Source organism: Streptomyces sp. A1136 (genome assembly GCF_004795055.1).
In the GTDB taxonomy this organism is placed as follows: domain Bacteria; phylum Actinomycetota; class Actinomycetes; order Streptomycetales; family Streptomycetaceae; genus Streptomyces.
In genome coordinates this window covers 1-96,509 of the sequence record NZ_SSBJ01000030.1, presented here as the reverse complement: position 1 = coordinate 96,509, position 96,509 = coordinate 1, and the positions used below count along the sequence as shown (strand labels likewise).

The following is a 96,509-nucleotide window of genomic DNA, read 5'->3' as shown; positions in this document are numbered from 1 at the left end:
CGACATCCGGGCCTGGCTCGCCGACTGGAACGACCACCCAAGGCCCTTCATCTGGACGAAGACAGCCGACGAGATCCTCGACAAAGTCGCCGCCTACTGCCACCGAATCTCTGACTCAGGTCACTAGTAGTGCTTTGTCAGCTGGTCTTGTCACATCGGGGTGCCTGGTAGTTCGCTGGCTGTATGAGGGCTGGGGAGCTTGCGGCGGTGCGGGGTCGGCTGGAGGAGTTCGCGTCGGAGGTGTTGGCGCCGTTGGTCCGCCGGGACCAGCGGGCGAAGGGCCAGCTGTATCTGCGCGGGCTGCTTCTGGACGGTCGACGCAAATCGATGCAGCCGATGGCCGAGCGTCTCGGGGTGGATCATCAGCAGTCTCAGCAGTTCATGACGTCCTCGACCTGGCCCGTCGACCAGGTGCGGGCACGATTGGCCTGGCGGGCGGTGGCCGCGGTCCGTCCGCAGGTGTGGGTGGTGGACCATACCGGCTTCCAAGGACGGCACCGCCTCACCCGGGGTGGCCGGGCAGCACTCGGGCACTTTGGGCAAGGTCGGCAACTGCCAGATCGGCGTCAGCGTCCACGCCGCTTCCGACACCGCCTCGTGCCCGCTGTCCTGGCGGCTGTTCCTGCCCGCCGCGTGGGACGGGCCCGAAGCCGCCGCACGCCGCAGGGCCTGCCGGATCCCCGATGACGAACACCACCGCCCCAAGTGGCAGCTCACTCTGGACATGCTCGACGAACTGGCCGGGGTCGGTCTGCGGCCCGCAGCCCTGGTCGCGGACACCGGCTACGGCGCGCACGCAGACTTCCGCCACGGTCTCGAAGACCGGGGCCTGGCCTATGTCCTGCAGGTCAAGGGCGAGATGACCGCCCACGGCGAGGAAGCGGTGCCGCATCAGCCCGCCTATTCAGGGCTCGGCCCCCGCCCGCTGCCCCGCTACCGCACCCGGCCCGTGTCCTTGCGCGAGCACGTGCTGGCCGCGGGGCGGCACAAGGGCCGGCCCGTGACCTGGCGCAAGGGCTCCAAAGCAGCGATGAGCTCGCGCTTTGTGCTCCTGCGGATCCGCCTCGCGGGCCGGCGGCCCAAACCCGCCGCCGACGGCACGATCCCGCTGGTCCGGCTGATCGCGCAGTGGCCCGAGGGCGAGACGGAACCGGGCAAGTACTGGATCTCGAATTTGCCCGCGAACATTGCCGCCAAGGACCTGGTCCGCCTCGCGAAGTCCGCTGGCGGATCGAGCACGACTAAGCGAGTTGAAGACAGCCGTGGGCCTGGACCACTTCGAGGGACGCTCGTTCACCGGCTGGCACCGCCACGCCACCCTGGTCACGGCCGCCCACCTGTTCCTGACCGAACAGCGGAGCGCAGCGTCGGCAACAGCAACTCCAGCAGCGCCCACTGCTCGTCCGTCAAGTCCAAGCTCCACCAGGCCACCGACAAGGACAGAAGCGCATGTCAATCGTGGTCACGGCGGGGCAGCAAGGGTCCCCGCAGTTCGATCCGGTCCTGGAAAAGGTCCGCGTGCCGCGCGTCGGACCGGGCCGGCCACGCACACGACCCGATCGCGTGCGCGCCGACAGGGCGTACGCCTCCCGGAAGAATCGCGCCTATCTGCTGTGTCGCGGTATCCGCTGCACCATCCCGGACAAGGCCGACCAGGTCCGCAACCGCAAGAAGCTCGGCTCACGCGGCGGTCGTCCGCCGAAGTTCGACCCCGAAGACTACAAAGCAAGGCACGCCGTCGAATGCGCCATCAACCGCCTCAAAAGACACCGCGCTGTAGCCGCACGGTACGACAAACTCGCGGTCTGCTATGAGGCGACCGTCCTCGTCGCAGCCATCAACGAGTGGTTGTGACGTACTGATCCGACGACAACTCGAACACCCGTACCCGCCGACCGCCGGTGGGATTGACGGTCTCACGGACAGGATGCATCCCCAGTTTGGTCATGATCCGTTCGGAGGCGTCGTTGCCCACCTGTGTGATGCTGACGATCCGCTCCAGCCCTCGCTCTTCGAACCCGAACCGAACAGCGGCCGCAGCGGCCTCGGTGGCCAAGCCCTGCCCCCAGTGTGAACGTCCCAGCCGCCAGCCGACCTCAACCGCCGGGAGTACCTCCGGCAAGAAGTCGGGCACCGAAAGGCCCGTGAACCCGGCCAGCTCGCCAGTGGACCGGATCTCCACGGCGAACAGGCCGAAGCCCTGTGACTCCCACTCGCTTTCCCATGCCTGGACCCGGCCGCGTGTCTGCTGTTCGTCAAGGACGCTGCCGTCGCGGATCCACCGCATGACCTCGGGGTCGGCGTTGACGGCAGCCATGGGCGCAACGTCTTCCTCGCGCCAACGACGCAGGATCAAACGGGGAGTCTCAAGCGTGACCATCCAATCATTCTGGATCACAATTGAGCTCTCCGTCCTCTTCACTAGGCACTTTCGATACGGGCAAATTTTCCTGACCCTCGAAGCCATGGGCGCGGAGGGCAAGGTCCACGCTTCCGTCTTAGACGGCACCGCTGCACGTGCCAGAGCCGGTGCCTGAGCTCCAGGGTCCGGCGCTCACGGCGTTGCGCGGCCCTGCCGTGCAACGGTTGTTGGGGCTGCGGGCCCGGGGACGGCTGTCGCGGGGGCATGTGCGTCTTGCGGGGAGTGTTTGGGGGTGTCGGAGCGGACGGTGCGGCGGTGGCTCGCCATTGAGAGGCATCGGAAGAGGCTCACCGACCCCCAGGATCAGGCCGGCTACCCGGCCACCAGGGTCTCGACAAGACAAGGACAGTACCTCGCCGCCCACGACCTCCGAGGGCGCCACCAGCGGCCCGGCCGAAGGGGCGGCGGACTCCAACGAACAGAGTCTGCCGAGCCCGGCCGCCGGCCGTTCAACCGTGGTCGCTCAAATCGCTGTGACGGGCACCTTCACAACGACTCCTGGGCGAGGTTGTCGGTGACGCGCTGGAGCACGGAAGCCGCAGTCGCGTACTCCTCCTCCGTGATGTCGCCGAGGAGCTCCGCGCGTACCCGGTCCATGTGTTCCTTAGCCGTCGCCAGGCCTTCGCGACCCTGCTCCGTGAGGGTCAGCCGGCCGTCCGCGCCGATGCCGAGCCAGCCCCGGTGTACGAGGGCGTCGGAGGCGTCGACCATAGCCTGGGGGCCCATGCCGTAGGGCACGGCCAAGGCGCGGATTTCCTCCCTGGTGAGGCCGTGCTCGGCCCGAACGATGTTGTTGAGCGCCCACCACTGGGGTTGGGTCATATCGATGCGTGCCAGGGTGGCCTGCGAAAGTCGCAGGATCGCCTCGGTGGCGTGCCAGGCGACCAGGGCGATGGGCCGCTGGCCGAACGTGATGGTGCCGTTCTGCGGGGTGCTTGAGGTCGTCATGATCGCTAAGCTAGGACCTCAAGTGCGGTTGAGGTCAAGGCTGGTTCAGGTCTCACGGCTGCGACGGTGCAGTTCGCCGGGGAAGCCGGGGACTGGTGTTCTCGGTCGGCTTCGTCGATCCATGCTGCCTGGATCGCCTCCAGGACCTTCTCGTTCCACCGGAGGGGTCGTCGCTGAAGTGAGGCAGAGCCAGCACCCATCGGTGCAGGTCGACGAGGTTCGCAAACCTCGGAATATCCGGCCTGAAGCCGGCGGCCGGGAACTGCCCACTGGGGTCGGCAACATCGAACCCCTCGTCACCGACTGAGCCAGCACGAGCCCGAGCGGCTCCCGGTATCCAACCCCAGCGGTAGCGAGCTGCTACTCGAACTGGTCAGAGTCTGAAGTGATTGGGCTGGACAAAGAACCCCGAAAGAGCGGTACTGGCCGGGCGCCTTCTGGAGAGGCATGCGCAAGGGATGGCCGTGCGGCAGCCGACCAGGGCCCGTCGTGGAAGTGCCGCTCACAGCCACGTGAGCGCATCGAAAGTCTTCGACGGTCGTGGGCCGCAGCTCTGAGCACGGTTGCTGCTGATGACTGTCGGTGGTCGTGGTTAGGGTGACGACCATGACCCTGACAGCAGTGATGATTACGGTGGACTGTGCGGAACCGCAGGAGTCAGCCCAGTGGTGGGCTACTGCGCTGGGAGGCGAGATCACCCAGGACCACGGCGACTTCGTCATCGTCAAAGCGCAGCCTCTGGCGCTGGGTTTCCAGCGTGTGGCCGAAGAGCGGCGCGGCAAGAACCGTGTACACATCGATTTCGCCGCCGCGTCCGGCACAGGCATGGTGCGGGAGGTGGAGCGGCTGGTCGCTCTGGGTGCGAGCGTCGTCGGTGAACACAGCATTCCCGACCTGACCTGGACTGTGCTGCAGGACCCGACCGGCAACGAATTCTGCGTCCACTGACGAACATCGCCACCGTGCCGGTCACAGTCACTCGTTGGTGACTGCGACCGGCATGGTCGCCTCAAAGCGGACAGCCGGCTTGTCGTAGCTCGTGCCCGCAGCCCGATGGCGTGACTTCGTAACTGACGTGCGACACCGTTTATCACCGAGTCCGGGCAGCACTTGATGATCACAGGGCCGGAAAATGTCGATGAGAACTGACACCGGTCAGGTGCTTACGTCGGTGGGGAACCGGGAGGAGGCGCTCTACCGGCGGACAGCCGAGATCAGTCCGCCGGGCTGCTCCTCGCGCTGCGGCGGAGTGCTGATCGGGCGGCCGTAGACGGCAGCGCGCTCGCGCAGGGTGTGGCTGCCTGCCTCCCAGCCGTGCCCGGCCAGCCAGCCCACCGGGTCGTCGGGCATCTCCGAGACCCACATGGACGCCGCCGATCCTGGCACGGCGTCCGCGCCGAAGCGCTCGATCACGCCGCGCGAGCCCAACGTCAGCCCCATCCAACTGCCCGCCGCCGACTGCGCGCTGATCCGGGCCAGCAGCAGTTCCACCGCGTCCTCGGGCAGATAGATCAGCAGTCCTTCGGCGATCCACACGGTCGGCGCCGCCGGGTCGTGCCCTGCTGCGGCCAGCGCGCCCGGCCAGTCCTCACGCAGATCCACCGCGACGGTAATCCGCTCGCAGCGTGCGACGGCCCGCTCCTGGCGCAGCACCGAAGCCTTGAAGTCCAGTGGGGCGGCGGTGTCGACCTCGAACAGCCGGGTGCCCTCGGGCCAGTCCATCCGGAAGGCCCGGCTGTCCATGCCGGCGCCGAGCAGCACGACCTGCCGGACCCCCGACGCGCAGGCCTGCTGCAACAGGTCGTCGAGGAACTTTGTCCTGATGACGATGGAGAACGACACGGCCAGCCGGCGGCGGCTCGCGGCCTCGTCATCGGACAGCGGCGGCGAGGAGGGCCACAGACCGCCGGCGGTGGCGAAGGCCTGTGCCAGGGGGTCGCAGAACAGCGCGTTCTCCCGCTCAGTCTCCAGCGCCCGCACCCTGGCCACCCCCACCGCCGTGGCCCACACTCCCGACGGCCGCACCCGCTCCTGCTCATCAGTCACCGCGCCAGCCTAGATGATCGATTCCAAGGGGAGCTGATAAGTGGAGCCAGGTCATGCGCAGCCAGCAGGTCATGCGCGCGCACTCGCCGCACTGGTCATGACGGGCAAGCACAGGCGCCTTCCCCTTGACGGCGCCTCCTGAGCCGACAAATGCGGCTCCCGCCGATGAAGGGCTTGGCGTGTGACATCAGCCGGAGGCGTCGTGTGCGGCGGCCCGGGCCTGGGTAAGGGCCAGGCGGTAGGATTCAGTGCCTGTCTGGATGCGGTTGCCGCCGAAGGTGAGGCGGTGGACGATGGCCGCGCAGAGCCGGGGGTCGGTGAAGGTTTTGGTCCAGCCGCTGAAACTCTCGTTCGAGGCGATGGCGACGCTTTTCTTCTCCTCGCGTTCGGTCAGCACCTGGAACAGCAGTTCAGCGCCCCTGCGGTCGAGTTCCCTATAGCCCAGCTCGTCGATGCAGAGAAGATCGACTCGGCCGTAGCGGGCGATGGTCTTGGTCAGCACCTTCTCGTCCGCAGCCTCGACCAGTTCGTTGACGAGCTTGGTCGCGAGTGTGTAGCGGACCCGGCAGCCGGCCATCGCGGCTTCGGTGCCCAGCGCGATCAGCAGGTGCGACTTGCCGGTGCCGGAGTCGCCGATCAAGCAGAGCGGCAGGCCCTTCTTGACCCACTCGCAGGTCGCCGGCGTGTGGATGACCGCCGGGTCCACGCTGGGGTTCGCCTCGAAGTCGAAGGCCCGCAGTGATTTCTCGAGTGGGAACTGGGCGGCCTTGATCCGCCGTTCCGAACGGCGGCGGGCCCGGTCGTCGCATTCGGTCATCAACAGTTCGGCGAGGAAACCGCGATACGACATCTGGTCACGGGCGGCGGCTTCGGCAAGCTCGGGGAACTGGGCCCGGATGGTCGGCAGCCGCAGCAACCGACATGCCTGATCGACAGCAGCGTCGGCGGCCTGTTCGGTTAGCCCGCGGTGGCGTTGGAAGGTCGTCATGGCGTTTCACCATCTCGTCCACGCCGGACAGGCGCTTCTACCGCTTGCGGACGATCTTCGGCCCGCCGGACTCGCCCGCCTCCTGTGGCCGGTGCCGGAGATCGCCGACCGCTACCACCGGCTGGTCCGTATCGCCCGGTCCCGCCTCGCCCGGCTCACCGGTCCCGTCGCGCCTGCCCCGCCGAGCTCCTCACCGTCGCGGTCGAGCTGGCCGCCGAGCTCACCCGCGCCATGGAGCCCGACCCGCTGCTGCCGCCCCAGCTACTGCCCCAGCCCTGGCCGGGCGCCCAGGCCCGGGAGCTCATCGCCCGGTGCCGGGCAGCGCTGCACGAACGGGAGGGCGGCGAGGACCGCCCGGTGCTCTTCCGCCGCTACGCCGACATCACCCGAGAGGTGGCGGCCCGGGCCGGGCGGGAATGACGGACAGCCGAAGCGTGCACCTGCTGTGAGATGTGGTCAGCCGGCGGGCGGACGGGCCCGGGCGGGGGTTCCCCGGTCGGGCCAGGCGATGTCGTCGACGGCGAGGAACAGCTCGCCGGCCACGGTCGCGGGGGTCGTCCCGGTGAACGCCTTGACGTCACGGTGCAGGTGGGACTGGTCGGCGTAGCCGGCGTCAGCCGCGACTCGGGCCGGGCCCACGCCCGCGACCAGGCGGTGGGCGGCGTGATCGAAGCGGACGAGTTGCACGGCGCGTTTGGGCGGCAGGCCGAGTTGCGACCTGAACCGGGACCACAGGCGCTTGCGGCTCCAGCCGACCTCGTCGGCCAGTTCGTCGACCCGGGCCATGCCCGGGTCGGCGGTGATCCGGTGCCAGGCCCAGGCCAGCTCCGGGTCGACCGGCGGTCCTGCCGCATGCCGGTGGGCGAGCAGCGCGTCCGTCACCGCGAAGCGTTCCGCCCACGACCGGGCTTCGCTCAGTTGCTCGCGGATCCGGGCCGCCTCCCGGCCCCACAGGTCGTCCAGGGACACGACGGCGCCGTCCAGGTCGGCCGGGGCGGCGCCCAGAACCGCGCGTGCGATCACCGGGGACAGACGCACCTGCACGCATTCGACGTCCGTGCCCCACGCGCGGACCGTGCCTCCGGAACCGAGTCCGGGGCCGGCCACGAGGCTGCCCCGCCGGCGTCCGGCGGCGTCTTCCACGACGGGCGCGCCGGCGCCGAACTCCAGGAGCAGCGTCACGGCCGGATGCGGGACCATCCGGAGCGCGGCCAGGTCGGGGACCTTGAACCCGGCCATGGTGACCCCGGCCACCCTGCTGGGACGCTGCGGGCATGCGACGTCCCACACTGCCGCGCCGTGCACGAAGGTCCGCACCGTTCCATGCTAAGCGAGCGGGCCCCGGGAAACATTCGGCCGCTGGGAACATTCGTCCAATCCGCCGATGGGAACCGCCGGTCACAGTGGGCGCATGACCGCCACCGGGAACTTGACCCTGTCGCTGGACGACGGCGACATCCACGTCTGCCAAGACGGCCCGCCGAACGCCCCCGCACTCCTGCTCGTCCACGGGTCCGCTTCCTCGGCCCGCTCGTGGGACCCGCTGGTACCGCTGCTGACCGGATCCCACCGGGTGATCCGCGTCGACCTGCTCGGGCACGGTCGGTCGGCCAAACCGACCGACCGCAGTTACGCGCTCCCAGACCAGGCGCACCGGACCGGCGTGGTACTGGACCGGCTCGGCGTCGAACTCGCCGTGGTGGCCGGTCATTCCAGCGGCGGCGCGGTCGCCGTCGCCCTCGCCGAACAGCGGCCCGACCTGGTGGCCGCGCTCGCGCTCATCAACACCGGACCGAACCTGGACGCCTTCATCGCACCGCAGTCCGCCGCGGTCGGCCTCTCGCAGTGGCCGCCGACCGACGAGCAGATCCACCGGTTCGCGAGCACCGCGGTCAGCCGACCGGGCTACCGGATCCCGCCGGAGCTCCTGGAAGAGGTGCGTTGCATGACTTACCAGTCGCTCACCGAGACGATGGGGGCCACCCGCGACTATCCGGAGCAGCAGGCGCTCCCGGCGCGGCTGGCGGCCCTCGGCAAACCGCTGCTGGTGCTCTTCGGAGCGGACGATCGCAGGTGGCGGTCCGCGTCCGCCGCTGACTACCGCGCCGTTGCGGGCGCGGTGGTCGAGTTGCTGCCCGATCTCGGGCACTCGCCGATCCTTGAGGATCCGCCGCGTACCGCCGTCCGCCTCCTCGCCTTCACCACGGCCCACGCCGGAGGGGTGGACTGAATGAGGATCCTCGTCTCCGGCGCCGGCGTCGCCGGTCCGGTGGTGGCGTACTGGCTCACCCGGCACGGCTTCCGCGTCACCGTCGTCGAGCGCGCAGCCGCCGCGCGCCGGACCGGCGGCCACGCGGTCGATCTGTTCCGGCCCGCGATGGACATATCGGAGAAGATGGGGGTGCTCCGGCGCGTCGAGGAGCGTGCCACCGGCACCGACCGGATGACCGTCTTCCAGGAGGGCGTACGGCGTCCCGTCCGGGTGGACCTCTCCAGGATCTTCGGTGCCGCATCCGACCGGCACGTCGAGGTCATGCGCGACGAACTGAGCGGGATCTACCGGGATGCCGCGCGCGACGACGTCGAGTACCTCTTCGGCGACTCGATCACCGCGATCTCGCCCGACGGGCAGGTGCGGTTCGAGAACGCAGCGCCGCGCCGCTTCGACCTCGTCGTCGGCGCGGACGGACTGCACTCCAACGTGCGTCGCCTCATTTTTGGCGCGGAGTCCCGGTTCAGCGCCTTTACGGGGGCCTACTTCGGGGTGCTGACGCTGCCGAACGTCCTCGGGCTCGACGGCGAGCTCCTCATGCACGTGGGCGTCGGGCGCACCGCCGGGATCTACGGCGCGCGGCATCTCGGTGAGGCGCGGGCACTGTTCCTGTTCCGGAGCGAACGCGAGCTTGACCAAGACCATCGCGACGTGCCCCGGCAGAAGGCGTTGTTGCGCGCCGCGTTCGAGGGTCTGCACCCGGACGTGGACCGCCGGTTGGACGAGCTCGACCGCACCCCGGCGTTCTACTTCGACTCGATCACCCAGCTCCGCATGGACACCTGGTCGCGCGGGAGGGTGACGCTCGTCGGCGACGCGGGCTACTGCCCCGGTCCGGCCGTCGGCGGCAGCACCAGCCTGGCCGTGGTCGGGGCATACGTCCTCGCCGGGGAGCCGGCGAGGGCGGGCGGTGATCACGAACGCGCCTTCCCCGCTTACGAGCGAGCGATGGCGGAGCACGTGCGCGGCAGCCACGCGGCCGCGCTCAGCGCGGCGAAGACCCTGATCCCGCGCTCGCGCCTGGGCGTGCGGGGGCTGGCCCAGGGCGCCCGACTGATCTCCGCCCTGCCCGCCGGGCCTGGCCGTGCCCTGCTGCGCCTGACCACCCGGAGTGCCCGCCTCTACAACTCCATGACCGTTGACGACTACGCGTTCGCGTGACGCTCCCCCGGCTGCCGCGGCCCGCCGCCGCCGGAAGCGGACCGCGGGTCTTGTCTGGGGTGGCGGCCGCGGCGGTGGCGCGGGCGTCGCGGCGCCGGAACGTACGACCGCCTGAGCAGACGGCATGGGGTACACGGCGCGCCGGACTTCGGGCGCCGAAGGACGCTCATACCAGGTCCGGCTGCCAGATGACCCGGGTGGGGTAGCCGTGGGCGGCGGGGACAGCTTGTACGAGCCGTCGGTGGCGTCCTCCGGGAGTACCCACCCCACTCCCTGGTAGGCGAAGGGGTTGCGTTCCCTCGGCCCGGCGCACTGACCGGAATCCGTGATGACGGTCTCACCGGCCGGGATGTTGAGCACGTGGGCGGTCGGTGCCTCCGGGCACGGGTGGAACACCTCGGCTTGTGCGTCTGCAGACGGACCTTCACCGCGGCTGCTCCTTCCCATGATTGGTGCTCTCGAGGGCGAAGCCGACGCGCTCCGCGTCGACGCGTGCGCACACCCTCCAGACCACCGCACCCGGCTCTGGGAACGGAGCGTTGCACGGGCTGTCCTCCCCAAGGGTCCCCTTCTCCAGGCCCGGGGCCTCCGAAGCGACTGCCGCCGGTCCTCTGTGCAGGGGGCTCAGGGGGGCTGTGCCGAGGCCCGGGGGCCGGTGCCCTCCGGGCCGTCTGCCGTCTTTCCGTCGCCGCCGGGCCTGTCCACCGCGACGATCGCGATGACCACAGCGACGAGGTGTTCCGCGATCACGGCTTCGGAGTCCAGCGGGTATGGGAGGTCGAGAACCGATGGGTCGAGGTGGACGGAAGCATCCGGCCGACCGCCTTCGTAGCGGGAACAGCGGAGGGCGTGGAGTTGGACGTCCACGTGATCGAGGTGGAGGCGGGCGTCGTCGTCCCATCGTGTGACGTTCCCTGGCCGTTCGATGCGGGCTCTTTGGAAGGACGCGGTGTCATTGATGGTGGGCATGTTGCCTGCCTGTCGGCACAGACTGAGGTGGCGATGCATCGTGGCTACGAACTTCCGGAAGCCCACGAGCGCGACGAGGCCCTGCTACGTCAACTCGACTGACCGGTGAGGAGCCGCTCAACCGGCGGGGTCACGGGCGGCACGACAGTGCGCCCGAAGTCGCTGCCCGTGACACGGCGTGACTTCGGCGGAAGTACGCTCCAGGGCGCGTATTCGATTGTGGTCAATGGGCGGTCCGTGTGAGGTCCTTGCTCCAGATCATCGAGGTGCGAAGGTGGAGGCCGGCGAGGTAGCTCTCTGGCGTCGTGTCATAGCGCGTGGAGATGCGACGCCAGGCCTTCAACTTGCTGATATGAAGCTCGACGGTGTTGCGCTCTTTGTAGAGGCACAGCCGCTACACCCGCATCGACGACTTCAGTCGCGCCAGCGTCACCGCGACGATCTGCCGGCCCAGACCGAAGGCCGAGCGATAGTCAAGACCTGTGGACGAGCTGACGTGTGAGCAGGCTGCGGCTCCGCCGGCGAGTTGGATCCTATGCTGGCAGTCGTGCAGGTGCTGGGTGTGAGCAGTGAGGACGAGATGGTCGCCTGCTTCTTGAGCGGCGAGCTGTCCAGCAAAAGGTTCGGCCAAAACCTCCGGTCCCACCTGGCGGCAGGCGGACAGGCCGAGCAGTTGCTGACGTATCCGGACCTCTCCGACGCTGGGGCGAACTTCGCACGTCGCGCTCTGCTCGCTGCGACGCGTGGGTACGGAGAGAACCGCGACCTGTTCGAGAACTTCCCCACTCACCGCACGTGGAACAGGGCGCTTCTGTCCGCCGACGAGGCGGCCGACGTGCGTTACGTCGGCTATTCCTACTGGGTGGAGCTGTCGGGTGGCAGCCGCCGGCCGACCGACGCGGCCGCACGCATCAAGGCAGGGCTACGGGCGTTCGACGTGCCCAACGAACCAATCGTCGAGGCAACCCGCGCGCTCTGAAGAGGTGAGCGATTTCCTCCGCTCATCCTCGTAGGCGAGGGGCAGGACAACCTGGTCTGTCTGGAGGGCCACCTGCGCCTGACCGCCTACGCGCTCCTTGGCTTCCCGAATGACGTCGAATGCCTGATCGGCTCCGCGCCAGACATGGGACGCTGGGCGCAGTAGCACGAGGGCCTGTATCTGGTTGTGATCCGGCTCGCGGCCTCCGGCGGACCTGCCGCCGTGACCATGTCGGCCGTCGCCCAGGCCGTCCGCGCGCCCAGCGGCTCGGTGTACCACCGCTTCCCCGGGCGCACGGCACTGCTCGCCGAAGTGTGGCTGCGCACCGTGGAGCGTTTCCAGGAGGGCTACTTCGCCGTCCTGACAGGCGAGCCCGACCCGCACCGGGCAGCCCGCGCAGCCTCCCGACACGTGGTGGCCTGGTGCCGCGAGCACCCGGACGAGGCGATCCTCCTCCTCTACGGCGCTACCGACTTCGGCCGCGCCGACTGGCCCGCGGAGCTCAGCCGGCGCGCCGACGCCGGCAACCACCGAGTGTTCGCAGCCGTGGCCCGCCTGGCGGAAGCCCTGGGCGCCCAGGACGAGCAGGCCCAAGACCGCATCGTCCTGGCACTCGTCGACCTGCCGCTCACCGTGGTCCGCCGCTACCTGCGCACAGGCATTCCCCTACCACCGCACGCCGAGGACCTCACCGAGCAGTGCACGACGGCACTCCTGGCCTAGGGCAGACCCACCAGCCCCCAACCGCGGTGCGCACCCTCAATCACGCCAGGCTGAGGGTCACACTTGGCCAACCCGGTGATCTGCCACCGCACAGCAGGGCCGCCACCGCGTGGTCGGTTCTGCCGGCGTGAACCAAGTACGCGCCCGGGTTGAACGCGGCACTGCCGGCGCCCATCACCGCTCAGGTTCCGCCGTGGGCGGCGGCGAACGTGGAGGTCATCCCCGCCTGCGTGGCAGCCTGCGTCGCCTGCGCACCGGCCATGGAAGCCTCCTGCACGGCCAACGCCGTCTCCAGCTTCTGCACCTTGCTCTCCAGCTCAGATGTCTCCACCGTCACTTCCGTGCCGGCGACATGTCCGGCGGTGCGGACCACGGCGCGGGCATGGCAATGAGGTGCCGTGAACGAGGACGGTGTGACGGCCGGTGCTTGTCGTGGCCATGGCCTGATCCAGGGTTTAGCACGCTGGTTTCGGGCCACTCGCGGGACACAGCGCCGATCTTGACGCGAATTCTCCGGCGGAGCGCACGAGCGCTCCGCACGATGGAAAGGTGCCTTCCCATGAGTACTGTCAATCCGGCCGGCAACGTAGGCCACCCCACGGGCGTCGACGCGCCGGTGCACCACTCCCGCCGGCTGTCGACCGAGACGAAGGCCGCTTTCAAGACCACCGAGTTCTTCGCCTATCTCGCCGCGGTCGTCGCGGTACTCATCGCCTCCATGACCGTAGGAAACGAAGACGGCCACGGCGACTACTTCCGCGCCGACCAGGCATGGCTCTACATCGTGATCCTCACCGTCGGCTACATGATCAGCCGAGGTCTCGCCAAGTCCGGCAGCCGCGACCCCTACGACGAGTCCCGCTGACACCTCCCAGGTGTCCTGCCAACGCTGAGGGGAGTCACTCTTTCGGGTGGCTCCCCTCGGCCATGCCCTTGGGCCCTGTTGCCAAAGTGCTGGTTGATGGCTGGGGCCAGCACGATCGCTTCGTAGCGGACGGCGAGTTCTCTTGTAGTCGTCCTTGCGAACTTCGGCGGCCGCCACCACGCGATCCGCGGTTCAGACGATTGCGTCCGCAGGAACCGTAATCATTGCCTTGCTTCCGCGTCTGCCCAGGTAGGGGCGGTCGCTCTGGGAGCCGTACGCTTTGTCGGCCCGAGCCGGGTTCGGGGTACCCGGATCGCCTCCAGGACCGGCTCGAACTGCGGGAAGTCACCCCGCTGCCCGGCCGTGTTCACCACCGACAGGGGCTTCTGCCCTCGCTCGACGGCAAGGTGGATCCTGCTGCGGTTCTGTCGATGAGTTCGGGCCGCACTTCGACAGCACCAGGGATCGCCGGTTTCCTGATCCGCTGAAGCACGGCGTCAGCAGCCCCCTTGGCGACCTGCTGCGGCAGCGCCTCGCGCACCCCACCCTCACGTGGCGTGATGCCCGCTTTCTCTCGTACGGCCTGCTCGCAGTCCTGAATCGGAGAGGGATGGGCGGCACGAGGGGGTGCACGGGGATCGGGCGGCCAGACCGTTGTGTCAGTCCGTAGCCATTGGCGCGTCTGTTCGGGGGTCATGGGCGGGGGCGTCGAGGGCACCGGCGCGGACGGGGGAAGGGCTCTCCACGTACAGCCGGGCGCGCTGCCTGGAGGCGATAGAAAGGATGTCCTCGTGTCGCAGGTCGAAGAGTCCGTCGAGGTCGACGTCCCCGTACGAACCGCGTACAAGCAATGGACGCAGTTCGAGTCGTTTCCGCACTTCATGGAGGGCGTGGAGCGGATCGAGCAGCGCACCGACACCATGACGCACTGGGTGACGAAGATCGGCGGGGTCACGAAGGAGTTCGAGGCGAAGATCACCGAACAGATCCCCGACGAACGGGTTGCATGGACCACGCTGGGCGGGGAGGCCAAGCACGCCGGGGTGGTCACCTTCCACCGCCTGGCCGACGCGAAGACCAAGGTGATGCTGCGGCTCGACTACGACCCGGAGGGCTTCGCGGAGAACCTCGGCGACAAGCTCGGCTTCGTCAAGCGGCAGGTCGCCAGCGACCTGAAGAGGTTCAAGGACTACATCGAGGACCGCGGCCGTGAAACCGGCGCCTGGCGCGGCGAGATCTGAGACCAGACCCGAGCCTGCCTGGTGAAACCCTGCTCCCCCGCCCCCCTGCATCGCGTTCGGGCCTGGAGCGATGCAGGGGCCCGTAAGGAGACCGAGACAGCCGACTTCGGGAGCTCCCGAGGTGTCGCCTGGTCGCTGCGGCGAAGGCCGCCTCCCCACAAGCGGGGGATGTTCCTGGACCGCATCCGGGGACTCCTTCCAGTCTTGGTTCTTTGAACGGAAATCCCGCGGTGGACCAGTAAGCATCGCAAGGCCGCGCGGCCGATCGAGATCCGGCGCGGGCGGCGGCCCCGGGCCGCGGTGTTGCGCCGCAGGTGCTTGGCGAGCTTGCGGATCGATCAGCGAGTGAAGGGCTCGCCGACCCGAGTCGGGCGGGTGGTGGCCGTCTCGATGACGAAGTCCTCGTCGTCGTGACTGAGCAGGTGGGAACGGCCTGCCGCCCACTGAGGGTTGACGGCATGCGAGCCCGATCTCGTTGAAGCGGTGAATCACGTCGCGGACGGTGTCCTCGTCCGCCTGGACCAGTCGAGCGATGACCGGGACAGGTCAGAGCAGGGTCAGCAGGACGGCTGCGGTGAAGCCGATGGCACAGGCGCCAATGCAGATGCCGATCAGGCGGGTCCGAAAATCGGCGTACCGGCGGCTGTACCGGGTTTGTAGTTCCTCCCCGCGTTCGATGATGGCGCGCAGTGCTTCTTTGCGGAGGCGGAGATGGTGCTGGGCGAAAAGGGAGGCGATTTCCTCTTGCTCTCCGGAGCCCAGCCACTTCATGGCGCGGGCGAATTCTTTCCCTTCCCGCTCCGCTTCCTTGACGGCCGTTTGGCACATCAGGTAGCCCTCGAGCCGGGCCAGGCCCCTCTGCGCGTCGGGTGAGTGGTGTTAGCTCATCGCCGTCCCTGTCGGTCAGCGGGGGTCCGGGCCTGGGCCTGAGCCGGGTAGGGGCCCGCGGGGGGCGGCGGCGTGTGCAGGGTGGATTTGACGCTTGTTGGATCAGTTCGCAGAGTGAGCCGCCCCCGTCGGACCCTGTCCGGCGAGGGCGGCGCGAATCGAACAACGGTTTACGGGAGCGAGCGTGCGTCAGCCCTTGGCGATGGCCATGCCGAGGAAGATACCGACGATCAACGCGGCACTGCCGGCGCCCATCACCGCCCAGGTTCCGCCGTGGGCGGCGGCGAACGTGGAGGTCATCCCCGCCTGCGTGGCAGCCTGCGTCGCCTGCGCACCGGCCATGGAAGCCTCCTGGACGGCCAACGCCGTCTCCAGCTTCTGCACCTTGCTCTCCAGCTCGGATGTCTCCACCGTCAACTTCCTCTCTCGCCTGTGCCGGCCGATTCCGGCATCAACCCCCATCCCTTCCCCACCCCCGCCAAGCTGTCGCGGGGCACAGAAGGGGAGCACCCGATTGCCGAACCGAGGTGAGTGATTGGGGTACAGGAAATCCCGGCGACAACGATCATGGTCCGGTCGGCGCGAGGGTGCTGACGCGGTTCTCGTACTCGCGGCGGGCCTTGCGCTGGGCAGGGACCACCGGAGTGCCCGGGCCGCCGTCGAGCGGCTGGCAGCGGGCGAGGAATCGGTGGTGCACGGCCGCGACGGCGGTAACGCGCAGGGTGTAACCCCGGCCGCGCCGCTCCAGCTCGGTGCTGCGCAGGAAGTCGGCGACCTTGCCCGGCATGTCGAGGGTGACCGGCAGCTCCGGCACCGGGGGGTTCTCGGCCTCGGTACTGGTGAGCTCTCATATGCCTCAGGAGATGAAGGAGCGTCAGATGGAAGCGTTTACGCATGCGGTCAGGTCCCTGCCGGAAACACTCGGGTACAGATCAGGGCGAGCGTCAGCTCCCAGACTCTGCAGAGGGTGACGCTCAAGCCGGATGGGGCTCTGCCCTACGTCTACACCTGGACCGGAGCTGGAGAGAACGGTGCGGTGATCGGCACGACCGAGGTGGACCGCTCGACGGACAGGGTCATCGGAGTCGACCTGTTCGCCGGCGACGACGGCAACACTTGGCGTCCGAGCCACGCCAAGCTCGCCCACCTCCAGAGGAAGATCCTGCCGTCCATCACCGACGTGACCCTCGCGGCCGAGAGCGACGGCGACAACGACTACGACGACGCCGTCCACTTCATCTACTTGGGCCTGTGCGATAGGTCGGGGCTCCCGTCCGACCTCGACAAGCACTCCGCCCCGGTACGGGCATGGTTCGCACCGGGGGGGAGGCTAGCGGGCGTGCGGCGCGTCAGGCCGGCCGGATGTCGGCGGCGGCCCGGAGCCCTTTCGGCCCCTGCTCGACCACGAAAGTAACCGGCGCTCCCTCATCCCTTGGCCAGCGCCGCGCTGAGGTCGCGAAACCTGGAGGAACGATTCGCCGGCCAAGAGCCGCCCCGCGGCGAGCGCGGCACCCCAGCACTGCGTCCTGCCCGTGACTGCCGGGGCCGATGTCGCCTACCGCGGTGGCACTGGCCTGCGGCGACCGCGGGAGGGACCGGCACGGCACGCAGGGGTCCGGGGCAGATGACACGCCACCGGATGGCCCATCCCGACCTTCGGCGCCGTATCGGGTCATAACGTACGAATATGAAGAAGCGTCATATTCTATCCTGCGCGAGCGCTGCGGTGCTCTGCGCCACCGGGCTCGGCGCCGCGCCGGCCGCCGCGGTTCCGATGGTGCACGTCGTACGTCCCGGGGACTCGGTCCAGCGGGCGGTGGACGCGGCGCGACCGGGCGACACCGTCCTGCTGACCGAGGGCACGTACCGGGAGAGCGTGCGGGTGACCACCTCCGGGCTCATCCTGCGCGGCATGGGGCCCCGTACCGTCCTCACTCCCGCCGCCGGAAAGGCCGCCGACGCCTGCGCCCGTGCCGGCAACGGCATCTGCGTCGAGGGCGCGGACGGCCGGCCCGTCGAGCACACCACCATCGCCTCGCTCACCCTGTCCGGCTTCGCCAAGACCGGGCTCTGGTCCTCCCGGACCGACCGCCTGACCGTACGGAACGTCACCGCCGAGAAGAACGGGCAGTGGGGCATCGCCCAGGAGCGCTCCACGCGCGGGGTCTTCAAGGGCAACACCACACGCGGCAATGGCGACGCGGGCCTGTTCCTCGCCAACACCGTCGCCACCGAGGCAGGGGCCACGGACACCGGGGGGACGGTGGTGGAGGACAACCACTTCCGGGACAACCGCATCGGCGTCACCCTGCGCCGCCTGCGCAACCTCAGCGTCGGACACAATGACATCACCGCGAACTGCGTCGGCGTGGTCGTCGTGGGCGACGAGAACTCCCCGCACGGCGGCCACCTGGCCGTCCACGACAACCGGGTGGTGGCGAACAACAAGCTCTGCCCGAAGACCGCCAGGCTGCCGTTCCTCCAGGGCTCCGGGATCGTGCTGACCGGCGTCGAGGAGACCGAGGTGACCGGTAACGAGGTCACGGACAACAAGGGCTCGTCCCCGATGTCCGGCGGCATCGTCCTCTTCCAGAGCTTCGTGGGCGCCCACAACGAACGGAACAAGATCACCGACAACACGCTGCTTGGCAACGCCCCCGCGGACCTCGTCGACAGCAACGTCGGCCGGGGCAACGTCTTCAAGAGCAACTCCTGCGGGGCCTCGAAGCCCACGGGGCTGTGCTGACCTCCCGTCCGGCGCGAACGAGAACAGGAAGGGCGGCATGACGACCGCACGCACCACCGACCCGACCACGAGGCCGGCGCCCCCTCCGTCCATGCGGCTGCGCGAGCTCGTCTTCGGGGCGGCGTGCACCGCCGCCCTGCGCGCGACCGTCCGGCTCGGCGTGCCCGACGCGCTCGGGGACAGCCCGATGAGCGTGGCGGACCTCGCCGCCGCGGTGAAGACCGAGCCCAAGCCGCTGCGGCGGCTGCTGCGGGCGCTGTCCTGCTACGGGGTCTTCGCCGAAGAGCCGGACGGCACGTTCACACACACCGGTACGTCCCGACTGCTGCGCGAGGACGACCCGCACAGCCTGCGCGCCATCGCCCTGTGGTGCACGGAGCCCTGGACCTGGGCCGCCTGGCCGAAGCTGGACGAGGCGGTGCGCACCAACCACAACGTCGTCGAGGACCTCTTCGGCAAGGAGTTCTTCACCTACCTGAACGAGGACGCCCCCGAGTCGGCCGACGTCTTCAACCGGGCCATGACAACCTCCAGCTGGCAGTCGGCGCAGGACGTGGCGGAGTTCCTCGACCTGTCGGGGGCCTCGTCGGTCGCCGACATCGGCGGCGGCCAGGGCTACGTGGTGGCGAGCCTGCTGGAGAAGTACCCGGCGATGCGCGGCACCCTGCTCGACCTGCCGCGCGTGGTCGAGAACGCCGATCCGCGGCTGCGGCCGGGAGGGGCGCTGGCTGACCGGGTGCACATCGTGCCCGGCGACTGCCGGGCGGACATCCCGGTACAGGCCGACGTGTACATCATCAAGAACATCCTGGAGTGGGACGACGTCAGCACCGCTCGCACCCTGCGCAACGTCATCGCGGCCGGCGGCCCCCGGGCGAGGGTCGTGGTGATCGAGAACCTGGTGGACGACACCCCGTCCATGCGGTTCAGCACCGGCATGGACCTGCTGCTGCTGCTCAACGTCGGAGGGGCCAAGCACACGAGCGAGAGCATGGTCGGCAGGCTCACCGAGGCGGGCTTGGCCGTAAACGACATCCGTCCGGTCAACCCGTTCCTGCACGCCTTCGACTGCACCGTGGCGGGCTGAGAGCGGTCGGCCGGTCGCCCGTACGCCGCCGGTCGTCGGCTCCGCGAAGGTGCGGGCCCGGCGACCGGCGGCGTAGTGGCGTGCTTCAAGACCGGGAGTCGCGATCCCAGCGGTAGAAGCAGTGCGCCATGGCGTCCTTCGGCGAGCGCCAGGTGTCGGGGTCGTACGCGCTGACGTACGCCGACAGCCGCCGGCTGACGTCGACGAACTCCGGGTGCCCCGTCATCTTTGCGATGGCGGGGCCGGGGTCCTTCTCGGACTCGATGAGGTGCAGGTACACGTCACCGAACTGGAAGAGGCTGCGCCGGGCGACTCCCACGAGGTGCGGCAGCTCTCCGCGGTCGGAGGACGCGAAGACCTCGGCGATGCCGGAGGCCGACCCGGGTGCCATACGGGCGACGATCAAAGACTGGTGCATCGGGTTCTCCGTCCGGCTCAGTCGAGCACCCGAGCCGGCCGGCGCTCGGCGGCGGCCTGCTCGATGCGCTCGCGGATCAGGGCCATCTGCACCTTGGAGTTCCGGTTGATGTTGTCCGTCATCCAGTCGTCGTCCACGGGCGCCTCCGGCTTCATGGCGAAGTCCTGCGTCCACACCATCCGGGTGCCGTCCGGCACCTCGTGGTACTGCCACCGGATGTTCATGTGGGCGAAGGGGCCGGTCTCGACGCGGCGGGCGGTGACGCTGAGCCGGTCGCGGTCGGTCTCGCGCTCGGACACCCAGCTCCACACGGTGCCGTTCTCGTCCGGGTGCATGGTCAGCCGGAACGTCGTCTTGTTCCCCTCGACGGAGAGGATGTCGGCGGACGCGTACTCGCTGAACAGCTGCGGCCAGTTCGCCACGTCGTTGGTCATGTCCCAGACCAGGTCGACCGGCGCGGCGATGGTGATCTCGTTCTGCGTGTGGCCCGCCACGTCACGCTCCTGCCACGAGAGAGCTGTTGACCAGGTCGAGGAACTGCCGGGGGGTCTTGCAGCGCTCGGCGTCGGTGGGCATCGGCGCACCGTGCCGGTTCTCCAGTTCGCCGACGATGCCGAGCAGCCCGAGCGAGTCGAGGCCGAAGGTGTCGAAGCCGGAGTCGCTGCGCTTTTCGAGCTCGGCCGGGTCGACAGTGACGCCGGCGGCCTTCTTCATGAGTTCGGCCAGCTCTTCCACGGTGATGCGGTCGCTCATGGGATTCCTCTCCTTGTTCCGGGGTGCCCCGCTACGGGGCACCCGCGGCGCCGCGCCGGAGCACGAGCGCCGAGTTCGACCCCATGAGTCCCCGGCTCAGGACCAGCGCGGTGCGCAGCTCGGCGGCGCGGGCGCGGGTGGTCACGAGGTCGAGGTCATGGCAGATGTCGAAGATGTTGGGAGTGGGCGGGATGATGCCGTACTCCATGGCCAGCACCGCGGCCGCGGCGTCCAGCACGGGCGCCGCGCAGTAGCCGCGGCCGATGCCGGTCTTGGGCGCCGTGACGGGGACGCGCCGGCCGTGCCGTCCCAGGGCGTCGGCGATGGCGAGCGCCTCGGCCCGGTCGGCCTCGGGGAGGCCGAGGGCGTCGGCGAAGACCACGTCGACCTCCTCGGGGGCGCAGCCGGCTTCCGCGAGGGCCCCGTCGATGGCCCGGGCGAGCCCTTCGCGGGACGCCTCCCAGCAGGAGGCGCCGGTGAAGGTCGCTGCGTGCCCCGCGACGACGGCGCGCACCGCGGCCCCGCGCTCGCGCGCGGCGTCCTCCTCCTCCACCACGAGCATCGCGCCGCCTTCGGCGGGTACGAAGCCGCAGGCCGCGGAGGTGAAGGGGCGGTAGGCCCGGTCAGGGTCCCCTTCGGTGCTCAGCTCCGGGTAACCGAGTTGGCACACCATCGAGTAGGGGGCCAGGGGTGCCTCGGTCGAGCCCGCCACGATCACGTCGGTGCCGCGCCGCACGGCCCGCGCGGCGTGCGCGAGGGCGTCCAGGCCGCCCGCCTCGTCAGCGGCCACGACCGAGCAGGGGCCCTTGAAGCCCCGGCGGATGGAGATCTGGCCGGTGCTGGCGGCGTAGAACCAGGCGATGGACTGGTACGGGCCGACGAACCGGCTGCCCTTCCCCCACAGCTGTTGCAGCTCGCGTTGACCGAACTCGCCGCCGCCGGAGCCAGCGGCGGTGACCACCCCCACGGAGAAGGGCGCCTCGCCGGCGGCGCTCTGCCCGAGCTGGGCGTCCTCCAGCGCGGAGTCCGCCGCCGCCATGGCGAAGTGCGTGAACCGGTCGGTCTGGACGAGGAAGCGCTCCTCGACGGCCGTCGCCGGTTCGAAGGCCCGCACCTCACCGGCCACCCGCAGCGGCAGGTGGTCGCAGCCATCGCGGGTGATGCGGCCGAGGACGTTGATGCCTTCCCGGGTGGCTTTCCAGAACGCGTCCGTGTTCAGTCCGTTGGGCGCGATCACGCCGATTCCGGTGACGGCGGCACGCCGTGGGTTCGGTTCGCTCATCGTGTCCTCTAACCCTTCCGGTTCAGGACCACCGCGGATTGGAAGCCGCCGAACCCGCTGCCCACGGACAGCACGCCGTCCAGCTTCCGTTCGCGGGCGACGCGGGGGACGTAGTCCAGGTCGCACTCGGGGTCCGGCGTCTCGTAGTTCGCGGTCGGCGGTACGACCTGGTGACGCATGGCCAGGACACAGGCCACCAGCTCGATCGCCCCGATCGCGCCGAGAGAGTGCCCGACCATGGATTTGATGGAGCTCATGGGCGTGGCGTAGGCGTGGTGGCCCAGGGCCCGTTTGACGGCCGCGGTCTCGTGGCGGTCGTTCTGCCGGGTGCCGGAGCCGTGGGCGTTGACGTAGTCGATCGCCGAGCGGTCCAGGCGGGCGTGGTCGAGGGCGCTCTCGATGGCGCGGGCCATCTCCAGACCCTCACCGGTCAGCCCGGTCATGTGGTACGCGTTCCCGAAGGTGGCGTATCCGCCGACCTCGCAGTACACGTGAGCGCCGCGGGCCCGGGCGTGTTCCACCTCCTCCAGCACCAGGACCGCCCCGCCCTCTCCCATCACGAACCCGTCGCGGTCGTTGTCGAACGGCCGGGAGGCGTGGGCCGGGTCGTCGTTGTTGGGCGACGTGGCCTTGATGGCGTCGAAGCAAGCCATGGTGATGGGAGAGATCGGAGAGTCGGACGCGCCGGCTATGCAGACGTCGGCCCGGCCCTCCTGGACTGTGTGGAAGGCGTAACCGACGGCGTCGAGCCCGGAGGTGCAGCCCGTGGAGACCGTCTGGACCGGGCCGCGGGCACCGAAGCGCTCCGCGACCGTGGACGCGAGCGTGCTGGGCGAGAACGCCCGGTGCAGGTGCGGCTGCGCCTGGCCGGGGTCGACGTCCCAGCGCCGGCCGCCCTGGCTGACCAGTACGTAGTCGTGCTCCAGGCGGGTGGTGCCGCCGACCGCGGTGCCGAGGGAGACCCCGACCCGCCAGGGGTCCTCCGCCGCGAGGTCGAGTCCGGCGTCGCGGACCGCTTCGTCGCCGGCGGCCAGCGCGAACTGGATGTACCGGTCACCGCGGGCGACCTGCTCCGAGTCCAGTCCGTGGGTCGCCGGGTCGAAGTCGCACTCGGCGGCGATCCGTGACCGCAGGCCCGCGGGGTCGAAGAAGGTGATGCCCCGCGTCGCGGTACGCCCGGCGGCCAGGAGGTCCCAGAACGCCGGTGCGCCGATGCCACCTGGCGCGACTATGCCGAGGCCCGTGACGGCCACCCGCCGGGTCATGAACGGACCTGGGAGAGGTCGGCCGGCGGGGCGCCGTCCGCGACGGCGTCGGTGCCTTCGGTGTCGACGTGGCCGAGGGCCGGGGTCGGGGCCAGCGGGCCCAAGTGGAACACGATGCGGGCCTCGGTGTCACCGACGTTGCGGAACCGGTGGCGCACATTGGTGGGGATCAAGAGCCCCTGCTCGGGCAGCAGGGGGTGCGGATCACCGTCCAGGTCCACCTCCAGCCGCCCGCAGACGACGTACACGAACTCCTCGGAGTACGGGTGGTAGTGCTCGGCGATGCGGTCGCCGGGCTGCACCATGGCCACGCCCATGAAACCGCTGGTCGAGCCGACGGTGGCGGGGGTGAGCAGGGCGCGTAGGTCGCCGCCGCGCCGGCGGTTGGGCTCGACCTCGTCGAGTCCGACGATTCGGGGCTTGGCTGTGATCACGATGTTCCCTTCGATGTGTGCCGCGCCGGGCGGGCTTGTGGCCGCGGCCCGCTTGGTCCGGTCAGGCCTCCGGCGACCGGCGGTCAGTGATGAGTCGCATGCGCGCGAGCTCCAGCAGGCGCGCGAAGTCCTCGCCCCGCAGCGCGGACGGGTCCGTCCCTGCGGCGCCGTCGAAGAGCGTGGTCAACTCGGCCGCCCCGGCGGGGTCGGCGAAGCCCAGGCAGAGCGCGGGGTCGGCATCGTCGAGGTCGCCGCGCACGTCGACCAGGCGCACCACGACCTCGTCGCGCTGGAAGATCGTGCTGCGCAGCACCGGGCTGCGCGGGTCGTCGGCCGCCGACTCGTCGTGCTGGGCGAGCAGCTCGGCCAGCCGCATGCCGCAGTCCGGGCGCGCCTCGTAGTACAGGGCATGGCGCTCGGCCTCCGGGTGCTCATGCCCGGCGGTGACGTGGTGCAGGGCGGGCAGGGCCGCGCGGGTGAAGAAGACGCGGGCCGACTCGGGATCGTTGAGGTCCCGGTCCTGCTCCAGGTAGGGGTTGATGGCCTCCTCGACGGCCCGCACCTCGGGCTGCCGGGCGACGTGGCGCAGCGCCGCGAGCAGGTCGCCCTTGACCTCGACGGCCCGTACCACCCGGTTGCCGTACATGAAGAGGGACGTCCGGCACAGCCGGGTGGTGTCGTCGACCCGCGGTTCGGGCGAGGCGTAGCCGGCGAGGATCTTGGCGACGGCCTCCTCGCTGCCCGGCTTGACGGTGAAGGTGAGCGCGTGGCGGACGACGCCGTCGCCGATGCGGGGGGAAGTCTGCAGGCGACGCCGCTCGGGCGTGGCGCCGGCGGCGGGGCCACCGGTCTCCCGTACGACGTGGAAGCGCAGCGAGCGGGTGTCCCGTACGCAGCCGTGCAGCGGCGACACCATCCGCACGTGCTCTTCGCTGTTCACCCACGCGAGGAAGGGCGGGGCGCTCTCCCACTCGCTGGTGATGAGCCATTGGGATGGATTTTCGATCGACTGGCACAGCTGGTCGCTGACGTGCCCCGGAACCGAGGAGACCTGGGTGCAGAGTTGTTCGTACGCCTCCAGGAACTGCTGTTGGGCGCCGTCGTACACATCCACCAGCAGGACGACGCGGAGCCTGGAGCCGTCGAACACGGACTGGGAGACACGTTTCGGCATCTGTCGCTTCGGCGGTTCTGAAACACGTTCAGACGTGGTGGTCATCCTGCGCACATCTCCTTCGAGGGCAGCGGTGAACGCCGGCCGCGGTGTCGCGACGTCAGCGTGTCTCGATCCTGTGCCCGTCCGTGGAAGTGCGCGACCCGCGTGAACCACGCGGGTGACGTGCCCGCCGACCCGCTGTCAAGTGCGCGCAACTCCCGCGCCCCACCCGAACGTCTGCCTCTGGAGGCATCGATGCAGCACGAAGCCGACCACCGGGTTCCGGTCCTCATCGTCGGCGGGTCCCTGGTGGGCCTGTCCACGTCCCTGTTCCTGGGGCGCCACGGGGTACGGCACACCCTGGTCGAGCGGCACGCGGGAACCTCGATCCACCCGCGCGGCCGCGGTAACAACGTCCGGACCATGGAGCTCTTCCGGGTGGCCGGCATCGAGCCGGACATCAAGACCGCGGCGTCGCTGCTGGCGGACAACCACGGCATCCTGCAGACCCCGACCCTCGTGGGCGACGCGGGCGAGTGGCTGTTCAAGGACATCGACCCGGGTGGCGGCCTGGCGAAGTTCAGTCCCACGTCCTGGTGTCTGTGCAGCCAGAACGACCTGGAGCCCGTGCTGCTCGACAGCGCCCGGGAGCAGGGCGGGGAGCTGTGGTACTCGCACGAGCTGGAGTCGTTCGAGGAGGACGCGCAGGGCGTCACCGCCGTCGTACGGGACCGGACCACCGACCGGCGCCGGACCGTCCGCGCCGACTACCTCGTCGCCGCGGACGGCCCGCGCAGCCCGGTCCGGGAGCGGCTGGGCATCGGGCAGAGCGGCCTCGGCGACCTCTTCCACAACGTGAGCATCACCTTCCGCTCGCGCCGGCTCGCCGACGTGGTGGGCGACCGGCGGTTCATCGTGTGCTACCTGACCTCCCCGGACGCCGACGGCGCGCTCCTGCCCGTCGACAACAAGGAGAACTGGGTCTTCCACGCGCCCTGGCACCCGGAAGACGGCGAGACGCTGGAGGAGTTCACCCACGAGCGGTGCCAGGAGCACATCCGCCGGGCCGTCGGTGTCGCCGACCTCGACGTGGAGGTGACCGGCAAGGCCGCGTGGCACGCCGCAGAGCGGGTCGCGGACCGCTACGGCGCCGGGCGGGTGTTCCTCGCCGGCGACTCCGCGCACGAGATGTCCCCGACGGGGGCGTTCGGCTCGAACACCGGAATCCAGGACGCCCACAACCTCGCCTGGAAGCTGGCCGCCGTGCTGGGCGGCTGGGCCGGTCCCGGGCTGCTGGAGACGTACGACGCGGAGCGGCGGCCGGTGGCTCTGGCGACCAGCGCACGGGCCTCGGCGCGTTCCGTGGAACACAGCCACCCCGGCTTCGCCCCGCCGCCGGGGATCGGCGGCGGCCGGCAGGGCGGCATCCTGAACGTCGTGCTCGCCTACCGCTACCCGCGGGGGGCCGTCGTCGGCGCCGACCCGGAGCAGGACGTGGTGCCCGAGGGGATGCGGCTGGCGGGGCAGCCGGGCAGCCGGGCTCCGCACATGTGGCTGCGGCGCGGCGAGCAGAGCCTGTCCACGCTCGACCTCTACGAGCGTTCGATGGTGCTGCTCAGCGGCGCGGGGGACGCCGCTGGCTGGCACGCGGCCGCGCGCCGCATCGCGGAGGGCGACGGGGTGCGGCTGGAGGCCTACCGGATCGGTGCCGGTCCCGGGGCCGACCTGGTGTACGACGGGCACGGCGCGCCGGGCGGGGCGGGCGGGGACGGCCCCGCCGACTGGGCGCAGGTGCACGGCACCACGGCGGAGGGCGCGGTCCTGGTACGCCCCGACGGCTTCGTGGCCTGGCGGGCCGAGGGCCCGGCGGCGGACCCGGAGGCGGCGCTGCGCCAGGCCCTGGCGGAAATCCTGCGCACGGAGTGAGCCCCAGCTGGCCCGGCCGGGTCCAGGAGGGCCCGGCCCCGCCGCGTCACCGGCATCGCGGCCCTGCCCGGCCCGGGACGCGGGCTGCCAGCGGGGCTCAGGCCTGCTTCGGTTCCTCGGGGATCCGGTGCACTTCCACGGGGTCGGTGCCCGGCTTCCCGCCGGGCCCGGGGCAGGCCGACGCCCTCGCGGCGATCTCCAGGGCCCGCTCCTCGCTGTCGACGTCGACGACCCAGTACCCGGCCAGGATCCGTCCCGCCTGGGCCGGCCCGTCGGTCACCTGCCGCTGTCCGTCGCTCGCGGCCCGCACCGTCTTGACCAGCGACGGACCGCCGAGACCACGCCCTTCCACCCATTCACCGGCGGAGGTGAGGTCGTTGTTGAGGGCGTTCATGTGGGCGAACATGGCCTCCATGTCGTCCTTCGAGTACGACGACATGATGGCGTCCCACTGATCGGCCGGCACGTTCAACTGGATCATGTACTTCATGTTCCTCACCCTTCCGGGGGCGGCTGCAGGGCTTCTTCGGCTTGCAAAGGGTTAGACCGCCGCACGCCGCGGAACTCATCGGCGCGCGAGCCCCCTCTTGTGACCGGGCACTGCCGCGGTCACGGGCTCGCCCTGCCCGACGGCTCCGGCCGGGCGGTGGGCAACGGCGGAAGGGAGAGCTCAAAGCGGGCGAGGGGCCGTCCCAGGACGTGGGACGGGGCGTGGACGGTGACGAGGGCGGTGGCGGTGGCGGTGGCGGTGGCGGTGGCGGTGGCGTAGAGGATCTCGCCGATGGTGCAGACCACGGACACCGAGGCGACGGCCGGGGCATCCCAGCCGTGCCCCAGTGAAGCGGCCGCGAGGAAGCCGAGGTAGGGCGCGGCGAGTACCACGCCGGCGAGAGCCGGCACGGTCCGCCGGGAGAAGCGGGACATCAGGACGGTGACCGGAACCTGCAGGGCGACCACCAGCACCGTGTTGGCCACAAAGACGGCAGCCGACCACAGCGGCGAGGCGTGCAACTGCGTGATAACCAAACCCTGGCCGTAACCGGCTACCTGCCCGTGCTGTTTGAAGGGGCGCACGTGCCGCACTCCTGCGGCAGGTCCACATTCACTAGGAGATTTTGATGTCGCGTATCACAAAGGCCGTCGCGGTCACCGCCTCAACCGCTGCCATCCTCGCCGGCGGCGCCGGTCTGGCGGCCGCGGACGCCACCGCCGAAGGCGCCGCCATCGGCTCCCCCGGCGTCCTGTCCGGCAACGTCGTCCAGGTCCCCATCCACATCCCCGTCAACATCTGCGGCAACACCGTCAACGTCGTCGGTCTCCTCAACCCCGCCTTCGGCAACGTCTGCATCAACAAGAGCGGCGGCGACAAGGACCACTACAAGGGCCAGCAGCACGGCGAATACTGACAAACACCAGGCCCTGGACCCGGCGCACTTCACGCCGCCACCCCAGACCGCCGTGTGAACCAGCCGCAGCGCACAGCCCGGTACCGATCGGCCTCCCCCACGTCGTCCAAAGGCAGGCCGACTCCCGTACCGGGCTGTGCGCTGAGTTCGATGACCATGAAATAGACTCGTAACGCGGCCAGGCAGAACTCGGCAAAAGTTGCTCGGTGGGTACTAAGAGGTCCTAACAAAGGCGTTGGACGTGTCGGTGGGTGATGAGGCACGTGGCAAGGCCGAGGAAGCCTTCGTGGATGTCGTCGCGTCGTTCCCACCGGATCCGTAGTCGCCGGAATCCGTGGAGCCAGGACATGGTCCGCTCAACCACCCACCTGTGGACTCCGAGTCCTGATCCGTGAGGGACGCCCCGTCGGGCAATCACGGGTTTGACGCCCATCGCCCAGACCAGGCGGCGGTACTGTCGTGGTCGTAGCCGCGTCGCCGAGCAGTCTGTCGGGCCGCTTTCGTGGCCGTCCGACCAGGCCGGCGACCGACGGGATCTTCTTCAACAGGGGTATCAGCTGGGTGACGTCGTTGCGGTTCCCGCCGGTCAGCGAGACAGCGAGCGGGATGCCCTGGCCGTCGACGATGAGGTGGTGCTTGCTGCCCGGACGCGCGCGGTCGACCGGGCTGGGCCCGCTTTGGGGCCTCTTCGAGCGGCCCGGACGCGGGAGGAGTCGATCACCGCCCTGGACCAGTCGATCTGTTTCACGGCCCGCAGCTTCGCGAGCAGGATCACGTGGAGCCGGTCCCAGACACCAGCCTCGTTCCAGGCCTCGAGCCGACGCCAGCAGGTCATGCCCGAACCGAAGCCCAGCTCCTGGGGCAGGTACTCCCACTGGATGCCGGTATGCAGCACGAACAAGATGCCGCACAAAGCCTGCCGGTCTGGGACCCGAGGCCTGCCAGGCTTCAGCTTAGGCCCGTGTATCGGCAGCAACGACTCGATCAACGACCACAGTTCGTCCGAGACGATCCACGGACGAGACTCCCTCTTCCCCACGACCAGACCAACGAGCATCCCAGCCGACAGTCACACCACCACCGGCTTCTGTTAGGACCTCTTATTGGAGATCGGTGGTTCTCCCCCGGCCGCAGCGACCGCCGCACGGCGCAGTGCCAGGCGGGCGGCAGGGGTCGCAGGGTGCTCTTGCCAGTAGGGGCCGCTGCTGATCTTGAGGGAGAGGCGTAGGCAGTGTCTGACAAATGATCACGGATTGGTTCGCGGAGCCAGAGGGTCAGCGAGGCCAGGATGACTCCGGCGCGGTAGCGGTCGGCGAGCTTGTCGAACCTGGTCGCGATCGCGCGGAACTACTTGAGGGGTGCGAAGCATCGTTCGACCACGTTCGGTCACGGTAGACCTCTTAGAAAACCCCCTCACCACCCGCCCGGGGCTCGGCATGCCCTTTTATCGAAGATCCCTTGGGGGGGAGCACCACATGCACGCCGTCGAATCCGAAGCCCGCCCTGGGCGCCCACCCGGTGTCACCGGCCCGGGCGGGTACCACGTGGGCCCTCCTGTGCAACGGTTGCCTTGCTGTTGCTCAAGGCACATCTATGGGCTCATAGAGCACGTCGGTTCTGAGAATTGTTTTCGTACCCTCAAGTAGCGGGGCCGAGTCGTGAAGCGTCCGATGCCAGAAGAGGAGCGCATCGCCCGGTTCGGGGCGGTGGGCGCTCAATATTTCCTCAGGCTCTGCGAGCCGGGGCCAGTCCGAGAAGTCGCGTTGCGCAAAGGGAAGGTCGTTCTGCTTGTCGGCGATGAACCGCGTTTCTCCGCCCACCGCCTCATACGACAGGTAGACGACGACCGTCAGGTGAGTTCGCGTTCCGTCTGGGGCGAAATAGGGCGAATCGTAGTGCGGGACAAGCAATCCGCCGTGTTCGTACGTGATGAAGCGCATACGCGGATTGACGGACGCCGGCTTCCAGGACCTTCCGTCTGAATCCGTCGGATCGTCCGGTCCTACTTCAAACGACAGAAACGTCCGCAGCCTGCGGTAGAACTCTGCCGCCAAGACTTCGGAATCAGCCGTGGCACGGAGAGAACCGACCGGATCTCCCGCTGCGTAGTTGGCGGCAATGCCGTCTAGACCCACCGGCACAAAACGCTGGGCAGAGAGTTCGGCCGCGAATGCCTCCACTTCAGCCGGAGTGAGGAAATGGCGAATCACCCTGGCATCGACGTGTGGGATCTCCGACTCGGTCGGGGCCCATGAGTCATCGGCAGATATTCGGATCAGCGTTTCTTCGGAGAGGTCGAAGGGATTTACCGGCATTCCGAACATGCTTACTTTTCCGTCCTGAGGTCATTGTCAATGCCGCGGTGGCCGTGGAGAAGAACAGGGTGCAGCGTGGCGGAGGGCGGAGGGGACTGGCGTGGCGCACGAAACGCTCCTAGCGGGTGGATTTCTCCGGGAGGAGAGGGGTTGCGCCATCCGGGTTCACACTTCGATCGACGCGCTTCTTCGCGTCGGCACGCGGCGCCACGGGCGCCGGAGTCTTCGAGGGTTTGAAGTGCACGAGCGGTGGATCGAAGAGCAGAGATTGCGCATCAGCGGGATCAGGCGCTGGGGTGCCGCAGCGTTGAAATGGGGACCGCCTTGTGTCTCCCTGCCGGTGGTCCGGCGGCAGGGAGGCCGCCGAACGGCTGGCGCGCGCTGGCATGGCTCCGGGCTCGTGCTCGACGTCACGGCTGTGCGCGCCGCGGCGGATCGAGGCCCCTGCAGTCAATGCCCGCAGGGAGCGGGGGCCGCTGAGCGATTATCGTCATGATGACGAGATTAGACCGGGGTGAACCCACAAAGCAAGCAGCACGTCCCCAACGCCACGGAAGGGGACGGGAGGCGGGGCGGGGATCGGCTCGGGGGACTACCGATGCGCGGTAGTCCCAAGCAGCGCCGGGCCGCTCCGTACCGGGCGACCGCACGTGCGGTGCAGGAACACCGCTCTGACGCGGTGCCAGACCGCCCGGCGTCGTTGTCCGTTGCCAATGAAGTTGGTCGAGTGCGGTGTCCTCACCTGGTTCTCTGATAATTGATCTTGTGGAAGATCGAGGTGGGTTGACGGACGCGGCGTGGGAGCGGATAGAGCCCTTGTTGCCGCAGGTGGATGGGCATGGTCGGCCGTGGCGTGATCACCGGCAGGTGGTCAACGGTGTGCTGTGACGGTTGCGGACCGGGGCTCCTCGAACTGCCGTCGCTCTTCTCTCCCCTGCTGCGACGTAGCCGGGCGACCGCCGGCACCGGGCCGTTCAACGGCACCGATGCCTGGCACGCGGTCGGCGGCTCCTTCCGGCTGGAGACCACGGACGGGCCGGAGGGCCGAGACTGGGCACGGCGTGGTTCCGGCCTGCCGTGGGCCCTCGGGCGACGGCGCAGGGGCGCACGCTCTCTCCGGCGCCACAAACACCGGCCTGCCCTTCGATGCCACACCGTAAGGCTTCGGGGCGCGATGCCAGGAGACGGTGAAGGGCCGGTTCACCCGTACGAGCTCCCGGCGGAGCATCCTTGGCCATGCCACGATGCTGATCCGTTCCTCGTCGAAACGCTCACAGTCGCACTGGAGGTGTTCATCGGGCGGTCGACAAGGACGGGCCTACGGGGCGGAGCTGCACCCCGCGGCGATCGATGTGGTGGTGGCGGAGCAGGTCAAGCTGTCCGCGGCCCGTTGCGGACAGTGCGAATGAGTTCGTCGACCAGGCCGTGGAGGATCGCAAGGCGGCCCAACGCAGTGACGGCCTCGCCCAAGAACGGTGCCGCGTCGTGCTGAACCACGCCGTCCATGCGTACGCCGCTCGCCACCGGCCGCGTGTGTGCGCCGACCGCGGCCGTGCGCAGTGGGATCCGTCTCGTTCATGTGGTGCTCCTTGCTCCGGCCCTGCCTGCGGGCACCCGCCCGGTCAGCGGTGCCCAGCGGCACGCCGCGGTGTGATCGACGATCCGTGGGTGTGATCGTCTTCGTGTCACCCGTCAGTCGCCACAGACCGGCAAAAGGTTGCCGCCTGCCGAAGTTCTCCTTGGAGCACTGACGGCCCGGCCCAGCGCGCAGATCGTGCCGACGTGTGCCCGCGAGCGGTACAACACCGTGGTGGCCGCGCGGCTGCGCACGAGGCGCAAGAGATGAACGTCGGCTACTCCCGGCGGCAGCAGAGGCCGCCGGGTTCACCCTGTACGCTCGCTCACCGCTAAGGTGCACCTGTTCTTGCGGCGGATCCGACCTGGACATTCGAATCCGCGCAGCTCAGAGGTACCTGCTCCTGACTTGGGGTCAGACTGTCAGGTCCGGTTGCGTATCCGGGGTGAAGGTGCGGCGCCGTACTCGGCGGATCGCTCCCCCGAGGGAGGTGGGAATGGGGCTCATGGACGCGGACCACGTGAGGTTGGTTGTCGCCGCGCAGGCCGGTGACGATCGGGCGCGCGAGAAGCTGATCGCCGCGTACCTGCCGTTGCTCTACAACATCGTCGGGCGAGCGCTGAGCGGGCATGCCGACGTCGACGACGTCGTCCAGGAAACCCTGCTGCGCGTGGTGCGGGACCTGCCTGCCCTGCGCGCCCCGGAAAGCTTCCGGTCCTGGCTGGTGTCGATCACGCTCCGCCAGGTCAATTCCTACTGGCACCGACAACGAGCTTTCGCCGGCCGGACCACGGTCATCGACGAGGCACTCCAGGTACCGGACGCCGGCGCCGCGCCTGAGGACGTGACGATCCTGCGGCTGCACGTGTCGGACGAGCGCCGTCAGCTCGTCGAAGCCGGGCGGTGGCTCGATCCGGACCATAGGGTGCTGCTGTCGTTGTGGTGGCAGGAACGCGCCGGCTCGCTGAGCCGTGATGACATCGCCGCCGCGACGGAGCTCAGTGTCGCCCACGTCGGAGTACGCCTCCAACGCATGCGCGAGCAGCTGGAACTGAGCCGGACGATCGTCGCCGCGCTGCAGGCCGACCCGCGCTGTCCGCAGTTGGACGAGACCGTCGTCGGCTGGGACGGTCTCCCCGCCTCGGTGTGGCGCAAGCGGATCGCGCGGCACATCCGCGGCTGCCCGGTCTGCACGGCGACGACGACCCAACGGGTTCCGGCCGAACTTTTGCTCATGGATCTCGCGCCGCTGGCGGTCCCGGCGGGGCTCATCACTGCACTGGCCGCCAAGGGCCTGCTGTCAGGTACGGCCGCGAGCGCCGCCGGACTGGCACCGGCACCCATCGCCTTCGGCTCGGCGACGGGTGGAAGCAGTCTGCACACCTCGCTGATCGGCAAACTCCACGCCGCGGCAACCGCTCATCCGCTGGTGGGCCTCGCCGCCGGCGCGGTGCTCATCGCCGGAACCGCCACCTACGCGACCTGGCCCGAACCGGCGCACCGGGAGCCGGGCGCCAACGCCGCTCCCACGACGGGCAAGCCCACGCCGATTCCGTCGAGCACCACCACGTCGGCCGGACCGTCACCGGTGAGTCCGTCCGCCGTCGCAGGCACTGTCCCGCTGGGCGCACAGTCGATGGAGTCCGTGGACGACCCCGCCCTGTACCTCGGGTATGCCGAGGACTTCGCGACGCTCGCCCGCGTCTCGGCGTCCAGCAGCGCGCAGACACGGCAGCGGGTCACGTTCACGGTCGTCCGGGGGCTGGCCGACACGCGGTGCGTCACCCTCCGCGCAGTCGACGGCCGCTATCTGCGCCATCAGGACCTGCGGCTGCGGCTGAGCACCGACGACGGCAGCGAACTGTTCCGTGAAGACGCCACCTTCTGTCCGCGCCCGGGGGCGGTCGCCGGGTCGGTAGTCCTGCACGCGCACAACTATCCCGGATCGGTCCTCCGACACCGCGACGGTGGCATCTACCTCGATGGCTCCGACGGCACTCGGGCCTTCGCCGGCCAGGCCTCCTTCATCGTGCGCAGGGCCTGGACCACCGCTCGTTGAGCATGTGGGGCCCTTTCCACAGGACGACCAGTCCGCAGGGCTTGTCGTAACGCTTTTTGCCTGCGAGATGCATCACTGGGCGATCTCCCGGACTGCGCGCATTTTTTGTTACGAGGCCGCGGGTTGGAAAGCCTCCACTTCATGGGGTGCCCTTCCCGCCGCTCATATGACGCACCGGCGCGGCAGGGGTTCCCCGACTTCCCTCGTTGACGTTTCCCCTGACGAAAGCCTTCCGATGACACGACACACCCATGAACGCCGGGCGACCGGCATGCGGAAACGGCCGCACGTCCTGCACCGCGCCCATCCCGCGGCGGATCAGGCCGGGCCGGCCGATCCGCGCACGAGCACGGCGTCCAAGGCGACCCGCGACCCCCGAGGAGAATCATGAAGGGCCTGCACCGACTCCGCCGGCGTCGCCGGACAGTGACGATAGGACTGTCAGCCGCGGCGTTGGTGGCCGGCGTCGTGACGCTCCTCCCCAGCTCCGCCGGAGCCGCGAACTTGGGTACGCAGGCAGCCCCGTCCGGCAGGTACTTCGGCACCGCTGTGGCCGCGGGGAGGCTCGGCGACTCGACGTACGCCACGATCGCGGACCGGGAGTTCAACATGATCACCCCGGAGAACGAGATGAAGTGGGACGCCATCGAACCGTCCCGCGGCCATTTCGACTTCGGCCCCGCCGACCAGGTCGTCAACCATGCCACGGCACACGGCCAGCGCATGCGCGGCCACACCACGGTGTGGCACTCACAGCTCCCGTCGTGGGTCAGCTCCATCGGCGACGCGAACACTCTGCGCAACGTGATGAACAATCACATCACCACCGAGATGACCCACTTCAAGGGCAGGATCTACGCCTGGGACGTGGTCAACGAGGCGTTCGCCGACGGCTCCACCCAGCACCGCAGCTCGGTGTTCCAGAACGTGCTGGGCAACGGTTTCATCGAGGAAGCCTTCCGCACCGCCCGGGCGGCCGACTCCTCGGCCAAGCTCTGCTACAACGACTACAACATCGAGAACTGGTCGGACGCGAAGACCCAGGGCGTCTACAACATGGTCAGGGACTTCAAGTCCCGCGGCGTGCCCATCGACTGCGTCGGCTTCCAGAGCCACTTCGGCACCGGCGGCCCCCCGTCCAGCTTCCAGACCACCTTGTCCAATTTCGCCGCCCTGGGCGTTGACGTCCAGATCACCGAGCTGGACATCGCCCAGGCCTCGGCCACCCACTACGCCAACGCGGTCAACGCCTGCCTGTCCGTGTCCCGGTGCACCGGCATCACGGTATGGGGCATTCGTGACAGCGACTCCTGGCGCCGGGGCGAGAACCCCTTGCTGTTCGACAACAACGGCAACCCCAAGGCCGCCTACACCGCTGTCGTGAAAGCCCTCAAGGCCGCTACCGGTACCACCGGTGGGTCCGGTACCGGAGCGATCAAGGGCGTCCCCTCCGGTCGTTGTATCGACATCAACGGCTCCGCCACCGCCAACGGCACCCAGGCGCAGCTGTGGGACTGCAACGGCCAGGCCAATCAGCGCTGGACCTACACCTCCGACAAGCAGCTGGTGATCTACGGCAACAAGTGCTTGAGCACCCTGGCCAAGGGCACCAGCAACGGCACCGCGGTGGTCATCGGAGACTGCGACGGCAGCGCCGGCCAGCAGTGGAACCTCAACAGCAACGGCACCATCGCCGGCGTCCAGTCCGGGCTGTGCCTCGACGCCGTCGGCGCGGCCACCGCCAAGGGCACCAAGATCCAACTGTACTCCTGCTGGTCCGGTACCAACCAGAAGTGGACCGGCCCGTCCGGGACCTCGACCCCGACGACGCCGACCGGCAGCGCGTGTGCTCTTCCGTCCACGTACCGGTGGACGTCGACGGGTGCGCTGGCGCAGCCGGCGAACGGGTGGGGCTCGCTGAAGGACTTCACCAACGTGGTGTACAACGGCAAGCACCTGGTCTACGCCTCCAACACCTCCGGATCCTCGTACGGTTCGATGATGTTCAGTCCCTTCACGAGCTGGCCGGACATGGCGTCGGCCGGTCAGATCGGGATGAGCCAGACCGCGGTGGCGCCGACGCTGTTCTACTTCGCGCCCAAGAAGATCTGGGTGCTGGCGTACCAGTGGGGTCCGTGGCCCTTCATCTACCGCACGTCGAGCGACCCCACCAACCCCAACGGCTGGTCCGCGCCCCAGCCACTGTTCACCGGCAGCATCCCGGGCGCCGCCCCGATCGACCAGACCCTGATCGCCGACGACCAGAACATGTACCTGTTCTTCGCCGGTGACAACGGCAAGATCTACCGGGCGAGCATGCCGATCGGGAACTTCCCGGGCAGCTTCGGCTCCTCGTACACGACGGTCATGAGCGACACGGTGAAGAACCTGTTCGAGGCCCCGCAGGTCTACAAGGTCAAGGACCAGAACCAGTACCTCATGATCGTCGAGGCCCGGGGTGCCAACGAGCAGCGCTACTTCCGCTCGTTCACGGCCTCCAGCCTGAACGGTTCGTGGACCCCGCAGGCCGCCAGTGAAAGCAACCCCTTCGCGGGCAAGGCCAACAGCGGTGCCACATGGACCAACGACATCAGCCACGGTGACCTCGTGCGCAACAACCCCGACCAGACCATGACCATCGATCCCTGCAACCTGCAGTTCCTCTACCAGGGTAAGTCCCCCACCGCGAGCGGCCCCTACGACCAACTGCCTTACCGGCCGGGCGTCCTCACCCTGCAGCGCTGACCTGCCCGGTATTCGGGTGATGCCGATGCGGAGGACCTGCCGGCGCGGAGACGGGCGGTCTACCGCACGGGCGACTCCGCCTCCCGACTGATAGTCACCGCCTGGAGGAGCCCCCAGCCACTGCGCCGGCTGGGGGTTCCTTTCCTTTGTACGGCGCCGTTGGTGAAGCCGCGCAGGTCAGCGCGTGGCGTCTCGCCGTCGGCGGCGCGCGTAACGAGGCCCTGGTCGGCCTTCGCATCGCCTTCAAGCAAGGCGACTACTGAAGGAGATTCTGAACGACGCGGATGCGCCTGAGGCCTTCCGGGCCATGGTCACGACGCGGCCGCGATCGAGCACAGGTGCGACCCCCGCTGGAACGCGCGCTTTCACCGAACGGCGACACAGAAGATCTGGCTCCCCCTCCAAGCCCCGGACGAGGTGCTCGTCCCAGCCTTCTCCGCGAACGGCCTACCCATCCCGGTCCCTCTGTCAGGCCGAGATCCCCCGACGACTGCCGATCGGAATACCCATGGGCGCCAAGCCGAGGACTTGATCAACGTGAGGGGCGTCCTTGCAGCGTCCTCGCTCCGTCCTTGCGGGATCCGGGACGCCCGGACGGACCGGGACACGCCGGGAGGCGGGCCGACCGGGAAACGGGGAGACTGAGAGAGAGCGTGACGCCTGACCGCTGCGGCCCGAACGGTCCGCAGCGGACGGTCCCGCGCAGGGGCCGGACCATCGACCTACGTCCGCGCGCGCCCCGGGGGTGGGTGCCACGGCCCTGTCCAGGAGTCCCCATCGTGACTTTGACCCCGCAGCGATCCGAACGCCCTCGACGCACGGCCCGACGGGCCGCGCTCCTGGTCGCCGCCGCGGCGCTGCCGGCGGCCCTGGTGGTGCCCGCAGCGCCCGCCGCAGCGACGCCCGTGACCAAGACCTTCACCACCGGCGCCAACCAGCGGTTCGTCGTCCCGGCCCACGTCACCCGACTGACCGTCAGAGCCACGGGCGAGCCGGGACGATCCGCCATCGAGGGCGGAGCGGGCGGGACCGGCGCCACCGTCACCGCCACCCTCACCGTGGCACCCGGCACCACCTACTACGTCAACGTCGGCACGGGCGGCGGAGCCGTCACCGGTCAGCAACCCGGCGGCAGCGGCGGCGGTGCCAGTGATGTCCGCACCTGCAGCTCGGCGCGCGCGAGCTGTGCGCTGACCGGCGTTCGCGGCACCGACCCCCGCCTCATCGTCGCCGCCGGCGGCGGGGGCGGCGGAGGCGGTTCCAGCTTCACCGGATTCCCCGTCCGCGAGGCCACCGGCGGAGACGCGGGCGACACCGGGAAGCCCGGCGGCCGGCGACCGGACAGCGGCGGCGGGGGTGGCGGCGGAACCCAGGCCCTCGGCGGCAAGGGCGGAGCCGCCTGCCCCGAGGACTCCAAGGCAGGCAGCAACAAGGCAGGCAGCAACGGCACGCCCGGTACCGGTGGAACGGGCGGTGGCGGATTCGGCGGGGGCGGGGGTGGCGGCGGCTGGCACGGCGGAGGCGGAGGCGGAGGCTGCTTCCTGATCAACGCCGACGGCACCGCCGGGCCCGGCGGCGGCGGTGGCGGGTCGAACCTCGTCCCGGCGGGCGGCATTTCCGGCCCCGCCACCGGATCGGCGCAGGTGTCCATCACCTACGGTTCCTGAACCATCGTTGGTGTCGGTGATCTCCACCCACTCCCGATTCAGGGAGCGGTTGGAGCGGTCGTCGCGTCCGGGGCTGTCGGCCTGGACCCGGCTGATCCCCACCCGCGGATGCTGACGGTGACCGTCCTGGGCTATTGCCGGCAGGACGGCAGGCCACACTCCCGACCCCGCACCCGCCCAAGCGCAGCCCCTGCCGAGGCCGGGACGTTTCCATCACGCTTGCCTGTACACCCCACGCACACCTGCCCGGCGTGGCCCTGACATTCATTGCCCCCGGCCGGCCCGCGACGGGCTCGCCCCACAAACGACACCTGCGGACAACGCGCTCCGGCGCACCACCAGGCGCACTCCTCCCCGACCTCACCCACCCGGAGTAGCCGATCAAGTAACAACCGTTCTGCGGAATTCTTCGCAAACACAGGCACCATTCGCCTCGGTCTTCGTCTCATGCGGAGCAGGGGGCGTGTGCCTGGTGGTTGGTGTGTGATTCAGGGCCGGAGGTACTTGAGGGTGAATTCGGGCAATGCGTAGAGGCCGGCCTGTGGCGCCGCCGGGTCAATCGGGAGATCGGCGCCGGCAATGTCCTCGGCGTGGAGTTCGGCGTCGTCGACGGGGGTGTAGCCCAGGACCGCCGGGTCGGGTAGTTCCCAGTAGCGGCGGGTGTTGCCGGAGACGGCATATACCGTGGCGAAGCGGGTGGACGGCGGGGCGGTAAGCGCGGCACGGACGTAGCCCACGGCTTCGGCTCAATTACTGGAGGGCGGCTGTGGTCCGCGCCGGTGACACCTCAGTGAGGGGATGGAGTTCGGGCGCCCGGCGTTGGATCCTGGCCGGCCGTGGCCTCGGTGGCGGCGATCGTCTGGCGCAGCAGGTGACGGGCGGTCTCCAGCTCGGCGGCGCGCCGGTCGAGTACGTCCAATTGGTCGCGCAGGCTGGTGAGGACTCCGGGACAGGGGTGCAGCGTCGCCGCGTCGTGGGTGCAGGGCAGGACCTGGCGGATGATGCGAGTGGGCAGGCCGACGGCGAGCAGGGCGCGCACGCGGCGCACGGTCTCCACCGTCTGGTCGTCGTACTCGCGGTAGCCGTTGGCGCGGCGTTCGGCATGGATCAGTTCCGTCCGCTCGTAGTAGCGCAGCAGCCGTTCGCTGACTCCGGTTTGGCGTGACAGCTCCCCGATCAGCACTGATCCGTTCCTTTCGACTTGACCTTCCAACGATGTCAGGGAGCAACAGTGCCCTGACCGGCCGAATTCCGGACCGGTCGAGATGGAGGGAACGAATCAGTGATCATCGACGCGCACAGCCATGTCCACGAACCGGTCGAGGCGCACGTGGCGCTGCTGGACGAGGCCGGAGTCGACCGCGCCGTCCTGTTCGCCACCCGACCGCACCCGGAGCGGGCCGGCGACCTGGCCGCGCTGCGACGGGAGATGGCCGTTCTGGAGAAGGCGCTCGGAGGCCGGGCCGGCACGGTCGAGGCGTACCGGGGAGCATGGCGGGAACTGGACGCGGCGCTCGCCGCGTGGCCGGGCCGGTTCATCGGCTTCCTGTCGGTGCCGCTGGGTCTGGGGTCGCAGGCAACAGCCGAGATCGTGGAGCAGGAGGTGGTCGGGCGCGGACTGCGCGGGATCGGGGAGCTGACACCGCCGCCGGGAGGGGCAGGGCTGATCGAACCGGTCCTCCAGGCGGCGGCCGACCAGGGGCGGCTGCCGGTGGTCGTGCACGGATCCGCGCCGACCACCGCGGAGGACCTGGCAACGCTGGCCGCGCTGGCCCGCCGGTACCACGACGTTCCGCTGGTGGTCAGCCAGTTGGGAGGGCAGCACTGGATGCAGGCCCTCGAACTGGTGCGGGACACTCCGAACATGTACCTGGAGCTGTCCACGGCCAACATCGTCTTCGCGGTCCGGCTGGCCATCCACGAGATCCCGGACCGGACCCTGTTCGGCTCGGACGCACCGTACGGCGACCCGGTCCTCGCCCGGGCCCTGGTGGAACGGGTCACCAGCCCGGGCGAAGTACGGGATCGGGTACTCGGCGGGACGATCGCCGAACTGGTCGGACTCGGCTGATACCGAGACCGACCCGCCAGGTGAACCCGTCACTCACCAACAAAGCGACCGTCCTGAGCGCCTTCAGGCCGCCTCGCGACGAGGAAAAGCCCGAGGGAGGCGCAGCGCGGCAGGTCAACGGCAAAGCCTACGCCGCCGCGCTGCGCGGTGACCACGCCACCGCCCATGCCCCTCGATACCCAGGGGCCGGCGAATCCTCGACACCGCCGAATCGCATGAGCAGACCACCGACCATGCCGTCCCCTGGTGGCGGCTCCCGGTTCCGCGGCGCTCCGGTGGTCGTGCGGATCACCGTGACCCGGTGAACCTCCTCCCCTGCCCGGCGGTACGCCCGACGCGAGGCTTCGGCAGTCGGCGTTCCCCGCCGACATCGACCTCGATGAGGGCCAGTCCTCGACCGGCAGTGACGCGTCGGGCACCACCGTCTCGGTGGTGATACAGCGTCAGCCGAGCGCGCGGTCGAGGTTGAAGGCGGCGCTGATCAGCGAGAGGTGGGTGAAGGCTTGGGGGAAGTTGCCCAGCTGTTCTCCGGTCGGGCCGATCTCCTCTGCGAACAGGCCTAGGTGGTTGGCGTAGGTGAGCATCTTCTCGAAGGCGAGCCTGGCTTCCTCCTGCCGGCCTGCGCGGGCCAGCGCCTCCACGTACCAGAAGGAGCAGATCGAGAAGGTGCCCTCGGGGCCGTGCAGGCCGTCCGGGCTGGCGGTCGGGTCGTAGCGGTATACCAGCGAGTCGGAGACCAGGTCCGCGGTGAGCGCGTCCAGGGTGGAGAGCCACTTGGGGTCGGTGGGCGAGACGAACTTCGCCATCGGCATCATCAGCAGCGAGGCATCCAGCACGTGGTCGTCCAGCCCCTGGACGAACGCCCCTCGCTCGGCCGACCAGCCGCGCCGCATGATCTGCCGGTAGATCGCGTCCCGGGACTCCCGCCAACGGGGCAGGTCGGCCGGCAGACCGCGGCGGTTCGCCATGCGCATCGCGCGCTCCAGCGCCACCCAGCACATCAGCCGCGAGTACACGAAATTCCGCCGGCCCGCCCTGGTCTCCCACACCCCCTCGTCGGGCTGGTCCCAGTGCTCGCACAGCCAGTCCACCACGGCACCGACCTCGTCCCAGCGGTCACTGCTGATCGGCTGCCCCCACTTGTCGTAGAGGTAGATCGAGTCGATCAGCGCACCGTAGATGTCCAGCTGGAGCTGACCGGTGGCGGCGTTGCCCACCCGGACCGGTGCGGAGCCGAGGTATCCCTCCAGGTGCGGAAGCTCATACTCGGGCAGCTCGGTGCGCCCGTCGATGCCGTACATGATCTGCAACGGACCGCTCTCGCCCGTGCCCCGCAGGATGCCCCGCTCGGAGATGAACCCCATGAAGGCCTCGGCCTCCGAGGTGAACCCCAGGCGCAGCATCGCGTAGACGCAGAAAGCGGCGTCGCGGACCCACACGTAGCGGTAGTCCCAGTTGCGCTCGCCGCCGATCTGCTCGGGCAGGCTGGTGGTCGGTGCGGCGACGATCGCACCGGTCGGCGCGTAGGTGAGCAGCTTCAGCACCAGCGCGGAGCGGTGCACCATCTCCCGCCACCGCCCGTGGTAGCGCGAGCCGGCCAGCCAGTGGCGCCAAAACCGTACGGTTGCCTCGGCCTGCTCCTGCGCCTCGGCGCGCGGGCACGAGCGGGGCGGGACGTCGTCGCCGATCTGATCGAGGGCGAACACGTTGGACTCGCCCTCAAGAAGCTTGAAGTGCGACCACACGTCCAGGCCGTCGCTTTCCAGGGGTGCGGTGGCGGTCAGCGCGAGCGTCAGTGAGGGGGAGCGAAACACCGCCGTGTGGCCTTCGAGGTGCGTGGTGTGCGCTTCGACGCCGTAGCCGAAGCGGGGGGCGATCCGCGCCCTGAACGGGAGGGTTCCGCGGACACAGATCACCCGCCGGATCAGCCGGTGCCGGGCCGCCTCGCGCGACTCGTCGACCACGGGCATGAAGTCCTGGATCTCCGCCACCCCGTCCGCGGCGAAGAACCGCGTGATCAGCACGTTCGTGTCGGGAAAATAGAACTGCCTGGTGCGGGTCGGGACCTCGGCAGCGAGCTCGAACGACCCGCCCCGGTCGGCATCGAGGATGGACCCGAAGACGCTGGGCGCATCGAAACGCGGGCAGCAGTACCAGTCGATCGTGCCGTTCGTGCCGACCAGGGCGACCGTACGAAGATCGCCGATCAGGCCGTGATCGGAGATCGGGACGTAACGACCGCCGCCGTCCGCCTGCACGAAACCAGTCGCGTCGAACGCCATACCGGCCTCCCTGCCGCTGCGGCCCGGGCCTGGAGATGAATCCTTGCTTTTCATCCTAGACCGCTACTCGAGGCGGGGGTCTGACGGAGCCGGACTCGCCGGCCGCCTCGCTTCAGGCCCCTCGTCCTCCGTGAGCTCACGCGTCTCGTCCATGGCCCTCACGACGCCGACCGGACCGCGGCCTGTTCAGGCACCCTGGCCGAGACCGGCGGCGGTGAGGTCCTGCTCGCGCAGCGGGGTGCAGTCGACGTCGAGTTTCGGTTCGTACGCGTCGGGCTGGATGCCGAGCTCGTGCGTGGAGTACTCACCGAACCGGTTGATGTGCTCGGTGAGGTACGGCGAGATGCGGGCCAGATCCTCCGGCTCGATCGGCCCGCCCGCCTCCGGCAGCTGCCGCGCGATCTCGGCGATGTCCAAGGCGTTCTTGAAAAATCACCGCGTTCGTGAGCACTGCACCTGCTGCGCCGCCTGGTGACGCTCTCGCCGCGGAGGCTGAGCGTCCCCCGCGAGGTCACCCTTTAGGCGCTGCGCCTGGGGCCTCAGACTTGCCCTTCCCACTGGCGTGCCCCGGAGGCGGGTCGGATGCCACGGCTTCGGGTCGGCCTCTGCATGGGGCGCCGAGAACCACCTTCCATCACGGGAGCGATGAAGGTTCGCCGCATTCGGATGTTCGCTGCACGGCTGCACAGCTGCGCGCAGGGCGCGCCGGGATACCAGTGGAGGATTTGATGACTGATGACTGATGACGCAGGTCGCGGGAACGTCGTGCTCGTGCCCCAGAAGGGGCCGCCGGGGCCCCGGCACCGGACCGGCTCACCTACACCGCCGACTTCACCTGGCCCGCCCAACCCCGCTCGTCGTGCAGGCGGAGCCCCTTGGCTGCCGGGCTTTCACGCTTCCGCCATCCTGGCGTGATCTTCGCTGAGCCACCGGGCGACGGCCGCGCCGTATGCGGCGGCCGCTTGCTCCCAGGGGAAGTGGCCGGAGTCGAAGGAGACGAGGCGGCTGTGCGGCAGCCGGTCGTGCAGGTAGACGCCGTTGGACGGCGGTACCAGTTCGTCGTGCTCGGCGTTCATCACCAGCACCGGCGTCATGATCGACGGCAACAGGTCCCCGAGAACGGGGAGTTCCGCAGGGTATGCGCGGACATAACGCGCGGACTCGGCGAAGCGTCCGCCCTCGTAGGCGGACACGTAGTCCTCCCACACTTCGGGCTCCTCGCCCTTGGGCGCCCCCGCTTGAACCGCCGCACCGACCGACGCCCGGGCGTCGAAGTCTCGGAGGAAGCCGAGGTCCGGTGCCGCGATGATGTCCGCGAGCGCGCCGGACACGTCGAGCGGATACGCCGCCCCGCCGCTTCCGACAATGACCGACGTCACCGACCCCGGGTGGCGGGCAGCCAGGAACAGCGCCGCGCCGGTGCCGACGTCCGGGCCCAGCACGTGTGGGGTGTCCAGGCCCCATTCGCCGATCAGGGCGTACAGGAACTCGCCCATCGCCGAGGGCGTGAAAAGCTCGGTGCGCCCCTGCGAGTGGCCGAATCCGGGCAGGTCGACGGCCACCAGCCGACCGAGTGGCGCCAGACGCGGCCAGATGTGGCGGAACGCGAGGAGGCTCTCCGGCCACGGGCTCGTCATGAGGAGCGTCGGCCCCGGCTGTTCGCCGGTATCCACGTGGCGGATCGCCAGGCCGTCGACGGTTCGTGTCTGCAGGGCACTCCTGGTCAGCGCTGCGCTGGTCATGATCTCTCCATTCGGGCGAACGTCAGCTGGTGTCCGCCGCCGGCGACGGCGGCGTTCATCGGGACGCCGATCGCCATCGCGCGGGCGGGGACCCCCTCGACCATGGTTTGGGCCGTATCCAGGTTCATGCTCATGGCGTTTGCCCCGGTCGTCAGCGGTGCGAGTTCGTGGTGACTCTGTCGTGATGACTCTGCCGGGAGCGTCGATCTGTTCGGCGACCAGGAGGCCGCGAACGTGGTCCAGGCCGTCGCCGCGCCGGCCCCTTGGGCAAGCCCGAGACGGTGGGAGCCGTGCGCGAAGACATGGACTGGGTGCGGGACGTCGTGCGCGGCCAAGGCGGCGGCGAGGCGGTAGGTGTGCTCCGTAGGGACGTAGATGTCCTCGGCTGTGTGCCACAGGAAGAACGGTGGTGATTGGGCGGTCACGAGCTTGTCCAGCGATGTCTCACGCCGCAGGTCCGGTGAGGCGTCTTCGCCAAGCAGGATGATCCGCGAGGGCCGGTAGGTCTCCGTCTCCATCATCCTGATGGCGTAGCCGAGCACGGCGAACTGGACCGACTCGCACGGGTCCGGTCGGTGCGAGCGCGGCATGCCCGGCCAGGTGCCCTGCTGCGGAGAACCCGATCAGACCGATGAGCCGGGCGCCCTGCTCCCGGCGGCGCCGAATCTCGGCTCAGCGCCAGCAGGGGCTCGGGATGGCGCGCATGGAGCGGGTACCGGAACACGCTCGCCGAGATGTCCAGCAGGCCGAGCCAGCCTGCGATCCGCTCCGCTTCGTGTGCCGAGTGCGCGGCGTACCCGCCGCCGGGGAGCACGATCATGTGGATCGGCGCAGCCCGGGCCGCGCCGACGTTTGCGCGGAGTGACCCCGTCGGTTCGTGCTGACTCCTCACCGCTGACCTCCGTATTCGTCCACGGACGGCGTCGCCTGACTGCTCCCGTGAGACCGTACCCAAGTCATGGGCCAGCCGGACGCCCCGACACCACGTGAAGGTGCGAGCGCGCAGATCTGGTGCACTGCGGCCCGTCGGAAGTGCCCGCTGCCGGCGCTCAGCCCTGCGGTGTGGCGTCGGCCTCAGGAGCCCCAGCGGGCGGCCTGAGCCGCGACGTCAGCCCAGCACCCGCCCGAGGAAGCCGCGCAGGTAACCCGTGGCGACGTCCAGGTGACTCGCCAGCAGAAAGTGACCGCCGTTGATCAGGTGCACCTCGGCGTCCTTGGCGTCGCGGGCGAAGGCCTGCGCGCCGGCCGGGCCGAAGATTTCGTCGTTGCGGCCCCACACAGCGAGCACCGGGACCTCGCGGGTGCGCAGGAACTCGTGCAGTAGCGGGTAGAGCGGGCGGTTGTTCCGGTAGTCGCGGAACAGCGCCAGCTGGACCTCGTCGTTGCCCTCGCGAGAGACGAGGGCGAAGTCGTGCTCCCAGGTGTCCGGGCTGACCACGCTCGGGTCGGGCACGCCGTGCAGGTACTGCCAGCGGATGGCGTCGATGCCCAGCGCGGCGCGGACGGCGGGTTCGGTGTCGGGGCCGGGGTTCGCCCCGTAGGCCCAGACGTCGGTCCAGAAGGACTCGACGAAACCGTCCTCGTAGCCGTTGCCGTTCTGGGTGACGAGGGCGGAGATCCGTTCGGGGTGCCTGAGCGCGAGGTGCCATCCGATGGGAGCGCCGTAGTCCTGGACGTAGAGGGTGTAGCGGTCCAGGCCCAGTTGGTCGAGCAGTCCGGAGGTGAGTTCGGCGAGGGCGTCGAAGGTGTAGGTGAACTTCCCTACGAGGGGAGCGGCGGAGTGGCCGAAGCCGAGGTGGTCCGGGGCGATGACGTGGTAGTCGTCGGCCAGCAACGGGATGAGTTCGCGGAACATAAACGAGCTCGTCGAGGACGGGGTGCGCGCCGCGGAGGCCGGCGGCATCTACGATCGGATCGCTGCGCAAATCGACCCCTGCGCGCTGCTTCGCCTGCCCGTGGCCGCCGCCACTCGAAACGGGTTCGAGCTCTGTTCGCCGATCATGCGTCAGGCAACCGCCGCCGCCCCCAGGACGCCGGCGTCCGGGAGACCGTCGGCGCGGCACCTGACAGCCTGCGCCGAGGATTGCAGGCCACCGCGGCCCGGCTCGGAGAGCTGGGCGCACTGCGTCCCGGTGTCTCGGTGGACGAGGCTGCGGATGTGCTTTGGTACTTCCTCGGCAACGAGTCCTACTTCACGCTGACCGACGACTGCCGATGGCCGCTCGACCGTTCCGCCGACTGCACCGATGCCTCACCGTCGCCCTGCTCGGCACGTAAGGTGCCTGCCGATCAGGACCGGCCCGCTGTCGCGCCGCGCGGAGGGTGCCGGTGCGCAGGTTCCGGCGACGGTCGGCGCTTGTCGCCAAGACGTTCACGTCCGGTCGCACCGGCGCGCCGCGGAGCAGGGCAACTGGGCGCATCTCGCACTCCGGCGACTGCGGAGCCGGAGCGGCCAGAATCTGGGTGTGCAGGGCGCAGTGGCGTACGTGCCGTTCAGACGCAGCGTCCGGTCCCCAACTGGCCCCTATGGGGAATGTCCGTGACACGCACGCCAAGCTGCCAGTTGCACCCGTGGGCGCTAGCTCACGCCGAGTAAGGACCGGCTGCCGGGTGCGCGGCCGGCGCCGTCACGGGGTCGAGGTAGAAGCGGGCGTGCGCAATCAGGCCATCACGTTCAACCCAGATGACTGGCCCGCCAAGCTCGGCGGCATCGCCGTTGGCCCTGGCGCCCGTCAGCCTCCACTCCGACCAGACCTCGTTACCGTTCAGAGCGGTCCGCAGGACCTCGGCCTGGATATCGGGGATCTGCACGAAGATGCCCGCCCAATTCCACACCACCAGGTCGTTGCCCGTGAAGTTCAGCGATGGGTGCAAAGGAATGATCGCTCTGTAGTCAGGGGTGAAGACGTCTCCGACTCTCTGTGCGTCGTGGGAGTTGATGGCGTCACGGAGACCCCGGACGCTGGCTGGCAGCACGGGGGCGGCGGGAGTGGTCGGTATGAGGTGCACGAGAAGTCTGCTTTCATCTGCTGATGGGTCATTGTCTTGTGCGGGCCGCCGGGGGCTTGACGACTACGGCAGCGGGAAAGAGTGTCGCCTTACCGCCCTTGTAAGCCGCTCGCTTCACAGAGACACACTCGGCGGTGCTGCTCGCTGCTCGCGCGATCGTGGCACTGTCCGTCGGATGGAGACACAACACCTCAACACCGCATACGTCGATGGGTTCCGGTCGGCGCGCCGTGGCGTACACCTTGGCGGCTCCTCGCAGGAGCAATTCCTGCGCGAAGTACCGTCCGAGGTTGTCGACGCCAACGTCGGTGACTCCTGCGGTCCTTCCTTGCACCTTCATCGTTTCTCCCGGTCGCCATGTCGGCTCTCACGCTATGAGGCTGTGCGGCTGCGGACCATGTCCGTACGGAGCGCTGTTCTTATCCACTTGTCGCATGCGGTGAGTGCATTAGCGTCGCGCTGTGGACCTCATCTCTGAAGTGCTTCGGCTGTCGGGCTTCCGCGGCACCCTCGGTCCCTGGATCGCGGCCGGAAGTGGCTGGTCGATCGAGCTGTCCGACAGTCCGGCTATGGCGGTGCACGCCGTCCTGGCCGGACCAGTCTGGTTGAGTCACGTTGATGGCAGGCAGTCCGAGCTGTCGGCGGGTGACGTGGTCCTCCTACCGGCAGGGGTGTCGCATCGCCTGGGCGACGCCCTGGGTTCGGCCAACCCGGCGCACCAGGTCCACGCTTCGGCCTCCTCGCCGGAGCCAGGGCATGGGCCACTGCGACTGGGCAACGGCGCGGTCCGGAGCCGGTTGCTGACGATCTTCTACGACTGCGACCACTCGACGAGGACGCAAGTGCTCGATGAGGTACCCGGTGTCGTGTACATCCCTGGCGGCGAGGTGGGTGGCGCGCACCTGGGGGACATCGTCAATCTGATGGAGCGAGAGCTCTCGCGGCCACAACTCGGTACGCCCACGATCGTGGACAGCCTCGTTGAGATAGTGCTGATTCAGCTGGTGCGGGCGTGGTCGGCGCTGAACCCGACGCAGCAGCGCGGGACGTGGCTCGGCTGGGTTGAGGATCCGCTGGTTCGCGAGGCGATCGAGCGCATCCACGCTGATCCTGCGGCCGAGTGGACCGTCGACAGCTTGGCCTCCGCGGCCTCGGTGTCGCGAGCGACGCTGTCACGGCGGTTCCAGTCGAGCATGGCTCGAAGCCCCGCAAGGTACCTCGCCCAATGGCGGATGGACCTCGCGGCAATCCGCCTCCGCGACACCGCAGAGACCGTGGAGGACATCTCGGCGCAGGTGGGTTACCGATCCGTGCCCTCTTTCACCCGCGCCTTCGCACGCGATCGCGGATGTTCCCCCGGCGCCTACCGTGCACAAGTGCGTGCAGACAGAGCACTGGAGCCCCGTGCGCCTGGCCGTCGCCTCTGAGGTCGACGGCATCGCTGTCCTCACCGGAGCGTGTGCTCGGTCGTTGTGTCACCCGGCTTGGAGACTGCGCAACCCATCGCCCAACAGCATGCTGCCGCAGGCCACCCGACTGGCTTCCGGTCGGCCGCAGGACGACTCGGCGCCCGTCGGCCGGCGGGCCGCGCGAACGAAGGCAGCACCTACCCTGGTCCACGACCTTCTTGCTCAAGGTCACTCACACCGGGCGATCGCCCGGGACCTGGGCTGGGGCCTCAACACCGTGCCCAGATACGCGAACGCCGCACGCCGGCAGGACACCATCCGTGAAAGCGTCCCCCGACCCAGCATGCTGGCCCCTACAAGCCCTACCTGGGGCCGCGATTCGGAGAGGGATGCACCAGCGCCATCCGGCTCCACAACGAACTCGTTGCCGACCACGCGCCCCTCACCTACCAGATGGTCCGCGCCCACATTGCCACCCTCCGCTGGGACTCCAGCCGGCGCCCCGCCCCGGCCTCCGACGGTTCGCCAGGTGACCGGCTGGATCACCCGACACCCGCCACGCTGAACGAGGAAGACAGCACCGGCCTGAAGGACGTCTCCCCGTCGGTGAACTCGCCATGCGACGGGACGCGAAGGACTGGAACGAGCCAGAGAGCATGAGAACCGGCCATTCCATGGAACGGAACACCTCGTTCCTTCGATGCGGTGAAATCCGGGGATGCACCGACCCTTACATCCGGACATACCTGAATTGCCTTCTCCAAACGAACGCGAAATCGGTGCGGACTCGTGGTTGACACACATGGCATCAGGTCGTGATCATGCAGTTCGGATCAAGGCGCATGATCCACCCGGTCCCGAAACGGTGGGCGTGCGGGCAACTGTCTTCCTCGCCCGCCACGTCATCCGAATCCACTTCTCCCGGAAGGGAATTCCAGGCTCAGGGCGAGGAATCCGTCAGCGCTCCGCGTCCAGATGCGACTTTCGGGCCGTGGGCCCTCCTCCGCCCGGCAGAGCCGGCGTTCGGGCGACCCGGCTGGAGAAATTCATTTCGCCGCCATATCCGCTACCCAATTATGACACCCGTGATTCCGCGTGCCCGGACGCGGGTGACGAAGGAGTGTGCACATGACGTTCAACGCTCTGATGGGCACGTCCCCGAACGGTGACGAACTGCCGCGGGTCGGCGCCACCGCACGGCTCCACACCGTGATCAGCGGCCACTGGTCCTCGGACGTCCTGCTGCGCCTGCGTCTGAGGCGATGGCCGGACCCGGCGGAGCCGCAGCCTGCGGGCCATGAGGTGGTCGCCCTCGACGACGGCGGCTACGCGCACACCGTGGACACCGGCACCGGCTTCGTCACGGTGCAATTCACGCCCGAGCCGGACTCCGCGCCGTACGCGCTCGAGCACAGCGATCCGCCGACCCCGCGCTGGCGCGCAGCCGTGCTCACGGAAAGCGTCCAGTCGGACGATTCGACGCCGGCCGCGGTCGCCCGGGCGCTGGCCGAGGCCCTGCGGAGCGAAGGCGCCGCCTTCAGCGAGACCGAGGTGGCGAAATTGTGGGAGGCGATGCCGCTGTTGCGCCGGTACGCCACCGAGGACAGCGCCCTCGCCGACTGGGCACTGATATTCCGCGACCACTACGTGGAGAACAGTGTCGGCTTCCTGCTGGCGGCCGAACGCGCCGGATTCTCACCGCAGTGGATCTACGCCCTGGACAAGGGCGACAAAACATTACGCCGGGACCGCGTGCACGGATGGTTCCTGTCGCGAGGCTACCGCAGCGCCACCCTTGACAACTCCGTCGTGAACGGCACCGCCACTGACGAGGAAGTGCGCCGGGCGCGCGAGGTGGGCTCCGACGTGGATGCCTTCATCCGGGCGGCACACGCCGACGGTCGGCGCGTGCTCATGGTCGACGACGGTGGCATCATCGCCCTCGGCTCAACGCGCGAGCGCCTGGTCACCGAACGGCCGGACGCCGCGCTGGAGTTGACCGTCAGCGGCCTCAAACGCATATCGACGGCGACCGACATGCGCCTTCCCGTCCTCAACATGGCGCGCTCCGAGGTCAAGACGCACCTGGCCTACAACGAGATCGCCGATTCCTGCGTGCGGCGGCTGCGCGCCATCGTGCCGGGGGAGAAGTTCGTGGGCCGGCGGGTGCTGTCCCTGGGCTTCGGCACTCTGGGCGCCCGGGTCGCCAGGGCCCTGCGCGCGACCGGGTGCCGCGTCACCGTCGTGGACACCGACACACTCGCCCTCGTACGTGCCGCCGAGGAGGGCTTCGACACCAGCCGCTCGGCCCATGAGGCACTGCGGCGCACCCGCCCCTTCCTGATCATCGGGACCACCGGCGAGGACGCGCTTACCGAGGCCGACCTGGCACTGCTGCCCGACAGCGTGCTCCTGGCCGGATTCGCCACCCGGGACTTCAGCCTGCTCAGCGAGCGTCGCGTCGCCACGACGGCGTCGGACGTCCCCGGCGTGGGCGTCCGCTACACCTTGCCCGGGCGCCGCTCGGCCGTCCTCCTCGGCGACGGCCGGTCCCTGAACCTCTACGCCTACGAGGGCATCCCCAACCGGGGCTATGACGCCTACCGCGCCGCCACCCTGGTCGCCGCCAAGCACCTGTGCCGGGCCGCCGCCGACCTGGCGCCCGGCATCCACCTCGATGTCGTAGACGAAGTGGTGCGCAACGCAGGGCTGTTCGACGCGTACTACGACACGTATCTCGCCGACACGGCCCAGCCGACCGAAGCCGCCGTCGAGGACGATGGGGGCGCCGCATGAGTGACCTGCCCCGCGTGTGCGTCGTCGGCTACGGAGTGGCCGGCAAACTGCACCACCGTCTGCTGGAAGCCGCCGGTCTGCGCGTGTGCACCGTGGACCCGGACCTGACCGGCATGCCCGTCGGCGTACACCGCCACCGGCCCATCGAGCACAGCCCTACCGTGGCGGACATGGCGGGCCCCGTGCACCTGTGGTCGCTCTGCACACCCACCCAGTCACACGTCGACGTCCTGGCGCAGGTCCTGAACCGTGACCCGCGAGCCCGCGTCATCATGGAGAAGCCGGCCTGCCGGGCACAGGACGTGCCCCGTCTCCTGGATCTGCTGGAGCGGCATCCCGGGGCGCGCGTGGTCGTGATGAACCAGTACCGGCACGCCCACGCGCTGCGCCTGCTGGACGACCTCCGGCGCCATCACATGCCGGACCATCCGGTGACGGCGGTGCGCGTCGCCTTCAGCAAGGACCGGCGGCCCGACATGGAGGCGGGCCGGTTCGTCGACCGCGACCACGGCGTCTTCGGCTACGAATGGCCGCACATGCTGGCGGTGGCGAGCCGGCTGCTGCCGCCCGACGCCTACCGTGCCTATGTCGAGAGCCCGGTCGAGGACGTACGCGGCATCGTCGACGAGGACTACTTCGTCACCGCCGCCCGGGAACGCGCCGTGGTGGCGGACGGCGTGGAACTGGAGCTGTACTCGTCGGTCGTCGGGGACGCACCGGAGGACACCGACGTCCCCGACTGGGCCCGACCCTTCGGCCACTCCACCGGCGGCCGCCGACGGCTCGCCCAACTCCAGGTCGGCCCGGCCTTGTTCACGGCGGAAATGGACCCCGTAGCACTGCCGGACGGCAGCCGGCTGCCCGGCAACACCCACCGGCTGACGGCCCAGTTGCCCAACGGATGCCAGGAGACGCTGGTGAACGACTCCCCCATGGACAACGCCCTGCGCACCGCGGTCGCCCGGCTGCTCGGAGACCTGCCCCTGCCCCCGGTCGACCTGCGGCCCGTGCACCGCATCAACGCCTTGGCGGGCCACTTCGGGCATGCCCGTGCGACCGCCGCGGCCGGACGCCTGAGCGGAGGCGCCGTATGAGCAGGCTCCGCTTCGGCGTCATCGGCTGCGGTGTGATCGGTGGCCTGCACGCCCGGGTGCTCAGCACCTACCCACCGCTCGCCGAACGGGCGCGACTCGTCGCCGTCGCATCGCCCTCACCCGAGCGCGCACACCGGCTGGCCGAGGAGACCGGCAGCGAGGCGACGGACGTCGCCACCCTGATCGAGCGCTCTGATATCGATGTCGTCAGCGTGTGCACCCCCAGTGGCCTCCACGCCGAGCTCGGGCTGCGGGCACTGGCCGCAGGCAAGCACGTCGTCGTGGAGAAGCCCATCGACGTGACCGCCCGAGCGGCGGACCGGCTGATCACCGGTGCCCGACAGGCCGGGCGCGCCCTGGCCGTCATCAGCCAGCGCCGCTTCGACCCCGCCTCCCGGACTCTGCGTGCCGCCCTGGACGCCGAAGAGTTCGGAACGCTGACGTCCGGGCTGGTGGAAGTCCCCCTGTGGCGCGGCCAGTCCTACTACGACTCAGGCGGCTGGCGCGGCAGCCGGGCCCTGGACGGCGGGGGCGCGCTCCTCAACCAAGGGGTGCACGCCCTCGACCTCCTCCAGTGGCTGATGGGCCCGGTCGTCGAGGTCACCGCGCACACCGCACTCAAGGGTCACCACGGCATCGAAGTCGAGGACGTCGTCACCGCGAGCCTGCGGCATGCCGGCGGCGCCCTGACGTCCCTGCTGGCAACGACCGCGGCGTATCCGGGGCGCACCACGCGCCTGACGGTCCACGGCGACCGGGGAAGCGCCGTGATCGACAACGACGAACTCACCTGGTTCCATGCCGCCGGGCGGCAGGACACCACCTCCGCCTACGGTGCCTACGGAGCAGGCAACCAGGCCGCCGAGCGCTGTCCTGCCGCTCCCGCCGGGCAGCGGGACGCCAGCGGCCTGCTCCCCTCGCCGCACGGCGACCAACTCCTCGACTTCTGCGACGCGGTCACCGAGGGCCGGGCCCCCGCCGTCGACGGCGAGGAGGGCCGCAGGGCCCTGCTGACAGTGCTCGCGGTGTACGAGGCGGCGCGCACCGGCGCCGTCACGCAGGTGGCACCAGCCGCTGAGACGTCACCCACCCCATCCTCCCCCATGACCCCGGAGCAGGCATGACCAGTGTGAGTTTCGTCGTCGCCGACGACGAGTTCGAGCGTGACTTCCTGCAGCTTCCCCTGGACGTGGCCAACGCGGCCGCCCTCCTCAGGCGGGACGGGGTGGACGTCGTCGTCTGGGACCGCCGCCTGAGCGACGAGGCGCCCCGAGTCGACGCGGTCGACGTGGCCGTCGTCGTGACGGCGATCGCGGACCGCGCCCAGTGCTACCCCCTCGATCTGGGCCCGGTGCGCACCGCCGTGGAACAGGTGCGGCTGACCTGGCCGCAGGCCACCGTCCTCGCCGTCGGCCCGCACGCCACCCAACTGCCCACGGCCACGCTGCGCGAGCTGGGCGTGGACCACGTGGCGCGCGGCGAGGCGGACGCGGCGGCGGTGCACGGCGTACGGGACCTGTTGAGCGGCAAGCCGGTGCTGGGCGAACTGCCACTGAGCGGGACGTATCCGCCGCTGGACTTCGACGGCGCGCCCCTGCCCGCCTACGACCTGCTGGACCTGACTGCCTACACGGCCGAGACGTTCACCGGCGGACGGGTCAGGCGCGGGCCGTGCGGCATGGTGCTGGGCGTGCGCGGCTGCACCTACGGATGCACGTTCTGCCATCTGCCGTTCGGCACGCGGATGCGCCCGGAGCCCGTGGAGCGCACGCTCGCGGAGATCGCGGAGATGCGCGAACGCGGCGTTGACTCGCTGTTCTTCCTCGACTACGTCTTCGGTCTGCACCCGACCTTCTACAAGGAGCTGTGCACCGGACTCGTCGGAGGCGGTCTGGGCTGGAGCGGGCAGAGCCGAGCGGAGGTGGTCCTGCGCCAGGACGTGGACCTGTGGGCCGCCGCGGGATGCAACGGGATGTGGCTGGGCGCCGAGTCGCCGGCCGTCGCGCAGACCGGCGTCGGCAAACGTGTCCCGGCGGAGAAGATCGACGCCGCGATCCGCCGGCTCTCGACAGCGGGGATCACGCCGTTCGCCTTCATCCTGCTGGGCCTGCCCGGTGACCCGGCCTGCCTGAGCGGCGAAGTAGTCGACTGGGCCGCCTCACTGCCGGGATACTTCGGGCTCAACCAGCTCTTCTTGCGCCCTGGAACCCCGCTCTACGACGAACTGGCGGCCGACTACAACGGCGGTACCAAGCCCGCGACATGGGTCGAGGTGGAAGCGGTGACGCGGCGCTACCGGGAGCGCTATCCGGTCAGCCTTGACGATCTGTGGCAGCGGCTCGTCAAGCTGCCGAACTACATCGGCAACGCGATGGCCGCCGTATGAGCACTGGCCACTTCGTAGCCGCCGCCACGCCGGTACGACCCACCCGGCCCGGGGCCCAACGGCAAGAGTCCGTCGTACCGTGACTGCGGAGGCCCAAAGCGCGGCACGCGAGGCGACTGCCGCCGGCCCGGTGCTACCGCGCGCGTTCTGGTGGCTGTGGACCGCCACGCTCGTCAACCGGCTCGGCGGCTTCGTCGTCGTGTTCCTGTCGCTGTACGTGACGCTCGACCGGGGCTACTCGGCGTCCTTCGCGGGGCTCGTCACCACCCTGTACGGCGTCGGCGGCGCCGTCGGCTCGGTCGTGGGCGGCCTGTTCGCCGACTGGTTTGGCCGGCGGAAAACGCTGTTGGGTGCTCAGCTCCTTAGCGCCGTCGGCGCGGGGGTGCTCGCCTTCACCCAGGGGGAGGCCGCGCTCGCGGTCACCGCGTGCCTGGTCGGCCTGGCGGGCAACGCCGCCCGGCCGGTCGTCCAAGCCGTGGTGGCCGACATGGTCACCGCGACGGCACGCGTCAGGGCCTTCTCCCTCGTCCACTGGGCCGTCAACATCGGCGTGGCGGTCTCCGCCGCGCTCGCCGGAGTGCTGGCGCAGCGCGGATACACCCTGCTGTTCCTCGGTGAGGCGGCCGTGACCGTGGTATGCGCGCTGACCCTGTACCTCGCGGTGCCCGAGACGCGTCCCGATCCGGCCCGGCATGGAGACGACGCCAACCCGGGGACGCAAGCGGGGGAACCGGGGGAACTGTCACGAGCACGACGCTTCGTGGCCTTCGTGGCCGTGACCTTCCTGGTCGGGCTGCTGATGCAGGAGGTCAGTACCGCGCTGCCGCTCACCATGACACGAGCGGGTCTCAGCGCACGCGACTACGGCCTGGTCATCAGTCTCAACAGCCTTCTCGTAGTCGCGCTGCAACTCCCCGCAGGTCGGATCCTCGCCCGACACGGTCCGGCGGCGCCGCTGGCCGTCGGGAGCCTACTGCTGGGCGGGGGGCTGGGGATGACGGCCTTGGCGGCCTCCCTCTGGACGTACGCCCTCACCGTCGTGGTGTGGACGGTCGGCGAGATCCTCATGGCCCCGACCGCCATGGCCGCCGTGGCCGACCTCGTGCCCGGCCACGCGCACGGGCGCTACCAGGGGATGTACAGCTTCGCCTGGTCCGCGGCGGCGTGCGTCGCGCCGGCGGTCTCGGGATACGCACTGGACACCGTGGGCCCGACCACCCTGTGGTGCGCGAGCGCGACACTGGGCGCGCTGGCGTCCGCGGGGTACTTCCTCATTCTGCGCGGACGGCGCGACGGCTGACGGCCGAGACGACCGACGAGCAGCACGATCGACGAGCAGAAGGATGCACAGGGATGGCTGATGAGATTACCTTTTGGGACTTCTCGAGGTCGCAGGCGCTCAGCCGTTACAACGGTTCGAGCATCGACGTGCGGGAGATCGCGGAATTGTGCGGTGTCCGCGGCGAGATCGAAGCCGTCGAACCGCAATTCCCGTCCGCGGACGAGATGGTGAGCATCCATCCCCTGGCACTGAAGCGGCCGCGCCGGTGGGAGGCGGCGATCGCCGCGATGATCTACGCCTCCAGCGGACAGATCGCCTTACGGGAGGAGATCATCAAGGCGCGGGAGCTACTGGACCGGCTGCCGAAGCCCGATCGAAGCGCTCTCACCGTGTCACGCATGCTGGCGCTGGTCCCCGCCATGATCGCCGGCTTCCGCTTCAGCCGGCAGGGCGAAAGGTTCAACCCGGAGGCGAACCGCTATCTGGAAGGCGCGCGTTTCCTGTCGGTGCTGCTGGAGGAGCGGCCGGCCCTCGACGTGGAGATCGGACTGTGCGCGCACCGGGCCGGCGTGAGCAATCCGGTTCTTCCGGAACACGTCAGCTCGACGGGCGCGAACCGCATGGTCGCGTTCGTGGCCTCGCTGCTGGACAACTCGCGGGCGAGGCAGCGCACGGTCAGCGTCTCTCAGCAGACTGCGACCGACCGGGCCGCCGGCACGGTCAACTCCCTCGTCTTCCTGCACTACGCGCTCGAAGGAAAGTTGGAACTCTTCCTCCGCACCCTCGACCAGCACGCGGACGACATACGAGCGGTGCTGGCGCGGCACAACGCCGCCTCGGCGACGCGTTTCCGGTTCACCCCGCTCGATCCGTTCAGCGAGGTGGTGGAGCGGGACATGGAGGAGGTGTTCGGACCGGGCTGGACCAGTGCGCCCACCGATCCGCGATGGAGAGGCGGGCAGACGCTGGACTCGGCCGTCAAGGAGGCGAAGGGGAAGATGGCGCGGTTCATGCGGAACCCGCCGCTGGACATCGACCGTCTGCTCAGGCTGCACAAGGACTCCGAGACCCCCAGTGAGCGAGGTGTGTCGGCACTCCACTGGTTCGACCGGCACCAACGGCAATCGCTCGACGTCCGGGCCCGTTACGACGTCGCCTTCCACTACCGCCTGGCCCTGACCACGCTGGAGAAGGACGGCGTGGGGATCGGCATGGAACGGGGGTGGGATGCGTACCAGTGGCTGGCCTGGAGCGCCGCGTACGGCTCCGCCCGAACAGCGATGCCGCTCCTGTACGCCAGGAGCTCGACCGAGCCCGCGAGCCACGTCTCCCTGCGGAGCTTCAATCTCCGGCAGTTCTGGTGAGAGGCAAGCCACCACAGGGCCGATGCAGCTCGACGCCGTCGACGCGGCATCCGGCATCCCCGGCTGCCCGCCACACGGCGGGCGCGACCGGCCTGGTGACCGGCAGCCAGGTCGCGGCCATCTCCGCCTGCCCGGCCGGGATGCCGATTGCCCTCTCCCTCGATCCGCTCGACGTGCGCCGGCGCATCCACGCCCCGCCTCGACCACGTCCCACGTGTCGCCGCACTCTCACATCTGACCGTCTATTGTTCCTCAGCCCCGCACCGCGCTGAGGCGCTTGGGGTACGTCCGAAGCGCGGCGCGCTTTCGTCATCGAGCTGCTCCAGGAAGCCGCCCAGAGTGTCGGTGATCTCGTCCAGGCAGCGGGCGCTGAAGAGCACCGGCTGGTAGCCGCAGATGTCGTACTTGGTGGCGAGCATGGCTCGGATGCTCAGCGGACGGATCCGGGAGCGCCGCAGCCGGCGGATCTCCCCGTAGGAGGAGAGCAGGGCCGCTCCGTACGCTTTGGGTTCCCCACCTTCGTCCAGGACCCCGTACTCCAGGGTGAACCAGTACACGTCGCTGATCATCTGGAGGACGTCCTCGTCCTCGACCCGCATCGCTGCCTGCCCGATGAGGCGGTAGATGTCGGCGAAGGCCGGCGAGGCCAGGTGGATCCCGTGACCGAAGACGTCATGGATGACGTCGGGCTCGGGTGTGAACAGCGGCATGGCCGAGTGGCGGACGAACTGCACGGCATGGAAGTAGCCCTCGGCCATCGACCCCAGGAACCGCTTGTTCTCGACCACGCCGCCCGCGAGGGTGAAGTCGAAGCCCGTCAACCGCCGCAGGCGTGAAGCGACTTCGGCATGCTGTGGGATGTGGTCCGCGGGGATAGCGGCCTGCTCTCTGGCGTCGAGGACACCACGGCACGCGTGCTCGCGTTGGGCGGTCCACAGCGCCTGGTGGACGATGCGCCAGGTCTGCTCCTCGGTCTCGCTATATTCCACCGGCGGTGACGGATCACCGACCCGGTGACTGCGGGCCGGCGCGGCGATGGCCCCACGCCGCCGCAGGTAGCGAGGATCGCTGAGCCCGGGGTGCTCCACGGACGCGCCCAGCCGGCCATCGGCCGCGACGGGTGTCCGAAGCTGAATATCACTCACGAACCGATTCTTCTCCACCGGCACGAAACGACACACTCGGGCGCTCGATCCGGCGTCGACCCTGCTCTGAGACCCGCATCGGCGCAATACCGCGCTCGAACAAGGCGGCCGCCGGTGGTGGCGGCCAGCGCGCGCACACCCTGGAAGACACGTCCGGCAAGATTTCCATCGACCCGCAATTCCTGACCTCCGCCACTTGCGCGGATCCCTCGGCCGGCTACTTCACGCGGCATGTCTTCACGCGAGGGCCACGGCACACAGCGTCAGCGGGCCGTGGGATTCCCTGCTGCCGGCTAGGCCGGTCACGGTGTCTCCCTGTGCCGCCTGGACGACCGGGGGCACCCGCACGACGGGCGCGTCCTCGGCCGGGGGCGCGGAGGACTGCGTGACGCCGTCTTCCTTCAAGGCCTTGGTCTCGCTCTTGAGGATGCGCATGCACTTGCCGAGTCCGCGGGCAGCCTCCGGCAGCTCCTTCGAACCAAACAGCGCGACGATGACGATCGCCACGATCAGCGGGTGCGAGGGTCCCAGTCCGCTGCGGAGCATCCCGCCCGCCCCACCCAGACGGTGCCATCTATTCGAGTGGAGGGGGCGTTGCTGAGCGGCCAGATGCCGGGGACGGTACCTGCCTACGTGCCGGAGAGAGAAAGAACGCTGACCTTCCTGGACGCCGCGGCAGGCTACGCCGCGCCACATCCTGAACCAGTGCACCCTCGCCGACCACGCCGGGACCCCACCGCGACCGGAACTGCTGCGCGTGAGCGCGGGTAGGACGGCAGGGCCCGCGGTGCCCGAAGAAGCGACGCCCAAGTTGACCCCCTACCGGGGGAGCGCCGTCTCCTGACTCTTGGGCGACGTGACGGCTTCAAGGGCCAGGAGACGGCATGCCGCGCCCGCCGTTCCGGGACGGCCGCGGCGTTCAAGGCAGCAGCACCATCAGACACCATCCTTGCAGCGTTCCTGCCCGAACACGCCCCGAGCGCTTCCCGTACACCCGTCTGGAGGACGGGCTGGAATTTCGGCCGGTCGGCTGGGCCACGGGGGCGTCTTGGTGTGCCGGCTGCGCGGGACGCGCCTCGATCCCGGGGCCCCAGAACAGGCCATGCGGTGTGGCCTGTGGGCAGCGTGACGGTGATGCGGCGCATGTTCTGTCCGGGGATGTGGAGGACAGTGATGCAAGTTCCGGCTGAGCCGGGGAGGTGAGGGCCCTCCGGGTTCGTGTGGAGTGCGACATCTACACCGGCCGGAAAGGCCCTCGCGGCACACCGTAACCCACCCCAGACGGGCCGGACGGCCATACATGGCCCGCTGCGTGGTCGAGGACGGGCGGCCGCTGCGCCGGACCGTCGAACGCTTCCAGGTCACACCGCGATCGGCGAGCGGTGGGCCGCCCGTTTCGCCGACCCCGCCGACAGGACTGAAGAGGTGGCCCGGGTCACCGATCCGGCCCAACTGCCGTAACCGGCTCCCTGCCCGTGCTGTGCGAAGAGGCGCGTGTGCCGTGCTCCCTGCGGCAGGTCCACACTCACTAGGAGATTTTGATGTCGCGTATCACAAAGGCCTCGCGGTTACCGCCTCAGCCGCTGCCATCCTCGCCGGCGGCGCCGGCCTGGCGGCCGCGGACGCCACCGCCGAAGGCGCCGCCATCGGCTCCCCCGGCGTCCTGTCCGGCAACGTCGTCCAAGTGCCCATCCACATCCCCGTCAACATCTGCGGCAACACCGTCAACGTCGTCGACCTCCTCAACCCCGCCTTCGGCAACGTCTGCATCAACAAGAGCGGCGGCGACAAGGACCACTACAAGGACCAGCACGGCGAGTACTGACAGGCCGCTGGCCTGCCGGCAGCCACAGTCTCGCACTCAACAGAGCACGCCATCCTCCCGACCAGCCGCACAGCACACCCCCTGAGCGATCCGGCCTCCCCCACCTCCAAAGGAGGCCGGATCGCCACCCCACGGCGTACCTTCCGCCCCCAGAAGTGGGGCACTCCCCCGCAACATCGGAGCTGGGCGTCACCCCGACCACGCAGCCGTCCGCGCCGGGGCGCCGCGAGTTCGGCTTTGCGGAACCGCCGACCCTGCTGGAGCGCGAGCGAGGGTCCGAGGTGGTCGATGATCCGGTCGGCGGCGGACTTCGACACCCCGGACAGCGGGGCGAGTCGACGCAGGGTTAGGTCAGGTCGTGTCTCCTAACTCCTGGGCACGAAGGGCGGCATAAAGGGCTTCGCTCGCTGTGCTCGTAGACTTATGACGTGGCATTCATGAGCACCCCGCACTGCTGCTTCCTGTGATCGGAAGGCGCTGAGGGCGATGCCGGACGGCGTCGCCCTCCTTGGCGTGCCTGCTGCGTGATTCACGTCCCGATACTGCCCGTTCCTTACTGAGGCAGTGACGCTTCGATCGCGCAGGCACGATCCCTTCCCTTCCCCCCTTACCAGGAGTGTCTCGTGCCTGTGTCGCTTCCCCCTGCCCTCGATCTGTCCCTTGACCTGCTGCGTTGCCCGACGTGTCGTACGCGCCGCCTGCACCATGACCGCGGTGCACTGCGTTGCCCGGTGGGCCATACATTCGACATCGCCCGCCACGGCTATGCCGGTCTGCTGACGGGCACCTGCGCCACCAGTGGCGACGACGCGGCCATGGTGCAGGCCCGAGCCCGGTTCCTGTCCGCCGGCATCTACGCGCCCATCCGCGAAGTCGGGGCCCGCCTGGCGGCCGACGCCGTCTCTGAGCGGGGCACGGTGGTGGATGTGGGCTGCGGCACGGGCTACTACCTGACTGGCGTACTCGACCATCTGCCCGGCACCCGTGGTCTGGGACTGGACACATCGGTGCGCGCACTGCGCACGGCAGCCCGTGCCCACGACCGAGCCGCAGCGGTGGCCTGGGACGTCTTCCGTCCCTTCCCACTGGCCGACGCGGCGGCCGATGTCGTGCTGGACGTGTTCGCGCCACGCAACCCGGCCGAGTTCCACCGCATACTGCGCCCGACCGGCCGGCTGATCGTGGTCCGCCCCACCGGGCGGCACTTGGCCGAGCTGCGCGGCCAGGTGTCTGCCATGCTCACGATCGACCCGGCCAAGGAACAGCGCCTGCACCGGGCGCTCAACCCCTTCTTCGAGGTGGCCGTTACCGAACAGGTGGAGTATTCCACGCTCTTGACCAGGACGGATGCCCTGGACCTGCTTGCGATGACGCCGAGCGCACGCCACGTGAATCGTGCAGACCTGAACGACGGCCGCGTCCTGCCCGATCAGGTCACCGTCTCCGTCCTGGCCACCGCCTACCAGCCTCGGTGACCACGAGCGGCGCATGCGCCCGCTGACCGACGAGCAACGGTCACGCCGGGCGTCGTGGCTTCCCTGCGCTGCGGGGAAGCCACGACGCGCGCCGCAACTCCGGCGGGTGGCCAGGTACGGCGGGCCCACCGAGTTCCTGTCCCGAAGCACGGCGGCAGTGCCCGCCACGCACAGCCACCGACCAGCACGTCGATGATCGCCGCGAACAGCGGCTCACCTTGGACGGAGGGATCAGCGGCTCAACGATCTCCCACAATCCTTCCCGAACAATCCAACTCCACGTCCCCCGCCCCACATCGCGGTCAGCGACGCCTGCCTCACCATGTAGGACACGCGCTTGGATCGTGTCCTACATGGCTGAGTGTCCGCTGTGCTCGGGATGGATCGTTCCGGACGGGCTGTGGAAGACAGCAAAGCCGTTACTCCCTCCTGTTCGCGCACGGCCGCAGGGTGGTTGGGTTCGCGAACATCGATGACGAGGCGGTGTTCGCCGCGATGGTCTACGTGCTCGTCAGTGGATGCGCGGGGCGGGCTCTGCCGCCGTGTTTCGGGGCGTCGAAGTCGACCGTGCCTCGCCGGTTCCTGATCTGGTCGCGTGCCGGTGTCTGGCCCCGGCTGAGGTCCTCAAACTGACTATGTAGGACACGGTCTTAGGGAATCGTCAGGGGCGGGCGGTGAGGAGGCCGTGGGTGCCGGTCAGCAGGAGCAGGGCCGTGGGTTGGTGCTGGAGGCCGGTGACGGTGAGGTGTCCGCCTGTCGCCTCAAGGCGTCGACGGAGCACGAGCAGGAGTTTGAGGCCGCTGGAGTCCATGAAGAAGACGCCCGACAGGTCCAGCTGCAGCATCCGGCTATCCAGCGGAATGTCGGCTGCGGCGTGGGTTGCCTTCTCGAGTTCGGGACGGCTCTGGACGTCCATGTCGCCGGTGACGATGATCAGGGTGTAGGTGTGGTGGTGCCGGCGGGTCACCACGGTGAAGTCGTTCATGGTCCCCCAGTGGATCGGGGGCAAGCCCATCAGGCCGCCCGGCGAAGGGGGCGTCGAGCAGGCGGCATAGGGCCGCGTGCAGTCGAGCAAGACAACCCGTACCGCGACCCGGTCACCACATGACCCTCAAGGGCGGCGCGGGGCCTCCTACCAGACCAGGCTGGTTGTCCACGCAGCCTGGCACACATCAGGCACCATCCACCACCCTCCCCGCACCAAGGCAGGACAGGTAGCACGAGACGTCGGCGCACCTGCAGATGTTCACGGCCCAAGTTCGCCGAAGCCCGCGATTGGCTGACCATCTTCTACCTGCCGCCCTACACACACCGACTTCAACCCCGTCGAAGGATCTGGTCCCTCCTGCGACGCGGCCGGCTCTCCAACGCCGCCTTCAGCACCCGCGAACACCTCATTCAGCGTATCCGCCGCGGCTACGACACACCCAGTACCGCAGCGACCTCATAGACTTGTTCACCAGCTCGGGGGGCCCCCTACACAGCGCTGTTCCGATCCTCCCGGAGCCGGCAGACATCCAAAGTGGCGTGATCCCGCTTGCGCCTCCCATGTCCTAGTAGCGGCCCCCTCGATGGGGTGGTCCCGGCGTCGCGAACGGAACCGACTGGCACGGGTTCCCGCTAGCGTGGAAGAAGAAGGTGCCTGATCACAATGAAATATCCGGGGCGGCGAGAAGGCCGTCTTCGAAGCGGCGCTGCGGATCTCTGACCTGTTCCTGTCCAGCGGACCGTCCCCTCTGACGCGGACTCCGAGGCAGGACTGCCTTGAGATGTGCGTGTACGCGGACGCCGCCCCCGGGACATCCGTCGACCAGGCCGCGATCGGCCCCAGCCGCGGGGGCGTTCCACGCGGGCCGGCGCCGGGTCCGGCACCAGGCCCTTTCTGACGACGGGTGCGGTCGGTTCCGGGCTCTGCGAGAACGCGTCCAGCGTGTCGGTCACCCGCAGCGCGTGCTTCGCACCGGACCGCCGCCTTGGCAATCTGGCCCACCTCCTGGGGAACCCGGTCCGAGACCACCGCCGCCGCCTCGAACCGGGCCGGGGTCGAGGACTGCGTCCTCGCGGTGATCCGCCGGTCGTCCGGCTCCGACCGCGACGTCCGCCCGGCCTTATACAGATAGGGCCGGTCAGTCGTCGATGGCCTGGTAGCGGGTGGTCCAGAAGTCCGCACGGCCCGCGCCGAGTCCGGGGGCGGGCATCCCTGTCCGAGTGAGCAAGATGCTGACGAGTTGGTTGCGCGGGTCGGCATATGTCGTGGTGCCGGCTCCGCCGTCCCAGCCGGTTACCGCGGCGACTACGCGCTCATTGGCCACCGAAGCGGTCGAACCGCCCGCCCGGGAGGCCCCTAGACGTGAGGCCGAGCAGCGCCCGGCTGAAAGGGCAGGGACAGGATCGGCGAGGCCGCTCCTGCTCCCTGCCCGTGCGTCACACCCGCCGCAACTGCCACTGCCTGCCCCGGTGGTCTCCTTCCGCCCGGTGCTGCGTGATCACCACAGGCGCGTTGGTTTCGACGCCCAGAAGCAGACCGCTGCTCCGGTTCGCGATCTCGTAGACCCGGGGTCGTCGGCCACGGCGCCCACCGGGATCAGCCGCCAGTGCCGATGGTGTGCCTCGTCGCCTTCGTAGGCGCGCGGCGCGACCACCGCCCCGGGCGCCCCCTGGGCTTCGTCGACCTCCAGAACCTTCCCCGCTGCGCATGTTCTCGATCGTGTAGACCACGTCGCCGCTGTCGCTCCTACCGGCTACGACCAGCCGCCACCGCTGCGACTGGCGGGGAGCGGCGAGCGACTGCTGGATTCTTGGCCCCGTCCTTGAGCGACTCTCGCGTGACCCCGATCCGCAGCCGGCTGCGGACGCTCGCCCAGGACACCACCGTGCCCGATTCGGGCACTCCCGCCATGGCGGCCGCCGCGACCTTCCGTACCGGTGGTTGACGTAGTCGGCGATGTAGAGGGCGCCGACGCAGTCGACCGCGAGCCCGAATGGGAATGGGTAGTTCAGCCGGGCGGAGGTGGCGGGACCGCCGTCACCGCTGCGCTCATCGTCATCCCCTCACCGTGTGTCGGGCGGCCAGGACTGAGGTCTTGCCGATCGTGTCCGAAGACCGAAGGAGCGGAAGGCGGCAAGCGCGCACGCGCGTGGACGTCGTGGCGATCACTCGTCGACCGTGTGTTGCAAGGTCATCTGGGTACCGTTGCGCGTGATGCCCACGGGCACCGCGGTTCCGGCTCGCTTATCGGCGAGGGCGGCGCTGAGGGATGCCGCCGACGTGACCGGCTGACCGTCGACGGAGGTGATGATGTCCTTGTCTCGGAATCCCGCGGCGGCGGCATTCAGATCGGGGTCGACGAAACGAACCCGGGCGCCTCCTCCCCGGGGACGCTGCTGACGTACCCGCCGAAGGCCCCCGGGAGTGCCCTGGGTGATGTTGACGCTTCAGTCCACCACCACACCTTCAAAGGTGAGAGTGCCGGTGAACCGGCCCCCTGCCATGGGCGCGTCGTCCGCAGCGACAACGTCAACCTTGAAAGGCCGGCTCCACACCCAGTTGTTGCTCTGCAGCGAAAAGCCGGCGGACGAGCCGTCGGAGGCAATGGACACAGGGCAGCTCATGCCGCTGCACCAGGGGTCCACCCGGACGATGCGCGTGTACTGCGGAGCCTGGATCTGCGCATGCCTTGGACTTGAGCGGACCCGCCCGTCCGGCGGGAACACTACCGTCCTGGCCGGCCCCGGGGCATCGAGGTCAGGGACAGACGACGGAGGCGTCGGCGCTCGGAGCGCCGCGACCGCACCAGGAACGGTGACCAACAAGAACAGCGAGGACAGCGTCGGGGTCGACACCTCCGACACCACCGAGACGTCCGCGAGCACCTCCGCGACGAACTCCGTCTCGAACACGATGACCAACTCGATTGGGTTCACGACAAGCGGCAGCGCCACCGGCAACGCGTCGCTCAACGCTCAGCTGGCCCTGGGTATCGCGGCCACCGTAGGCGGCTCCTTGAACACCAGCTGGGCCTCGAAGTCACAGATCTCCGGCAAGGTCCCGCCGAACACCCGCGTGCAGACCATGGTCACGCAATGGCGCAACCACAAGCAGTACTCCTACGAGATCCCGGTGACCTTCTCCGGGCTGATCGCGGTGCAGTACCACGTGCCGGTGACGGTCCTGTCTCCCCCGCAGCCAAAAACCCACCCCGGCCTGAAGCGGCTGGTCGCCCGCGACATCGCCGACCTCGATCTGGCACCAGGCGGCTTCCGCATGAAAGGGCCGGCCGAGGTCGTCTCCGCCCTGGAGGTCCACCACACGGCGAACGGTCCCCCGTACGGGCGGCTCGACGGGCACCCGCCTCCGGACGGCCGGAGGATCAGTGCGGGGACACGCGACGGGAGCCGATCAAGGATGACGAACACCGCCGGTCGCTCGAAGAGGGCGCGCATCGTCCTGTCAGGTGTGCTGATCCTCGCCGGGGTCGTCTCGACCGGGTGCAGCCGCGAGGCCCGCGACGCCGGGCAGGGGCCTGGAGCAGGGCCCCGCCCCCAGGCGGCGCGCTCCGGCAGGGTCACCGTCGTCTACGAGGCACAAACGGTCAAACCGCAGGACCGGAAGGCCGTGGCACTCATCCGGACCTCCCGCGTGCTGGAGCGTACGGCCGACTGGGTGAACAGATCACTCACCCTCCCGCACGACATGGTCGTGAAGGTCACCGCCGCCGTGCCGCCCGGCGTCACCGACGCCGTCACCCAGCCCGACGGCAGGACGATCTTCGTCCCGCCACCGTTCCTGACCGAGATCGAGAAGGCCCTCACCGACGTCGTGAAGACCGTCGAACGGCCCGCCCCGTTCCCCGCGTCCGAGTACAACACCGACGACCTGACCGTGCTGTCGACCGAATTCATCTTCGGCCACGAGATGGGCCATGCCCTGCAGCGCCAGCTCCTCCTGGCCAACCTCGGTCTCGAAGAGGACGCGGCGGACGGCTTCGCGTCCTTCTATACCGTCAACGAGGTCGGGCCGGGTCCGTCGCTGGCCGCCGCGATCCTCTTCGACGAGATCGCACGCAAGGAAGGCACGCCGACCCTGGAGGGCATGTCGAGCGACCACCCCGTCACCCAGCAGCGGGCCTTCAACTTCCTGTGCTACCTGGAGGGCAGCGACCCGAAGAAGTACCAGCAGGCCCTGGTCGACAGCGGCTATCTCCCGCAGACCCGCGCCCCCCTCTGCCCGCAGGCATGGGCAATGCTGGACTACGGCTGGTGGACCCAGCTCCGACCCCACTTCAGCGGGGCGTTCAGCGACCGGGGTGCCGAGGAGCAGAAGAAGGCGCACGGGCGGCTGCTCACGGAGACGGAGACTCTGACGAAGCGCATCGACGAGATCCGCAGAGGTCAATGAGTTGGATGACGCGTACCCCGTCGATCCCGTCCGCGTAGTCGCGCAGCATGGTTCGGGGACTTCGACGGCGGGTTCGGGGGCTGACACTGATGGCGTCGATGGCGCGGTCCAGACGGTGGGTCTCGTTCTCGGAGCGTTTGTTGAGCTGGGTGAGTGCGGCTCCACCATGACGACGCGCGAGCGGCGCGCGGAGGGGTCAGGCGACACGAGGCTGCTCATCCGCGAGGTGGGCCGGGTGGACAGCGCGGGCGGTCTCCCCCGGGACCCCGGTGTCCGGGGCGGGATAGCCGTGGGCGGCGATGTCCTCCTGCACCGAGGCGAGGACACGACTTGCGCCCGCTGCTCGGCCGCGTACGCGAGGACGGACGCGGCGGCGTGCTCGTCGAGGCGCAGTCGTTCGGGCACGGGCGCGGTGGCCGGCTGCCGGGTCATCCAGGACTCACGATCCGTCATTTGACGTAGTGTCACCACGGCATCGCCCAGACCGCGGACTGGATCCGCTCCGCCAAAACCAAAAGCCGGCAAGGTGGACGCTGGGGCGTGCTGTTACCGGGGGACGGCGTCGTGCTCTCTTCTGTGTCCCGCGCGCTGAACCGGCCGCAGAGTCGCCTGCACGCAGGCGGGGGCCGTTCCGAGCGGCCGCGCCGTGACTCCGGCGCCGGCGGATCGTTTCTCCTGTCGAAATCGCGCGGATGCACACCCGCTCCCGATGCGGCGCGGCGATCTCGGCGGAGCCGGGGGCGCCTTCTCTCCCGGGTCCGCCGCCACCTGGCGGTGAAAGCCAGCGGGTTTTGTTCGCTGACCGTGAGATGCGGGCACCTCCCACGCCCCACCCTGCGCCGCACCCCCAGGGGCACCCCCCGGGCATCGACCGGCAGCCGCGCTCCTGGCTGCCGGACCGGACACCGCCGGCGGGGCCGCCGGTGCGGCAGCCTCCAAATTCCCGCCAGCAGCAGCCTGTACGGGCGGCTGCCTGCGCCTGGCGGATGTAGGAGTGGAGATGAAGTGGGCCTGGGGGGCTACGAGGCCGACGGTGCCATCAGGAGACAAAACGATCGTCGCCCGTGGAATAGGGGCGGTGCGGCGGGTGGCGCGCCGGTGGATGGGGATCAGGCTCCAGCGTGCCACCGGTGATCAGGCAGAAAGGTCACGTCGTACTGCTGGGGGACGGTGGCGAACTTGCCGGGTTCGGGAACGACAGGTTTGCAGGGCAGGGTGAGCGCGTCGGTGGGGGCGCCGAAGTTCTCGAAGAACCGCTCGAACGTGCGGCCGGGGCCGGCGGCCACGCCGACGACCCTGCTGTGGTGGCGCTCCATGCGGTATGCGTGCGGGCAGTTCTTGGGCACGAAGCCGAAGTCGCCCGGGGTCAGCAGCTTCTCGTGCTGGTTGCCCTGCAGGTCCTCGACGAACAGCTGGACCGCGCCGTCGGCGATGTAGAAGACCTCATGGGTGTCGGGGTGGGAGTGTGCCGGGATGATGTCGCCCTTGGGGCCTTCGACGGTAAAGAAGTTGAAGGAGTTCTCGGTCTGCTCGCCGCCCGCGTAAATGGTGACCAGGTCGCCGAAGAGATGGGCGCGGTCGCCGTGCCCCTTCTCGATGAAATAGGGCGTGCCCGGCTCGGTGGGGATGTGTGAGCGGGTGCGGTAGCGGGTGGTGTATTCGATGGTCATCTGTGGTCTGCCGATCGTCGTGGGGAAGCGGATGACACTCATGCGAAGTCGGGCCGTGTACGCGGCGGGGGCCGACGCAGGAGATGATCAGGCCGCCCTTTTGAGGGTTTCGGACACTACGGCCTCGTATTCGACGCGCCCGTGGGCAGTCAGACCGCGTTCCGACCCCATTCACGCTATGCCGAGGAGCGGGGCACACCGCCTATACTTGGGACACGTCATGAAGAAATACGGACAGGCTTGTCAGGGCTCGTCTGCGCGGGACTTCGCGGCCATCCCCTACCGTCCGACGCCGGGCACGCCGCCAGGCATAGAGGTGCTGCCGCTTGAGCGTCTCACCGAACGTGCCCACAGCCACGGCGTCGACCCCTACCGGCCCAGTCGCCCCGTCTTCCACCTGCTCGTGCACGTTGAGGCGGGCATGCTGCGCTGCTCGGTCGACTTCAGTACGGACGAGGTCTCTCCGGGCGACTGGCTGTGGGTACGGCCCAGCCAGGTCGTGGAGTTTCTGACCCCGCTGGACCGCGCCAGGGGCACCGTGGTCGTCTTCCCGGCCGGTTTCCTCAGCGATGCCACCGCCACGCTCACCAGCCCCTCCGAACACGGCCGCCCCCGGCATGGGACCCCCTCCGTCCGGCAGGCGGAGTCACTGTGCCGCGTCCTCAACGCTCTCAAAGACGAATACGCCCACCTTTCCGATCTGCCGTTGACGGCACACATCGAGACGATGCGGCACCTGCTGTCCGCCCTTCTGATCCGTCTCGCCCACGTGGACGGCTCCGCACTCCCGGAGGGTGCGGCCGGCGAGCCGTTCCGCCGGTTCCGCGAGGCCGTCGAGCAGGACTTCACCCTCACCCACCGCGTCGAGGACTACGCCGCACGCGTCGGCTACAGCACGCGCACTCTCACCCGCGCCACCCACGCCGCCATCGGATGCGGCGCCAAACGCTTCATCGACGACCGGGTCCTTCTGGAAGCGAAACGGCTCCTCGTCCACACCACCCTGACCCCCGCCGTCATCGGCGAGCGCATCGGCTTCAAACACCCGACCGCCTTCAGCGCCTTCTTCCGCCAGCGCACTGATACCACCCCCACCAAGTTCCGTGCCTTGGTCGTCAGCGCACCTACCGCACCAGTCCCCGGAAACGCCAACAGCCAGACCGCATCCGGATAGACCAAGAGGGTCCGAAGCTGTGAATCGTGCCCGGACCCCGGATGTTCCCCCGCCCTGCCCGGTGTGCCGGGTGTGCCGGGTGCCGACCCGGAAGGTCCACGGATACCGCAGCGGGACCGTGGCGGATGTGCCGGTCGACGCCCGGAAGGTCGTGGTCCATGTCCGGGTGCGACGCTCTGCCCCACGTGCACAGCTTCTGCAACGGCCTGGGACTCGACCGCGCCGCCGTCAACGCCGGCCTCGCCCTGCCCCACCACAACGGCCGCATCGAAGGCGTCAACATCCGCGCCACCCGGACGGGCTGCTCTCACAGGGCAGGCCAGACCTCCCGCGCAAATCCTTGGTGACTGCCGTGCCGCTGCTCATGGCTGCGGTCGCTTCCGTCCGTTTTCCCGCCTTCCCTGGACAAGCGGACGGCGGCCTGGTCCGGGCCGAGGCAAACTCCGCCTGCTCCGCCCTGGCGCATCGAGGAGGCCTGCGGCACGCCCCGGATGCACCCTGACCGTTTCGGGGCGAATCGGGGACATTCGGCCGTGGTTGGGACCCGTACGCCACCGGTCCACGCGGGGTTTCGTGCGGTGGCCGGGTAGCCGGGAAGGTCAGCCGGAGGTGGCGAGTGCCCGGGCGGGCTGCGTCTGCTCGTAGGCGTGGCCGACCCGCAGGAGCGTGGGCTCTCCGAGGGGCCGGCCGAGCAGTTGCATGCCGATGGGCAGGCCCGCCTCGTCGTGGCCGACCGGAACGGTCAGGGCGGGCACTCCGGTGATGTTGGCGGGGGCGCAGAGGCGTACGTAGGCGTCGGAGACGCTCTCGGGGGTGCCGTCGGGCCAGGTGACGGTTTCCTCGTCAACCTCGACCGCGGGCATGGGGACACTCGGGGCGGCGATCACGTCGACCTCCTCCAGCATCCGTGCCCACTGCGCGCGCATGAGCGTGCGGGAGCGCTGGGCGCGCAGGTAGTCACCGGCGCTCATCAGCTCGCTCGCCTCCAGGAGGATGCGGACGTCCTCCTGGTACCGGTCGGGGACCGTGCGCAGACTGTGCTCGTGGTAGGCGCCGGCTTCGGGCACCATCAGGCCCCACTGGGTGGCTTGGATGTAGCGGGTCATCGGGATGTCGACTTCGACGAGCCGCGCGCCCAGGGCTTCCAGTTGTGCGACGGCGTCCCGGACGGCGGTCTCCACCCGCGGGTGGACGTGGTCGAAGTAGTAGGTGCGCGGCAGGCCGATGCGTAGCCCGGTCAGGTCCGTCCCGGCACCGGGTCGGTAGTCCGCGGCGGACACGGGCAGCGAGGCGGGGTCGCGCGGGTCGTGTCCGACCAGCGCGGTCAGGACCAGCGCGGCGTCCTCGACGGTGCGGGTGATCGGGCCGACGTGGTCCAGCGACCAGGACAGGGAGGTGACGCCGTGACGGGGGACGAGGCCGTAGGTCGGCTTGAGGCCGACGACCCCGTTGAGCGCGGCGGGCACCCGGATGGACCCTCCGGTGTCGGTGCCCAGGGCGAAGGTCGCGGCGCCCGAGGCCACGGCGACCGCGGAACCGCCGCTGGACCCGCCGGCGACCCGGCCGCGGTCCCAGGCGTTGCGGGTCTGCGGGGTGGTCAGGCCGAACGCGAATTCGTGGGTGTGGGTCTTGCCGAGCAGGATCGCACCGGCCGCGCCCAGCCGGGCGGCGACCACGCTGTCCGCTGTCGCGCGATGGCCGGCGCGGACCCGGGAGCCGGCCGTGGTGGCCATCCCCTCGACGTCGATCAGGTCTTTGAGCCCCATCGGAATGCCGTGCAGCGGTCCCCGGTGGCGGCCCTGCGCCACTTCGTGTGCGGCTTCGACGGCCGCCCGGCGCGCCTGCTCCGCCGTGACCGTGACGTAGGCGCCGAGGTGGGGCTCCGCCTCCTCGATGTGGTCGAGGACGGAGTCGACCAGTTCGACGGGGGACAGCCGCCGGGCGCGTATCGCGTCCGCGGCGGCGGCGAGGGGCAGTTCATACGGTTGCATCGCGCTTTTCTTCCTCGTGCTGTGCGGCGCGGTAAGCGGTGGCGGGCGGGACGTCCGCGAAGTCCAGCTCGTGCAGGAGCTTGACGACGCTGTGGATGTGGTTGGCGACCGCGGCGACGGCCGCGTGGCGCTCAGCGGGCAGGACCAGTCCGGTTCGGGCGGCCCAGCGGGCGGCCTCGGGTGGGGTGAGTTCATCAGCCGCCATGGGGTTCTGCCTTTCGGTGGAGGAGGGAGCGGCGGCGTGGCCGACGCTCGGAGAGCCGACGGGGCGCCGGCCGGCGGCTCGCGCCGGGTCGGGTGCGTAGGTTCGTCCGGCGAGCGGGCCGCGCGGTCAGGCCGAGCTGACGGGCAGCTGGGCGCCGGGCTCGGCGAGGAGCCGGTAGCGGCCGTTCTCCCGACGGACGGTGCCACCGGTGGGCTGCGGGAAGTGGGTACCCAGGAGCAGCGCGTCGGTGTCCGTCAGGGCGTCCAGGAGCCGGGCGCGGGTGCGGACGGCCTGGGCGGGGTCGATGTCGACGCAGCTGTTCACGTGGGGGTGGGACAGCTGGACGGGGTGGTGGATGCTGTCGCCGGTGATCAGCGCGTGGCGGTCGCTGCCGCGCAGTTCCACGGCGACTTGTCCCGGGGTGTGGCCCGGGGCGGGGAGGAGGAGGACGCCGGGGGCCACCTCGCGCCCTCGCGCGGGGACGTCCACGAGGTCGTACTGTCCGGCGTCGCGGACGGGGGTGACGGAGTCGCGGAACATCTGGCGTCGGGGCTCGTCCAGTTCGGCGGTGGCCCAGTGGTCCCACTCGGTGCGGCTCGCGAGGTAGCGGGCGTTGGGGAAGGTGGGGACCCAGTCCCCGCCGGTGAGGCGGGTGTTCCAGCCGACGTGATCGGTGTGCAGGTGCGTGGTGATCACCAGGTCCACGGACTCGGGCGGGAAGCCGGTTGCCGCAAGGCGCTGCGGGAAGTCGGTGCGAAGGCCGTTCCAGGCGGGGTTGGCCCGCGGCTTGTCGTTGCCGATGCCGGTGTCGACGACGATCCGCAGCCCGCCGGCCTCCACGGCGAAGCTGTGGCTCGCCAGCCGCGGCACGTCGGCGTCGGCGAAGTCGGGGCGCAGCCACGGCGCCTCGTCCAGGACCTCCCTGGTCGCGTCCGGTAGCAGCCAGGGCCCGGTCTGGCGGGGCAGTTCGACCTCGTCGACGCGTCGCACGACGAGATCGCCGAGGTTCCAACCCGTGCTGGTGCGGAAGGCGGCAGGACGGGACGTGGTGGTGACCACCGGCGGGTCCTTTCTGATGGGCGGGCAGGGGAACACCTCTCACCTACGGCGGTAAACGCAAATCTTTTGCGTTTACCGCCGTAGGTGAGAGTAGACCTCACGCCCCCCGAAAAGCAAACATTTAGCTTTTAGCCGCCCGAGGCCGGCCTTGGGCCGAGCACCGTCGCCACGAGACGGTCGGTGTAGGCCGACGACAGGTCCGAGGGGCGGAAGAGGATGCGGTACAGGAGGGGGGCGACGACGGCGTCCAGCAGGGTCTCCACGTCAGGCACGGCCTCCCCGCGCCCGGCCGCGCGCACCCCGATGACCTTCAGCTGCTCGGCTGCGTAGTCGGAGCAGCGCAGCGCATTGCCCTGCTCTGGGTCCCCCAGCAGGGCGTCGCGGACGTAGGTGCGGCCCACAGTGGAGGACATCTCCTCCGCGAACTGCACCGCCCACGCCGCCAAGTCCGCCCGGAGGTCACCGTGGTCGACCGGCGGGGCGTCGGGGCGCAACCGCTCGACGGCCACGTCCGACAGCAGCTCCCGCAGGTCCCCCCAGCGCCGGTAGACGGTGGACGGCGTCACTCCCGCGCGGGCCGCGATCAGTGGCACGGTGAGCGCGTCCCGGCCCACCTCGGCCTCCAGATCACGCACGGCCTGGTGCACGGACTGCTGGACGCGGGCACTGCGCCCGCCGGGGCGCGAGGTGGGTCGGGCACTCATGCACCCAGCTTAACGCGAAGCAATTGCGTCTGCGTCTGCGTCTGCCATCCATCCCCGTGGAATCGCCCCGCGGGTGAGGGTCTGCTGGTGTGAGAGCAGTGCGGCCACGGCTTGGAGGGTGTCGCTCATGTGTTCGCGGCGGCCGAGGTGACGGGCGAGTGCTCGCCAGTTCTTGAGGTGTGCGATGCCGCGCTCGACGCGCATGCGGCGTGAGGAGTGTGCCTTGCGCTGGCGTTCGTAGATCTCCTCGTACCAGTCCGGTGGGTTCTTCTTGAACTCGCGGTGCGAGGGCGTGACGACACGGCCGTTGGTCTGGGCGCCCAGACGCTGATAGCCGGCGTCACGGCCGGACCGTCGGCCAGGTGGAGTCGGCGTCGGCGTCGGCGGACCAGTCCGACAACTGGTCCTCCCCCGACGCGACATCGGCGAGGACCAGATGTGGGTCATCGAGCCGGAACCGGCGCGCGGCGCCCCCCTACCGTCCGGCGTCAGCGAGGCCGCCGGCAAGCAACGGGTACGTCGACTCGTGGGCCGGCAGCCAGGCCACCAGCCCCGTCCGGTCGAACCGGCAGCGACGAGCAGGGCGCGCGCCGGGCTGCTCAAGCTCACCGAGGAGGTCGGCGAGGTCGGACACCGGTCATCCCAGACCTGAGCGTCGAAGTCGAGGACGCCGTGTGTGCGGCGATGACAGATCGCGGCGCCGAGATCGTCCACCCGCTGAGCGACGGCGAGTGGGGCGTGCGCCACTTCTTCGTCCGCGACCCGAACGGCCGCGTGGTCAAAGTCCTCAGCCGCCTCCCAGCCCTCCCGCCGCAGCGCGGCTGCCGGTCCATTCCCCGCCACCGCCCGAGCCGTCCCTCAAGGACAGCGTGCCCGGCCCACAGCCGCGACCACCGTCACGGGCACTGTCAAGAACGCCGCCGACCAGAACAGGGAACGGTAGTCGTGCGCCTGAGCGGTGGAGGCCGCCAGCGCGGTGGCTGCCGCGCTGCCCACGTAAAGCGCGACGCCGAACAGGGCCACTCCCGTCGCGCGGGCCGCCGGGCACAGGTCCGTCGCCCACAACTGGACCGTGGAGTGCATGAAGGACCAGCCGCCCCCCAGGAGCAGGGCGACCACGACGAGCACCCCGGTGGACCGGCTGCAGCCGGCGAACAGGTACGCCAGTGCCATCTGCACCCCGCCGGCCACGATCAGGCCTGTCGGGGACCACCGTCCGACGAGCCGCCTGACCACCTGCGCCGCCGCCATGGAACCGACCCCGTACAGGGCCGCGACCGCGCCGGCCAGGGTGACAGGAGCTCCGTGCGCCTCCAGCGCCGGGGCCAGGTAGGTCAGAAATCCCAGCAGCACGGCCCCCTCCAGCAGCGCCACCACCATGACGTACCACTGCCACCGTGCCGACAGGACCACGCGGAACGGCGCCATCAGGCGGCCGGAGCGGGCCCGTTCGGGCTCGGGCAGTCGGCGCAGGGCCACCACCAGGCAGGCGGCGGGGACGCCAGGCAGCGCGAATACCAGCCGCCACGTGAACCAGTGCGCCAGCGCTCCGGCGACCACCGTGGCCATGGCGGTGCCCAGCGCGAACGCGGTCATCAGCGCGCTGAGGGAGCGCTGCCGTGTCGCGGCGGGTACCGTGTCGCCCACGTACGTCAGCGAGGTGGCGATGGAGGCGGCGAAGAACGCGCCGGCCAGGGCGCGGGCCACGACCAGCACGGGAGTGTCGGGAGCGAGGGCCGAGGCTACTGCGGCGAGCGCCGCGCCGGTCAGCGACACCCGCATCACCCTCACGCGGCCCCAGTGGTCGCTGGCCACCCCCCACACCGGCTGCATCAGCCCGTAGGCGAGGTAGTAGCCGCTCGCCGCCCACGCCACGGTGGGAAGCGGGGTTCCGAGTTGCCGGCCGATGAGCACCAGCATGGGTGCGACGCAAAAGCGGTCGAAGTTGCTGACGAATCCGGCGGTGCCCAACAGCCGCAGGGAGGACGCCGGCAAGGTCGCCGCGGGTGCCGGCACGGTGGTGACCACGAGGTGGAAGCCCCTTCCGAGAGGGTCCGACGAGGACGAGTGACATGGGGACCGGTCCCGGGCGGACACGGTCCCTCACCAGTTCAACAGCGGGACCTGCGGGGCGAAGACCGTTGGCTATTACCATCGGGCACAGCCTGCCGGTCCGGTATCGCGCCTGGTGACGGCAGCATCAGGAGAGGGCGCCCGCGTTCGGGCGGACGCCCACTGTCTCAAGGAGGGGCACGATGACGCGCGTCCGGCTATCGCCCCCGGACCCCTGCACCCCGCCCCCCGTGGACCGCGGTTCCCCGCAGGTCGGGGCCGGCCGCCGCTGCGGTGGCCGGCGCGCCCGCCGGTGAGCGCCGTACCCACGCCCCCGGCCGGGTCCTCCCGCCGCGAGCTTGGGGCTTTCCTGCGGTCCCGCCGCGAACGGCTCACGCCGGGGGACGTGGGCCTGCCGCAGGCCCCGGGCCGCCGGACGCCCGGGCTGCGGCGAGCCGAGGTGGCACAACTCGCCGGCATCAGCGTCTCCTGGTACACGTGGTTGGAGCAGGGCCGGGTGCGCACCTCGGAGCAGGTGCTGCGCGCGCTGTCGCGGGCGCTGCGGCTGGACGCCGCCGAAACCGCGCACGTCCTGTCCTTCGTACAAGATGGCGGGCCACCCGCCGACGCCCCCACCTGGGTATCACCGAACCTGCTCAGCCTGGTGCAGGCCATGACACCGCACCCGGCCGTGGTCCTCGACCCCCACTGGGATCTGCTGGCGTGGAACGCCGGGTACGCCGCGCTACTGACCGACCCGGCGCGGCTGCACCCCAAGCAGCGCAACCTCCTCTGGCTGGTGTTCCGCTGGCCGCCGGCGCGCACCCTGCTCGCCGACTGGGAACACGAGGCCCGTGCCCTGCTCGGCCAGTTCCGGTCACGTGCCGCTCGCCGGCCTGACGATCCGCGGTTCGCCGAACTCACCGACGAGCTGCTGTCGGACGGTGACGCGGCCCGCTGGTACGAGCGCCGGGAGACAGCCGGGTTCCAGCCCTCGGTCCGTCGCTTCCGGCACCCGGCCGTGGGCGAACTGCGCCTTAGGTACGTGAAGTTGGCCGCCGTGGACGAACCGGGCCACCACTTCCTGGCCTACCTGCCCGACGACAGGGACTCCGAGGACGCCCTGGAACGCCTACGGTCGGGTGATTAGGTACCGGGCACCGGTAGACGGCGTAGCCGAGCGCGGCGACGATCAGTGCGGCGACCAGTACCAGCAGCAGGACGAGGAGCAGAGCGAACGTGGGCATACGGTTCACCCACGGAAATCAGGTGCCTCCCAGGTTGGGGCGTTGCTCGCGCGGGTGGCTCCGTTCCCGGACCTACGGCTCACGCCGGGGGACATGGGCCTGCCGCAGGCCCCGGGCCGCCGGACGCCCGGGCTGCGGCGAGCCGAGGTGGCACAACTCGCCGGCATCAGCGTCTCCTGGTACACGTGGCTGGAGCAGGGCCGGGTGCGCACCTCGGAGCAGGTGCTGCGCGCGCTGTCACGGGTAGTGCGGCCGGACGCCGCCGAAACCGCGCACGTCCTGTCCTTCGTACGAACTCGCCGCCGTGCTTGGGTGGGCGCCCGCCATGCGGGGGGGGGCAGATCCACGGCACCAGAACGGAACAGGCTTGCGCGTCACCCCGTCCGAACGGAGCCGCCCCAGCACCTCGACGGGCAGGTCGGCGAGGAGATGGGGGATGCGGGGTGCGTCGTATCCGGCGTCGAGTACGACCAGGAGACCCGGGTCACTCTCCCGCCACTGGGCGGCGTGAATGAGACGTTCGACGACGTCGCGGATCTGATCGGTGGTGACTGCGGCCACGTCGGCGCCGGGCTCCAGCCGGATCGCGTCCAGCAGGGCCGTCCATGAGTTCCGGCCGGCCCAAGAGCGGCGACGATCGAGTAGGGCCGGCCAGGGACCATCTGGTGTTTGCCCAAACGGCCGAAGGTGTGACAGAAGGACCGGTCTGAGCTGGTGTCCGCGTCCGGCCGCAGCCACGCGGAGACGTCCACGGCCAGCACCGAGCGGCCGTCGCTAGCCCGGGCAGCGGCGCGCCCGCCAGAGCGCGACGAAGGCGGTCGACGTCGATCCGGCCTGATTGATCCCGGAGTACCCCGGAGTACAAGGCGCCGTGCCCGCACCGGTGTTCCGGCGCGAGCACCAGATCCACGAGGGTGCGGACCGGTCCGTCGGTGACAGCAGTGCGTCACATGTCGAACAGGGCATCCGCCCGCGATGTCAGGCGGGCGCTGAACGCGGGGGCGGCGGCGCCATGCTGGGGCGGCCTCGGCTTCTTCGACCGCCGATCATCCGGCCGCTGCCTTGCCCGCACCACCACCGAACCCGGACTCCAGATAACGGCGCAGGGCCTCCCGCCCACCCGGAACGAAGAGCCATTCCTCAACGACTTCAAGCAGTTCGTCCACGGTTATCCAGGCGTGCCAGGCGATCTCAACCGGGTCCGGCACCACAGCCTCCGACACGACGGCCTCATGCACCCCGAACCAGATGGGGCTAATCCCTGCCCGGCAAAGGAACTTGAAGAGGAACCGCACTGGCACACGAACGCCCAGCTCTTCAGTCAGCTCGCGGACTGCCGCCTGCCCATATGACTCGCCCACGTTCACGGCGCCGCCGACCATCACGTCGTAGTGGCCCGGGAACCGGGACATCGTCTCGGCCCGTCGAAGCACCAAGATCCGCCCCTCGCGATCACGGCAGATCGTCGTCGCAATGCGATGCGGCCAGTTCTCACGCACCGCCTCATCCCGGTCGACGACTCCCAGCACGCGGTCATGCTCATCGACATGCTCAACCAGTTCACTCACGAAGGCACGATCTCAGCTCCCACTGACAACCCTGCCCGACGAGCTTGAAACCTTCTCCAGCGCGGAGCACGGGCGCATTCCTGTTCCTGACCGCTGAGGCCGGACGGTCCTCTACGATCCGGTGCATTGCGTAGCGTGCCAACTCGTCGTCAGTACGCCCAAGGCAGACGGACCGCCTCGATTTCACTGTCGTTCAGCAATGCATCGATGAGGGCGGGGGCCGGCGACCTTGGTGGCCCACAGATCGCAGTCGGTGCACAGTACCCACGAGCAGTCATCTGCCCAGAGGTTGGATGCCGAGGCGCGCCTCGAACGCCACCGCGCAGCGCACCAGCCGGCGCATCATGCGCACCCCGGCCAACAAGACGCAGACGCCGGCGCCCGTACGCGATCCGGACTGGATCGCCAACCGCACCCGGACAGACAAGTAAGGCACCCCGTGAGCGCCGAGCCGACGCGTACCGCCAGAAGCCGGCCCGCACTGTCGGAGCAGGTAGGACAGCTCCCGGACGGTCCCTCGCCTGCTCAACCTCTCGGACTGGGACGAGAAGGCATTCCGAGACGACATCCGTGACTTCGGCGTGCAGACCATCGGCAGCCCTTGTGCGAGTTCGACCAGCCCTCCTGGGGTGTGCGGCCCGTGGCGTATATACACCACCCCATGGAGGCGCCGGTCCAACGATCCCTTCCGGCCCAATACGGAGCCACAAGGCCGGAAGGGATCACACTATGCCTTGTCGATGAAGAACTTTTCGTCGCCGCCGCCGTTGGCGTTGTACTGGCAGTTCACCGTTCCACCGGGGCCGGTGGCGGCGGTGACCCCGCTGCCGGTCACCAAGCGCAGGAAGATGTTCGTGAAGGTCGCCGACTCGAAGGAGAACGAACCGTCGCTCTGGGCGCGCGCACGGAACTTCTCGTAGGGGCCGATGAAAGACTGACAGTTGACCGTACCCCCGCCGCTCATGTTGGTCGGGACCCCGCTGCCGTCCATGCGCAGGAACACGTTGGGGAAGGCCACCGACTCGAACGCGTACGAGCCGTCGGCCTGCGGCCGGACCTTGAACGTGGTCCAGGCGCCGGTGCCGTACTGACAGTTGACCTTACCGCCGCCGGGATCGCTGGGGGCGGTCACGCCAGTCCCGTCCATACGCAGGTACACATTCGGGTAGTGCGTCGACTGGATCGTGATCGGAGTGTCTCCGAGCTTCGCGAGGTCGGCTTCCGATAAAGCCATGTTGGCCGTTCCTTCCGTCTGGAGATATCGCGGACGAGATGGATGAGCGCCGTCGCCGTCACATTTCGCAGCGCTGATGTGATGGCAAGGAAGAGGGACATTTCCGTTCAGCGAATACCGCGTCGCAGCGGGAAGCCTTCGGGTGAACCGAAAAGCCCTACCGGCTCCGTGATCGACTTCCCGTAGCCCGCCAAGGGAAAAGTCCGCCAAAGTGCGGGACGGCATGGAATACAGCAGCAACACATGCCCTGCCCCCCTTTTTCCTGCATTAGCAGGCCCCGCCACGGACTGTATGGGAGCGGGCACGCTCTGTCTACCCCGCGCTTCGGGCGGGGCGCCGGCTCACCCTGGTCACCGCCCATCCTGGCCGACCAACGCCCGGCGACTGGCGTGGTGTTCGACACCCTGGCCCACCCTGCGGCGGGCTTCCCCGACCTGCGGCCGCCTCCGTGCGCGCAGCGCCGCCAGGTCCTCGCGGAGAAGCTCGCCGACGTGGTGCGCCGATCGTGACGCTGTCGTCGGGTGGCAGTGTCGACCTCGATGGACAGCACCGACATCTGGTCCTGCGGGGCGGTGAGAACCAGGTCGGTCTGGGCTCCGCCCTTGCCGGGCACGTTCCACGTGCCGGTGGCGGGCGGCGACACCTCGGTCCCGTACGAGGCGATGGCGCCGGTGCCAGCTCGTGCGTCGACGGCGGCCTGGGCGGCCGTCTTGGCGTGCGGCGGGTCCACGGCGAGCTTGGCCATGTTCGGCTTCGGGCGCAGCATCGCCATCACGGTCTCGTTGACGGCCATCGGGTGGGAGGCCCCGGTGGAGCCCGCGCCGGGCGCGGTGGAGCCCCGCTACGGCGTCGGCACGCGCACGGTCGAACGCCTCATCGCCTAAGCCCGCGAACGTGGCCGCCGTCCACGGGTGCCCCGGGCCGGACGCGGCCAGGTGCTCGGCGATGGGGCGGGTCAGGGTACGGACTGCCTCTCCTGCTGGGAATCTCCGGCGCCAACATGCACGACAGCCTCGGCCTGGAACCGCTCGTACGCGGGATCCCGCCGATCCGGTCCCGGCGAGGACCTCGTCGACGGCGCCCCGGCAAGCTCCACGCGGACAGGGGCTACGACTACGACCACCTGCGGCGATGGCTCCGCAAACGCGGCATTCGCCACCGCATCGCCCGCAAGGGCATCGAGTCCTCAAAGCGGCTCGGCCGCCACCGATGGGTCGTCGAGCGGACCGTGTCCTGGCTCGCCGGCTGCCGGCGACTCCACCGACGATACGAGCGAAAGGCAGAACACTTCCCCGCCTGCGCCGGCATCACCGCAGCCCTCATCTGCCACCGCCGCCTCACCAAATAAAACGACGTCTTAACATGAGCACGCCACGCGCAGCGTGGCCCGGGGGACTCCGTCGTAGTCACATGCCTGTTCTCCCCCGGAGATCTCCACGGGGAAAGAAACTCATGCGTCGCAATTCCATAGCCGTTCACGGGGTCCTGGCCGCCGTACTGGGCGTCACGCTCACCGCCTGCGGCGGCGGCCAAGGCGGCTCGACGGCCGTTCCCGCCCCCTCCGGGGCGAAGACCGCGGGCGGGCAGGCCGGCCCGAGCCAGAGCCCGAGCCCGAACGCCACGTGGGGCCCCGCGCTGGCGCTGGGGCAGCCGGCGCCGAATCTCATCGAGGGCACCGACGGCGGAACTTTCCAGGTGACCGTGCAGAAGATCGTCAAGGGCGGCCCGAAGCAGATGAAGGCGGGCTACTACGACCAGCACCCCGAACTGGGCGACACCCCCTACTACGTCTTCGCAACGTACACCCTGAAGGAAGGCAAGCCGGACCACCCGAACGCCAACCTCAACCTGCCCATCCACATCCTCGACGAGAAGGGGAACGAGGCGGCCCAGAAGCCGGTCATCGTGTCCGGCTTCGAGGAGGGCGGCTGCCCCGTCGGCGAGGTCTACCTCGGCTGGGACATCGGCGAGACCCGCACCCAGTGTTCGGTATGGATCGGCTCCACCGCCAAGCCGCCCGCCCGGCTGGTCTGGAATGGCAAAGACGCGCGGACGCCTGCCGAGTTCATGAAGCTGGACAGCTGGAAGTGGAGCACCCAGTAGTCACCCGGCAGTTCAGGAGGAACCCCCGCCGGTGAGGGCGGTTTCCAGGGGTCGCCGCAACACGTGGTCGTGTTGATCAGGCTGCGAACAGTTTATGCAGTCGCTCGGCTGGGGTTTCCCAGCCGAGCGTTTTGCGTGGCGGCCGCTGAGTTCGGTGGCGACGGCAGCGAGGTGCTCGCGGCTGTGGACCGACAGGTCAGCGCCCTTGGGAAAGTACTGCCGTAGCAGGCCGTTCGTGTTCTCGTTCGATCCGCGTTGTCAGGGACTGGCGGGGTCGCAGAAGTAGATCGGAGTGTCGGTGGCGAGGGTGAAGGAGCCGTGGGAGGCCATCTCAGAGGGCGGTTCGTGAGTCTTTGAGTGTTTCTGTTGTCGCCTGATGGTGTGGGGTGGGGGCGGAAACTGCTGGTTCGCTGCCGGTGGTCTGTTGGGGTGGCGGGGTGAGTGAACGCAAGCCGTACCCGCGTGACTATCGGATGGGCAGTGGCCGTTGATCGAGCCGGTCATCACAGCCTGGAAGGACCGGCACCGCTCGGTCAGCGGCCACCAAGGCGCCTACGCCATGGGGAGATCGTGAATGCGATCCTCTACCAGGGCCGGACCGGCTGCCAGTGGGCCCACCTCCCGCACGACCTGCCACCGAAGAGCGCGACGTACTACTACTTCGCCGCCTGGCGCGACGACGGGACCGACCAGGTCATCCACGAACTCCTTCGCTGTCAGGTCCATGAGAGGGCCCGTCGATTAGAGGATCAGACCCTGGTGGTGCCCGTCTTCCGGGCGATCGCGAGGTGTTCGAGGTGCGTCTCGGCCTTGGCGTCTGCGCGGTGAGGCAGGCGTGGGCGGCCATGGCGAGGGTGATGTGGCGGTGCCAGCCGGGGTAGCGGCGGACCTGGTAGTCGTCCAGGCCGCATTCCTGTTTCGCGGTCTGGAAGCATCCCTCGACGGGGCCCACCGGCTGCCCGCGATACGGATCAGCTCGTCGAGGGTGGTCTCGGCCGGGCAGTAGGCGATGTAGTAGGAGGTCTGCTGAGGCCTGCTGACGCTTCGGCGGGCGATCACCCGGTGCCGGCGGTCCTCACGATGCCAGGGCTTCACCTCGACCCTCGCCCAGTCGCCGTCCAAGACCTCGTCCGCGTCCCAGTCACATCGGTTCAACAGGCCAAGGCGATGGTCCGCCGGGCGGTCGCGGAGAAGATTCCGTTCCGGTGGGTGACCGCGGACGCCGCCTACGGCTCCCGCTCCAGCTCCGAGCGCCAGCCCTTGGAGAAGCGGGGGCCGTGGGCGCCGTTGCCGCAGGAACGACGCTTCCACTTCTGCCGCGGCAGGCCGGGGAACAGGTCGTGAACCGGGTGGTCGATCGCCCAGCGGGTGACGACGGTGTCGTGCCGGGTGGTGGCCATGACGTGGAAGACATCCGCCACCACACCAACGAGCAGCCTGGCCACCAGCCACGCCAAACGCCGTTGCAGTACTAAGTCGGGGCCGTGTGGATCGCCTTCAGGGCCGGGACCAGCTTCGGGTGGTCCCGCGACGACGAGAGCCTGAGCGAGGCTCTCGTCAGGTGGATCACGCACGTTTGGACGGTGGTTTTGGGTAGGTCGCAGTCACAGCGTCGGGCAGGCCCTTCAATCCGTCACAGACCACGATGCAGACGTCCTCGATGCCCCGATTTCGCAGCTCGGAGAGCACCGCCATCCCTGTGGTGGCGCCTTCGCCTTCGGAGCCGACCCATAAACCGAGGACGTCTTTGCGGCCGTCCATGTCGACGCCGACGGCCAGGTAGACCCGTTCAAGACGCCTCAGCCGAGACCTCCCTGCATCACCCGTCCACAACCTGCCGGGGCAATACATCTGGATGGCGCCGCCGCCACCAAGCTGGAGTACCAGACGCGGACCATGTAGGCGATCCCGGAAGTTGCGACCGCCCTGCTCGCGGACGCGGTCGTGGACGGTCGAAGACCGCGTCAGGTGCCCCGAATACCGACCGCCAGCGTCAGTTCAAGGACCCGGTGCGGCGACTCGAGATCCGGAAACAGCTCCCGCAGCTGCGACATCCGGTACCGGACGGTCTGGGGATGGACGAACAACGCCGCCGCCACCTCGTTCCGCCTGCCATGGTGCAGCAGCCACGCCCGCAACGTCTCCTCCAGCCGCCGCGCGGTCGCGACAGGCAAGGTCTGCAACGGTGCGAGGGCTCGGGCACGCAGGTCTGCGAACGCGTCCGCGTCGGCGCTCAACACCAGCTCGGGCAAGTGGTCCTCGGTGTCGCGGATATCAGAGGAGAGGGAGCGCGCGCGGACGGCTCGTGCGTACGATGCGGACGCACGAGTCCATGGCCGGGCCGGACCGACCACGGCGGTGCGGTCGGTCAGCTGTCTCAAGAGATGTGGTCGGTCGGCATCGGGGACGAGCAGCACGCCGAAGGCGTCCGGCAGATCGTCGAGGACGAGGGTGCTCGGGTCGAGCGCGCGGGAGGCGGGCCGGGCCTGAGCCGCGGGCAGCAGGACCGCGGTCAGCGAAACCGGAGGCTGCCACCCGGCCCGTTGGGCAGAGGCCCGCAGCACGTCCGGGCTCGCGCCGGCGAGGATGTCACGGACCAGTTGTTCCAGGTGGCGCTCATGGGCCCGGCCCTGGGCGGCCAGTTCGTCGGCGTGGCCCGCGGCGCTCGCGGCGGAGAGCTCGTCGATGTAGGCGAAGGTCAGCTCGGCGAACTTGGCGACCTCGGCGGCGGGCAGACCTGCGGGTACGGCACCTGCGGCCAGGCATCGCCAGGCCACGCGGGCGCCGACGCGGTAGGCGCTGAGCAGGGCGTCCATCGAACGGCCATCGCGGACCTCGCCGCGGCCCAGCTCGTAGGCTGCGTCACCGGCGTCGCCGCCCGTGGCGTTGCCACTCGCGAGGTTCAGGTAGTGCCCCAGAGCGGTGCGGACGGCTCGGCGGATGGTGCCGCCCATGCGACCCGAAAGGGCGTTGGCGTAGGAAGGGACCTCGTCGATGATCGCCTGGACGACCTCGTCGGCGGTGGCCTTCAGCGCGGCCCGAAGGGCGGTGACCGTCGTCTCGTCCAGGGCCAGGTCGGTGGCCCTCCGAATTGCATGGCTCATCTTTTGTTTCCTGCGAACAATACAGCCGATCAGTTTTACGTCCTGCGGACAGGACTTTACGCCCTAAGGCGCATCAAGCTGGAGTCATGACGAGTGCAGCCCTCCGCAGTAGGGCGTGGAAACTGCTGGAGATGGTCACGACGCCGGTGCTGCCGTCGGACTACCTCGACCTGGTCAGCCCGCTTCGTGCGGGCGCCGACCTGCGTGGGCGCATCGAGGCCGTGCATCCGGAGACGGGTGACGCCGCGACCGTCGTGATCAGGCCGGGACGGAGCTGGCGCGGCCACACAGCCGGTCAGTACGTGCGGATCGGGGTCGACGTCGACGGGGTGCGCCTGTGGCGTGCCTACTCGGTCACCTCGCCGACGAACCGCCGGGACGGCCGCATCACGATCACCGTGAAGGCAATCCCGGACGGCAAGGTCAGCAATTACCTGGTCCGCAGGGCGAAACCGGGCACGCTGATCCAGCTCGACCAGGCGACCGGAGACTTCGTACTGCCGCAGGTCAAGCCCGCCAAGGTGCTCTACCTGACGGCCGGCAGCGGTATCACGCCGGTGATGGGCATGCTGCGCGACACCGAGTTCGACGACGTCGTCATGGTCCACTCCGCGCCACGGCCGCAAGACGTGATCTTCCGCAACGATCTGCACGACCTGGTCGCGGACAAAAAGCTGCGTCTCACCGAGCTGCACACCGACACTGACGGCATGCTCGACATCGCGCGTCTCGACGAACTCGTGCCGGACTGGGCCGAGCGCGAAACCTGGGCTTGCGGGCCCGCGGGCTTGCTCGACGCCGCCGAAGAGCGCTGGACCGATCACGGCGTCCAGGAGCGCCTGCACACCGAACGCTTCCGCCCCGGCATCGTCGTCGCCGCCGACGGTGGCGGTGGCGAGGTCACGTTCAGCACCACCGGCAAGACCGTCGACGCGGACGGCGCCACGCCGTTGCTGGACGTCGGCGAGGAGGCCGGCGTGCTCATGCCGTCCGGGTGCCGCATGGGCATCTGCTTCGGCTGCGTCACGCCGCTCAAGGCGGGCGCCGTCCGCGACCTGCGCACCGGTGAGATCACCGAAGCCGAGCCGGGCGTCCTCATCCAGACCTGCGTGTCCGCCGCTGCGGGCCCCTGTGACATCGAACGGTAGGAGCACCTTGACCGCCATCGACCCCACCGCCCACCTGACCGCGGAGCAGATCGAGGAGCTCGGCCGCGAGCTGGACGCGATCCGCGACGAGGTGATCGCCGGCCGCGGCGAGAAGGACGCCGCATACATCCGTAGGGTCATCGCGGCGCAGCGCAAGCTGGAGTTGGTCAGCAGGGGCGTGCTGCTGTTCTCGATCTTCCCGCCCGCGTGGCTGATCGGCACCGCCGGTCTGTCCGTGGCGAAGATCATGGACAACATGGAGATCGGCCACAACATCCTGCACGGCCAGTGGGACTGGATGCGGGACCCGAAGATCCACTCCACCACCTGGGACTGGGATCACGTCTCGCCGGCCGAGCAGTGGAAGCACTCGCACAACGAGCTGCACCACACGTACACCAACGTGATCGGCAAGGACAACGACCTCGGCTACGGCATCATGCGTGTCGACGAGGACCAGAAGTGGAGCCCGTTCCACCTCGGCCAGCCGCTGTGGAACTTCATCAACGCCTGCTTCTTCGAGTACGGCATCGCCGCCTACGACCTGGAACTCGGCAAGAACCTGCACAAGAGCCGCCGCAAGACCCCGGAGTTCCGCGCGCGGGCCAAGGCCGTGGGCCGCAAGATCCGCAAACAGGTGCTCAAGGACTACGTGATCCACCCGCTGCTGTCGGGCCCGTCGTTCCTCACCACGCTCGCCGCCACGTTCACCGCGAACCTGGTTCGCAACCTCTGGACCCACTCGGTGATCATGTGCGGGCACTTCCCCGAGGGCGTGCAGGTCTTCGAGCGCCGGTCGATCAGAGGCGAGACGCGCGGCCAGTGGTACCTGCGCCAGATGATGGGCTCGGCGAACATCAGCGGCAGCAAGGCCATGCACTTCATGACCGGCAACCTGTCGCACCAGATCGAGCACCACCTGTTCCCGGACCTGCCGAGCAACCGGTACGCCGAGGTCGCGGTGAAGGTGCGCGCGTTGTTCGAGAAGTACGAGCTGGAGTACGTCACCGGGCCGCTGCCCAAGCAGGTGTTCTCCGCGTGGCACAAGGTCTTCCGGCTCTCGCTGCCGAACAAGAAGCCCAAGGTCAAGACGCCGGACCGCGAGCAGGAGCTCGTCGCGGCCTGATTCCCGGTATCGGTTCAGACCTTCCGGCCGTACCGGCGGCACCGCCGGTTTCGGTGATATCCGTTGCGGACGGCGGGCGACCGCGACAGCGGACCGTACGACACGGGGTCCGGGGCAGCCCGGTGGCCGGGCCGGGCGATGGCCGGTCCCGCCGCTTAGCCGGAAACAAACCACGCGGGCAGGGCCCGACCGGCGCGCGCCGGTTGGGCCCTCTGCGCTGTTCGGGTGTCGGCTCGCGCCCGACCCTGTCTGTCAGACGGTCACCGGGACACCGAGCATCGCGGAAGCCTGCTGGAGCGGGCTGAGGACGCGCGTGGGCACGGCGGCCCGGGGAAGGCCACGGCAGGTGAAGCCGAGCTGGCTCATGGCACGGAGGACTTCGCCGATGCTGAAGTCGCGACGGTCCTGGCCGGTGATGACCTGCCCGACCTGCTTGACGGGGTAGGTGCGGCGGCCGATGATCACGGACTCGCCGATAACCTGCTCGGGCTTGATGCCCTTCATCGAAGCCAGGACGCCGCTCTTGGTCAGGTCGAACGGGAAGCGGGCGATGACACAGCGCATGATGCCTCACTGGAAGAAGTAGGGGACGGTTGTGCCGCGGTGAGGCAGCTCAGCGGGCCAGGGCAAGAACGCCCAGAGCGCTGCCTTGTCCTTCGACGACGGGCAGGGCATCGGCCCTGCGGTAGCGCATGGCGTGCTCGGCCTCGGCCATCGTCGTCACCGACGAGGCCCCCGGACCGTGATCGCCCAGGACTTCGCGCAGCCGGACCCGGTCCGTGTACGCGGAGCTCTCGCGGACGGCTGCGAGCCGGGCCAGGGTGACCAGTCCCGTGCCCAGGCCGTCCTGGTCGCAGACGAGGAGGTGCCCGGCACGGGCACTGGCCATGACGGCCAAGGCGACCTCGACGGTCATGTCGTCACAGACCTGCGGTCCGGCCGCGTCCATGGCGTCGGCGACCGTCCGGTCGGCGGGATGGGCACTCGCCGAGCGGGCTTGCATCTGCACCAGCGTCACAACGTGCCTCCTGCCGAGATGGATCAGCTTGCGGATCATGCGGTGATCAGGCCGCCGCATCGAAGGCGAACTGCCCCACGCTCACGCGCCGGACCGTCGAAGCGGGCCTACGCCTGCCACGGGAGCCCGCGCCGCGCTTGGCGCGTTCGACAACCGGCGCGGTGATGACGACCGGGATGCCGGAGGGGGCCTGGGCGCCGGTGATCCGGTTCAGGGCTTCCTCGCCGGCGCGGACCTGGGTGGTTTGGGGGACGATGCCCGCAGCCTGCATGAGGCGGGTCATGTCGCGTCGCTGGTTCGGGGTGACGAGGGTGACCACGCTGCCGGACTCCCCGGCGCGGGCGGTGCGGCCGCCGCGGTGCAGGTAGTCCTTGGGGTCGGTCGGCGGGTCGACGTTGACGACGAGGTCGAGGTTGTCGACGTGGATGCCGCGCGCCGCGACGTTCGTGGCGACCAGGACGGTGACGTGGCCGGACTTGAACTGCGTCAGGGTCCGGGTGCGCTGCGGCTGGGACTTCCCGCCGTGCAGGGCGGCCGCCCGTACGCCGCTGCTGAGCAGGTGCTCGGTCAGGCGGTCCACGGCGTGCTTGGTGTCCAGGAACATGATCACCCGGCCTTCGCGACCGGCGATCTCGGTGGTGGCCGCGTGCTTGTCGGCGCCGTGCACGTGCAGCACGTGGTGCTCCATCGTGGTGACCGCCCCGGCCGACGGGTCGACCGAGTGCACGACCGGATCGGTGAGGTAGCGGCGCACCAGCAGGTCGACGTTGCGGTCCAGGGTCGCGGAGAACAGCATCCTCTGCCCCTGCGGCCGCACCTGGTCCAGAAGCGCGGTGACCTGCGGCATGAAGCCCATGTCGGCCATCTGGTCGGCCTCGTCCAGCACCGTGATGCCGACCTGGTTCAGCCGGCAGTCGCCGCGCTCGATGAGGTCCTTGAGCCGCCCGGGCGTGGCGACGACGACCTCTGCGCCGCCGCGCAGGGCGCCTGCCTGTCGACCGATGGGCATGCCGCCGACGACGGTGGCCAGGCGCAGCTTCACCGCACTGGCATACGGGGTCAGCGCCGCGGTGACCTGCTGCGCGAGCTCGCGGGTGGGAACGAGGACCAAGGCCAGGGGCTGCCCGGGCTCGGCGCGGTGCCCCGCCGTACGGGCCAGCAGCGCCAGGCCGAAGGCGAGGGTCTTACCCGAGCCGGTACGACCGCGGCCGAGCACGTCGCGGCCGGCGAGGGTGTTGGGCAGCGTCGCGGCCTGGATCGGGAACGGCGCGCTCATGCCTTCGGCTCCCAGGGCGGCCAGCAGCGGGGCCGGCATGTCCAGATCGGCGAAGCCTTCGACGGCGGGCAGCGCGGGAGTGAGCGTCTTCGGCAGGGCGAACTCGCCCTGGATGGCGGCGGGACGCCTGCCGCCATAGCCCGAACGGGCGGGCGCGCCGGAACGCGCGGCGCGAAGGGCGCCACTCCGGCCGCCTCCGGTACCGGCGCGGGAATAGCGGTCGTTCGTCCGAGTGGTGCGGTTCATGCGGAACCTTCCTCGATGCGGCACGTATCGAGGAATTCCCATGGCGGGTATTCGCGAGAACGGGCCGAAGAAAGACAGGGCAGAGCCGTGCCGCGAAAGTGGCGGACGGGCCTTGCGGGCGGGAGTGCCGCGTAGTTGCGTCAAAGAGGCCGCGGAAACGGCGAACGCCTTGCGGGCGGGGGGCGGGGCGGGCGTCGTATGGCGACGTATCCGCCGGGCCGGACAGTGCGGAGGGTCGGCGCGAGGCGTCGTCACCAGTCACTTACGCGAAACCGTCGGGATCCGACGTCGCGTGGGGGAAAAACAACGAGCTGGGGCCCGCACCCCAAGGTGCGGGCCCCAGCTACGTGTACGCGTCAGCGTCAGGCGGGAACGATGTTCTCCGCCTGCGGGCCCTTCTGGCCCTGCGTGACGTCGAAGTTAACCTTCTGGCCTTCCTGAAGCTCGCGGAAGCCGGAAGAGGCGATGTTCGAGTAGTGCGCGAAGACGTCAGCGCCGCCGCCGTCCTGCTCGATGAAGCCAAAACCCTTTTCCGCGTTGAACCACTTCACGGTGCCAGATGCCATATGAATCTCCTTTGGGGCAGTGCCCGGAATCACACTGTGTGGTTCCGGAGTCGCCGCGATGATTGCCCCGACCGGAAAATCGGCGAAAATGCAAAGCGTCTCCAGCGGGCGAAAAAGCCGACGAGAGAAGCGCCTGAATTCTGGGAACCAAGACTGCAACTAAGATCGACAGTAGCATGTCGGAGCCGCCTCCGCACGCAACGCATTCCACTCAGTTCCTTGCGATAAAAACCCTCACCTTTAGCCGCAGTAAACTCTGGCCTGGCCGTCACAGATCTGATCCGCCGCGCGCAGCAGGTGCCAGAGCCGAGCGCTCCCTGCGCACGAGCCCGACCGGTCACCGCCCAGAAGCGGTGTGTCCCGTTGTCGAGGGAAGCGAGGCGTCCGCGAGATCGGCGCCGGTGGCGGCGTCGCGCCGTGACTGGGCGAGACCGTGCCAGTCCAGGCACATGACGGTCGCGTCGTCCTCCAGATGGCCGTTGCCGGCGTCGACGATCGCCCCGATGAGAGTGCGGGCGGCCTCTCGGGGATGCAACTCCCGGGTGCGCAAGATCAGGTCGGACAAGTCCACGGTGTCGGCGTTGCGTTCCAGCATGCCGTCCGTCAGCATCACGAGCCGGTCACCGGGCCGCAGGTCCAGCGACTGCACCCGATAGGTACGCGGGCTCAGGACACCGAACGGCAGATCGATTTCCGGAACGATCTGGGTCACTTTCCCGTCTCGCATCCGCAGCGGCCAGGGGTGCCCGGCGTTGATGAACTCCGTGGCACCGTCGAGCAGGCTGATTCGCAGCAGCTGACCGGTGGCGTAGCCCTCGCGGCCGTGCTCGCGCATGGCCTGGTCGGCCTGGCGGGCCTGCTCCAAGAGATCCGCGCCCGCCCGCCGGGCCCTGCGCAGTGCGCCCACCACCAGGGTGGCCAGCAACGAGGCGGCGACGTCGTGCCCCATGGCGTCGGTGACGGACAGTTGAACGGTATCCCGGTCGACCACGTAGTCGAAGGTGTCCCCTCCGACATGGTCGGCGGGCTCCAGCGCCCCGGCGACCGCGAACTGCGCCGCCTCACAGGTCAACGAAGCCGGGAGCAGCCGGTGCTGGATCTCCGCGGCCAGGTTGAGCGGGCGGGTCCGCCTGCCCCACTGGTAGACGTCGGTGAAGGAGCGGTTGGCGATGACGATGTAGGCCAGCGCGTGCGCCGTCTCACTGATCTCCCGCATCACCTCCGCCGTCGGGGGCGTGGGCAGGAACAGTTCCAGGAGTCCGATGGCGTCCCCACGGTTGGTCACGGGAGCCACCACCCGGACCGTGCCCGCGCCTGCGTCCTGCACGCTTGGCCGCTGGCTGCGGATCACGTCGTCGTACAGGGTGCCGCGCAACGTGATGCGCTGGGCGGGCTCGCCTGTTTCGACGCTGCCCGCGCCCCCCAGCCGAACAACCGAGCTACCGGTGAAGTCGGTGATGAGGAAAGAGACCGATCCCGCCCCGAGGCGCTCCTTGAGCATGCGCGCAACCACATCCAGGGACTCCACCGGCGGCGCGGCCTCCGCGGCCGCCAACGTCCCCGCCAGCGTCATCGCCGTACCCGCACGGCTATTGCCGTCCGGGGAAAGACGGAAGGGCGGCCCGCCATTCCCGCCTGACTCCCACGCCGTCACAGAACCCTCCACCTCGCTCGTTGCCGCGTCAGCACCGTGAAGCCTTGGCGCCGGAGTCACATTGCACCACGGAGAGTGCCCGGATCCGCCGGCAGTGGTTCGCCAGCCCTACCACACCGTTGCACGCAGGGTCGCCCTTTGCGCCCCTCCCTTCATCCTCGTCCGCGATCAGCAGAGCCAGTCACGCGGTATCCCGGTCCCGGACCTCAGAGCCGTGCTGTTCGGTGTTGAACACCTGCGCCTTGGCGAGCTGATCTTCAAGGATGACCATGCGGCACGCGGCCTCGATCGGAGTGCCCTGGTCGACGGGCTCCCGGACGCCCGGAGTGAACACGGCAAGGGGACCGGGGGCCTCCCCCGCCAACGCATCATCCCGAAGGCTGACTCAAGGCTCCCCCGTGCAGACGGCGGTACCACCTCGGGGATGACGACCAGCCGGCGGGGACCGAAGAAGCTGATGCCATGACAGCGATCGACGGACCTCGCCCGACCACGACTGCGCACGGCACCGAACTGCCGGTCCCACCATGGGCTTCCATCACCGCCCATGCGATCCCTTTGCTGCTGCCGCCCCAGTGCTTGTGGCGGATACCGTTCGCCTTCGGCTTTGAGATGGGGCTGGACGTGGACGGGGCGACGCCGTCGTCGTTGTGGGTGTCCGTCCCCTACGTCTTCGGGCTCAGCTTGATCACGGAAGGGTTGGCGCTGCTGTCCCTCGGATTGGTGCGCGGATGGGGCGAGGTCGCCCCCGCACGGCTACCGTTCATCGGCGGGAAGCGGATCGCTCCCTGTGCGGCGATCATCCCCGCCACCCTCGGCGGCCTGGGCGCGACCGCGTTCTGGGCACCCGTGCTGCTGAGCTGGTTCGGTGTGGGTGACGCCGCCCGGTTCAGCAGTGGCGGCCGGCAGACACTGGCCCGCCTCTGCGTCACCCCCGGGATGCTGTGGGGTCCGCTCGTACTGGTGCTGACCTACGCCTACTACACACGCCGCTGCCGCCCCCCGACGTAACTCACGATTGGGGAAACGGGTTGCTCGTCTGGCGCAGGTGGGCGTCGATCAGGGCGCAGGTGGCTTCTGGCTGTTCGATCTGCGGAAGGTGGCCCGCCTCGGGTATGACTTCGAGTCGGCCGTTGCCGAAGGCTTCGGCGTACACGGCGCCATAGGCCGGGTTGACGATTCGGTCGCTCTCCCCCCAGATCAGGAGGGCGGGCGCCTGGACACGTGCGAGCCTGCGCAGCAGCTTGGGGTCGTGCATGTAGGGGTCGCCCGCGAGGGTTCGCATGGTGGCCATATTGGCCTGCCGGAGTGCGAGTTGGCCGGCTGGGATGCCTGTGGGATCGACGTAGTAGCGGTCCGCGTCATGCCAAGAGTGCTCCGCGACGCCACGGGCGTCGAGGGCGAAGAAGTCCGTGATCGGTTCGGTGTCGACACACACGCCGACGGCGTCGATCAGAACGAGGCCGGTGATGATCCCCGCGTTGTCGCGTACGGCCATCTCGGCTGCTGTCCAGCCTCCGAGCGAGGACCCGATGACGAGAACGTCGCGCAGTTGGCGGTCGTACAGGTGGTGCAGGTAGGCGAGGGCGAGGTCGTCGATCCCGGTGAGCCATTCGGGGCGGTGGGTACCGTCCCAGCCGGGATGCACGGGGGTGATGGTGTGTGCGATGCGGGAGAGGTGTTGGGCGAGGCCGGCGACGGTCGCGGGGCCTCCGCCGCCGTGCAGGATGAGGACCGGCTTGCCGCTTCCGGACTCGGACAGCGTGAGGGGCAGATCGGTGTATGCGGCTGATGTGTCTGTAGGCATGCCGCCACAGTAACTAAATATCTTTATATAAGCTAGCTTGGTCATGCCGTAGACTGGCTTCATGCATGGTGAGCTGCAAGAACTCGGCAGAGCGGTCAAACACGCCCAGTACCGACAGCACCGGGCCCTCGACAGCGCGCTCTCCGCCATCGGCACGACGCTGGCCCAGTGGGATGCCCTGCGTGCGATCAGCCGCTCACCCGGGGCATCCGCCCGCGAGTTGGCCGCAGCTACCTTTCAGACCGAGCAGGCCTTCGGAACGCTCGCCGGCCGCCTCACAGCCCAGGCCCTCGTAGAGCGCCGACCGGGGCCCGGCCGGCGCATCGAGCACCATCTCACTCCCGCCGGCGAGCAGGTCCTGGCGGCCGGCCACAAGGTCGCCGACAAGGTGCTCGCCGCCCACTTCTCGGCCTTGCCCGGCGCGGACCGCGCAACGCTGCTCGACCTGCTTCAGCGCCTCACCGCAGAACGAGACACCTAGACCCTCCGCAGGCACACCCATATGTGTTCCCACCCCTCCACCGTTGAGCGACCGCCTCGGTACAGCCCGAAGCAGACGGCTGGCGGTGCCCCGACCAGCCCACGTTCGCTGGGAGCCCCACGCCACGCCCGATCGGTTCCACTGCGGCGGGTGCCCAGCTTGCCATCACGGACAGCACTGCTCGACATAACCGGCCGGTCGGAACGCCGGTCGCGCCGGGAGTTCCATGCGGTATGGCTGCATGGATCGTTTTCGTCAAACGAGGTCGACTCGCCGGCTGCATAGCACTCGGCACAAGCGCTTGGTCCGGTACTACGGCACCGGCCACCACGGCGATGACGTCAGTCGACCCGACGTCACTCACCCGTAGGCCGCCTGGCCCGGACCCGGAAGCGGTCGATCTCTCCCGGTACGCTACGGCGCAGGCCTGCGGGGCTCTGCGATCACACCGCCCGCGGGCCGCCGATGCCCGTGCCCCAATCGTCGGACAGTGCGACGGCCGCCTTGATGCGCTTGCCTACCGGTTCTCGGTGTATCTCGAAGCTCCGGCACAGGGTCGTGACGATCTCCAGACCGTGCCGGCCTATCCGATGCGGGTCGGGGGCCTGGATGGTGGGCAGGGTCGGCTGGCTGTCCCAGACGCTCACCTCGACAGCGCCGTCGCACGCCTCCAACCCCAGCACGTACGGGCCCGGGGCATGCTTGCGGGCATTGGTCACCAGCTCGCTCACCACCAGCTCCACCGTGTCCGTCACCCGCTCGGACACCGGCAGCCCGTGCACCGTGGGCAGATCCGCCAGAAACGACAGAGCCAAGTCGCGGGCATCGGCGATCTTCTCATCACCGGCGAACACCGCGGACACCATCGATGAACGACCTGCCAGCAGTTGCCGGCCGTCTTCCTTCGCAGCCTGATACATACAGCCGTCCTTGCCCCAGTGACCTCGCCGACAGACTCGTCTGCCCGCGAAAGCGCCTCGCAACCACCGGTAACAGGCGAAGTTAAGATTGTCCCGGAGGACCGATTCACCCCGATCGGAAAAGGCCGCTGCAACGAGGAGCAGCGCGGGACGCGGCGACCAGGTTGCCTGCACGTATCGGCCGCCCAGGCCGCCCTGCGGCTCGCCGTCCCCTAACGCAAACTGCCGCGCCCGCCCGGTTGCCCGGTACGTGGCGGCCGCCCCGCACGCTCGGGGCCACCCTGGGCGGTGTGGATCCGATTCTCGACGAGCGGGAGCAGAACCGGTTCCGCAACACGGCCGCCGCACGACCACCCGGGGACAACGAAGCACGGGTCTGGCGGGTCGCCTGACGTGGCGGCGGTTCCGGTCGATCTTCAGGCCGCGGCCGGAGGGAACGGGGATTGGGCGGTGCGGCGGTATTCGGCGTTGATGCGCTTTGCTTCCTCGAGTTGGTCTTCGAGGATGACGATCCGGCAGGCCGCCTCGATCGGGGTGCCC

The 96,509-nt window shown here is 69.4% G+C and carries 87 protein-coding genes and 28 pseudogenes; 50 read left to right on the top strand and 65 right to left on the bottom strand.

Annotation, left to right across the window (positions count from 1 at the left end):
* The 3 genes and pseudogenes from E6R62_RS41210 to E6R62_RS26760 all read left to right on the top strand — a co-directional run.
* Positions 1–127: pseudogene (locus E6R62_RS41210) on the top strand (IS630 family transposase); the annotation flags it as partial.
* A gap of 56 nt (positions 128–183) precedes the next feature.
* Positions 184–1,367, top strand: a pseudogene (locus tag E6R62_RS26765) (IS701 family transposase); the annotation flags it as partial.
* An 82-nt stretch (positions 1,368–1,449) separates the two neighbouring features.
* Positions 1,450–1,854: a transposase gene (locus tag E6R62_RS26760; protein ID WP_240801920.1), complete on the top strand. Its 405-nt coding sequence runs from the start codon at positions 1,450–1,452 to the stop codon at positions 1,852–1,854.
* Here E6R62_RS26760 and E6R62_RS26755 read toward each other — a convergent pair.
* The 3 genes and pseudogenes from E6R62_RS26755 to iscX form a co-directional block, all read right to left on the bottom strand.
* Positions 1,838–2,380, bottom strand: a complete 543-nt coding sequence (locus E6R62_RS26755; RefSeq protein ID WP_136216039.1) for a GNAT family N-acetyltransferase — start codon at positions 2,378–2,380, stop codon at positions 1,838–1,840. The two genes, E6R62_RS26760 and E6R62_RS26755, sit on opposite strands and share 17 nt — an antisense overlap.
* A gap of 528 nt (positions 2,381–2,908) precedes the next feature.
* Entirely contained in the window at positions 2,909–3,370 is a 462-nt protein-coding gene (locus E6R62_RS26750; protein WP_136216038.1) for a MarR family winged helix-turn-helix transcriptional regulator, read from the bottom strand.
* Positions 3,371–3,480: 110 nt separating this feature from the next.
* Positions 3,481–3,611 (bottom strand): annotated as a pseudogene (iscX, locus tag E6R62_RS26745) (Fe-S cluster assembly protein IscX); the annotation flags it as partial.
* Between the two features lie 365 nt (positions 3,612–3,976).
* On the opposite strand from iscX, the gene E6R62_RS26740 reads away from it, so the two are divergent.
* Entirely contained in the window at positions 3,977–4,318 is a 342-nt protein-coding gene (locus E6R62_RS26740) for a VOC family protein (protein WP_136216037.1), read from the top strand.
* A gap of 246 nt (positions 4,319–4,564) precedes the next feature.
* Here E6R62_RS26740 and E6R62_RS26735 read toward each other — a convergent pair whose 3' ends face one another.
* Both E6R62_RS26735 and istB read right to left on the bottom strand, forming a co-directional pair.
* Entirely contained in the window at positions 4,565–5,380 is an 816-nt protein-coding gene (locus E6R62_RS26735; protein WP_168714197.1) for a class I SAM-dependent methyltransferase, read from the bottom strand.
* Between the two features lie 223 nt (positions 5,381–5,603).
* Positions 5,604–6,404: an IS21-like element helper ATPase IstB gene (istB, locus tag E6R62_RS26730; protein ID WP_136216035.1), complete on the bottom strand. Its 801-nt coding sequence runs from the start codon at positions 6,402–6,404 to the stop codon at positions 5,604–5,606.
* A gap of 231 nt (positions 6,405–6,635) precedes the next feature.
* Between istB and E6R62_RS41205 the strand changes: the two genes are divergently transcribed.
* A complete protein-coding gene (locus E6R62_RS41205; protein ID WP_240801914.1) occupies positions 6,636–6,824 on the top strand; it encodes a PaaX family transcriptional regulator C-terminal domain-containing protein in 189 nt (62 codons plus the stop codon).
* A gap of 36 nt (positions 6,825–6,860) precedes the next feature.
* Here the strand turns inward: E6R62_RS41205 and E6R62_RS26720 are convergent, their stop codons facing one another.
* Complete coding sequence (locus E6R62_RS26720) at positions 6,861–7,721, bottom strand: AraC family transcriptional regulator (RefSeq protein WP_136216034.1); 861 nt, start codon at positions 7,719–7,721, stop codon at positions 6,861–6,863.
* A gap of 94 nt (positions 7,722–7,815) precedes the next feature.
* On the opposite strand from E6R62_RS26720, the gene E6R62_RS26715 reads away from it, so the two are divergent.
* The 3 genes from E6R62_RS26715 (at position 7,816) to E6R62_RS26705 (ending at position 10,908) form a co-directional block, all read left to right on the top strand.
* On the top strand, positions 7,816–8,634 hold the full coding sequence (locus tag E6R62_RS26715; protein WP_136216033.1) for an alpha/beta fold hydrolase: 819 nt from the start codon (positions 7,816–7,818) through the stop codon (positions 8,632–8,634).
* On the top strand, positions 8,635–9,837 hold the full coding sequence (locus E6R62_RS26710) for an FAD-dependent oxidoreductase (RefSeq protein ID WP_136216032.1): 1,203 nt from the start codon (positions 8,635–8,637) through the stop codon (positions 9,835–9,837). It abuts the gene before it with no gap.
* A gap of 735 nt (positions 9,838–10,572) precedes the next feature.
* On the top strand, positions 10,573–10,908 hold the full coding sequence (locus E6R62_RS26705; protein WP_136216031.1) for a hypothetical protein: 336 nt from the start codon (positions 10,573–10,575) through the stop codon (positions 10,906–10,908).
* Positions 10,909–11,029: 121 nt separating this feature from the next.
* Here E6R62_RS26705 and E6R62_RS26700 read toward each other — a convergent pair.
* Positions 11,030–11,191: pseudogene (locus E6R62_RS26700) on the bottom strand (IS5/IS1182 family transposase); the annotation flags it as partial.
* A 162-nt stretch (positions 11,192–11,353) separates the two neighbouring features.
* On the opposite strand from E6R62_RS26700, the gene E6R62_RS26695 reads away from it, so the two are divergent.
* Together E6R62_RS26695 and E6R62_RS26690 are read left to right on the top strand one after the other, a co-directional pair.
* Complete coding sequence (locus tag E6R62_RS26695) at positions 11,354–11,785, top strand: hypothetical protein (protein ID WP_240801913.1); 432 nt, start codon at positions 11,354–11,356, stop codon at positions 11,783–11,785.
* 174 nt (positions 11,786–11,959) lie between these two features.
* Positions 11,960–12,508, top strand: a complete 549-nt coding sequence (locus E6R62_RS26690; RefSeq protein ID WP_276615660.1) for a TetR/AcrR family transcriptional regulator — start codon at positions 11,960–11,962, stop codon at positions 12,506–12,508.
* A 181-nt stretch (positions 12,509–12,689) separates the two neighbouring features.
* Here E6R62_RS26690 and E6R62_RS39815 read toward each other — a convergent pair whose 3' ends face one another.
* Entirely contained in the window at positions 12,690–12,839 is a 150-nt protein-coding gene (locus E6R62_RS39815; protein ID WP_168714195.1) for a hypothetical protein, read from the bottom strand.
* Between the two features lie 228 nt (positions 12,840–13,067).
* On the opposite strand from E6R62_RS39815, the gene E6R62_RS26685 reads away from it, so the two are divergent.
* The gene (locus E6R62_RS26685; protein WP_206308853.1) at positions 13,068–13,373 is read left to right on the top strand and encodes a hypothetical protein; all 306 of its coding nucleotides are present in this window, start codon (positions 13,068–13,070) and stop codon (positions 13,371–13,373) included.
* A 791-nt stretch (positions 13,374–14,164) separates the two neighbouring features.
* The gene (locus E6R62_RS26680) at positions 14,165–14,614 is read left to right on the top strand and encodes an SRPBCC family protein (protein WP_136216030.1); all 450 of its coding nucleotides are present in this window, start codon (positions 14,165–14,167) and stop codon (positions 14,612–14,614) included.
* 183 nt (positions 14,615–14,797) lie between these two features.
* On the opposite strand, the pseudogene E6R62_RS41200 reads toward E6R62_RS26680, so the two are convergent.
* The 4 genes and pseudogenes from E6R62_RS41200 to E6R62_RS42245 all read right to left on the bottom strand — a co-directional run.
* Positions 14,798–15,148, bottom strand: a pseudogene (locus tag E6R62_RS41200) (helix-turn-helix domain-containing protein); the annotation flags it as partial.
* Between the two features lie 12 nt (positions 15,149–15,160).
* Positions 15,161–15,442 (bottom strand): hypothetical protein, encoded by a 282-nt coding sequence (locus tag E6R62_RS26670; RefSeq protein WP_136216029.1) that lies wholly within the window; start codon positions 15,440–15,442, stop codon positions 15,161–15,163.
* 249 nt (positions 15,443–15,691) lie between these two features.
* Positions 15,692–15,913 (bottom strand): hypothetical protein, encoded by a 222-nt coding sequence (locus E6R62_RS26665; protein WP_136216028.1) that lies wholly within the window; start codon positions 15,911–15,913, stop codon positions 15,692–15,694.
* 154 nt (positions 15,914–16,067) lie between these two features.
* Entirely contained in the window at positions 16,068–16,316 is a 249-nt protein-coding gene (locus E6R62_RS42245; RefSeq protein ID WP_240801912.1) for a hypothetical protein, read from the bottom strand.
* A gap of 153 nt (positions 16,317–16,469) precedes the next feature.
* On the opposite strand from E6R62_RS42245, the gene E6R62_RS42240 reads away from it, so the two are divergent.
* From E6R62_RS42240 to E6R62_RS26645, 3 genes are all read left to right on the top strand, one after another.
* Positions 16,470–16,916: a hypothetical protein gene (locus E6R62_RS42240; protein ID WP_136216027.1), complete on the top strand. Its 447-nt coding sequence runs from the start codon at positions 16,470–16,472 to the stop codon at positions 16,914–16,916.
* 273 nt (positions 16,917–17,189) lie between these two features.
* Entirely contained in the window at positions 17,190–18,248 is a 1,059-nt protein-coding gene (locus E6R62_RS26650; RefSeq protein WP_136216026.1) for a nitrous oxide reductase family maturation protein NosD, read from the top strand.
* Positions 18,249–18,285: 37 nt separating this feature from the next.
* Positions 18,286–19,335, top strand: a complete 1,050-nt coding sequence (locus tag E6R62_RS26645; RefSeq protein WP_136216025.1) for a methyltransferase — start codon at positions 18,286–18,288, stop codon at positions 19,333–19,335.
* Positions 19,336–19,420: 85 nt separating this feature from the next.
* Here the strand turns inward: E6R62_RS26645 and E6R62_RS26640 are convergent, their stop codons facing one another.
* From E6R62_RS26640 to E6R62_RS26610, 7 genes are all read right to left on the bottom strand, one after another.
* Positions 19,421–19,753 (bottom strand): TcmI family type II polyketide cyclase, encoded by a 333-nt coding sequence (locus E6R62_RS26640; RefSeq protein ID WP_136216024.1) that lies wholly within the window; start codon positions 19,751–19,753, stop codon positions 19,421–19,423.
* Between the two features lie 17 nt (positions 19,754–19,770).
* Positions 19,771–20,247, bottom strand: coding sequence for an SRPBCC family protein (locus E6R62_RS26635; protein WP_136216023.1), 477 nt, complete (start codon positions 20,245–20,247; stop codon positions 19,771–19,773).
* Position 20,248: 1 nt separating this feature from the next.
* Positions 20,249–20,506, bottom strand: coding sequence for an acyl carrier protein (locus tag E6R62_RS26630; protein ID WP_136216022.1), 258 nt, complete (start codon positions 20,504–20,506; stop codon positions 20,249–20,251).
* Between the two features lie 31 nt (positions 20,507–20,537).
* Positions 20,538–21,788 (bottom strand): ketosynthase chain-length factor, encoded by a 1,251-nt coding sequence (locus tag E6R62_RS26625; RefSeq protein ID WP_136216021.1) that lies wholly within the window; start codon positions 21,786–21,788, stop codon positions 20,538–20,540.
* A gap of 8 nt (positions 21,789–21,796) precedes the next feature.
* Positions 21,797–23,053 (bottom strand): beta-ketoacyl synthase, encoded by a 1,257-nt coding sequence (locus E6R62_RS26620; protein WP_136216020.1) that lies wholly within the window; start codon positions 23,051–23,053, stop codon positions 21,797–21,799.
* Positions 23,050–23,487: a cupin domain-containing protein gene (locus E6R62_RS26615; RefSeq protein WP_136216019.1), complete on the bottom strand. Its 438-nt coding sequence runs from the start codon at positions 23,485–23,487 to the stop codon at positions 23,050–23,052. Before E6R62_RS26615 ends, E6R62_RS26620 begins: the two co-directional genes overlap by 4 nt.
* Before the next feature lie 61 nt (positions 23,488–23,548).
* The gene (locus tag E6R62_RS26610) at positions 23,549–24,706 is read right to left on the bottom strand and encodes a SchA/CurD-like domain-containing protein (protein ID WP_136216018.1); all 1,158 of its coding nucleotides are present in this window, start codon (positions 24,704–24,706) and stop codon (positions 23,549–23,551) included.
* Positions 24,707–24,898: 192 nt separating this feature from the next.
* Here E6R62_RS26610 and E6R62_RS26605 point away from each other — a divergent pair, with 192 nt between their 5' ends.
* On the top strand, positions 24,899–26,569 hold the full coding sequence (locus E6R62_RS26605) for an FAD-dependent monooxygenase (protein WP_136216017.1): 1,671 nt from the start codon (positions 24,899–24,901) through the stop codon (positions 26,567–26,569).
* 97 nt (positions 26,570–26,666) lie between these two features.
* Here E6R62_RS26605 and E6R62_RS26600 read toward each other — a convergent pair whose 3' ends face one another.
* Both E6R62_RS26600 and E6R62_RS26595 read right to left on the bottom strand, forming a co-directional pair.
* Complete coding sequence (locus E6R62_RS26600; RefSeq protein ID WP_240801911.1) at positions 26,667–27,059, bottom strand: YciI family protein; 393 nt, start codon at positions 27,057–27,059, stop codon at positions 26,667–26,669.
* A gap of 173 nt (positions 27,060–27,232) precedes the next feature.
* Positions 27,233–27,595, bottom strand: a pseudogene (locus E6R62_RS26595) (MFS transporter); the annotation flags it as partial.
* Positions 27,596–27,687: 92 nt separating this feature from the next.
* Between E6R62_RS26595 and E6R62_RS26590 the strand changes: the two are divergent.
* Positions 27,688–27,975: a chaplin gene (locus E6R62_RS26590; protein WP_136216016.1), complete on the top strand. Its 288-nt coding sequence runs from the start codon at positions 27,688–27,690 to the stop codon at positions 27,973–27,975.
* A gap of 223 nt (positions 27,976–28,198) precedes the next feature.
* Here E6R62_RS26590 and E6R62_RS26585 read toward each other — a convergent pair.
* From E6R62_RS26585 to E6R62_RS26575, 3 genes and pseudogenes are all read right to left on the bottom strand, one after another.
* Positions 28,199–29,032, bottom strand: a pseudogene (locus E6R62_RS26585) (IS5 family transposase).
* A 176-nt stretch (positions 29,033–29,208) separates the two neighbouring features.
* Positions 29,209–29,358, bottom strand: a pseudogene (locus E6R62_RS40335) (IS5/IS1182 family transposase); the annotation flags it as partial.
* Between the two features lie 197 nt (positions 29,359–29,555).
* Positions 29,556–30,299, bottom strand: coding sequence for a 2OG-Fe(II) oxygenase (locus E6R62_RS26575; RefSeq protein WP_240801910.1), 744 nt, complete (start codon positions 30,297–30,299; stop codon positions 29,556–29,558).
* Between the two features lie 756 nt (positions 30,300–31,055).
* Between E6R62_RS26575 and E6R62_RS26570 the strand changes: the two are divergent.
* From E6R62_RS26570 to E6R62_RS39810, 4 genes and pseudogenes are all read left to right on the top strand, one after another.
* A pseudogene (locus E6R62_RS26570) lies at positions 31,056–31,175 on the top strand (transposase); the annotation flags it as partial.
* A 1,187-nt stretch (positions 31,176–32,362) separates the two neighbouring features.
* Positions 32,363–33,925 (top strand): sigma-70 family RNA polymerase sigma factor, encoded by a 1,563-nt coding sequence (locus tag E6R62_RS26565; RefSeq protein WP_240801909.1) that lies wholly within the window; start codon positions 32,363–32,365, stop codon positions 33,923–33,925.
* 387 nt (positions 33,926–34,312) lie between these two features.
* Complete coding sequence (locus E6R62_RS26560) at positions 34,313–36,670, top strand: non-reducing end alpha-L-arabinofuranosidase family hydrolase (protein ID WP_136216015.1); 2,358 nt, start codon at positions 34,313–34,315, stop codon at positions 36,668–36,670.
* A gap of 779 nt (positions 36,671–37,449) precedes the next feature.
* On the top strand, positions 37,450–38,337 hold the full coding sequence (locus tag E6R62_RS39810; protein WP_168714194.1) for a hypothetical protein: 888 nt from the start codon (positions 37,450–37,452) through the stop codon (positions 38,335–38,337).
* A gap of 488 nt (positions 38,338–38,825) precedes the next feature.
* On the opposite strand, the gene E6R62_RS26545 is transcribed toward E6R62_RS39810, so the two are convergent.
* On the bottom strand, positions 38,826–39,074 hold the full coding sequence (locus E6R62_RS26545) for a hypothetical protein (RefSeq protein ID WP_240801908.1): 249 nt from the start codon (positions 39,072–39,074) through the stop codon (positions 38,826–38,828).
* Positions 39,075–39,124: 50 nt separating this feature from the next.
* Positions 39,125–39,520, bottom strand: coding sequence for a MerR family transcriptional regulator (locus E6R62_RS26540; RefSeq protein ID WP_136216014.1), 396 nt, complete (start codon positions 39,518–39,520; stop codon positions 39,125–39,127).
* Positions 39,521–39,619: 99 nt separating this feature from the next.
* Here E6R62_RS26540 and E6R62_RS26535 point away from each other — a divergent pair, with 99 nt between their 5' ends.
* Positions 39,620–40,408, top strand: a complete 789-nt coding sequence (locus tag E6R62_RS26535) for an amidohydrolase family protein (RefSeq protein WP_136216013.1) — start codon at positions 39,620–39,622, stop codon at positions 40,406–40,408.
* Positions 40,409–40,851: 443 nt separating this feature from the next.
* On the opposite strand, the gene E6R62_RS26530 is transcribed toward E6R62_RS26535, so the two are convergent.
* The 6 genes and pseudogenes from E6R62_RS26530 to E6R62_RS26505 form a co-directional block, all read right to left on the bottom strand.
* On the bottom strand, positions 40,852–42,690 hold the full coding sequence (locus tag E6R62_RS26530; protein ID WP_136216012.1) for a glycoside hydrolase family 15 protein: 1,839 nt from the start codon (positions 42,688–42,690) through the stop codon (positions 40,852–40,854).
* 186 nt (positions 42,691–42,876) lie between these two features.
* The gene (locus tag E6R62_RS26525; RefSeq protein WP_136216011.1) at positions 42,877–43,107 is read right to left on the bottom strand and encodes a Tn3 family transposase; all 231 of its coding nucleotides are present in this window, start codon (positions 43,105–43,107) and stop codon (positions 42,877–42,879) included.
* Positions 43,108–43,580: 473 nt separating this feature from the next.
* On the bottom strand, positions 43,581–44,432 hold the full coding sequence (locus E6R62_RS26520) for an alpha/beta fold hydrolase (RefSeq protein ID WP_136216010.1): 852 nt from the start codon (positions 44,430–44,432) through the stop codon (positions 43,581–43,583).
* The gene (locus tag E6R62_RS26515; RefSeq protein ID WP_206308852.1) at positions 44,429–45,022 is read right to left on the bottom strand and encodes a prolyl oligopeptidase family serine peptidase; all 594 of its coding nucleotides are present in this window, start codon (positions 45,020–45,022) and stop codon (positions 44,429–44,431) included. The genes E6R62_RS26520 and E6R62_RS26515 overlap by 4 nt, the downstream gene beginning before the upstream one ends.
* Positions 45,023–45,540: 518 nt before the next feature.
* Positions 45,541–46,299 (bottom strand): annotated as a pseudogene (locus tag E6R62_RS26510) (alpha/beta fold hydrolase); the annotation flags it as partial.
* 716 nt (positions 46,300–47,015) lie between these two features.
* Positions 47,016–47,408: a nuclear transport factor 2 family protein gene (locus E6R62_RS26505; RefSeq protein ID WP_240801918.1), complete on the bottom strand. Its 393-nt coding sequence runs from the start codon at positions 47,406–47,408 to the stop codon at positions 47,016–47,018.
* Between the two features lie 494 nt (positions 47,409–47,902).
* Here E6R62_RS26505 and E6R62_RS26500 point away from each other — a divergent pair, with 494 nt between their 5' ends.
* From E6R62_RS26500 to E6R62_RS26470, 7 genes are all read left to right on the top strand, one after another.
* Positions 47,903–48,868 carry an AraC family transcriptional regulator gene (locus tag E6R62_RS26500; RefSeq protein ID WP_240801907.1) on the top strand — a complete coding sequence of 322 codons (966 nt, stop codon included), beginning with the start codon at positions 47,903–47,905 and terminating at the stop codon, positions 48,866–48,868.
* 1,110 nt (positions 48,869–49,978) lie between these two features.
* Positions 49,979–51,646, top strand: a complete 1,668-nt coding sequence (locus E6R62_RS26495; protein ID WP_136216008.1) for a hypothetical protein — start codon at positions 49,979–49,981, stop codon at positions 51,644–51,646.
* The gene (locus E6R62_RS26490) at positions 51,643–52,740 is read left to right on the top strand and encodes a Gfo/Idh/MocA family oxidoreductase (RefSeq protein WP_168714193.1); all 1,098 of its coding nucleotides are present in this window, start codon (positions 51,643–51,645) and stop codon (positions 52,738–52,740) included. The genes E6R62_RS26495 and E6R62_RS26490 overlap by 4 nt, the downstream gene beginning before the upstream one ends.
* Entirely contained in the window at positions 52,737–53,864 is a 1,128-nt protein-coding gene (locus tag E6R62_RS26485; protein ID WP_136216007.1) for a Gfo/Idh/MocA family protein, read from the top strand. The genes E6R62_RS26490 and E6R62_RS26485 overlap by 4 nt, the downstream gene beginning before the upstream one ends.
* The gene (locus E6R62_RS26480) at positions 53,861–55,126 is read left to right on the top strand and encodes a radical SAM protein (RefSeq protein WP_136216006.1); all 1,266 of its coding nucleotides are present in this window, start codon (positions 53,861–53,863) and stop codon (positions 55,124–55,126) included. The genes E6R62_RS26485 and E6R62_RS26480 overlap by 4 nt, the downstream gene beginning before the upstream one ends.
* Positions 55,127–55,205: 79 nt before the next feature.
* Positions 55,206–56,426 (top strand): MFS transporter, encoded by a 1,221-nt coding sequence (locus E6R62_RS26475; protein ID WP_136216005.1) that lies wholly within the window; start codon positions 55,206–55,208, stop codon positions 56,424–56,426.
* Positions 56,427–56,479: 53 nt separating this feature from the next.
* Positions 56,480–57,772 carry a hypothetical protein gene (locus E6R62_RS26470; protein WP_136216004.1) on the top strand — a complete coding sequence of 431 codons (1,293 nt, stop codon included), beginning with the start codon at positions 56,480–56,482 and terminating at the stop codon, positions 57,770–57,772.
* Positions 57,773–58,014: 242 nt separating this feature from the next.
* On the opposite strand, the gene E6R62_RS26465 is transcribed toward E6R62_RS26470, so the two are convergent.
* The gene (locus E6R62_RS26465; protein WP_240801917.1) at positions 58,015–58,860 is read right to left on the bottom strand and encodes a phenylalanine 4-monooxygenase; all 846 of its coding nucleotides are present in this window, start codon (positions 58,858–58,860) and stop codon (positions 58,015–58,017) included.
* A 294-nt stretch (positions 58,861–59,154) separates the two neighbouring features.
* The gene (gene tatA / locus E6R62_RS26460; RefSeq protein ID WP_136216002.1) at positions 59,155–59,463 is read right to left on the bottom strand and encodes a Sec-independent protein translocase subunit TatA; all 309 of its coding nucleotides are present in this window, start codon (positions 59,461–59,463) and stop codon (positions 59,155–59,157) included.
* Positions 59,464–60,135: 672 nt separating this feature from the next.
* Here tatA and E6R62_RS41195 point away from each other — a divergent pair.
* Together E6R62_RS41195 and E6R62_RS41845 are read left to right on the top strand one after the other, a co-directional pair.
* Positions 60,136–60,298: pseudogene (locus E6R62_RS41195) on the top strand (IS481 family transposase); the annotation flags it as partial.
* Between the two features lie 160 nt (positions 60,299–60,458).
* Positions 60,459–60,742 (top strand): annotated as a pseudogene (locus tag E6R62_RS41845) (chaplin).
* Positions 60,743–60,978: 236 nt separating this feature from the next.
* Here E6R62_RS41845 and E6R62_RS26450 read toward each other — a convergent pair.
* A pseudogene (locus E6R62_RS26450) lies at positions 60,979–61,101 on the bottom strand (IS5/IS1182 family transposase); the annotation flags it as partial.
* Between the two features lie 264 nt (positions 61,102–61,365).
* Between E6R62_RS26450 and E6R62_RS26445 the strand changes: the two are divergent.
* Positions 61,366–62,217: a putative RNA methyltransferase gene (locus E6R62_RS26445; RefSeq protein ID WP_206308851.1), complete on the top strand. Its 852-nt coding sequence runs from the start codon at positions 61,366–61,368 to the stop codon at positions 62,215–62,217.
* Positions 62,218–62,357: 140 nt separating this feature from the next.
* Here the strand turns inward: E6R62_RS26445 and E6R62_RS40330 are convergent.
* A pseudogene (locus tag E6R62_RS40330) lies at positions 62,358–62,512 on the bottom strand (transposase); the annotation flags it as partial.
* Between the two features lie 58 nt (positions 62,513–62,570).
* Between E6R62_RS40330 and E6R62_RS26435 the strand changes: the two are divergent.
* Positions 62,571–62,835: pseudogene (locus tag E6R62_RS26435) on the top strand (transposase); the annotation flags it as partial.
* Between the two features lie 43 nt (positions 62,836–62,878).
* Here E6R62_RS26435 and E6R62_RS26430 read toward each other — a convergent pair.
* Positions 62,879–63,202 carry an STAS domain-containing protein gene (locus E6R62_RS26430; RefSeq protein WP_168714192.1) on the bottom strand — a complete coding sequence of 108 codons (324 nt, stop codon included), beginning with the start codon at positions 63,200–63,202 and terminating at the stop codon, positions 62,879–62,881.
* A 270-nt stretch (positions 63,203–63,472) separates the two neighbouring features.
* On the opposite strand from E6R62_RS26430, the pseudogene E6R62_RS41185 reads away from it, so the two are divergent.
* Positions 63,473–63,774: pseudogene (locus E6R62_RS41185) on the top strand (hypothetical protein); the annotation flags it as partial.
* A gap of 569 nt (positions 63,775–64,343) precedes the next feature.
* Here E6R62_RS41185 and E6R62_RS26420 read toward each other — a convergent pair.
* The 4 genes and pseudogenes from E6R62_RS26420 to E6R62_RS39805 all read right to left on the bottom strand — a co-directional run bounded on the left by E6R62_RS26420 (position 64,344) and on the right by E6R62_RS39805 (position 65,817).
* Positions 64,344–64,529, bottom strand: coding sequence for a hypothetical protein (locus tag E6R62_RS26420; protein ID WP_240801906.1), 186 nt, complete (start codon positions 64,527–64,529; stop codon positions 64,344–64,346).
* 112 nt (positions 64,530–64,641) lie between these two features.
* Positions 64,642–65,247, bottom strand: a pseudogene (locus E6R62_RS41180) (RICIN domain-containing protein); the annotation flags it as partial.
* A gap of 123 nt (positions 65,248–65,370) precedes the next feature.
* The gene (locus tag E6R62_RS42235; RefSeq protein ID WP_136216043.1) at positions 65,371–65,643 is read right to left on the bottom strand and encodes a PDZ domain-containing protein; all 273 of its coding nucleotides are present in this window, start codon (positions 65,641–65,643) and stop codon (positions 65,371–65,373) included.
* 9 nt (positions 65,644–65,652) lie between these two features.
* Positions 65,653–65,817, bottom strand: a complete 165-nt coding sequence (locus E6R62_RS39805; protein ID WP_168714191.1) for a hypothetical protein — start codon at positions 65,815–65,817, stop codon at positions 65,653–65,655.
* A gap of 199 nt (positions 65,818–66,016) precedes the next feature.
* On the opposite strand from E6R62_RS39805, the pseudogene E6R62_RS26405 reads away from it, so the two are divergent.
* A pseudogene (locus tag E6R62_RS26405) lies at positions 66,017–66,529 on the top strand (hypothetical protein); the annotation flags it as partial.
* A 93-nt stretch (positions 66,530–66,622) separates the two neighbouring features.
* Positions 66,623–67,615 carry a DUF4344 domain-containing metallopeptidase gene (locus E6R62_RS26400; protein WP_168714196.1) on the top strand — a complete coding sequence of 331 codons (993 nt, stop codon included), beginning with the start codon at positions 66,623–66,625 and terminating at the stop codon, positions 67,613–67,615.
* A 1,109-nt stretch (positions 67,616–68,724) separates the two neighbouring features.
* Here E6R62_RS26400 and E6R62_RS26385 read toward each other — a convergent pair.
* The gene (locus E6R62_RS26385; RefSeq protein WP_136216042.1) at positions 68,725–69,285 is read right to left on the bottom strand and encodes a quercetin 2,3-dioxygenase; all 561 of its coding nucleotides are present in this window, start codon (positions 69,283–69,285) and stop codon (positions 68,725–68,727) included.
* A gap of 220 nt (positions 69,286–69,505) precedes the next feature.
* Between E6R62_RS26385 and E6R62_RS26380 the strand changes: the two genes are divergently transcribed.
* Positions 69,506–70,459, top strand: coding sequence for an AraC family transcriptional regulator (locus E6R62_RS26380; RefSeq protein WP_136215999.1), 954 nt, complete (start codon positions 69,506–69,508; stop codon positions 70,457–70,459).
* Positions 70,460–70,617: 158 nt separating this feature from the next.
* Positions 70,618–70,806: a hypothetical protein gene (locus E6R62_RS26375; protein ID WP_136215998.1), complete on the top strand. Its 189-nt coding sequence runs from the start codon at positions 70,618–70,620 to the stop codon at positions 70,804–70,806.
* 252 nt (positions 70,807–71,058) lie between these two features.
* On the opposite strand, the gene E6R62_RS26370 is transcribed toward E6R62_RS26375, so the two are convergent.
* The 5 genes from E6R62_RS26370 to E6R62_RS39800 form a co-directional block, all read right to left on the bottom strand.
* Positions 71,059–72,450, bottom strand: coding sequence for an amidase (locus E6R62_RS26370; protein WP_136215997.1), 1,392 nt, complete (start codon positions 72,448–72,450; stop codon positions 71,059–71,061).
* Entirely contained in the window at positions 72,437–72,655 is a 219-nt protein-coding gene (locus tag E6R62_RS26365; protein WP_136215996.1) for a hypothetical protein, read from the bottom strand. The genes E6R62_RS26370 and E6R62_RS26365 overlap by 14 nt, the downstream gene beginning before the upstream one ends.
* A 126-nt stretch (positions 72,656–72,781) precedes the next feature.
* Positions 72,782–73,714 (bottom strand): MBL fold metallo-hydrolase, encoded by a 933-nt coding sequence (locus E6R62_RS26360; RefSeq protein WP_136215995.1) that lies wholly within the window; start codon positions 73,712–73,714, stop codon positions 72,782–72,784.
* Positions 73,715–73,842: 128 nt separating this feature from the next.
* Positions 73,843–74,418 carry a TetR/AcrR family transcriptional regulator gene (locus E6R62_RS26355; RefSeq protein ID WP_136215994.1) on the bottom strand — a complete coding sequence of 192 codons (576 nt, stop codon included), beginning with the start codon at positions 74,416–74,418 and terminating at the stop codon, positions 73,843–73,845.
* Between the two features lie 475 nt (positions 74,419–74,893).
* Positions 74,894–75,052 (bottom strand): hypothetical protein, encoded by a 159-nt coding sequence (locus tag E6R62_RS39800; RefSeq protein WP_168714190.1) that lies wholly within the window; start codon positions 75,050–75,052, stop codon positions 74,894–74,896.
* Between E6R62_RS39800 and E6R62_RS41175 the strand changes: the two are divergent.
* Positions 75,052–75,207 (top strand): annotated as a pseudogene (locus E6R62_RS41175) (VOC family protein); the annotation flags it as partial. The gene E6R62_RS39800 and the pseudogene E6R62_RS41175 sit on opposite strands and share 1 nt — an antisense overlap.
* Positions 75,208–75,276: 69 nt before the next feature.
* On the opposite strand, the gene E6R62_RS26340 reads toward E6R62_RS41175, so the two are convergent.
* On the bottom strand, positions 75,277–76,446 hold the full coding sequence (locus E6R62_RS26340) for an MFS transporter (protein WP_240801905.1): 1,170 nt from the start codon (positions 76,444–76,446) through the stop codon (positions 75,277–75,279).
* Positions 76,447–76,606: 160 nt separating this feature from the next.
* Here E6R62_RS26340 and E6R62_RS26335 point away from each other — a divergent pair, with 160 nt between their 5' ends.
* Positions 76,607–77,620: a helix-turn-helix domain-containing protein gene (locus tag E6R62_RS26335; protein ID WP_306432472.1), complete on the top strand. Its 1,014-nt coding sequence runs from the start codon at positions 76,607–76,609 to the stop codon at positions 77,618–77,620.
* Positions 77,621–77,759: 139 nt separating this feature from the next.
* Positions 77,760–77,996: pseudogene (locus E6R62_RS26330) on the top strand (helix-turn-helix domain-containing protein); the annotation flags it as partial.
* Between the two features lie 10 nt (positions 77,997–78,006).
* On the opposite strand, the pseudogene E6R62_RS42070 reads toward E6R62_RS26330, so the two are convergent.
* Positions 78,007–78,699, bottom strand: a pseudogene (locus tag E6R62_RS42070) (transposase); the annotation flags it as partial.
* A 64-nt stretch (positions 78,700–78,763) separates the two neighbouring features.
* On the bottom strand, positions 78,764–79,285 hold the full coding sequence (locus E6R62_RS26320; RefSeq protein WP_136215992.1) for an NUDIX hydrolase: 522 nt from the start codon (positions 79,283–79,285) through the stop codon (positions 78,764–78,766).
* A gap of 293 nt (positions 79,286–79,578) precedes the next feature.
* Between E6R62_RS26320 and E6R62_RS39795 the strand changes: the two genes are divergently transcribed.
* The gene (locus tag E6R62_RS39795; protein ID WP_168714188.1) at positions 79,579–79,716 is read left to right on the top strand and encodes a hypothetical protein; all 138 of its coding nucleotides are present in this window, start codon (positions 79,579–79,581) and stop codon (positions 79,714–79,716) included.
* A gap of 296 nt (positions 79,717–80,012) precedes the next feature.
* Here E6R62_RS39795 and E6R62_RS26315 read toward each other — a convergent pair whose 3' ends face one another.
* Positions 80,013–80,519: a hypothetical protein gene (locus E6R62_RS26315; protein ID WP_136215991.1), complete on the bottom strand. Its 507-nt coding sequence runs from the start codon at positions 80,517–80,519 to the stop codon at positions 80,013–80,015.
* Between the two features lie 540 nt (positions 80,520–81,059).
* Here E6R62_RS26315 and E6R62_RS39790 point away from each other — a divergent pair.
* The 3 genes and pseudogenes from E6R62_RS39790 to E6R62_RS26300 all read left to right on the top strand — a co-directional run bounded on the left by E6R62_RS39790 (position 81,060) and on the right by E6R62_RS26300 (position 82,623).
* Complete coding sequence (locus E6R62_RS39790; RefSeq protein WP_168714187.1) at positions 81,060–81,404, top strand: hypothetical protein; 345 nt, start codon at positions 81,060–81,062, stop codon at positions 81,402–81,404.
* 80 nt (positions 81,405–81,484) lie between these two features.
* Positions 81,485–81,868 (top strand): annotated as a pseudogene (locus E6R62_RS26305) (transposase); the annotation flags it as partial.
* Between the two features lie 104 nt (positions 81,869–81,972).
* Positions 81,973–82,623: a hypothetical protein gene (locus E6R62_RS26300; protein ID WP_136215990.1), complete on the top strand. Its 651-nt coding sequence runs from the start codon at positions 81,973–81,975 to the stop codon at positions 82,621–82,623.
* Positions 82,624–82,699: 76 nt separating this feature from the next.
* On the opposite strand, the pseudogene E6R62_RS26295 reads toward E6R62_RS26300, so the two are convergent.
* Positions 82,700–82,959: pseudogene (locus E6R62_RS26295) on the bottom strand (IS30 family transposase); the annotation flags it as partial.
* 101 nt (positions 82,960–83,060) lie between these two features.
* Between E6R62_RS26295 and E6R62_RS42065 the strand changes: the two are divergent.
* Positions 83,061–83,388, top strand: a pseudogene (locus E6R62_RS42065) (transposase); the annotation flags it as partial.
* Here E6R62_RS42065 and E6R62_RS26285 read toward each other — a convergent pair.
* From E6R62_RS26285 to E6R62_RS26265, 4 genes and pseudogenes are all read right to left on the bottom strand, one after another.
* Positions 83,318–83,736: pseudogene (locus E6R62_RS26285) on the bottom strand (hypothetical protein); the annotation flags it as partial. The pseudogenes E6R62_RS42065 and E6R62_RS26285 sit on opposite strands and share 71 nt — an antisense overlap.
* A 155-nt stretch (positions 83,737–83,891) precedes the next feature.
* A pseudogene (locus E6R62_RS26275) lies at positions 83,892–84,041 on the bottom strand (IS701 family transposase); the annotation flags it as partial.
* A gap of 148 nt (positions 84,042–84,189) precedes the next feature.
* Positions 84,190–84,384 (bottom strand): transposase, encoded by a 195-nt coding sequence (locus tag E6R62_RS41165; RefSeq protein ID WP_240801902.1) that lies wholly within the window; start codon positions 84,382–84,384, stop codon positions 84,190–84,192.
* Positions 84,385–84,587: 203 nt separating this feature from the next.
* Entirely contained in the window at positions 84,588–85,727 is a 1,140-nt protein-coding gene (locus E6R62_RS26265; protein ID WP_136215989.1) for a CdaR family transcriptional regulator, read from the bottom strand.
* An 86-nt stretch (positions 85,728–85,813) separates the two neighbouring features.
* Between E6R62_RS26265 and E6R62_RS26260 the strand changes: the two genes are divergently transcribed.
* On the top strand, positions 85,814–86,875 hold the full coding sequence (locus E6R62_RS26260) for a ferredoxin reductase (protein ID WP_136215988.1): 1,062 nt from the start codon (positions 85,814–85,816) through the stop codon (positions 86,873–86,875).
* Between the two features lie 7 nt (positions 86,876–86,882).
* The gene (locus tag E6R62_RS26255; RefSeq protein WP_136215987.1) at positions 86,883–88,001 is read left to right on the top strand and encodes an acyl-CoA desaturase; all 1,119 of its coding nucleotides are present in this window, start codon (positions 86,883–86,885) and stop codon (positions 87,999–88,001) included.
* Between the two features lie 252 nt (positions 88,002–88,253).
* Here E6R62_RS26255 and E6R62_RS26250 read toward each other — a convergent pair whose 3' ends face one another.
* From E6R62_RS26250 to E6R62_RS26225, 6 genes and pseudogenes are all read right to left on the bottom strand, one after another.
* Positions 88,254–88,565 carry an SCO5918 family protein gene (locus E6R62_RS26250; protein ID WP_136215986.1) on the bottom strand — a complete coding sequence of 104 codons (312 nt, stop codon included), beginning with the start codon at positions 88,563–88,565 and terminating at the stop codon, positions 88,254–88,256.
* 49 nt (positions 88,566–88,614) lie between these two features.
* The gene (locus tag E6R62_RS26245) at positions 88,615–89,019 is read right to left on the bottom strand and encodes a CBS domain-containing protein (protein ID WP_136215985.1); all 405 of its coding nucleotides are present in this window, start codon (positions 89,017–89,019) and stop codon (positions 88,615–88,617) included.
* A gap of 46 nt (positions 89,020–89,065) precedes the next feature.
* Entirely contained in the window at positions 89,066–90,541 is a 1,476-nt protein-coding gene (locus E6R62_RS26240) for a DEAD/DEAH box helicase (RefSeq protein ID WP_136215984.1), read from the bottom strand.
* Between the two features lie 362 nt (positions 90,542–90,903).
* The gene (locus E6R62_RS26235) at positions 90,904–91,107 is read right to left on the bottom strand and encodes a cold-shock protein (RefSeq protein ID WP_064071132.1); all 204 of its coding nucleotides are present in this window, start codon (positions 91,105–91,107) and stop codon (positions 90,904–90,906) included.
* 337 nt (positions 91,108–91,444) lie between these two features.
* Positions 91,445–92,680, bottom strand: coding sequence for a PP2C family protein-serine/threonine phosphatase (locus tag E6R62_RS26230; RefSeq protein WP_136215983.1), 1,236 nt, complete (start codon positions 92,678–92,680; stop codon positions 91,445–91,447).
* A 262-nt stretch (positions 92,681–92,942) separates the two neighbouring features.
* Positions 92,943–93,077: pseudogene (locus E6R62_RS26225) on the bottom strand (MerR family transcriptional regulator); the annotation flags it as partial.
* Between the two features lie 146 nt (positions 93,078–93,223).
* Here E6R62_RS26225 and E6R62_RS26220 point away from each other — a divergent pair.
* Complete coding sequence (locus E6R62_RS26220; RefSeq protein ID WP_136215982.1) at positions 93,224–93,772, top strand: hypothetical protein; 549 nt, start codon at positions 93,224–93,226, stop codon at positions 93,770–93,772.
* A gap of 1 nt (position 93,773) precedes the next feature.
* On the opposite strand, the gene E6R62_RS26215 is transcribed toward E6R62_RS26220, so the two are convergent.
* Positions 93,774–94,568, bottom strand: a complete 795-nt coding sequence (locus E6R62_RS26215) for an alpha/beta fold hydrolase (protein WP_136215981.1) — start codon at positions 94,566–94,568, stop codon at positions 93,774–93,776.
* A gap of 61 nt (positions 94,569–94,629) precedes the next feature.
* Here E6R62_RS26215 and E6R62_RS26210 point away from each other — a divergent pair, with 61 nt between their 5' ends.
* Positions 94,630–95,049, top strand: coding sequence for a MarR family winged helix-turn-helix transcriptional regulator (locus E6R62_RS26210; protein ID WP_136215980.1), 420 nt, complete (start codon positions 94,630–94,632; stop codon positions 95,047–95,049).
* Between the two features lie 443 nt (positions 95,050–95,492).
* Here E6R62_RS26210 and E6R62_RS26205 read toward each other — a convergent pair whose 3' ends face one another.
* On the bottom strand, positions 95,493–95,969 hold the full coding sequence (locus tag E6R62_RS26205; RefSeq protein WP_240801901.1) for an ATP-binding protein: 477 nt from the start codon (positions 95,967–95,969) through the stop codon (positions 95,493–95,495).
* 416 nt (positions 95,970–96,385) lie between these two features.
* Positions 96,386–96,509: pseudogene (locus tag E6R62_RS41160) on the bottom strand (MerR family transcriptional regulator); the annotation flags it as partial.

Bases quoted from the DNA above. Each gene is read 5' to 3' on its own strand.
- E6R62_RS26520 (WP_136216010.1), bottom strand. From the start codon at position 44,432: ATGACCAGCGCAGCGCTGACCAGGAGTGCCCTGCAGACACGAACCGTC.
- E6R62_RS26260 (WP_136215988.1), top strand. From the start codon at position 85,814: ATGACGAGTGCAGCCCTCCGCAGTAGGGCGTGGAAACTGCTGGAGATG.
- E6R62_RS26380 (WP_136215999.1), top strand. From the start codon at position 69,506: ATGAAGAAATACGGACAGGCTTGTCAGGGCTCGTCTGCGCGGGACTTC.
- E6R62_RS26230 (WP_136215983.1), bottom strand. From the start codon at position 92,680: ATGACGCTGGCGGGGACGTTGGCGGCCGCGGAGGCCGCGCCGCCGGTG.
- E6R62_RS26300 (WP_136215990.1), top strand. From the start codon at position 81,973: ATGCGTCGCAATTCCATAGCCGTTCACGGGGTCCTGGCCGCCGTACTG.
- E6R62_RS26605 (WP_136216017.1), top strand. From the start codon at position 24,899: ATGCAGCACGAAGCCGACCACCGGGTTCCGGTCCTCATCGTCGGCGGG.
- E6R62_RS26575 (WP_240801910.1), bottom strand. From the start codon at position 30,299: ATGTTCGGAATGCCGGTAAATCCCTTCGACCTCTCCGAAGAAACGCTG.
- E6R62_RS26375 (WP_136215998.1), top strand. From the start codon at position 70,618: ATGTCCGGGTGCGACGCTCTGCCCCACGTGCACAGCTTCTGCAACGGC.
- E6R62_RS26355 (WP_136215994.1), bottom strand. From the start codon at position 74,418: ATGAGTGCCCGACCCACCTCGCGCCCCGGCGGGCGCAGTGCCCGCGTC.
- E6R62_RS26495 (WP_136216008.1), top strand. From the start codon at position 49,979: ATGACGTTCAACGCTCTGATGGGCACGTCCCCGAACGGTGACGAACTG.
- E6R62_RS41205 (WP_240801914.1), top strand. From the start codon at position 6,636: ATGGAGCCCGACCCGCTGCTGCCGCCCCAGCTACTGCCCCAGCCCTGG.
- istB (WP_136216035.1), bottom strand. From the start codon at position 6,404: ATGACGACCTTCCAACGCCACCGCGGGCTAACCGAACAGGCCGCCGAC.
- E6R62_RS26485 (WP_136216007.1), top strand. From the start codon at position 52,737: ATGAGCAGGCTCCGCTTCGGCGTCATCGGCTGCGGTGTGATCGGTGGC.
- E6R62_RS39795 (WP_168714188.1), top strand. From the start codon at position 79,579: ATGCCGAGGCGCGCCTCGAACGCCACCGCGCAGCGCACCAGCCGGCGC.
- E6R62_RS26490 (WP_168714193.1), top strand. From the start codon at position 51,643: ATGAGTGACCTGCCCCGCGTGTGCGTCGTCGGCTACGGAGTGGCCGGC.
- E6R62_RS26625 (WP_136216021.1), bottom strand. From the start codon at position 21,788: ATGAGCGAACCGAACCCACGGCGTGCCGCCGTCACCGGAATCGGCGTG.
- E6R62_RS26715 (WP_136216033.1), top strand. From the start codon at position 7,816: ATGACCGCCACCGGGAACTTGACCCTGTCGCTGGACGACGGCGACATC.
- E6R62_RS26670 (WP_136216029.1), bottom strand. From the start codon at position 15,442: ATGTGCCAAACGGCCGTCAAGGAAGCGGAGCGGGAAGGGAAAGAATTC.
- E6R62_RS26430 (WP_168714192.1), bottom strand. From the start codon at position 63,202: ATGAACGACTTCACCGTGGTGACCCGCCGGCACCACCACACCTACACC.
- E6R62_RS26590 (WP_136216016.1), top strand. From the start codon at position 27,688: ATGTCGCGTATCACAAAGGCCGTCGCGGTCACCGCCTCAACCGCTGCC.
- E6R62_RS26210 (WP_136215980.1), top strand. From the start codon at position 94,630: ATGCATGGTGAGCTGCAAGAACTCGGCAGAGCGGTCAAACACGCCCAG.
- E6R62_RS26265 (WP_136215989.1), bottom strand. From the start codon at position 85,727: ATGAGCCATGCAATTCGGAGGGCCACCGACCTGGCCCTGGACGAGACG.
- E6R62_RS26630 (WP_136216022.1), bottom strand. From the start codon at position 20,506: ATGAGCGACCGCATCACCGTGGAAGAGCTGGCCGAACTCATGAAGAAG.
- E6R62_RS26205 (WP_240801901.1), bottom strand. From the start codon at position 95,969: ATGTATCAGGCTGCGAAGGAAGACGGCCGGCAACTGCTGGCAGGTCGT.
- E6R62_RS26515 (WP_206308852.1), bottom strand. From the start codon at position 45,022: ATGCCGCGCTCGCACCGACCGGACCCGTGCGAGTCGGTCCAGTTCGCC.
- E6R62_RS26560 (WP_136216015.1), top strand. From the start codon at position 34,313: ATGAAGGGCCTGCACCGACTCCGCCGGCGTCGCCGGACAGTGACGATA.
- E6R62_RS26685 (WP_206308853.1), top strand. From the start codon at position 13,068: ATGAGTACTGTCAATCCGGCCGGCAACGTAGGCCACCCCACGGGCGTC.
- E6R62_RS26385 (WP_136216042.1), bottom strand. From the start codon at position 69,285: ATGACCATCGAATACACCACCCGCTACCGCACCCGCTCACACATCCCC.
- E6R62_RS26710 (WP_136216032.1), top strand. From the start codon at position 8,635: ATGAGGATCCTCGTCTCCGGCGCCGGCGTCGCCGGTCCGGTGGTGGCG.
- E6R62_RS26220 (WP_136215982.1), top strand. From the start codon at position 93,224: ATGACAGCGATCGACGGACCTCGCCCGACCACGACTGCGCACGGCACC.
- E6R62_RS26315 (WP_136215991.1), bottom strand. From the start codon at position 80,519: ATGGCTTTATCGGAAGCCGACCTCGCGAAGCTCGGAGACACTCCGATC.
- E6R62_RS26755 (WP_136216039.1), bottom strand. From the start codon at position 2,380: ATGGTCACGCTTGAGACTCCCCGTTTGATCCTGCGTCGTTGGCGCGAG.
- E6R62_RS26645 (WP_136216025.1), top strand. From the start codon at position 18,286: ATGACGACCGCACGCACCACCGACCCGACCACGAGGCCGGCGCCCCCT.
- E6R62_RS26470 (WP_136216004.1), top strand. From the start codon at position 56,480: ATGGCTGATGAGATTACCTTTTGGGACTTCTCGAGGTCGCAGGCGCTC.
- E6R62_RS26370 (WP_136215997.1), bottom strand. From the start codon at position 72,450: ATGCAACCGTATGAACTGCCCCTCGCCGCCGCCGCGGACGCGATACGC.
- E6R62_RS39790 (WP_168714187.1), top strand. From the start codon at position 81,060: ATGGACAGCACCGACATCTGGTCCTGCGGGGCGGTGAGAACCAGGTCG.
- E6R62_RS26235 (WP_064071132.1), bottom strand. From the start codon at position 91,107: ATGGCATCTGGCACCGTGAAGTGGTTCAACGCGGAAAAGGGTTTTGGC.
- E6R62_RS26650 (WP_136216026.1), top strand. From the start codon at position 17,190: ATGAAGAAGCGTCATATTCTATCCTGCGCGAGCGCTGCGGTGCTCTGC.
- E6R62_RS26600 (WP_240801911.1), bottom strand. From the start codon at position 27,059: ATGAAGTACATGATCCAGTTGAACGTGCCGGCCGATCAGTGGGACGCC.
- E6R62_RS41165 (WP_240801902.1), bottom strand. From the start codon at position 84,384: ATGGACGGCCGCAAAGACGTCCTCGGTTTATGGGTCGGCTCCGAAGGC.
- E6R62_RS26620 (WP_136216020.1), bottom strand. From the start codon at position 23,053: ATGACCCGGCGGGTGGCCGTCACGGGCCTCGGCATAGTCGCGCCAGGT.
- E6R62_RS26740 (WP_136216037.1), top strand. From the start codon at position 3,977: ATGACCCTGACAGCAGTGATGATTACGGTGGACTGTGCGGAACCGCAG.
- E6R62_RS26400 (WP_168714196.1), top strand. From the start codon at position 66,623: ATGACGAACACCGCCGGTCGCTCGAAGAGGGCGCGCATCGTCCTGTCA.
- E6R62_RS26610 (WP_136216018.1), bottom strand. From the start codon at position 24,706: ATGACCACCACGTCTGAACGTGTTTCAGAACCGCCGAAGCGACAGATG.
- E6R62_RS26480 (WP_136216006.1), top strand. From the start codon at position 53,861: ATGACCAGTGTGAGTTTCGTCGTCGCCGACGACGAGTTCGAGCGTGAC.
- E6R62_RS26760 (WP_240801920.1), top strand. From the start codon at position 1,450: ATGTCAATCGTGGTCACGGCGGGGCAGCAAGGGTCCCCGCAGTTCGAT.
- E6R62_RS26240 (WP_136215984.1), bottom strand. From the start codon at position 90,541: ATGAACCGCACCACTCGGACGAACGACCGCTATTCCCGCGCCGGTACC.
- E6R62_RS26365 (WP_136215996.1), bottom strand. From the start codon at position 72,655: ATGGCGGCTGATGAACTCACCCCACCCGAGGCCGCCCGCTGGGCCGCC.
- E6R62_RS26530 (WP_136216012.1), bottom strand. From the start codon at position 42,690: ATGGCGTTCGACGCGACTGGTTTCGTGCAGGCGGACGGCGGCGGTCGT.
- E6R62_RS26565 (WP_240801909.1), top strand. From the start codon at position 32,363: ATGGGGCTCATGGACGCGGACCACGTGAGGTTGGTTGTCGCCGCGCAG.
- tatA (WP_136216002.1), bottom strand. From the start codon at position 59,463: ATGCTCCGCAGCGGACTGGGACCCTCGCACCCGCTGATCGTGGCGATC.
- E6R62_RS26640 (WP_136216024.1), bottom strand. From the start codon at position 19,753: ATGCACCAGTCTTTGATCGTCGCCCGTATGGCACCCGGGTCGGCCTCC.
- E6R62_RS26750 (WP_136216038.1), bottom strand. From the start codon at position 3,370: ATGACGACCTCAAGCACCCCGCAGAACGGCACCATCACGTTCGGCCAG.
- E6R62_RS26250 (WP_136215986.1), bottom strand. From the start codon at position 88,565: ATGCGCTGTGTCATCGCCCGCTTCCCGTTCGACCTGACCAAGAGCGGC.
- E6R62_RS26215 (WP_136215981.1), bottom strand. From the start codon at position 94,568: ATGCCTACAGACACATCAGCCGCATACACCGATCTGCCCCTCACGCTG.